General features: G+C 68.0%; 103 protein-coding genes, 1 tRNA gene and 5 pseudogenes (2 of these 109 cut by a window edge). 39 read left to right on the forward strand and 70 right to left on the reverse strand.

Translation table 11 applies throughout. From position 1 onward, the window contains the following. Positions 1–633, forward strand: the 3' end of a protein-coding gene (locus tag CD928_RS09240; RefSeq protein WP_095386802.1) for a M20/M25/M40 family metallo-hydrolase. Its footprint begins 741 nt before the window's first position; only the last 633 of its 1,374 coding nucleotides appear in the window; the start codon falls outside the window, past its left edge; the stop codon is at positions 631–633. A gap of 3 nt (positions 634–636) precedes the next feature. Here the strand turns inward: CD928_RS09240 and CD928_RS09245 are convergent, their stop codons facing one another. Then, a complete protein-coding gene (locus CD928_RS09245) occupies positions 637–1,227 on the reverse strand; it encodes a TetR family transcriptional regulator C-terminal domain-containing protein (RefSeq protein ID WP_255247093.1) in 591 nt (196 codons plus the stop codon). Positions 1,228–1,260: 33 nt separating this feature from the next. Here CD928_RS09245 and CD928_RS09250 point away from each other — a divergent pair, with 33 nt between their 5' ends. From CD928_RS09250 to CD928_RS09260, 3 genes are read left to right on the forward strand one after another with little or no spacing between them, the layout of a single operon-like run. Beyond that, positions 1,261–2,427 (forward strand): aromatic ring-hydroxylating dioxygenase subunit alpha, encoded by a 1,167-nt coding sequence (locus CD928_RS09250; RefSeq protein ID WP_095387354.1) that lies wholly within the window; start codon positions 1,261–1,263, stop codon positions 2,425–2,427. After that, entirely contained in the window at positions 2,424–3,644 is a 1,221-nt protein-coding gene (locus CD928_RS09255) for an FAD-dependent oxidoreductase (protein WP_255247094.1), read from the forward strand. Before CD928_RS09250 ends, CD928_RS09255 begins: the two co-directional genes overlap by 4 nt. Then, a complete protein-coding gene (locus CD928_RS09260; protein ID WP_095386805.1) occupies positions 3,641–5,245 on the forward strand; it encodes an NAD(P)/FAD-dependent oxidoreductase in 1,605 nt (534 codons plus the stop codon). Before CD928_RS09255 ends, CD928_RS09260 begins: the two co-directional genes overlap by 4 nt. Here the strand turns inward: CD928_RS09260 and CD928_RS09265 are convergent. The 7 genes from CD928_RS09265 to CD928_RS09295 all read right to left on the reverse strand — a co-directional run bounded on the left by CD928_RS09265 (position 5,222) and on the right by CD928_RS09295 (position 19,001). Next, on the reverse strand, positions 5,222–7,195 hold the full coding sequence (locus CD928_RS09265; RefSeq protein WP_095386806.1) for an AAA family ATPase: 1,974 nt from the start codon (positions 7,193–7,195) through the stop codon (positions 5,222–5,224). The genes CD928_RS09260 and CD928_RS09265 overlap by 24 nt on opposite strands. 257 nt (positions 7,196–7,452) lie before the next feature. Further along, positions 7,453–8,697 (reverse strand): amino acid permease, encoded by a 1,245-nt coding sequence (locus CD928_RS09270; protein ID WP_095386807.1) that lies wholly within the window; start codon positions 8,695–8,697, stop codon positions 7,453–7,455. Positions 8,698–8,755: 58 nt separating this feature from the next. After that, positions 8,756–11,161, reverse strand: coding sequence for a TonB-dependent receptor (locus CD928_RS09275; protein ID WP_095386808.1), 2,406 nt, complete (start codon positions 11,159–11,161; stop codon positions 8,756–8,758). Positions 11,162–11,306: 145 nt separating this feature from the next. Then, positions 11,307–13,121, reverse strand: a complete 1,815-nt coding sequence (locus CD928_RS09280; protein WP_095386809.1) for a tetratricopeptide repeat-containing sulfotransferase family protein — start codon at positions 13,119–13,121, stop codon at positions 11,307–11,309. A gap of 11 nt (positions 13,122–13,132) precedes the next feature. Then, positions 13,133–14,728 carry a thioredoxin domain-containing protein gene (locus CD928_RS09285; protein WP_095386810.1) on the reverse strand — a complete coding sequence of 532 codons (1,596 nt, stop codon included), beginning with the start codon at positions 14,726–14,728 and terminating at the stop codon, positions 13,133–13,135. A gap of 55 nt (positions 14,729–14,783) precedes the next feature. Continuing rightward, on the reverse strand, positions 14,784–16,187 hold the full coding sequence (locus tag CD928_RS09290; protein WP_095387355.1) for a M48 family metalloprotease: 1,404 nt from the start codon (positions 16,185–16,187) through the stop codon (positions 14,784–14,786). Between the two features lie 183 nt (positions 16,188–16,370). Further along, a complete protein-coding gene (locus CD928_RS09295) occupies positions 16,371–19,001 on the reverse strand; it encodes a ribonuclease E/G (RefSeq protein WP_176473531.1) in 2,631 nt (876 codons plus the stop codon). Between the two features lie 632 nt (positions 19,002–19,633). Between CD928_RS09295 and CD928_RS09300 the strand changes: the two genes are divergently transcribed. The 7 genes from CD928_RS09300 to CD928_RS09330 all read left to right on the forward strand — a co-directional run bounded on the left by CD928_RS09300 (position 19,634) and on the right by CD928_RS09330 (position 28,309). Further along, a complete protein-coding gene (locus CD928_RS09300) occupies positions 19,634–20,545 on the forward strand; it encodes an N-acetylmuramoyl-L-alanine amidase (RefSeq protein WP_095386811.1) in 912 nt (303 codons plus the stop codon). Between the two features lie 271 nt (positions 20,546–20,816). After that, entirely contained in the window at positions 20,817–22,070 is a 1,254-nt protein-coding gene (locus CD928_RS09305; RefSeq protein ID WP_095386812.1) for a D-arabinono-1,4-lactone oxidase, read from the forward strand. Further along, positions 22,067–23,212, forward strand: coding sequence for a DSD1 family PLP-dependent enzyme (locus CD928_RS09310; RefSeq protein ID WP_095386813.1), 1,146 nt, complete (start codon positions 22,067–22,069; stop codon positions 23,210–23,212). The genes CD928_RS09305 and CD928_RS09310 overlap by 4 nt, the downstream gene beginning before the upstream one ends. Continuing rightward, positions 23,209–23,820 (forward strand): TetR/AcrR family transcriptional regulator, encoded by a 612-nt coding sequence (locus CD928_RS09315; protein WP_095386814.1) that lies wholly within the window; start codon positions 23,209–23,211, stop codon positions 23,818–23,820. Before CD928_RS09310 ends, CD928_RS09315 begins: the two co-directional genes overlap by 4 nt. Before the next feature lie 58 nt (positions 23,821–23,878). Next, positions 23,879–26,395, forward strand: a complete 2,517-nt coding sequence (locus tag CD928_RS09320; protein ID WP_095386815.1) for a penicillin-binding protein 1A — start codon at positions 23,879–23,881, stop codon at positions 26,393–26,395. A 61-nt stretch (positions 26,396–26,456) separates the two neighbouring features. Beyond that, positions 26,457–27,584 carry a peptide chain release factor 2 gene (gene prfB / locus CD928_RS09325; protein WP_095386816.1) on the forward strand — a complete coding sequence of 376 codons (1,128 nt, stop codon included), beginning with the start codon at positions 26,457–26,459 and terminating at the stop codon, positions 27,582–27,584. Continuing rightward, entirely contained in the window at positions 27,584–28,309 is a 726-nt protein-coding gene (locus tag CD928_RS09330) for a class I SAM-dependent methyltransferase (RefSeq protein WP_095386817.1), read from the forward strand. Before prfB ends, CD928_RS09330 begins: the two co-directional genes overlap by 1 nt. Here CD928_RS09330 and CD928_RS09335 read toward each other — a convergent pair. The 8 genes and pseudogenes from CD928_RS09335 to CD928_RS09370 all read right to left on the reverse strand — a co-directional run bounded on the left by CD928_RS09335 (position 28,306) and on the right by CD928_RS09370 (position 34,052). Then, on the reverse strand, positions 28,306–28,680 hold the full coding sequence (locus CD928_RS09335) for a DsrE family protein (protein WP_255247095.1): 375 nt from the start codon (positions 28,678–28,680) through the stop codon (positions 28,306–28,308). The two genes, CD928_RS09330 and CD928_RS09335, sit on opposite strands and share 4 nt — an antisense overlap. Next, positions 28,659–29,408 carry a HesA/MoeB/ThiF family protein gene (locus tag CD928_RS09340; RefSeq protein WP_095386819.1) on the reverse strand — a complete coding sequence of 250 codons (750 nt, stop codon included), beginning with the start codon at positions 29,406–29,408 and terminating at the stop codon, positions 28,659–28,661. The genes CD928_RS09335 and CD928_RS09340 overlap by 22 nt, the downstream gene beginning before the upstream one ends. 87 nt (positions 29,409–29,495) lie before the next feature. Continuing rightward, positions 29,496–29,957 (reverse strand): annotated as a pseudogene (dut, locus tag CD928_RS09345) (dUTP diphosphatase); the annotation flags it as partial. Next, the gene (coaBC, locus tag CD928_RS09350) at positions 29,920–31,185 is read right to left on the reverse strand and encodes a bifunctional phosphopantothenoylcysteine decarboxylase/phosphopantothenate--cysteine ligase CoaBC (RefSeq protein WP_095386821.1); all 1,266 of its coding nucleotides are present in this window, start codon (positions 31,183–31,185) and stop codon (positions 29,920–29,922) included. The gene coaBC and the pseudogene dut, both read right to left, overlap by 38 nt. A 2-nt stretch (positions 31,186–31,187) precedes the next feature. After that, positions 31,188–31,484: a CcdB family protein gene (locus tag CD928_RS09355; protein WP_095386822.1), complete on the reverse strand. Its 297-nt coding sequence runs from the start codon at positions 31,482–31,484 to the stop codon at positions 31,188–31,190. After that, positions 31,484–31,729 carry a type II toxin-antitoxin system CcdA family antitoxin gene (locus tag CD928_RS09360; protein ID WP_095387357.1) on the reverse strand — a complete coding sequence of 82 codons (246 nt, stop codon included), beginning with the start codon at positions 31,727–31,729 and terminating at the stop codon, positions 31,484–31,486. The genes CD928_RS09355 and CD928_RS09360 overlap by 1 nt, the downstream gene beginning before the upstream one ends. A gap of 44 nt (positions 31,730–31,773) precedes the next feature. Then, entirely contained in the window at positions 31,774–33,318 is a 1,545-nt protein-coding gene (gene ubiB / locus CD928_RS09365; protein WP_095387358.1) for a 2-polyprenylphenol 6-hydroxylase, read from the reverse strand. Next, a complete protein-coding gene (locus CD928_RS09370; protein WP_095386823.1) occupies positions 33,315–34,052 on the reverse strand; it encodes a class I SAM-dependent methyltransferase in 738 nt (245 codons plus the stop codon). The genes ubiB and CD928_RS09370 overlap by 4 nt, the downstream gene beginning before the upstream one ends. Before the next feature lie 93 nt (positions 34,053–34,145). On the opposite strand from CD928_RS09370, the gene mutM reads away from it, so the two are divergent. The 3 genes from mutM to dnaA all read left to right on the forward strand — a co-directional run bounded on the left by mutM (position 34,146) and on the right by dnaA (position 37,257). Beyond that, entirely contained in the window at positions 34,146–34,958 is an 813-nt protein-coding gene (gene mutM / locus CD928_RS09375) for a bifunctional DNA-formamidopyrimidine glycosylase/DNA-(apurinic or apyrimidinic site) lyase (protein WP_095386824.1), read from the forward strand. 188 nt (positions 34,959–35,146) lie between these two features. Next, positions 35,147–35,410, forward strand: coding sequence for a 30S ribosomal protein S20 (gene rpsT / locus CD928_RS09380; protein WP_053555971.1), 264 nt, complete (start codon positions 35,147–35,149; stop codon positions 35,408–35,410). A 488-nt stretch (positions 35,411–35,898) separates the two neighbouring features. After that, positions 35,899–37,257: a chromosomal replication initiator protein DnaA gene (gene dnaA, locus CD928_RS09385; RefSeq protein ID WP_095386825.1), complete on the forward strand. Its 1,359-nt coding sequence runs from the start codon at positions 35,899–35,901 to the stop codon at positions 37,255–37,257. A gap of 252 nt (positions 37,258–37,509) precedes the next feature. On the opposite strand, the gene CD928_RS09390 is transcribed toward dnaA, so the two are convergent. The 4 genes from CD928_RS09390 to secB form a co-directional block, all read right to left on the reverse strand. Then, entirely contained in the window at positions 37,510–38,205 is a 696-nt protein-coding gene (locus CD928_RS09390) for a DUF4136 domain-containing protein (RefSeq protein WP_176473533.1), read from the reverse strand. Positions 38,206–38,329: 124 nt separating this feature from the next. Further along, positions 38,330–39,346, reverse strand: a complete 1,017-nt coding sequence (trpS, locus tag CD928_RS09395; protein ID WP_095386827.1) for a tryptophan--tRNA ligase — start codon at positions 39,344–39,346, stop codon at positions 38,330–38,332. Positions 39,347–39,349: 3 nt separating this feature from the next. Continuing rightward, complete coding sequence (gene murJ, locus CD928_RS09400) at positions 39,350–40,960, reverse strand: murein biosynthesis integral membrane protein MurJ (protein WP_095386828.1); 1,611 nt, start codon at positions 40,958–40,960, stop codon at positions 39,350–39,352. 143 nt (positions 40,961–41,103) lie between these two features. After that, positions 41,104–41,619 carry a protein-export chaperone SecB gene (gene secB, locus CD928_RS09405; protein ID WP_095386829.1) on the reverse strand — a complete coding sequence of 172 codons (516 nt, stop codon included), beginning with the start codon at positions 41,617–41,619 and terminating at the stop codon, positions 41,104–41,106. A gap of 260 nt (positions 41,620–41,879) precedes the next feature. On the opposite strand from secB, the gene CD928_RS09410 reads away from it, so the two are divergent. Genes CD928_RS09410 through CD928_RS09420 form a run of 3 tightly spaced genes read left to right on the forward strand, consistent with a single transcriptional unit; the run spans position 41,880 to position 44,469 of the window. Next, positions 41,880–42,548 carry a Tim44/TimA family putative adaptor protein gene (locus CD928_RS09410; protein ID WP_095387359.1) on the forward strand — a complete coding sequence of 223 codons (669 nt, stop codon included), beginning with the start codon at positions 41,880–41,882 and terminating at the stop codon, positions 42,546–42,548. A gap of 5 nt (positions 42,549–42,553) precedes the next feature. Next, complete coding sequence (locus CD928_RS09415) at positions 42,554–43,894, forward strand: murein transglycosylase A (RefSeq protein ID WP_255247096.1); 1,341 nt, start codon at positions 42,554–42,556, stop codon at positions 43,892–43,894. Positions 43,895–43,896: 2 nt separating this feature from the next. Continuing rightward, positions 43,897–44,469, forward strand: coding sequence for a Smr/MutS family protein (locus CD928_RS09420; RefSeq protein WP_095386830.1), 573 nt, complete (start codon positions 43,897–43,899; stop codon positions 44,467–44,469). Between the two features lie 4 nt (positions 44,470–44,473). Here the strand turns inward: CD928_RS09420 and dapE are convergent, their stop codons facing one another. Then, entirely contained in the window at positions 44,474–45,607 is a 1,134-nt protein-coding gene (dapE, locus tag CD928_RS09425; protein WP_095386831.1) for a succinyl-diaminopimelate desuccinylase, read from the reverse strand. 94 nt (positions 45,608–45,701) lie between these two features. Between dapE and CD928_RS09430 the strand changes: the two genes are divergently transcribed. After that, entirely contained in the window at positions 45,702–46,169 is a 468-nt protein-coding gene (locus CD928_RS09430) for a cupin domain-containing protein (protein ID WP_095386832.1), read from the forward strand. Between the two features lie 152 nt (positions 46,170–46,321). Here the strand turns inward: CD928_RS09430 and CD928_RS09435 are convergent, their stop codons facing one another. The 21 genes and pseudogenes from CD928_RS09435 to CD928_RS09530 all read right to left on the reverse strand — a co-directional run bounded on the left by CD928_RS09435 (position 46,322) and on the right by CD928_RS09530 (position 60,042). Continuing rightward, complete coding sequence (locus CD928_RS09435; RefSeq protein ID WP_095386833.1) at positions 46,322–46,993, reverse strand: glutathione S-transferase family protein; 672 nt, start codon at positions 46,991–46,993, stop codon at positions 46,322–46,324. Positions 46,994–47,170: 177 nt separating this feature from the next. Continuing rightward, complete coding sequence (gene yihA, locus CD928_RS09440) at positions 47,171–47,818, reverse strand: ribosome biogenesis GTP-binding protein YihA/YsxC (RefSeq protein WP_095386834.1); 648 nt, start codon at positions 47,816–47,818, stop codon at positions 47,171–47,173. Between the two features lie 105 nt (positions 47,819–47,923). Then, the gene (gene yidC / locus CD928_RS09445) at positions 47,924–49,681 is read right to left on the reverse strand and encodes a membrane protein insertase YidC (protein ID WP_095386835.1); all 1,758 of its coding nucleotides are present in this window, start codon (positions 49,679–49,681) and stop codon (positions 47,924–47,926) included. Between the two features lie 46 nt (positions 49,682–49,727). Continuing rightward, positions 49,728–49,940, reverse strand: coding sequence for a membrane protein insertion efficiency factor YidD (gene yidD / locus CD928_RS09450; protein ID WP_095386836.1), 213 nt, complete (start codon positions 49,938–49,940; stop codon positions 49,728–49,730). 82 nt (positions 49,941–50,022) lie between these two features. Continuing rightward, complete coding sequence (gene rnpA / locus CD928_RS09455; protein ID WP_095387361.1) at positions 50,023–50,361, reverse strand: ribonuclease P protein component; 339 nt, start codon at positions 50,359–50,361, stop codon at positions 50,023–50,025. Positions 50,362–50,402: 41 nt separating this feature from the next. Further along, on the reverse strand, positions 50,403–50,537 hold the full coding sequence (gene rpmH, locus CD928_RS09460; protein WP_054586364.1) for a 50S ribosomal protein L34: 135 nt from the start codon (positions 50,535–50,537) through the stop codon (positions 50,403–50,405). A gap of 101 nt (positions 50,538–50,638) precedes the next feature. After that, positions 50,639–50,950: a PGPGW domain-containing protein gene (locus tag CD928_RS09465; protein WP_095386837.1), complete on the reverse strand. Its 312-nt coding sequence runs from the start codon at positions 50,948–50,950 to the stop codon at positions 50,639–50,641. A gap of 215 nt (positions 50,951–51,165) precedes the next feature. Beyond that, positions 51,166–51,957 (reverse strand): alpha/beta hydrolase, encoded by a 792-nt coding sequence (locus CD928_RS09470; protein ID WP_095386838.1) that lies wholly within the window; start codon positions 51,955–51,957, stop codon positions 51,166–51,168. An 86-nt stretch (positions 51,958–52,043) separates the two neighbouring features. Then, positions 52,044–52,700 (reverse strand): glutathione S-transferase family protein, encoded by a 657-nt coding sequence (locus CD928_RS09475; RefSeq protein ID WP_095387362.1) that lies wholly within the window; start codon positions 52,698–52,700, stop codon positions 52,044–52,046. Beyond that, positions 52,697–53,155, reverse strand: coding sequence for a hypothetical protein (locus CD928_RS09480; RefSeq protein ID WP_095386839.1), 459 nt, complete (start codon positions 53,153–53,155; stop codon positions 52,697–52,699). The genes CD928_RS09475 and CD928_RS09480 overlap by 4 nt, the downstream gene beginning before the upstream one ends. After that, a complete protein-coding gene (locus tag CD928_RS09485; protein WP_095386840.1) occupies positions 53,152–53,640 on the reverse strand; it encodes a VOC family protein in 489 nt (162 codons plus the stop codon). The genes CD928_RS09480 and CD928_RS09485 overlap by 4 nt, the downstream gene beginning before the upstream one ends. Continuing rightward, the gene (locus tag CD928_RS09490) at positions 53,637–54,059 is read right to left on the reverse strand and encodes a glyoxalase/bleomycin resistance/extradiol dioxygenase family protein (protein WP_095386841.1); all 423 of its coding nucleotides are present in this window, start codon (positions 54,057–54,059) and stop codon (positions 53,637–53,639) included. Before CD928_RS09490 ends, CD928_RS09485 begins: the two co-directional genes overlap by 4 nt. A gap of 148 nt (positions 54,060–54,207) precedes the next feature. Next, positions 54,208–55,005, reverse strand: coding sequence for a VOC family protein (locus tag CD928_RS09495; protein ID WP_095386842.1), 798 nt, complete (start codon positions 55,003–55,005; stop codon positions 54,208–54,210). Next, positions 55,002–55,733, reverse strand: coding sequence for a DUF899 family protein (locus CD928_RS09500; RefSeq protein ID WP_095386843.1), 732 nt, complete (start codon positions 55,731–55,733; stop codon positions 55,002–55,004). Before CD928_RS09500 ends, CD928_RS09495 begins: the two co-directional genes overlap by 4 nt. 156 nt (positions 55,734–55,889) lie before the next feature. Next, positions 55,890–56,243, reverse strand: a complete 354-nt coding sequence (locus CD928_RS23780; RefSeq protein WP_255247144.1) for a DUF1428 domain-containing protein — start codon at positions 56,241–56,243, stop codon at positions 55,890–55,892. Positions 56,244–56,264: 21 nt separating this feature from the next. After that, positions 56,265–56,609 (reverse strand): annotated as a pseudogene (locus CD928_RS23785) (DUF1428 domain-containing protein); the annotation flags it as partial. A 53-nt stretch (positions 56,610–56,662) separates the two neighbouring features. After that, a complete protein-coding gene (locus CD928_RS09510) occupies positions 56,663–57,337 on the reverse strand; it encodes a glutathione S-transferase family protein (RefSeq protein ID WP_095386845.1) in 675 nt (224 codons plus the stop codon). 39 nt (positions 57,338–57,376) lie between these two features. Then, positions 57,377–58,342, reverse strand: a complete 966-nt coding sequence (locus tag CD928_RS09515) for an alpha/beta fold hydrolase (protein WP_095386846.1) — start codon at positions 58,340–58,342, stop codon at positions 57,377–57,379. A 55-nt stretch (positions 58,343–58,397) separates the two neighbouring features. Further along, positions 58,398–58,829: a DoxX family protein gene (locus CD928_RS09520; RefSeq protein ID WP_217983748.1), complete on the reverse strand. Its 432-nt coding sequence runs from the start codon at positions 58,827–58,829 to the stop codon at positions 58,398–58,400. A gap of 26 nt (positions 58,830–58,855) precedes the next feature. Further along, positions 58,856–59,296: a VOC family protein gene (locus CD928_RS09525; RefSeq protein WP_095386848.1), complete on the reverse strand. Its 441-nt coding sequence runs from the start codon at positions 59,294–59,296 to the stop codon at positions 58,856–58,858. Positions 59,297–59,334: 38 nt separating this feature from the next. Continuing rightward, the gene (locus CD928_RS09530; protein WP_095386849.1) at positions 59,335–60,042 is read right to left on the reverse strand and encodes a TetR/AcrR family transcriptional regulator; all 708 of its coding nucleotides are present in this window, start codon (positions 60,040–60,042) and stop codon (positions 59,335–59,337) included. 184 nt (positions 60,043–60,226) lie between these two features. Here CD928_RS09530 and CD928_RS09535 point away from each other — a divergent pair. Together CD928_RS09535 and CD928_RS09540 are read left to right on the forward strand one after the other, a co-directional pair. Beyond that, positions 60,227–60,868 (forward strand): annotated as a pseudogene (locus CD928_RS09535) (magnesium chelatase domain-containing protein); the annotation flags it as partial. Between the two features lie 81 nt (positions 60,869–60,949). Then, positions 60,950–62,206, forward strand: coding sequence for a hypothetical protein (locus CD928_RS09540; RefSeq protein WP_095386850.1), 1,257 nt, complete (start codon positions 60,950–60,952; stop codon positions 62,204–62,206). Between the two features lie 6 nt (positions 62,207–62,212). On the opposite strand, the gene CD928_RS24020 is transcribed toward CD928_RS09540, so the two are convergent. Continuing rightward, a complete protein-coding gene (locus tag CD928_RS24020; RefSeq protein WP_095387363.1) occupies positions 62,213–62,596 on the reverse strand; it encodes an excalibur calcium-binding domain-containing protein in 384 nt (127 codons plus the stop codon). Between the two features lie 90 nt (positions 62,597–62,686). Beyond that, the gene (locus tag CD928_RS09550) at positions 62,687–63,019 is read right to left on the reverse strand and encodes a GrlR family regulatory protein (RefSeq protein WP_095386851.1); all 333 of its coding nucleotides are present in this window, start codon (positions 63,017–63,019) and stop codon (positions 62,687–62,689) included. 165 nt (positions 63,020–63,184) lie between these two features. Here CD928_RS09550 and CD928_RS09555 point away from each other — a divergent pair, with 165 nt between their 5' ends. From CD928_RS09555 to CD928_RS09575, 5 genes and pseudogenes are all read left to right on the forward strand, one after another. Next, entirely contained in the window at positions 63,185–63,937 is a 753-nt protein-coding gene (locus CD928_RS09555; protein WP_095386852.1) for a hypothetical protein, read from the forward strand. A 593-nt stretch (positions 63,938–64,530) separates the two neighbouring features. Next, positions 64,531–64,860: pseudogene (locus tag CD928_RS09560) on the forward strand (ATP-binding protein); the annotation flags it as partial. A 430-nt stretch (positions 64,861–65,290) separates the two neighbouring features. Beyond that, a pseudogene (locus CD928_RS09565) lies at positions 65,291–66,166 on the forward strand (YifB family Mg chelatase-like AAA ATPase); the annotation flags it as partial. Positions 66,167–66,224: 58 nt separating this feature from the next. Next, positions 66,225–66,656 (forward strand): GFA family protein, encoded by a 432-nt coding sequence (locus CD928_RS09570; RefSeq protein ID WP_176473534.1) that lies wholly within the window; start codon positions 66,225–66,227, stop codon positions 66,654–66,656. 56 nt (positions 66,657–66,712) lie between these two features. Continuing rightward, positions 66,713–67,084 (forward strand): STAS/SEC14 domain-containing protein, encoded by a 372-nt coding sequence (locus tag CD928_RS09575; RefSeq protein ID WP_095386854.1) that lies wholly within the window; start codon positions 66,713–66,715, stop codon positions 67,082–67,084. Between the two features lie 12 nt (positions 67,085–67,096). Here the strand turns inward: CD928_RS09575 and CD928_RS09580 are convergent, their stop codons facing one another. Beyond that, positions 67,097–67,498, reverse strand: a complete 402-nt coding sequence (locus CD928_RS09580) for a polymer-forming cytoskeletal protein (RefSeq protein WP_255247097.1) — start codon at positions 67,496–67,498, stop codon at positions 67,097–67,099. 1 nt (position 67,499) lies between these two features. Further along, a complete protein-coding gene (locus CD928_RS09585) occupies positions 67,500–68,711 on the reverse strand; it encodes a M23 family metallopeptidase (RefSeq protein ID WP_095386856.1) in 1,212 nt (403 codons plus the stop codon). 272 nt (positions 68,712–68,983) lie between these two features. Here CD928_RS09585 and CD928_RS09590 point away from each other — a divergent pair, with 272 nt between their 5' ends. Then, positions 68,984–70,375 (forward strand): isoprenylcysteine carboxylmethyltransferase family protein, encoded by a 1,392-nt coding sequence (locus tag CD928_RS09590; RefSeq protein WP_141237151.1) that lies wholly within the window; start codon positions 68,984–68,986, stop codon positions 70,373–70,375. A 148-nt stretch (positions 70,376–70,523) separates the two neighbouring features. Continuing rightward, positions 70,524–71,006 (forward strand): hypothetical protein, encoded by a 483-nt coding sequence (locus CD928_RS09595; protein WP_095386857.1) that lies wholly within the window; start codon positions 70,524–70,526, stop codon positions 71,004–71,006. A 9-nt stretch (positions 71,007–71,015) separates the two neighbouring features. On the opposite strand, the gene CD928_RS09600 is transcribed toward CD928_RS09595, so the two are convergent. Both CD928_RS09600 and CD928_RS09605 read right to left on the reverse strand, forming a co-directional pair. Further along, positions 71,016–71,474 (reverse strand): MaoC family dehydratase, encoded by a 459-nt coding sequence (locus tag CD928_RS09600; RefSeq protein ID WP_095386858.1) that lies wholly within the window; start codon positions 71,472–71,474, stop codon positions 71,016–71,018. A 41-nt stretch (positions 71,475–71,515) separates the two neighbouring features. After that, entirely contained in the window at positions 71,516–72,721 is a 1,206-nt protein-coding gene (locus CD928_RS09605; RefSeq protein ID WP_095386859.1) for a nucleotide pyrophosphatase/phosphodiesterase family protein, read from the reverse strand. A gap of 141 nt (positions 72,722–72,862) precedes the next feature. Here CD928_RS09605 and CD928_RS09610 point away from each other — a divergent pair, with 141 nt between their 5' ends. After that, entirely contained in the window at positions 72,863–74,470 is a 1,608-nt protein-coding gene (locus CD928_RS09610; RefSeq protein WP_095386860.1) for a M20/M25/M40 family metallo-hydrolase, read from the forward strand. 149 nt (positions 74,471–74,619) lie between these two features. Here CD928_RS09610 and CD928_RS09615 read toward each other — a convergent pair whose 3' ends face one another. Continuing rightward, positions 74,620–76,188 carry an alkaline phosphatase gene (locus tag CD928_RS09615; RefSeq protein WP_095386861.1) on the reverse strand — a complete coding sequence of 523 codons (1,569 nt, stop codon included), beginning with the start codon at positions 76,186–76,188 and terminating at the stop codon, positions 74,620–74,622. A 159-nt stretch (positions 76,189–76,347) separates the two neighbouring features. Between CD928_RS09615 and CD928_RS09620 the strand changes: the two genes are divergently transcribed. Further along, on the forward strand, positions 76,348–77,370 hold the full coding sequence (locus tag CD928_RS09620) for a DUF2167 domain-containing protein (protein ID WP_095386862.1): 1,023 nt from the start codon (positions 76,348–76,350) through the stop codon (positions 77,368–77,370). Positions 77,371–77,453: 83 nt separating this feature from the next. Here CD928_RS09620 and CD928_RS09625 read toward each other — a convergent pair whose 3' ends face one another. Beyond that, positions 77,454–78,191, reverse strand: a complete 738-nt coding sequence (locus CD928_RS09625; RefSeq protein WP_095386863.1) for a glutaredoxin family protein — start codon at positions 78,189–78,191, stop codon at positions 77,454–77,456. 41 nt (positions 78,192–78,232) lie between these two features. Here CD928_RS09625 and CD928_RS09630 point away from each other — a divergent pair, with 41 nt between their 5' ends. Continuing rightward, positions 78,233–78,634 (forward strand): MerR family transcriptional regulator, encoded by a 402-nt coding sequence (locus CD928_RS09630; protein ID WP_095386864.1) that lies wholly within the window; start codon positions 78,233–78,235, stop codon positions 78,632–78,634. Between the two features lie 382 nt (positions 78,635–79,016). Here the strand turns inward: CD928_RS09630 and ychF are convergent, their stop codons facing one another. Both ychF and CD928_RS09640 read right to left on the reverse strand, forming a co-directional pair. Next, positions 79,017–80,114, reverse strand: coding sequence for a redox-regulated ATPase YchF (gene ychF, locus CD928_RS09635; protein ID WP_095386865.1), 1,098 nt, complete (start codon positions 80,112–80,114; stop codon positions 79,017–79,019). A 72-nt stretch (positions 80,115–80,186) separates the two neighbouring features. Beyond that, complete coding sequence (locus CD928_RS09640) at positions 80,187–82,061, reverse strand: PhoX family phosphatase (RefSeq protein WP_095386866.1); 1,875 nt, start codon at positions 82,059–82,061, stop codon at positions 80,187–80,189. A 201-nt stretch (positions 82,062–82,262) separates the two neighbouring features. On the opposite strand from CD928_RS09640, the gene CD928_RS09645 reads away from it, so the two are divergent. Beyond that, positions 82,263–82,925: a CAP domain-containing protein gene (locus tag CD928_RS09645; protein ID WP_095386867.1), complete on the forward strand. Its 663-nt coding sequence runs from the start codon at positions 82,263–82,265 to the stop codon at positions 82,923–82,925. 18 nt (positions 82,926–82,943) lie between these two features. Here the strand turns inward: CD928_RS09645 and CD928_RS09650 are convergent, their stop codons facing one another. The 6 genes from CD928_RS09650 to CD928_RS09675 all read right to left on the reverse strand — a co-directional run bounded on the left by CD928_RS09650 (position 82,944) and on the right by CD928_RS09675 (position 89,153). Then, positions 82,944–83,354 (reverse strand): GNAT family acetyltransferase, encoded by a 411-nt coding sequence (locus CD928_RS09650; RefSeq protein ID WP_095386868.1) that lies wholly within the window; start codon positions 83,352–83,354, stop codon positions 82,944–82,946. After that, positions 83,351–83,920: an aminoacyl-tRNA hydrolase gene (gene pth / locus CD928_RS09655; protein WP_095386869.1), complete on the reverse strand. Its 570-nt coding sequence runs from the start codon at positions 83,918–83,920 to the stop codon at positions 83,351–83,353. Before pth ends, CD928_RS09650 begins: the two co-directional genes overlap by 4 nt. Positions 83,921–84,065: 145 nt before the next feature. Further along, positions 84,066–84,707 carry a 50S ribosomal protein L25/general stress protein Ctc gene (locus CD928_RS09660; RefSeq protein ID WP_095386870.1) on the reverse strand — a complete coding sequence of 214 codons (642 nt, stop codon included), beginning with the start codon at positions 84,705–84,707 and terminating at the stop codon, positions 84,066–84,068. A 255-nt stretch (positions 84,708–84,962) separates the two neighbouring features. Beyond that, positions 84,963–86,336, reverse strand: coding sequence for a glutamate--cysteine ligase (locus CD928_RS09665; protein ID WP_095386871.1), 1,374 nt, complete (start codon positions 86,334–86,336; stop codon positions 84,963–84,965). A gap of 40 nt (positions 86,337–86,376) precedes the next feature. Then, positions 86,377–88,308 (reverse strand): proprotein convertase P-domain-containing protein, encoded by a 1,932-nt coding sequence (locus CD928_RS09670; protein ID WP_095386872.1) that lies wholly within the window; start codon positions 88,306–88,308, stop codon positions 86,377–86,379. Between the two features lie 92 nt (positions 88,309–88,400). Beyond that, positions 88,401–89,153, reverse strand: a complete 753-nt coding sequence (locus tag CD928_RS09675; RefSeq protein WP_095386873.1) for a 16S rRNA (uracil(1498)-N(3))-methyltransferase — start codon at positions 89,151–89,153, stop codon at positions 88,401–88,403. 210 nt (positions 89,154–89,363) lie between these two features. Here CD928_RS09675 and CD928_RS09680 point away from each other — a divergent pair, with 210 nt between their 5' ends. The 4 genes from CD928_RS09680 to ubiA all read left to right on the forward strand — a co-directional run bounded on the left by CD928_RS09680 (position 89,364) and on the right by ubiA (position 93,535). Then, the gene (locus tag CD928_RS09680) at positions 89,364–91,304 is read left to right on the forward strand and encodes a TadE/TadG family type IV pilus assembly protein (RefSeq protein WP_095386874.1); all 1,941 of its coding nucleotides are present in this window, start codon (positions 89,364–89,366) and stop codon (positions 91,302–91,304) included. Further along, complete coding sequence (locus tag CD928_RS09685; RefSeq protein ID WP_095386875.1) at positions 91,301–91,897, forward strand: TadE/TadG family type IV pilus assembly protein; 597 nt, start codon at positions 91,301–91,303, stop codon at positions 91,895–91,897. Before CD928_RS09680 ends, CD928_RS09685 begins: the two co-directional genes overlap by 4 nt. Continuing rightward, positions 91,894–92,562 carry a TadE/TadG family type IV pilus assembly protein gene (locus tag CD928_RS09690; protein ID WP_095386876.1) on the forward strand — a complete coding sequence of 223 codons (669 nt, stop codon included), beginning with the start codon at positions 91,894–91,896 and terminating at the stop codon, positions 92,560–92,562. The genes CD928_RS09685 and CD928_RS09690 overlap by 4 nt, the downstream gene beginning before the upstream one ends. 64 nt (positions 92,563–92,626) lie before the next feature. Beyond that, positions 92,627–93,535: a 4-hydroxybenzoate octaprenyltransferase gene (ubiA, locus tag CD928_RS09695; RefSeq protein ID WP_095386877.1), complete on the forward strand. Its 909-nt coding sequence runs from the start codon at positions 92,627–92,629 to the stop codon at positions 93,533–93,535. Here ubiA and smc read toward each other — a convergent pair whose 3' ends face one another. The 4 genes from smc to CD928_RS09715 form a co-directional block, all read right to left on the reverse strand. Continuing rightward, entirely contained in the window at positions 93,536–96,982 is a 3,447-nt protein-coding gene (smc, locus tag CD928_RS09700; RefSeq protein WP_095386878.1) for a chromosome segregation protein SMC, read from the reverse strand. It abuts the gene before it with no gap. A 151-nt stretch (positions 96,983–97,133) separates the two neighbouring features. Beyond that, positions 97,134–97,886 carry a thioredoxin domain-containing protein gene (locus CD928_RS09705; RefSeq protein ID WP_255247098.1) on the reverse strand — a complete coding sequence of 251 codons (753 nt, stop codon included), beginning with the start codon at positions 97,884–97,886 and terminating at the stop codon, positions 97,134–97,136. A 34-nt stretch (positions 97,887–97,920) separates the two neighbouring features. After that, positions 97,921–98,646: a thioredoxin domain-containing protein gene (locus CD928_RS09710; RefSeq protein WP_095386879.1), complete on the reverse strand. Its 726-nt coding sequence runs from the start codon at positions 98,644–98,646 to the stop codon at positions 97,921–97,923. Between the two features lie 20 nt (positions 98,647–98,666). Further along, positions 98,667–99,245, reverse strand: coding sequence for a DUF721 domain-containing protein (locus CD928_RS09715; protein WP_095386880.1), 579 nt, complete (start codon positions 99,243–99,245; stop codon positions 98,667–98,669). 371 nt (positions 99,246–99,616) lie between these two features. Between CD928_RS09715 and CD928_RS09720 the strand changes: the two genes are divergently transcribed. From CD928_RS09720 to nudC, 3 genes are read left to right on the forward strand one after another with little or no spacing between them, the layout of a single operon-like run. Beyond that, entirely contained in the window at positions 99,617–100,657 is a 1,041-nt protein-coding gene (locus tag CD928_RS09720; RefSeq protein WP_095386881.1) for an A/G-specific adenine glycosylase, read from the forward strand. Continuing rightward, positions 100,654–101,940 (forward strand): serine hydrolase, encoded by a 1,287-nt coding sequence (locus CD928_RS09725; RefSeq protein WP_095386882.1) that lies wholly within the window; start codon positions 100,654–100,656, stop codon positions 101,938–101,940. Before CD928_RS09720 ends, CD928_RS09725 begins: the two co-directional genes overlap by 4 nt. Next, entirely contained in the window at positions 101,940–102,809 is an 870-nt protein-coding gene (gene nudC / locus CD928_RS09730; protein WP_095386883.1) for an NAD(+) diphosphatase, read from the forward strand. Before CD928_RS09725 ends, nudC begins: the two co-directional genes overlap by 1 nt. A gap of 154 nt (positions 102,810–102,963) precedes the next feature. Here nudC and CD928_RS09735 read toward each other — a convergent pair whose 3' ends face one another. The 3 genes from CD928_RS09735 to CD928_RS09745 all read right to left on the reverse strand — a co-directional run bounded on the left by CD928_RS09735 (position 102,964) and on the right by CD928_RS09745 (position 105,670). After that, a complete protein-coding gene (locus CD928_RS09735) occupies positions 102,964–103,383 on the reverse strand; it encodes a DUF2497 domain-containing protein (RefSeq protein WP_095386884.1) in 420 nt (139 codons plus the stop codon). Positions 103,384–103,457: 74 nt separating this feature from the next. Continuing rightward, complete coding sequence (locus CD928_RS09740) at positions 103,458–104,972, reverse strand: TolC family outer membrane protein (RefSeq protein WP_095386885.1); 1,515 nt, start codon at positions 104,970–104,972, stop codon at positions 103,458–103,460. Positions 104,973–105,007: 35 nt separating this feature from the next. Then, positions 105,008–105,670, reverse strand: coding sequence for a protein-L-isoaspartate O-methyltransferase (locus CD928_RS09745; protein WP_095386886.1), 663 nt, complete (start codon positions 105,668–105,670; stop codon positions 105,008–105,010). Between the two features lie 256 nt (positions 105,671–105,926). Here CD928_RS09745 and CD928_RS09750 point away from each other — a divergent pair. After that, positions 105,927–106,000 (forward strand) — tRNA-Cys (locus tag CD928_RS09750). Positions 106,001–106,185: 185 nt separating this feature from the next. On the opposite strand, the gene CD928_RS09755 is transcribed toward CD928_RS09750, so the two are convergent. The 5 genes from CD928_RS09755 to CD928_RS09775 form a co-directional block, all read right to left on the reverse strand. Next, entirely contained in the window at positions 106,186–108,177 is a 1,992-nt protein-coding gene (locus CD928_RS09755; protein WP_095386887.1) for a phytase, read from the reverse strand. A 97-nt stretch (positions 108,178–108,274) separates the two neighbouring features. Then, positions 108,275–109,294: a sugar kinase gene (locus tag CD928_RS09760; RefSeq protein WP_095386888.1), complete on the reverse strand. Its 1,020-nt coding sequence runs from the start codon at positions 109,292–109,294 to the stop codon at positions 108,275–108,277. Then, positions 109,291–110,073 (reverse strand): 2-keto-4-pentenoate hydratase, encoded by a 783-nt coding sequence (locus tag CD928_RS09765; RefSeq protein WP_095386889.1) that lies wholly within the window; start codon positions 110,071–110,073, stop codon positions 109,291–109,293. Before CD928_RS09765 ends, CD928_RS09760 begins: the two co-directional genes overlap by 4 nt. A gap of 19 nt (positions 110,074–110,092) precedes the next feature. After that, positions 110,093–110,839 (reverse strand): FadR/GntR family transcriptional regulator, encoded by a 747-nt coding sequence (locus CD928_RS09770; protein WP_095386890.1) that lies wholly within the window; start codon positions 110,837–110,839, stop codon positions 110,093–110,095. A gap of 102 nt (positions 110,840–110,941) precedes the next feature. After that, positions 110,942–113,430, reverse strand: the 3' portion of a protein-coding gene (locus tag CD928_RS09775) for a TonB-dependent receptor (protein ID WP_255247099.1). It continues 361 nt past the right edge of the window; the window shows 2,489 of its 2,850 coding nt (coding positions 362–2,850); its start codon lies off the right edge, out of view; the stop codon is at positions 110,942–110,944.

The following is a 113,430-nucleotide window of genomic DNA, read 5'->3' on the forward strand; positions in this document are numbered from 1 at the left end:
GCCTATCGCTTCCAGCCGCAGCAGAATGAGCTCACCAAAGTCGGCATGCCGATCGTCGCCGATCAGGTCGGCGGCGAGATCGGCGCCGCGCTCAAGGCTTTCGCGGCCGACCCGGCCGACGCCAAGGCCATCGCGGCGATTCGCGCCGATCCCGAATATGTCGGCCAGATCGGCACCACCTGCGTGCCGACTTTGGTCAAGGGCGGCCACGCCGAAAATGCGCTTCCTCAAAGGGCGACAGCCAACATCAACTGCCGCATCTTCCCGGGCGTCGCGATCGAAGCGGTGCGCGCCGAGCTCGAGAAGGTGATCGCCGACCCCGCGGTTGCGGTGAAGACCGATCCCGACGCGACCGCCAGCGACGCTTCGCCGCTGCGCCCCGACGTGATGGCGGCGGTGACCAAGGCGGTGCATGCGCGCGCGCCGGGGCTGCCGATCATTCCGTCGATGAGCGCCGGGGCGACCGACAGCCTGCATTTCCGTGCGGTGGGCGTGCCGAGTTATGGCGTCGCGGGCCTGTTCAGCAAGGCGAGCGACAGCTTCGCGCACGGCCTCAACGAGCGCGTGCCGGTCGATGCGATCGCCCCGGCGCTCGCGCATTGGGACAGTTTGCTGCGCGATCTGTCCAAATAGGGGTTATAGCAGGGCCGTCACGGCCCGTTCGATCATCGCTACCGCCGCCTCGGCGCCGAAGCTCGCCGGGTCGAGCGACAGCTCGAGCCACAGCCCGTCGACCATCGCGGTCAGCATGATCGCGAGCCGCCCGGCGTCGGGCGCGCCGCACGCCTCCAGCAGCTCGCAAAGCCGTTCGCGGTAGCCCGCGTAACTTTCGGCGTGAATCCGCGCCATCCGCGCATCGCTGCGCGCCAGCGCCCAGAAGGCGGTCCACGCGCCGAGCAGTTCGGGATCGGTCACCGGCGGGCGGAAGCTGGCGGTGAGGTAAGCCGAGAGCCGCGCGCGCGGATCGTTGCCGGCCGCTTCGACCGCTTCGGCGAAAATCGCCTCCATCCGGTCGCTCGTCGCCCGATAGGTCGCGGCGATCAGTTCGTCGATCCCCGCGAAATAATGGCGCAGCAGCCCCGGCGACACCCCCGCTTTGGCGCAGATGGCGCGAACATTCGTCCCCGCGAGGCCCTGTTCGGCAAGGCATGCCGCGGTCGCCTCGATCAGCGCGGCGCGGCGGGCGTCGGCGCTTTCGCGCGTAAAGGCTTGGCGGGCGGCTCGCATATTGTTATACATATGTATAACAAGGATCGATTCATGGCAACGCTGCGCGACACTTTCGACAACATCGACCCTCTCGACGGCTGGTCGCTTCCCGCGTGGACCTACAGCGACCCCGATTTCCACGCGGCCGAGGTCGAACGCATTTTCCGCCCGAGCTGGCAGGTCGTCTGTCACGACAGCGACATCCCGAACCCCGGCGACTGGCACAGCATCGACTATGCCGGCGAAAGCGTGATCCTCGTCCGCGGCACCGACCGCGTCGTGCGCGCCTTCACCAACGTCTGCCGCCACCGCGGCTCGCGCCTCGTCGACGGCGCGGCGGGCTGCGCGAAAAAGCTCGTCTGCCCCTATCACGCCTGGACCTATGAACTCGACGGCCGGCTGACCGGCGTTCCCGATTCGGCGAGCTATCCGACGCTCGACAAGGCGCGCGCGGGGCTGGCGCCCGTCGAGGCCGAGCGGTGGCGCGGCTTCTGGTTCGCCCGGCTCGCCGACGACGGCGGCCCGTCGGTCGCGCGCATGATGGCGCCCTATGAGGCGATGATCGAGCCTTATCGCTTCGAGGAACTCGGCGCGCTCGGCCGCGTCACGCTCCGCCCGCGCGACGTCAACTGGAAGAATGTCGGCGACAATTATTCGGACGGGCTCCACATCCCCGTCGCGCACCCCGGCCTCACCCGGCTGTTCGGCAAAAGCTACGGCGTCGAGGCCGAGGAACGCGTCGACCGCATGTGGGGCGACCTCGCCGACCGGCCGTCGGCGAACTGGTCGGAGCGCTTGTACCAGCGCCTGCTGCCGCCGGTTCCGCATCTCCCCGAGGACAAGCAGCGCCACTGGCTCTATTTCAAGCTCTGGCCCAATGTCGCCTTCGACATCTATCCCGACCAGGTCGATTTCATGCAATGGCTGCCGACCGGCCCGACGAGCTGCCTGATCCGCGAAATTTCCTATGTCCTCCCCGATGCGCGCCGCGAGATGAAGGCCGCGCGCTATTTGAACTGGCGCATCAACCGGCAGGTCAATGCCGAGGACACCGCGCTCATCACCCGCGTCCAGCAGGGCATGCAGTCGCAGAGCTTCAGCATGGGGCCGCTCAGCGACAAGGAGGTGTGTCTCAAGCATTTCTGCTCGCGGATGCGCGAGATCATCCCCGAAGCGCGGCTGGAGCGGGCGCCGGCCGCGGGGTGGAGCCGCCGGTGAGTGCCGCCGCGCCCGTCGTCATCGTCGGCGGCGGTCCCGCCGGCATGGTCGCGGGGCTGCTCCTCGCGCGCGCCGGGGTGCGCGTCACGGTGCTCGAAAAGCACAAGGATTTTCTCCGCGATTTCCGCGGCGACACGGTGCATCCCTCGACGCTCGAGCTGTTCCACGAGATCGGCCTGCTCGGCGAACTGCTCGAGGAACCGCACGCGAAGCTCGATACGATGACGCTCAACCTGCTCGGCGGCCGCTATACGATCGCGACGATGAAGCATCTGCCGGTCGCCGCGCCCTTCGTCGCGATGATGCCGCAATGGGATCTCCTCGATTTCATCGCGGGGCAGGGGCGGCGCTATCCGACCTTCGACCTGCGCATGTCGACCGAGGCGACCGGGCTCACCTATGACGCCGGCGGCCGCGTCAGCGGGGTAACGCTCGCGAGCGGGGAGGCGCTGCCCGCGCGGCTCGTCATCGCCGCCGACGGGCGCCGCTCGGTGCTCCGCGCCGCCGCCGAGCTCCCGCTCGACGACCTCGGCGCCCCGATGGACGTGCTGTGGTTTCGCGTCCCCGTTCCCGCGGGCACGGACATGTCGGAGGTCGCGCTCGGGACGGTCGACCGGAGCGGCATGGTCGTCGCCATCCCGCGCGGCGATTATTGGCAATGCGCGCAAGTGATCGAGAAGGGCGGTTTCCCGGCGATCGAAGCGCGGGGCATCGCGGCCTTCCGCGCCAATGTCGCGGCGCTCGTTCCGGGGCTCGCCGCGGGCATCGACGCCGTCCGGAGCTTCGACGACGTCAAGCTGCTCGCGGTCGCGCTCGACCGGCTGACGCGCTGGTCGCGCCCCGGCCTGCTCGCGATCGGCGACGCCGCGCACGCGATGTCGCCGATCGGCGGGGTCGGCATCAATCTCGCGGTGCAGGACGCGGTGGCGGCCGCGAACATCCTCGCCGCGCCGCTCGCCGCCGGAGCCGATCCCGACCCGCTGCTCGCGCGCGTCCAGGCGCGACGCTGGAAGCCAACGGTGCGGATGCAGGCCCTCCAGCGCTTCGCGCACCAGCGCGTCATCGAACCGATGCTGCGCGGCGAGATCACCCGCGTTCCGCTCGCCGTCCGCCTGCTCGACCGCATTCCCTTGCTGCGCCGCATTCCCGGCCGCGTTCTCGGTCTCGGCTTCGGCCGCCAGCATGTCGAATCCCCGCTTGCGAAAGATTTCTCATGACCAAAGCCTATGACGCCCTCATCATCGGCGCCGGCCATAACGGCCTCGTCTGCGCCTTCTATCTCGCGAAAGCGGGGCTGAAGGTGCGGATCGTCGAGGCGCGCGACGTCGTCGGCGGCGCCGCGGTGACCGAAGAATTCGCGCCGGGCTTCAAAAATTCGGTCGCGAGCTACACGGTCAGCCTGCTCCAGCCGAAGGTGATCGCCGACATGAAGCTCGCCGATCATGGCTATCGCGTGATCGAGCGGCCGATCAGCAATTTCCTGCCGCAGGAGGATGGAAGCTATCTGAAACTCGGCGGCGGGCTCGACCGCACGCAGGCCGAGTTCCGCAAATTCTCGAACCGCGATGCCGAGGTGCTGCCCGCCTATTACGACGCGCTCGAACATGTCGCCGAACTGCTCCGCGATCTCGCGCTGCGCGTGCCGCCGAACGTCGGGGAGGGGCTGCGCACGCTGATCGATGGCGCGCGGCAGGGACGGCGCTTCGCCACCCTCAGCCTCGAACAGCAGCGCGACGTGCTCGACCTGTTCACCAAGTCGGCGCGCACGATGCTCGACAGCTGGTTCGAGAGCGAGGCAGTCAAGGCCGCCTTCGGCTTCGACGCGGTGGTCGGCAATTATGCGAGCCCCGACACGCCCGGCAGCGCCTATGTCCTCCTCCACCATGTCTTCGGCGAGGTGAACGGCAAGAAGGGCGCGTGGGGCCACAGCGTCGGCGGCATGGGCCGGATCACCGAGATCATGGCCAAAGTCTGCCGCGACATGGGCGTCGAGATCAGCCTCGAAAGCCCGGTCGCGAAGGTGCTTGTCGACGGCGGCAAGGCGGTCGGCGTCGAACTCGCGAGCGGCGAGGAAATCGCCGCGGCGCGCGTGATCGCCAATGTCGGGCCGAAGCTGCTCTACGAACGGATGATGGACGCGGCCGACCTGCCGCAGGACTTCCAGCGCCGGATCAAGGGCTTCAAGGCGGGCAGCGGTACCTTCCGCATGAACGTCGCGCTCAGCGAGCTGCCGAAATTCACCTGCCTCCCCGAACCGGGCGAGCATCACCAGTCGGGGATCATCCTCGCGCCGACGCTCGACTATATGGACCGCGCCTTCCTGGACGCGAAGCAGTTCGGCTGGTCGAAGGCGCCGATCGTCGAGATGCTGATCCCCTCGACCGTCGACGACAGCCTCGCGCCTCCGGGGCAGCATGTCGCGAGCCTCTTCTGCCAGCAATTCGCGCCCGAACTGCCGGACGGAAGGGACTGGGATGACGAAGAGGAAGCCGCCGCCGACTGCATCATCGACACCGTCGAAAAGCACGCCCCCGGCTTCCGCGCCAGCATCGTCGGCCAGACGCGGCTCAGCCCCAAGGGCCTCGAACGCAAGTTCGGGCTCGTCGGCGGCGACATCATGCACGGCAATATGAGCCTCGACCAGCTCTGGGCCGCGCGCCCGGTGCTCGGCAACGGCGGCTACCGCGGGCCGGTCAAGGGGCTCTACATGTGCGGGGCGGGGACGCACCCCGGCGGCGGCGTCACCGGCGCGCCGGGGCACAATGCGGCTGAGGTCGTCCTGCGCGACCGCGGCCTATTCGCCCCGCGCTGGCGCTGAGGCGCGGCCGAAGCCGATCGGCTGCGGGGTTGCAGGACGCGCCGCGCGTTCGCACCGCAGCCGTTCGAGCAGCGCCGCGTCGCCGAGCGAACCCGCGAAGCGCGCCTGCCGCGCGACGACCGCGAAGTCGCCGAGCGTCAGATCGCCGACGCGGTCGAGATCGGCCGGCGCTTCGCGCCCGAAAAAATGCGCGAAGGCGCGCCGCGCCCGCGCCGCATCGAGCGGCCGCATCTCGACCTTGAAGACGAAACGGCGCGCCGATGCGGGGTCGAGCTTCGCGGCATGGTTGGTCGCGGCGGCGAAGGGCAGGGGATGCTCCTCCATCCAGATCAGCAGTTCGTTGACCTGACTGACCTCCCAGCTTTGCGCCGCATGCTGCCGGTCGGCGAGCAGCGAATCGACCTCGTCGAAAAAGAGCATCGCGCCTTCGCGCCGCGCGTCGGCAAAGGCCGCCGCGATCAGCCGCTCGGTCTGACCGACCCATTTCGACATCAGGTCCGACGCGCGCTTGACGACGAGCGGCCGCCCGAGCCGGCGCGCCAGCGCCTGCACCGCTTCGGTCTTGCCCGTTCCCGGCGGCCCGGTGAGCAGCAGCGAAAAATCCGCCGGCGCGCCGTCCCGCGCGAGTTGCGCGAACAGCGCGGCAAGGTCGGTGTCGGCGCACAGCAAGGCCTCGTCGAAGGCGCGCGGGGCGCGCGGCTCGACCGTCGGGCCGCGCATCGCGCCGAGCACCGATCCGGCAAACCGTCCCGCGCTTTCGGCATCGCCCGCGAGCGCGGCTGCGCGCGCCGCGACGCGGAACAGCGATGCGGCCTCGGGCGCCCGCGCAGCGAGCGCCGCCAGCGCCGGATCGACCGCGACCTTCTCTTCGGCGCTCACCCGCTCGAGCATCGCCGGGCTGTGCGCCGCGCCGGGGAAATCCATCCGGATCGACAGGCTGAAACGGCGCAGGATCGCGGGGTCGGCGTCGGCGATGCAGTTCGAGGTCCAGATCACCGGCACGACATTGTCCTCGAGCAGCCGGTTGACGAACAGCTTCGATCCCGCTCGGCCGCGCACGCGGCCGCCCTGTTCGATCCGCGTGTCGCCCAGCAGATCCTCCATCTCGTCGAACAGCAACAGCGCGCGGCCGCGCTTTTCGAGCGTGCGCAACGCGAGGCGCAGCGCCGCGACGCGCTCGTGGCGCGCCGGTTCGTCGCCGTCGCGATCGGCCTCGCCCACCGCATGCAGCGGCTCGCCGGCGGCGGCGGCCAGCGTGCGCGCGAGTTCGGTCTTGCCGGTGCCCGGCGGCCCGTGGATCAGGATGTTGATCCCGCGCGCGCCCTGCTCGATCGCCCCGCGCAGCAGCGCGACCGCCAGGTCGGCCTCGCGCTGCTGCGCGGGGAAATCAGCGAGCGTATGGCGCGCCGCCTGCCGTTCGCCGAGTAGCCCGTCGAGCAGGCTCGCATGCCGCCCCGGCGGCGCGTCGAGCAGCCGCTCGAACGACCAGCAGAGGCCAAGCTGAACATGGCCGTCCTTGCCCGACCAGCGTCCGACGAGGTCGAGCCGCACCACTTCGGCGCGGCGGATCGCATGCGGGGCGACCCCGGTCAGCGCACTCGCAAGCGCCTCGATGTCGAGACCTTCGGTCTCGATCAGCTGCACGAGGCTGCGGGTCAGCGGGGCGCGGTCCAACGCCGTCGCGAGCAGCAGCAGCGCGCGTTCGTCGTCGGCGAGTTCGAGCGCGTCGGCCAGCCGGTTCGCCTGCACCAGATTTTCGTCCTCGCGCCCAGCCGCTGCCATGTCTTCAGCGAGCAGCGCGGCGCGGTTCATATCCTTTCCCGCGAGCCCGAGCGCGGCCGCGCGCGGGCGCGCCCAGCCGAGCAGCGCGCGACCGGTCTTGCTTCTGCCCGGATGATCGAGCGCAATCGCCCGCGCGAGACCGCGGGCCCAATGACTGTCGTACAACATGAATCCCTGCTTCTAACCGGCGCGCGCAGACGCGCTGCGGGTCGCCGGACCAGCGTGATGTTCAGAACGATGGGGTCGCGGCGCCGTCCAATGGCGCACCGCGTCAGGAAGAACGCGCTACGACAGCGGGCGGACGCCGCAGGGTTTCGAACCCTGTATGCGATGGCGGTCCAACACGACGCGTCTCCAAAAAGCCCGAATCCGGGCGGGAAGGTCGGCGCCGATAGGCGATTTTGGCCGCTCGCGCAAGGGCGGGGTCAGCGGATCGCGGGCGAAGCCGCCGATCTTTGCGTCCACCAATAGAGGGGCAGGCCCGCCGCCATCAGGATCAGACTCATCGCGCTGACGCCGATCCCGGCGCCCCACAGGGTCCAGACGGCGTAGATGAGCCCGAGCGCGGCGACGGGCATCGCGACGCCAAGGCGCAGCGCCGCGCCCGCGCAGGCGAGATAGAGCCACAGCGTCACCGAGGTCGAGAGCACCGCCATGAAATTGAACATCTCGGCGGTCGACTTGTTGTCGTTGAGGATGACACAGACGGTCGCGATCGCGCTCGACAGGATCAGCGCGTTCGCCGGGGTGCCGTGGCTGTTCGTCCGCGCGAACCAGCCGGGGAGCAGGCCCTGCCGCGCCAGCGTCGCGGGCAGCTCGGCCTGGATCAGCGTCCAGCCGTTGAGCGTCCCGAGCGCGCTCACCGCGGCGAAGGCGGCGATCAGCAACGCGGGTTCGTGCGACCAATAGGTTTCGACGAACAGCGAGAAGGGCGAGCCCGAGGCCGCGACCGCCTTCGCCGGCAGCATCAGGATGATCGCCGAGCAGACGATCAGGTAGAGGAGACCGGTCGCGAGCGTGCCGATCATCGTCGCGCGCGGGATGGTCACCGCAGGCCGGTCGACCTTGTCGGCGGCGACGCTCGCCGATTCGAAGCCGAGCAGCGCCCACAGGGTGAAGATCGCCGAGGCGCTGACCGTGGTCAGCGACAGCCCCTCGGCGGGGAAGGGCGTCAGCGCCACCGGCGCCGCGCCGCCGAAGGCGACCGGGATCAGCACGATCACCACCGCCAGCGGCACCAGCTTGATCAGCAGCGTGACGATCTGGAAGCGTCCCGCCGCGCGCGCGCCGCGCCAGTTGATCGCGGTGACGATCCAGATCAGCGCGATCGTCGCCGCGGCCATATGCTCGGCCAGCGCGGGGACGAAGATGCCGAGGAAGCTGACCGCGGCTACCGCCAGCGTCACATTGGCGGTCCACACCGATATCCAATAGGCCCAGCCGATCATGAAGCTGGGGATGCGGCCGAAGGCGCGTTCGACGAAGCCGGTCGGCCCGCCCGCTTCGGGAAAGGCGACGGTCAGCCGCGCGAGCACCGCCGCGAGCGCGAGCGCGCCGGCGATGGTGAGCGCCCAGCCCGCGACCGCGTTCCAGCCGAAGGGAGCGAGGCTCGCCGGGAGCAGGAATACCCCCGACCCGATCATGTTTCCCATGACCAGCGCGACGCACATCGCGAGGCCGAGCCGCTGGCCCGGCCCGGAGCCCTCTGTCAGCGGAGCATGCGGCCGATCAGAAATCCTTGCTGACCTTCAACCCGATCAAGCGCGGCCGGATGACATTGTCGTAGAAGACCCCGCCGGTCGAACTGATGCCGTCGGGATCGCCGCAGATCGATTCGCCGCACTGGACCGCGCTGTTCACGATGCCGCGGCTGTCGAACAAGTTGGTCGCGAACAGCTCGGCGCTCCAGTCGTCGGCCTTGACGCCGATGCTGACGTCGGCGGTCGTATAGGCCTTGAAATCGCCGACGATCGCATTCTCGAAGGTGCGCAGGTCCGACCGGCGCTTGCCGATATGGTTGACCGCGAACTGGACATGGCCGTCGAGGCCCGCGACCGGGAAGTCGTAGCGCGCCACCGCATTGCCCTTGAACTTGGCGGTGACGGGCAGCCGCGTGCCCGCGGGCGCGAGCAGCGCGTTGGTCTGCCCCGGCGGGTCGATCGTGCAGTCGAACTGGTCGTTGGCGATCGCGCAGAAATCGCGGCGGATCGTCGCGTCGTTGTAGCTGCCGCCGACATTGAGCGACAGTCCGCCCGAGCGATAGCCGAGGTCGAATTCGAAGCCGCGGATGCGCGCGATGCCGGCGCTGCGAATCTCGGTCAGGCCGTTGGCGCCGAGGAAGGAGAGCTGGATGTCGTCCCAATCCTCCTGATAGACGGCGCCGTTGAAGCGAAGCGGGCCGAAGCTCGATTTCCAGCCGAACTCGTAATTGTCGAGCGTGTCGGGGCCATAGGGCGGCAGCGTGCCGCGGCGGTTGATGCCGCCGGGCCGGAAGCCGCGCGACCAGGTGCCATAGACGAGGACGTCGTCGGTGATCTTGTAGGTCAGGTTGAGCTTGTGGATGAAGCCCGTGTCCTTGGTCCGCTTGTCGAGGTTGGTGCACGGCGATCCCGCGACGACCGGCCCGGCGAAGCAGCCCGCGACCCCGGTGCTGCCGCTATAGCCATCCGAATAGCCGAAGAAGCCGACGAGGCTGTTGTCGAACTTGTAGATGCGGCCGCCGCCGGTCAGCGTCAGCTTGTCGGTGATGTCGAAGCTGATCTCGCCGAACGCGGCATAGTCGCGGTCGACGCGAAACTGCTTGGTCAGCCAGATGTCGCTGTCGGTGCCGGGCACGGTGATCGCATCGGCGATATTGTCGACGATGTAATTCTGCTCGATATTGTGCGACTGGCGCTGCCAGAAGACGCCGCCGATGAAGCGGATACGCGCGTCGGCGGGTGAGGCGATGCGCGCCTCGAAGAAGCTCTTCTTATAGCGGTCGATGCCCTGAATATACTGGTTCGGGCTGACGAGATCGCCGTTGTTGTCATAGAAATAGGCGCCATAGCCATAGAGCGCGTCGTAGAAATAGGCATAGTCCGAATAGTCGCTGTCGACCACGGTCTTGCGCCGCAGATGGCCGCCGGTGACGGTGAGATCCCAATTGCCGAGCTTGCCCTCGATCGTCAGCGCGGCCTGCAGCCATCTGTCCTTCGACAGCTCGCGATTATATTGCACCGTCTGCAGGTCGCCGGTCACCGCGCTCGAGCGTTCCTGCGCGAAATTGCCGTTGGCGTTCTGCACCTGGCCCATCACCGTCGGGCGCAGCGTCCAGTCGTCGTCGAGCTCGATGCCGAGCGCGAGGCGCGCGCCATAGGTGTCGACGTCGTTATAGTTCTTCTCGACCAGCGCGGCATTGTCCTGCGTCGCCGCGGCGGTTCCCTGCTCGGCCTCGAGCGAGGGATAGACGCGGCTGCCGTGGATATTGTCGATATAGCCGCCGTCGTGGCGATACCAGCCGACGAGGCGCAGCGCGGCGCGATCGCTCAGCTTCGCGTTGATGAAGCCTTCGGCGACGCCGCCGATGTCGCCGTGCGCGACGCTGTTGAGTTCGAGGCCCACCGAGCCATAGGTGCCGCTGGTGTCGGGCGGATTGGTGACCAGCTTGATCGTGCCGGCCATCGAACTCGCGCCGTAGAGCGTGCCCTGGGGTCCCGCGAGCGCCTCGACGCGCGCGAGGTCATAGGCGTGGATGTCGAGTGCGCCCTGGATCGTCGTGATCGGCATTTCGTCGAGATAGGTGCCGACCGTCGGCAGCGACGCCGAATGGTTGGCATTCTCGCCGCTCGCAACGCCGCGGAAATAGACCTGGCTGAAGCCGGGCCCGAGCGACTGGATCGTCACCGAGGGCAGGAATTTGACGACGTCCTGAAATTCCTTGACCTGCAGCTCGTTCAGTTTCTCGGTGCCGATCGCCGTGATAGCGAGCGGAACGTCCTGCAGATTCTGTTCGCGTTTCGACGCGGTGACTACGATGTCGTCGTCGTTTTTCGTGTTCGATTGCTGCGCGAACGCCGCGCCCGACGTGCAGAGCATCGTGCTGCCCAGCAGAACCGCCCCGCTCTTTGCTACCACCGCCCTCAAATACCGCATGAGAACCCCCCTCGAATGACAGCTATGTGACGCGAGCATGACGCGGCGCGGCGCAAGCGCAAGCATTGTTGTCGGAGCGGCGGGGCGCTTTGTCGAAAATGTCGGACCCTGTTGCCCAAACGCAACGAATTTGCGCGAGCGCGCTTCAGCCGAATGCGGCAGGAATCCGCGGATAAGCGCCCAGAACCGGGCCCAGCGCCTCGCGCAGCGGGTCGAGCCACGCGTCATAGGCCTGCCACTGGCCGACGCCGTCGCGGTTGATCGGGCGGCGCACCTGCTCGCTCGACGCGGTGCGCACGGCGCGGGCGTTGGCGTGAAAGGCCATGCAGTCCGCCTCGAACGGCTGGCCGAGGAAGGCGAGCATCGCGCGCACTTCGGCCTCGGGATCGTCGAGCAGCGCTTCGTGGATCACGCGGTGGACGGCGCCCGGCTGCACCGCATCGACATGCGCCATCAGCCGCACATAGTCACGGTAATAGGCGCCCATCTCGGCAAGGCCATAGCTGAACGCCTGGCCCTTCGCATAATGCTGGCGAAAGTTGGACCAGCAGCAATCGAGCGGATGCCGCCGCGCGTCGACGATCTTCGCGTTGGGCAGGATCAGCCGGATCAGCGGGACATAGAGCCAGTTGTTCGGCAGCTTGTCGATATAGAAGGGCTTGCCGGTCTTGCGCTGGACCCGGGTGCGGCGGAGGAAGGCGGCGCCCATCTCGGCCAGCTTTTCGGGCGATGCGTCCGCGATCGCCTCGACCCAGCGCGACCCCTCGCCCAGCGTCTCGCGTCCGAAGCCGAGCGCGAGCGCGGGAATGTCGGGCAATTCCATCGTCCCCTCGATCGCCGAATGGCTCGCGAGGATCTGCTCGACCAGCGTCGATCCGGCGCGCGGCATGCCGAGGATGAAGATGGGGTCGGGGGCGGGGTCGCCGCTACCCGTACGGTCGGCGAAGAAGTCGGCGGTGAAGGCCCCGATGGCGGCGTCGACGATGGCCGTGGTCTCGGCCGCCGCATAGCCGAGCTGGCCGGCGCGGATCGCATTGCCCGCGGCATAATGGCGGAAGGCGGCCTCGGCCTCGCCGGCGTCGTCATGGGCCTTGCCGAGTGCGAAATGGAGGTGCAGCCGGTCGTCGTCGCGACCCCGATCGGTCGTATCCGCGCCGTCCAGCGCCGCCTCCATCGCCGCGCGGTCGCCGGCGTCGAAGCGGATCGTCTTGAGGTTCGCAAGGCTCCACCACAGTTCGCCGAGCCCGGGATCGGCGGCGAGCGCGTGGCGATAGGCGGCGATGCTCTCCTCCTGCCGCCCCACGGTCTTCAGCATATGGCCATAGCTCATCCACAGCTTGGCGTGGTCGGGGAAGCGGCGGGTCAGTTCCTCGTAGAGCGCGATCGCCTCGTCATAGCCGCCGATGCGGCCGAGCGCCGCCGCCTTGAGGTTCGCGTGCGCCGGATTGTCCGGATCCTCGCCCAGCACCGCGTCGAGCGTCTCGACCGCCTCGGCATAGCGGTTCTGCTTGTAATAGACGGTCGCGAGATTGGCGCGCGCCGCGCCGAACCCCGGCGCCAGTTCGAGTGCGCGGCTCAGCAGCTTTTCGGCGTCGCCATAGCGCCCGATCCGCCCCGCGACCTCGGCGAGCATGCGGATCGCCGCGACGTCGGTCGCGTCCGCCTTCAGCCGCGCGCGCAGCGCGCCCTCGGCGTCGGGCAGGCGGTTCTCGGCGAGCGCCAGCGCCGCCTCGATCATCGCGGGGTCGTGGATCGCGGCGCCGACCGCGGCGAGCGAGGCGTCCTGTGCCTCGCCCTCGCGTCCGAGCGCGCGCAGGGCGTGCGCGGCGATGCGGTGCGCCTCCGCCGCGGTCGGCAGTGCTTCGACGACCGCGCGCGCCTGCGCGAGCGCCGCGCCGGGTTCGCCCCGCAACAGCCGGCGGGCATGGGCGAGCGCTTCGTCGACGGAAACGGTCGCCATGCCCGGGGCCGTCACGCCTTCGACCGCGCCTTGGCGATCGCCTGGCGCAGCGCGTCATAGCCGACCTGCCCCTGGAAGAGCTGATCGCCGACCACCCAGGTCGGGGTCGCGTTGAGCTGGAGCTGGCTCGCGATCGCGAGATTGCTGTCGAGCTCGCGCTGGAACAGCGCTTCGTTGGCGGTCGCGTCGGCGCTGCCGTCGGTGATCACTCCGGCCTTTTGGGCCGCCGCCGCGATCGCCGACCGGTCGAGCGAGCTCGCCGCGAACATCGCGTGGTGGAAGGCGTCATATTTACCCTGCCGCGCCGCGGCGAGCGCCATCAGCGCGGCGTCGCGGCTCTGGGCGGAAATGATCGGCAGCTCGCGGAACACGACCTTCAGCCTTTTGTCCTCGCGGATCAGCCGGTCGACGTCGGGAACGCTCGCGCGGCAGAAGCCACAGGCATAGTCGGTGAAGACGACCAAGGTCACGTCGCCGTCGGCGTTCCCCGCCCAGGCGCCGGCATAGGGCTTTTCGAGCGCGGGGCGGATCGCGCCGATCGCCTTGGCGATCTCGCGCCCGCGCTGCGCCTCGAGCGCTTCGGGGATGATCTGCGGATTCGCGCGGATATAGTCGGCGACGATGGTTTCGACCTCGGCCTTGCTCATCCCGCCGCCGAAGCGGCCGCCGAGCCAGAAAGCGGCGCCGACGAGCAGGATCGCGCCGAGCGCGAGAAGCCAGCCGCGCGCCCTGAAATCATCCATGGAGGTCCCCTGCACGCGCGCCGGCGGCGTCGCGGTCATTGCTTTGGTGCGCTGCGGCGCCTTCGCGGGGCTTGCAGGCGCGATATGCGGCGTCCGGTCGTCGTCCTCGGCCAGGGCAGGCGGTGCCGACGGTGTTCCGGCGGCGGCCGGCGGCGCGTCGGCGAACAGCGGCAGGTCGGCCGCCGCGGGCTTCGCCTTGCGCGCTTCGGCTTCCTCGCGCGCGAGCAATTGCTCGAGCCCCGAGGGCGGCGGCGCGGGTTCCTCGCGCGGCGCGGGGCGCAGCTTGGTCGCCGCCTCGCCGAGGCCGTCCTTGCCCGCCTTCGCGACCTGGCCCAGCCCCGCCTTCGTCTTGTCGGCGACCTCGCCGAGCCCGCGCCCGGCCTCGCTCGATAGCTTTCGGGCCTTGTCGCCGAGCGCCATCTTGTCCCACGCCTTGCCGCTCGTCGCGGCGGCGGCGCGTCCGGCCTTGGCCGAGCCGCGACCGACCGCGCGCGCGCCGCGCGCGACCGCGCTGGCCGTGGCGGCGGCGGCCTCGCGCGAACGGCGCGGAATCTCCATCGCCTCGACGCGCGCGGGAATGTCGGCGCGTTCGCCGGCGCGGATCGTCCAGTCGGCGAAGGCGCCGGCGCCGTTTCGCACCGCGCTCCAGAAGCCCGCGGCGCCCGCGCGAATCCGCTCGGGCTTGATCAGCGGGTCGCGCGGCGTCTCCGCGCGCGCCTCATAGCGCGTCAGATCGATGCCCACCGGCGGGCCGTCCTTCGGCTTGGCCAGGCCTTCTTCGGCCTTGGGCGCGGGCGCGGCCCCTTGCGTCGGCGTCGGGTCGCGCAGCCAAGGCTGGTAATATTCTTCTTTTTTATCTGTCACTTATTGCCCTCGCGCATCGTCGGATTGCGATGCGTTCCGTCTGGTTCGCGCGAATCTAGCGCCGTTTGCGCGTCCGTTCCACCTCGGCGCGCGCGACGAGCGAAATATCCTGTGCGCGAATCCAGTCGGGGGAGCCTTGCGGAAGGCCTTGCATCGCCATCTCGGCATTACGCAGCGCGAGCCCCGGCTGTCCACCCTCGAGGCTGTAGCGCTCCGCCGAGGCGAGCGCCGCCCGCGCCTGATCGCCCCGCGCGGCATAGACGATGCCGAGCTGATACCAGGCGAAAGGGTTTTCATTGTCGAGCGCGACCGCGGTCTTCAGCACCTCCTCGGCCTCGGGATAGTTGGCGGGGTCCTCGGTCGCGATCAGCGCATGTCCCAGCGTCCCGGCGATCAGCGGCGCCGAATGCGAGTTGGCGACCGCCTTGCGCAGCGGCGCGATCGCTTCCTTGGGATGCCCCGATTCGAGCAGCACCTGGCCTTCGAGCTCGAGGAAATAGGGGTCTTCGGGGTCGGTCTTGAGAAGCGCCTCGGTCTCGGCGAGCGCCTTGTCGGGATAGGCGCCCTTGTGCCACGCATAGGCGCGGGCGTAATGCGCGGGGACGCTGTTGTCGCTTTCGGGATAGAGGCGCAGCGTCTTTTCGGGTTCGGCGATATAGCCGACGAGCTTCGCCTTCACGCGCTTGAAGCGCTTTTCAATGCCGGGGTCGCTCGGCTTGTTCCACGACGGGTCGACGACATAGACCTCGCGCAGCGCCTGGATGCGGTCGCCCGACAGCGGGTGGGTGCGGCCATAGGCCTGGTCGTCGTCCTGCTTCACCGCATAGCGGAATTCGATGTTCTGCAGCTTCTTGAAGAAATCGAGGCTGCCCTTGCCGCTGATCCCGGCCTTCGACAGATATTGCGCGCCCGCGGCGTCGGCGGTCGCTTCCTGGACGCGCGTGAAGGCGAGGAATTTGCCGAGCGCGGCCTGCTGGCCCGCCATCATGATGCCCATGCCCGCATCGCCGCCGCCCGCCGCCATCGCCGCGGCGCCGAGCAGCAGGCTGAGGATCGAGATGCCGGTCGCAACCTTGGCGCCTTCGCCGACGCGGATCGCGTGGCCGCCCATGATATGGCCGAGCTCGTGCGCGAGCACGCCCTGCACCTCATTGGCGCTGTCGGCCGCCTCGATCAGCCCGCTGTGGACATAGATGTCCTGGCTGCCCGCGACGAAGGCGTTGATGCTGCGGTCGCTGAGCAGATGGACGCGCACCTGGCCGGGGCGCAGCCCCGCCGCGACGGTGATCGGGTCCATCATGTCCTGCAGCAGCGCCTCGGTCTCGGCGTCGCGCAGGATCGACTGGGCCATCGCCGGCCGCACCGCGACCGCGAGCAGGACCAGAAACGTCAACAGGATACGGAAAAGGGCGCGCGAGTCCCGCCCGCCGAACGCGGCCTGCTGGAGCGAAGCGGTCATCGCCGCCTGTCTTGCGCCGGGCGCCTGAACCTCGAATGAAGCCATGACGGGATTATCGGGGGCGACGCCCGTCAAGGCAAGCCGCGCGATGGTGTTTTTGCGGTCGGCCGCCCGAAAGGAAAAGCCGTGCGTTCCCGTCTTCGCGGGGACACACGGCTTCTCATCGAAATGCGGCGATCGCGCTCAGTTCCCGAACGTGCGCTGCCACCAGCCGCGACGCGGTTCGCCATCGGGCCCTTCTTCGTCCACCGGCGCCTCGTCGGCCGCGACCGCGGCGACGGCTTCGAGCGTGTCGGCCTCGGGCGCCGCTTCGGCGGCCGCGGCCTTCTTGGCACGGCTCGCGCGCTTGCGAACCGGCTTGGCCGCCGGCTCGGCCTCGACGGCCTCGACGGCCTCGGCAGCCGGCGCTTCCGCGGCCGGCGCGTCGGCTTCGGGGGCTGCTGCTGCAGCCTCGACGGCCGGCTCCGCTTCGACCGTCTTGGCCTTGCGCGGCGCGCGCTTGCGCTTCGGCTTCTCTTCAGCGACCGGGGCTTCCTCGGTCGCCGCTTCGACGGCTGCCGTTTCGGCCGGCGCTTCGGCTGCGATCTCGGTCACTGCCTCGGCCTCGGTCTCCTCGGTCTTGCGCCCGCGTCCGCCGCGGCGGCGCTTCGGCTTCGCCTCGGCCTCCTCGGCTTCGGCGACGGCCGGAGCCTCGACCTCGGCGGGAGCCTCCTCGTCGGTGGCGTCGGCTTCGGTCGCTTCGCCATCGCTCTCGACGGTCTCGCCTTCACCGGCTTCGCCGCCCTCCTCGTCGCGGCGGCCGCGGCGGCCCCGGCGGCGGCGGCGGCGGCGCTTGCGGCCTTCGCCGTCCGCTTCGCTCTCATCGCGCTCGTCGCGCTCGCGGCGGGCGGGGCGCTCGTTTTCCTCGGCGTCCTCGTCTTCCTCCTCGTCGACGATCTCCTCGTCTTCGTCATCCTCGATCGGTTCGATCGGGGCGAAGCTGCGGCGCTGGAGCGGCGGCGGGCCGCCGACCTCGATCGCCATGCGCGCACCCTCGGTCTCGCCGTCGGGCAGGATCTCGACGCTGACGCCGTACAGCTCCTCGATCTCGCGCAGCTCGCGGCGCTTTTCGTTGAGCAGGTAGAAGGTCGCTTCCTGGCTCGCGCGCAGGGTGATCTTGCTGCCCTTGCCGCGCGCCGCTTCCTCTTCGATCAGGCGCAGCGCGCTGAGGCCCGCCGACGAGGCGGTGCGGACGAGGCCGGTGCCCTCGCAATGCGGGCAGGGGCGGGTCGAGGCCTCGAGCACGCCGGTGCGCAGCCGCTGGCGGCTCATCTCCATCAGCCCGAAGCCCGAGATGCGGCCGATCTGGATACGCGCACGGTCGTTCTTCAGCGCTTCCTTCATCGCGCGCTCGACCTTGCGGACGTTCGAGCCATGATCCATGTCGATGAAGTCGATCACGATCAGCCCGGCCATGTCGCGGAGACGCAGCTGGCGCGCGATCTCGTGCGCGGCTTCGAGGTTGGTGCTGAGCGCGGTCTGCTCGATGTTGTGCTCGCGCGTCGAGCGGCCCGAGTTGATGTCGATCGACACCAGGGCTTCGGTCGGGTTGATGACCAGATAGCCGCCGGACTTGAGCTGGACGACCGGATTGAGCATGCCCGCGAGCTGGTCCTCGACGCCGTAGCGCTGATAGAGCGAGACCGGGTCGGCATATTGCTTCACGCGCCGCGCGTGGCTCGGCATCAGCAGCTTCATGAACTGCTTCGCGGCCTTGTAGCCCTCGTCGCCCTCGACGAGCACTTCCTCGATGTCTTTATGATAGATGTCGCGGATCGCGCGTTTGACGAGGTCGCTGTCCGAATGGATCAGCGCCGGCGCGCTCGACCCCAGCGTATTCTCGCGGATCTCGTCCCACAGGCGCGCGAGATAGTCGAAGTCGCGCTTGATCTCGACCTTGGTGCGGCTCATCCCCGCGGTGCGGACGATGCAGCCCATCGTCGGCGGCAGCGCGAGCTCGTCGATCATCGCCTTCAATTTGCGGCGGTCGGCGCCGTTCGAAATCTTCCGGCTGATCCCGCCGCCGTGCATCGTGTTCGGCATCAGCACGCAATAGCGGCCGGCGAGCGACAGATAGGTGGTGAGCGCGGCGCCCTTGTTGCCGCGCTCTTCCTTGACGACCTGGACCAGCATCACCTGCCGGCGGCGGATGACGTCCTGGATCTTGTAGCGGCGGCGCAGCGACATGCGGCTTTCGCCGTCCTCGTCGTCGCCCCGGCGGCCACGCCCGCGGCCCCGGCCGCCCTTGCGGCCATCGCGCCCGCGGCGCCGGCGGTCGCCGCGGCCGTCCTTGCCCTCCTCGGCGCCCGGCTCGCCGTCACCGGTCTCGGTTTCGCTACCTTCGTCGTCGCCTTCGCCTTCGGCCTCTTCGCCAATGGTTTCGGGAGCGGGGGCGTCGCCATTCTCGTCGTCATGCTCCTCGACATCGGCGACATCGCCTTCGAGCTCGTCGAGATCCTCCTCGGCGCGCATCGCCGCCTCGGCGGCATGCTCGGCCTCTTCGCGAAGCAGCGCTTCGCGGTCTTCCTTGGGAATCTGGTAATAGTCGGGGTGGATTTCGCTGAAGGCCAGAAAGCCGTGGCGGTTGCCGCCATATTCGACGAACGCCGCCTGCAGCGACGGTTCGACGCGGGTGACCTTGGCCAGATAGATATTGCCCTTGAGCTGCTTGTGCTCGGCGGACTCGAAATCAAACTCCTCGATGCGGTTTCCCTTGGTGACGGCGACCCGGGTTTCTTCCCGGTGCCGCGCGTCGATCAACATGCGCGTGGTCATTATATACACTCCAAGCGCGCCGCGGCGCGCCAACAAAAAATCCCGCAAACCTCCCGGATGGACGGTCGCGGCGGATAAGGGTGAAACGGAAAAAGACGTTATTGCCGCGGGGGGCCTGCGTCCGGTCCTGGACGCGCATGCGGTCTTCGAATCCGGCGACGATCGGGGCGAAAGCGCCCGCGTCGGGATCAGAAGAGGGCATGGCAAGCCTCATGCGGCATCAACCTGTTACGGGATGAGCGGGCAGGGGGGCATCGAAGGATCGCTCCGCTGTCCGGTCAACCGGGTGGACTGACGGCAGGTCGCCATTTCCCGCATGTCCGGCACCAGGGCTGCGGCGGTCCCGCGGATTCGCGGGATCGGCGCCTTTCCCCTCAAAAGGCCGGACGGGCCGGAAAGGGCACCGTCAATGGGGGCGTTGCTAGCATCGGCATGGACCGACGGCAACCTCCGCCTCCGCACAAAGATGGGATCGCGTGCGGAGTGTTGCAAGAATGCCCGCCGGCGCACGCCCGTGCCGCACAGGGCGAATCGGCGGTTAACCGCGCCGATTCACCTTCGAATGCGGCCATGATCCTGCCGTTTTCGAATAAGCACTGGACCATCGCGCCCGCGGCGGCATAGTCGCCTGCATGGGCCTCTTGTTCCTGTTGAGCGCGACGCTGCTGACGCCGCCGGTGCCGGCCGGGGAGATCGCGCGCGCGGCGCATGCGCCGCGGCTCGACCTGCGGCGGGTCGCGGGCTTTCGCGCGAAGCCGCCCGGGAAACGCTATTCGGTCACCGTGCCGATCGGAAAGCCCAGGCCCGCGCTGCCGCTGCCGCGGATCGAGGGGCCGAAGGACGCGCGCCTACCGCTCGTCGTCATCGATCCAGGTCACGGCGGCCACGATCCGGGCGCGATCTCGCCGTATGGCGGCCGCCGCGAAAAGGACGTCACGCTCGCGCTCGCGCGCGCGATCCGCGACCAGCTGGTCGCCACCGGCCGCGTCCGCGTCGCGCTCACCCGCGCCGACGACCGCTATCTGGTGCTCGAGGAGCGCTACGGCATCGCGCGGCGGCTGAAGGCCGATCTCTTCCTCTCGATCCACGCTGATTCGGCCGAGAGCGACGAGGCGCACGGCGCGTCGGTCTTCACCCTTTCCGAAGTCGCGTCCGACCGCGAGGCGGCGAAGCTCGCGGCGCGCGAGAACAAGGCGAACATCATCAATGGCGTCGACCTCGGCGCGCACAGCGGTGCGGTGTCGTCGATCCTGCTCGACCTGACCCAGCGCGAGACGATGAGCGTCGCATCGGATTTCGCGCGCTTGCTCCAGCGCGAGGCGGCCGACGAGGTGCCGTTCCGCAGCGACGCGCACCGCTTCGCCTCTTTCGTGGTGCTGAAGGCCCCCGACACGCCGTCGGTACTCTTCGAAACCGGCTTCCTCTCGAACAAGGAGGACGCCGACTTTCTCACGTCCAAGGCGGGCCAGCAAAAGGTCGCGCGCGGGGTGCGCGAAGCGGTGCAAATCCACTTCGCTCGCCGGATCGCAGCGGAGGGGCGCTGATTTCCGAATTTTGTGGCGGTGTGGATGTCCGCTTTGGGGTGGATTTGAGCCATTCCCCTCCCTTTTAGGGAGGGGTTAGGGGTGGGTGCGCGAGCGGAGCGAGCCCACGAAAGAACGCCGCCTTCGGCGGCTACCCACCCCCAGCCCCTCCCTAGAAGGGAGGGGAGAAGCTATGTCCCCTTCCGGCCGAAAGCGGCTCTCATTAAAATATAGTCTTGACTAACTTTTGTTGACCCCGCAGCATTCGCACCACCGCAGCGGAGGGACGATCATGGGCTGGAGCAACTGGTCGGGAAGCGTGACCGCCGCCGCCAGGGTCGCGCGGCCGCGCGACGAGGGCGAGCTCGCCGCGCTGGTCCGCGGTGCCCGCAAGGTCCGCGCGGTCGGCGCGGGGCACAGTTTCATGCCGCTGTGCGAAACGGACGATCTGATCGTCGCGCTCGACGCGATGGCGGGCGACATGGTGATCGCCGCCGATCGCCGGACGGCGCGCATCCCCGCGGGCTGGAGTATCAAGCGGGTCACTGCCGCGCTATGGGCCGAGGGGCTGGCGCTCGCCAACCAGGGCGATGTCGATCCGCAGTCGCTCGCCGGGGCGATGGCGACGGGCACCCACGGGACCGGCACCGATCTCGGCAGCCTCGCGACCTTCGCGCGCGGCTTCCGGCTGATCGGCGCCGACGGCGAAGCGCGCTGGTGCGACGCCGCGACCAACCTCGACCTGTATCAGGCGCAGCGCCTGTCGCTCGGCCTGTTCGGCATCGCGACCGCGATCGAGACCGCGGTGGTGCCCGCCTTTCACCTCGCCGAACGGATCGAAAAGCGGCGCTGGGCCGAAGTGCGCGAAAGCTATGACGAGCTCGCGGGGCAGCATCGCCACATCGAGTTCTGGTTCTTTCCGCACGCCGACACGGTGATTCTGAAGACGCTGACCCCCTGCGATCCCTGCGATCCCCCCGCCTCGACCACCGACATGGAGGAAACCGCGTTCCGCCGCGTCCTCGATATCGCCGCCAGGCTTCCCTTTCTGACTCCCTTTCTCCAGCGCGCGATGATGCGGACGCGCTTCGACGGCGGGCGCCGCGGCCCCGCGCACGCGATCTTCCCCTCGGATCGCACGATCCGCTTCGAGGAGATGGAATATGAGCTGCCGCGCGCCGCGGGGCTCGCGGCGCTCGACGAGGTGGTCGGCTGGATTCGCAGGAAGCGGCTTCCGGTCACCTTTCCCTTCGAATATCGCACCGTCGCCGCGGACGATATCTGGATGAGCCCGATGAACGCGGGGCCGGTCGCCGCGATCTCGATGCACCAATATGCGAAGATGGCGTGGGCCGGCCATTTCGCCGCCGCCGAGGCGATCTTTCGCGCTCACGGCGGGCGGCCGCACTGGGCGAAGCGCCACAGGCTGACCCGTGCCGACGTCGATACGCTTTATCCGATGGCCGGGCGCTATCGCGCGGTACGCCGCGCCGCCGATCCGGCGGGCAAATTCCTGAACCCCCATCTGGAGGCGCTGTTTTCATGACCGACGACCGGAGCCTGCACGCGCATCTGATCGGCCGCCAGGGCTCGCGCGCCGATCTCAACACCCCGGTGCTCGTCCTCGACCTCGAAGCGCTCGACCGCAATATCGCGGCGATGGCGGCGCTGGTCGCCACGAAGGGCGTTGGCCTCCGCCCCCACGCCAAGACGCACAAGAGCGTCGACATCGCGAAGCGCCAGCTCGCGGGGGGCGCGCTGGGCGTTTGCTGCGCGAAGATCGGCGAGGCCGAGGTGCTCGCGGCGGGCGGGGTATCAGGCATTCTGATCACTTCGCCGGTCGCCGCGCCGCGCGCGATCGAGCGCCTCGCCGCGCTCGCGGCGTGCACCGAAGGATTGATGGCGGTGGTCGATCATCCGGCGGTCGCGGCGCGGCTCGACGCCGCGCTCGCCGCGGCCGGCGCGACGCTCGACGTCGTCATCGACATCGATCCCGGCATCGCGCGCACCGGCGTCGCCTCGGCCGAAAAGGCGGTCGAACTCGCGCGGGCGATCGCCGGGCTGCCGGCGCTCCGCTATCGCGGCGTCCAATATTATTGCGGCTCGCAGCAGCATATCGAGGATTATGCCGAACGCCGCGCCGCGATCGTCGAGCGCACCGGCTATCTGGCATCGGTGATCGCCGCGCTGTCCGATGCGGGCTTCGCGCCCGGCATCGTCACCGGATCGGGCACCGGCACCCACCGCATCGACCTCGATCTCGGCGTGTTCACCGAGCTGCAGGCGGGATCCTATGTCTTCATGGACAAGCAATATGGCGACTGCGACCTGACCGGCGACGGCAGCGCGCCGTTCGAGACCGCGCTCGGCGTCGACGCCCGCGTGGTCAGCGCGAATCATTCGGGGCTCGTCACCATCGACGCGGGTTTCAAGTCGCTGTCGACCGACGGCGGTGTCGCGGTGGTGCGGCGCGGCGCGCCCGAAACCGCCTTCTTCGCCTTCATGGGTGACGAGCATGCGGCGCTTGTTTCGCCCGGCATCGGCGAACAGCTCGCGCCCGGCGATCCGGTGACGCTTACGGTCCCGCACTGCGACCCGACGGTGAACCTCTACGACCATTATCATATCGTCGCGGGCGACACGTTGGTCGACATCTGGCCGGTGAGCGCGCGCGGCCGCGCGCGATGAAGCCGGCGCCGAAGCAGGCACGCGCCGCGGCGACGCGCGAGCGGCTGCTCGATGTCGCGGGCGAATTGCTCGCCGAGGTCGGGATCGAGCGCATTTCGACGAACCTCATCGCGGCGCGCGCCGGGCTCAGCCCGCCCGCGCTCTATCGCTATTTCGCCGACAAATATGCGGTGCTCGAAGCGCTCGGGCGGCGGTTGATGGCGCGTCAGAACGCGGTGCTCGACGCCTGGGTGCTGCGCCATGCCGGGGGCGGGATCGCGGCGATGGCGGATCATATCGGCGACCTGCTCGCCGAAACCGCCGCCGTCACCCGTGCCGAGCCGGGCGCGGTATGGATATTGCGCGCGCTTCACGCGACCCCGGCGCTCGCGCATGTCCGCCTCGAATCGCACCGCGGTGTCACCGATCGCCTCGTCGACGCCTGCGCACCCTTTCTGCCCGGCGTCGCCCCCGAGTCCCTGTGGCGCCGGCTGCGGCTCGCGGTGGAAATCGGCTTCGCCGCCGACGAGATGCTCTATGAGGAAAGGCGTATCGCCCCCGACGCCGCGCTTGCCGACGTCGCGGCGATGCTGCGCGCCGCGCTCATTGATCTCGCCGCGCCGCGCTGAGCCGCCCACCGCAACCATGCTTCCCTTTCGGCCATGCAGGCTTTAGAGGCGGAACTCTATGGTCGCCGACACCTCTTCCCATTTCCGCTACCGTCTGCGCCGCGACAGCAATGCCGCGATGGCCTGGCTGCGCGACATGTGGACGCGCCGCTGGTTCCGCTGGCTTGGCTGGCTGGCGCTCGCGGGGCTGCTCGCGATCATCCTGATCTGGGTCATTTTCGCGCGCAACCTACCCTCGGTCGACCAGCTTCGCGACTATGAACCGCCGCTGCCGACGATGGTCCGCGACGGCGAGGGCAAACCGGTGCACAGCTATGCGCGCGAGCGCCGCGTCCAGCTGGACTATAGCGAATATCCCCAGTTGCTCGTCCGCGCCTTCCTTGCCGCCGAGGATCGCACCTTCTTCGAGCATGGCGGGATCGATTATCCGGGCATCGCGACCGCGATCCTGACCAATCTCAAGAACGACGGCCGTCCGGTCGGCGCTTCGACGATCACCCAGCAGGTGGCGAAGAATCTGCTGCTGACGGGCGAGGTCAGCTACACCCGCAAGATCCGCGAGGCGATCCTCGCCAAGCGCATCGAGGCGGCGCTGACCAAGGAACAGATTCTCGAACTCTATCTCAACGAGATTCCGCTCGGGCGACGCAGCTTCGGCGTCCAGGCGGCGAGCCGCGCCTATTTCGACAAGGACGTCGACCAGCTCGCGCTGCACGAAATGGCTTTCCTGGCCATCCTGCCCAAGGCGCCCGAAACCTATGGCCGCGCGCGCAACGCCGAAAAGGCGCTGGCGCGGCGCAACTTCGTGCTCGGTGAAATGGCGCGCAACGGCTGGATCACCACCGCGCAGCGCGACGCCGCGCAGGCGATGCCGCTCGGCCTGACCGAGACCGGTAACCGCGCGGTCGCGCAGGTCGGCGGCTATTATATGGAAGAGGTGCGGCGCCAGTTGATCGACCAGTTCGGCGAAACCGCCGAGGATGGGCCGCACAGCGTCTATGCCGGCGGCCTGTGGGTGCGCACCGCCTATGACGACAAGATGCAGCAGGCGACGGCGAAGGCGCTGCGCGCCGGGCTGATCCGCTACGACGCGGGGAAGGGCTGGTCGGGGCCGATCGCGACGATCGAGGCCGACGACCAATGGCAGAGCCGTCTCGCCTCGAGCTTCATCGGGATCAGCTACGACAATTGGCGCGTCGGCGCGGTGCTCTCGAAGACGGGCAGCGAGGCGCGCATCGGCTTTTCGGACGGAACGACCGGGCGGCTGCCCGCGAGCGCCGCCCAGATGGGCTATCGCAAGCGCGGGACGAGCGCCTTCGTCGCGATGAAGCCCGGCGACCTGATCGCGGTCAAGGCGACATCGCCCGGCGTCTACGCGCTGCGCAACATTCCCGAAGTATCGGGCGGCATGGTCGTCGAAAGCCCGCATTCGGGGCGCGTCTATGCGATGCAGGGCGGCTTCGACGTCCGCCTCTCGTCGTTCAACCGCGCGACCCAGGCCGAACGCCAGCCGGGGTCGACGATCAAGCCCTTCGTCTATGCGACCGCGCTCGACAACGGCATGACCCCCGCGACGATGATCGTCGACGGGCCTTTCTGCGTCTACCAGGGCGCGAACCTCGGCAACAAATGCTTCCGCAACTATGGCGGCGCGGGCGGGTCGGGCCAGCACACGATGCGCTGGGGCCTCGAACAGTCGCGCAACCTGATGACCGTCCGCACCGCGAGCCAGGTCGGGATGGAACCGATCGTCGAGACGATCAAGACGATGGGGATCGGCACCCACGAACCCTATCTGTCGACCGCGCTCGGCGCCGGCACGACGACGGTCGAAAAGCTGGTCAACGCCTATGCGATGCTCGCCAATCACGGCCGCGCGCTGAAGCCGCGGCTGATCGACTATGTCCAGGACCGCCGCGGCAAGGTGATCTTCCCGCGGAACTGGCGCCCGTGCGAGGGCTGCAACCAGAAGGATTGGGACGGCCGGCCGATGCCGCGCTTCGCGCCGTCGGGCAAACAGCTCATGGACCCGATGACCGCCTATCAGGTCGTCCACATGCTCGAAGGCGTCGTCCAGCGCGGCACCGCGCAGCGGCTGCGCGATCTCGGCGTGCCGCTGTTCGGCAAGACGGGGACGACGACGGGGCCGAAGGACGTCTGGTTCATGGGCGGCACCCCCGACGTCGTCGCGGGCCTCTATCTCGGCTTCGACCAGCCGCGCAACATGGGCGGCTATGCGCAGGGCGGCAGCCTCGCGGCGCCGGTGTTCAAGCAATTCTTCCTCGACGCGCTCGCCGATCGCCAGCCGGTGCCCTTTGTCGCGCCGAAGGGCATCCGCATGGTCCGCATCGACCGCCAGTCGGGCCGCCGCGTCTATGGCAGCTGGCCGGGCAGCGACCCCAAGGCGGCGATCATCTGGGAAGCGTTCAAGCCCGAAAGCGAACCCCGGCGGACGATCCGCGAGGAGGAGATCAAGCCGTCGAAACCCGCCCAGCGGCAGGACGCGCCGGTCGAACAGAGCGGCGGGCGGCGCAGCGACAGCGACTTCCTCGACGATCGCGGCGGCATCATCTGACGGCTTGTCACGGGCGCCCGAGCCTCTATGGCCGGTGCCCACCGAATTCAGGAGCAAGGACATGCGCGCCGAAGCGCAGGATCATATCGACACGATCAACGCCGCGCTGGCGCTGCTGCGCCGTTTCCTCGACTGGGACCGCGCGGTGCGCCGGCTCGACGAGCTCAATGCGAAGGTCGAGGACCCGACGCTGTGGGACAGCCCCAAGGCGGCGCAGGAGGTCATGCGCGAACGCCGCCGCCTCGACGAGGCGATCACCGCGACGCGCGCGATCGAGACGGAACGCGACGATACGGTCGAGCTGATCGAGCTCGCCGAGATGGAAGGCGACGAGGCGCTGGTCGACGATGCCGTCGCCAGCCTCGCGGCGCTCGCGCAGCGCGCCGAGCAGGACAAGGTCAAGGCGTTGCTCGCGGGTGAGGCCGACGGCAACGACGCCTATATCGAAATCCACGCCGGTGCGGGCGGCACCGAAAGCCAGGACTGGGCCGAGATGCTCCAGCGCATGTACATGCGCTGGGCCGAAAAGCGCGGGATGAAGGTCGAGCTCGTCGAATATCAGGCGGGCGAGCAGGCGGGCATCAAGTCGGCGACGATGCTGGTGAAGGGCGAAAGCGCCTATGGCTATGCCAAGACCGAGAGCGGCGTGCATCGCCTCGTCCGCATCTCGCCCTACGACAGCTCGGCGCGGCGCCACACCAGCTTCTCGTCGGTCTGGGTCTATCCGGTGATCGATGACGATATCCAGATCGACATCAACGAGGGCGACCTCAAGATCGACACCTATCGCGCGTCGGGTGCCGGCGGCCAGCACGTCAACACGACCGATTCGGCGGTGCGCATCACGCATATCCCGACCGGCATCGTCGTCGCGAGCCAGAACGACCGTTCGCAGCACAAGAACCGCGCGACCGCGATGGGGATGCTGAAGGCGCGGATGTACGAGGCCGAGCTCCAGAAGCGCGAGGCCGAGGCGAGCGGCGAATATCAGGCGAAGACCGAGATCGGCTGGGGCCACCAGATCCGTTCCTATGTCCTCCAGCCCTATCAGCTCGTCAAGGACCTGCGCACCGGCGTCACCTCGACCGCGCCCGGCGACGTTCTCGACGGTGCGCTCGATCCGTTCATGGCGGCCGCGTTGTCGCAGAAGGTGACCGGCGAAAAGGTCGAGGTGGAGGACATCGACTGATGAGGTGCCGCGCGGCCCTGCTCGCCGCACTGGCGCTGCTGCCGCTGCTCGGCGGTTGCGATGCCCCGTGGAAGGATAATGACGACCGCGTCGAGACCGCGCGCGACTTCCCGCCCGCCGACCGTCCCGTCGCGCCGATCACCTCGACGAGATGGTCGTCCGAGGAAGCGCGCGACCGCGTCAACGAGGCCGACGACGTCATGGACTCGGCCGACGTCCGCCCCGGCATGACCGTCGCCGACATCGGTGCGGGCGACGGCTATTATACCGTGCGCCTCGCGGGCCGGGTCGGTGCCGGCGGCCGCGTGCTCGCGCAGGACATCCAGCCCGAGGTGATCGAGCGGCTCGCCGACCGCGTCGCGCGCGAACGGCTCGACAATGTCTCGCTGAAGCTCGGCGCGGTCGACGATCCGCGGCTTCCCGCGAACAGCTTCGACCGCGTCTTCATGGTCCATATGTATCACGAGATCGGCGAGCCCTACGCCTTCCTCTGGCGGCTGCGCCCCGCGCTGCGCCCGGGTGGGCAGGTGATCGTGGTCGATGGAGATCGTCCGATCGCGCAGCACGGCACGCCCTTCCGCCTGCTCGTCTGCGAATTCCAGGCGGTGGGCTACAAATTGCTGTCCTACGACGACAAACAGACCGCGGGCGGCTATCTCGCGCGCTTCGTGCCGATCGGCAAGCGCCCCGATCCTTCGGCAATCAGCGTCTGCAAGAATCCCTAATAGACGATCAGCCGGTCGTCCGCCCCGACTCCTGCCAGAAAGCCGACGAGCCCGCCGGCGCGCACCTGCGGTCCCGTCTCTTCGGCCGTCATCCCAGCGAGCGCCATGCCCGACTGGCAGGCGATGATCGTGACGTCCATCGCTGCCGCTTCGGCGATCATCTGCGCGAGGTCGGGCTGCCCCGCCGCGACGCGCGCAGCGTCGCCGGCGAAGCCGACCGGCGCGCGCAGCAAGGCGACCGCCTCGCCCTGCAGGAAGAGCCGCGCCGGCTGCCCGAGCGCCGCCGCCGCCATCGCGGTTTCGAGTGCCGCGTAAAGTCGCGATCCGTCCGCGCCCGCGACGATCAGGTTCAGCCCCGGCATATCGGACATTCCGGGTCCGCGGGCACGCCCACTTCACGCCAGCGCCGCTCGAGCATGTCGATGATCGCGAGCCGACCGGCCAGCGACCGTCCCCAGCCGCTGAGCGCGCGCACCGCTTCCAGCGCGGCCGTGGTGCCGATCATCCCCGGGAGCGCCCCCATCACACCGGTCTCGGCGCAGTTGATCCCTTCGCGGTTCGGGTCGTCGCCGACCAGGCAGGCGTAGCAGGGGCTGCCCGCGCGCCATCCCTCGTAAAGCGCGACCTGCCCCTCGAACGCCCCGATCGCGGCCGAGAGCAGCGGGATCTCGAGCGCGACCGCGGCGCGATTCACGGCCAGCCGGGTCGCGAAATTGTCGCAGCCGTCGAGGATCAGGTCCGCGCCCGCCAACAGGGCTTCGGCATTGGCTTCGTCGAGCCGCTCCACCCGCGCCTCCGCCTCGACATGGGGGTTGATCCGCCGCGCCACCTTCGCCGCGACCTCGGCCTTCGACGCGCCGATATCGTCGTCGGCGAACAGCGGCTGGCGGTGGAGGTTCGACAGCTCGACGACGTCATCGTCGATGATCGTCAGCCGGCCCACCCCCGCTGCCGCCAGATAGGCGATGGCCGGACAGCCGATTCCGCCCGCGCCGATCAGCGCGACATGCGCGGCCTTCAGCTTCGCCTGCCCGGCGCCGCCGAACTGCGGCAGGATGATCTGGCGCGCATAGCGGTCGAGCTCGGCGTCCGACAGCAAGGCTCAGGGCCGCCGCATCTTCATCGCCGCCAGCGATCCGACGCCCTCGTGGGCGGCGTCCTCGGCCTCCGCCGCCTCGCTCGCGACCCCGGTCGATCCGAAGCCGCCCGCGCCGCGCGCGGTGTCGTCGAGTGCCGCTACCTCGGTGAAGGCGGCGCGCTGCACCGGTGCGGGGACGAGCTGCGCGATGCGGTCGCCGCGTTTGATCTCGAAATTATCGTCCGACAGATTGGCGAGGATCACCTTCACCTCGCCGCGATAGTCGCTGTCGATCGTTCCCGGCGTGTTGAGGCAGGTGATGCCATGTTTGAGCGCCAAGCCCGAACGCGGGCGCACCTGCACCTCATACCCCGGCGGGATCGCCATCGCGAAACCGGTCGCGACCGCGTGGCGCGTGCCGGGGCGCAGCGTCAGCGTCTCGGCCGCGACGACGTCCATCCCCGCCGCGCCATCCGACGCATAGGCGGGCAGCGGCAGGCCGCCGCCGTTGGGCAGGCGCTGGATCCGGATCTCAATCGGAATCAGGGGGTGAACGGAGGTCGAGCTCATCGGCGATCTTTTCCATCAGTTTGCGGGCGACCGCCTGTTTGGGCAGCCGGTCCCAACTGTCCACCCCGTCCTGGCTGACGATGTGAACGCGGTTGGTTTCGCCGCCCATCGGGTCGGCGGAGACATCGTTGGCGACGATCCAGTCGCAGCCCTTCCGCGCGAGCTTCGCGCGCGCATGGTCGATCACGTCGTTGGTCTCGGCGGCGAAACCGATCAGCAGCGGCGGGCGCTCGGCGCTTTTCGCGAGCCCCGCGAGGATATCGGGATTTTCGGCGAGCGCGAGCGGCGGAACCGCGCCGCTGCCGTCCTTCTTGATCTTCTGCCTATGGGTGTCGGCGGCGCGCCAGTCGGCGACCGCGGCGACCATGATCGCGGCATCGACGGGAAGCCCCGCCTGCACCTCCGCCGCCATCTCGAGCGCGGTCTCGACGTCGACGCGGACCACGCCGGGCGGCGTGGGCAGCGGCACCGGTCCCGCGACCAGCAGCACCTCGGCGCCGGCGGCGGCGGCGGCGGCGGCGATGGCAAAGCCCTGCTTTCCGCTCGACCGGTTGGCGATGTAGCGCACCGGGTCGATCGGCTCGTGCGTCGGGCCCGCGGTGACGAGAATGCGGCGGCCGTAAAGCGGGCGATGGTTCGCGGGCGCGAAATCGGGCTGGCCGCTAAAGTCCCCCTCCTGCGGGAGGGGAGAAGAGAGCGCTTCGTCGATCGCCCGCTTGATCGCCTCGGGCTCGGGAAGGCGGCCCGGGCCATATTCGCCGCACGCCATCTCGCCCTCGTCGGGCTCCATCACCGTCACCCCGTCGCCGCGCAGCGCCCTGACATTGCGCCGCGTCGCGGCATGCAGCCACATCCGCACGTTCATCGCGGGCGCCGCGAGCACCGGCTTGTCGGTCGCGAGCAGCAGCGTCGTCGCGAGATCGTCGGCGATACCCCCCGCCATCTTCGCGAGCAGGTCGGCGGTCGCGGGCGCGACGACGACCAGGTCGGCCTCGCGGGAGAGCTGGATATGCCCCATCTCGACCTCGTCCTTGAGGTCGAAGAGGCTGGTGTAGACCCTGTTCTCGCTCAAGGCCGCGAGGGTCAGCGGGGTCACGAACTGCTCGCCCGCGCGCGTCAGCACGCAGCGCACCGTCATGCCCGCCTTGCGGAGCAGCCGGACGAGCTCGATCGCCTTATAGGCGGCGATGCCGCCGCCGATGATGAGCAGGATGCGTTTCGCCGCCATCGTCAAACCCCCGTCAGTAGCATGTCGACTGCGTTCAATATGTCATAGCGCCGCTCGGCCAGCGACGCGACGCGGGTGCCCAATTCCCGCATGTCGACCGCCGACGCCAATTGCGTCGCCATGATGCGGTGCTCGCCTTCGATCTCGAAAAGCGGATGCAGGCGCGACAATTTCTGTGCGGTTTGCGCCGGGACCAACGGCACGACGAGACGTGTATCGAAATGGCCGAGCAGGTCGCTCTGGCAATCGAGCAACAATTCGTTCCCGTCGCGACTTTTGTAAACGTCGAACTGCGGCATCAAAACAGCCGATATTTGGCGAGTGGCAGTCCATGCTCGCGCGTGTAGTCGTTCCAGCTTTCGATCGCGGCGCGATTCTCTTCCTTCCATGCCGTCTCGCGCGCCTTCTTCACCTCGGCGGCAAGCCCGGTCTGGCACGCTTCGCTGACGTTGATGCCGAGCTTCCTGGCTTCTTCGACCAGTTCGGCGCTCAACGACACATTGGTCGCCTTCTTGGGTCCTTCGAATCGCGCCGGACGGTTCATCGCCATTCTCCTTGCGCATAAGATATGCGCATTTCAGCCGCGCTTCAACCCAGCCAGTGCAGCAGCCCCGCGCCTGCCGCGGCGCCCACCAGCACGGTCAGCGCATAGCGCCACCAGACGCGCTTCTCGCCCGGCTCCCACATCAGCGGAATGTCGGGCAGCGGCGGGGCGGGGGGCGCGGCGCCTTTCCTGGGCAATTGCGCGTCGAGGCGGCGGATGATGTCGGGGATCAGCGCCAGCGTCTTGCCCTGCTCGCGGATGCCGTCGGCGAGCGCGGCCTCGGGGCCGAGTTCGTCTCGGATCCATGCGCTGACGAAGGGGCCGGAGACGTCCCACATGTTGATCTTCGGGTCGAGCATCGTCGCGACGCCCTCGACCATCACCATCGTCTTCTGGAGCAGCAGCAGGTGCGGCTGGGTCTGCATGTCGAAATCGCGCGTGATCGCGAACAGCCCGTCGAGCATCTGCCCGACACTGAGCTCGCTCACCGGCTTGCCGCGCATCGGCTCGCCGACCGCGCGCAGCGCCGTCGCGAACTCCTCGACGCTGTGATAGTCGGGGACATATTGCGCCTCGAAATGAATCTCGGCGACGCGGCGGTAATTGCCCGTGGTCAGCCCATAGAGAATCTCGGCGAGCCAGTAGCGCGCCTGCCGGTTGATCCGCCCCATGATCCCGAAATCGACCGCGGCGATCGTCCCGTCGGCCTTCACGAACAAATTGCCCTGGTGCATGTCGGCGTGGAAGAACCCTTCCGCTATCGCCTGGCGCAGGAAGGCGTGGACGAGGTTCGCCGCGAGCGTCTTCATGTCGTGCCCGGCGGCAATCAGCTGGTCGCGGTGCGAGATCTTGATGCCGTCGATCCAACCCAGCGTCATCACGCGGCTTGCGGTGCGATCCCAGTCGATGGCGGGCACTTCATAGGTCGGCACGCCGGTCATCGCGTCGGCAAGCTCGGACGCCGACGCGGCTTCGCGCCGAAGGTCGAGTTCGCGCAAGGTCCAGCGGCGGAAGTTGGCGATCACCTGGCGCGGGCGGAGGCGCGAGGCTTCGCCCCCCAGCGCCTCGAGATGCGCCGCGGCCCATTCATAGGTGTCGATGTCGCGCGCGAACTGCTTGTCGATGCCGGGACGGCGCACCTTCACCGCGACCTTGCGGCCTTCGGTCGTAACCGCGCGATGGACCTGCGCGATCGACGCCGACCCCACCGGTTCGGGGTCGAATTCGGCGTAGAGGCTTTCGAGCGGCGCCTCGAAGGTCGCCTCGATCTCTTGCCGGATGCGATCGAAGGCGACGGGGGGCAGTGCGTCCTGCAAGGTCAGGAGGTTGCGCGCGGCTTCCTCGCCGACAAGGTCGGGGCGCGTCGCGAGCGTCTGCCCCAGCTTGACCGCGGCGGGGCCGATCGCCTGGAAGGCGGCGGCATAGTCGGGCACCTTCGGCTGGATCGTCCCCAGCCGCGCGATCCGGCACAGTCGCTTGACCCCCGGCGGAGTCTGGGGAGCCGTCTCGATCCCGCGCAACGCGCCGTGGCGTGCGAGAATGCGGCCCCAGCGCAGCAGGCGGACAATATGGGTGACGGGACGGGTCAAGCCTTCCACCCGCTGTGAATCGCCACCAGCCCGCCCAGGATCGGCTCGACCTTCACCGCGCTGAATCCCGCATCGCGGATCATCTGCGCGAATTGGGGCATCGGCGGGAAGCGGCGGATCGATTCGATCAGATAGCGATAGCTGTCCTCGTCCTGCGCGATCAGCTTGCCGAGCTTGGGCACCAGATGATGCGAATAGGCGTCATAGGCCTGGCTGAAGCCCGGCCATTCGTTGGTCGAGAATTCGAGGCAGAAGAAGCGCCCGCCGTAGCGGAGCACGTGATGCGCTTCGGCGAGCGCCGCCGGGATGTCGGTGACGTTGCGGATGCCGAAGGCGATCGTATAGGCGTCGAAGAACTGGTCCGGAAAGCCGAGCTTCTCGGCATTCTGCTCGGACCAGACGAGGCTGGCGATGCCGCGCTCGGCCGCGCGCTCCATGCCGACGCCGAGCATGTCGGGGTTGATGTCGGCGACGGTGATGCTCGCGCCCGACGGCTCCATGCGAAAGGCGATGTCGCCGGTGCCCCCCGCCATGTCGAGGATCGCCTCGCCAGCGCGCGGCTTCACGCGCCGCACGAAGCGGTCCTTCCACAGCCGGTGCATCCCGCCCGACATCGCGTCGTTCATGATGTCATATTTGCGCGCGACGCGGCTGAACACCTCGCCGACCATCGCGGTCTTCTCGGTCGTCGGAACTTGCTCGTAACCGAAGCTGACGGTGTCGGGGGTAGCCATTTATGCGCGCCTTTGCGGGGAGTGCGGAAGTGCGTTCAGGCCTTTAGCCGGGCCTTGCCGCCCGCGCAAATGGCGCGTAGCGCCACAGACCTGATGCCCGAACTCCCCGAAGTCGAAACCACCGTCCGCGGCCTCGCGCCCTTCCTCGAAGGGCAGCGGCTCGTCGCCGTCACCACCTTCCGTCCCGACCTGCGCCGGCCCTTTCCCGCCGATCTCGCACAGCGGTTGACCGGCGCGACGGTGACGACGCTGTCGCGCCGCGCCAAATATGGCATCGTTTCGACCGACCGCGACGACCATATGATCTTTCACCTCGGCATGTCGGGGCGCTGGCGCACCGAAGGGGGCGAAGCCGGAAAGCACGACCATCTGCTCCTCGAAACCGCGGGCGGCCGTCGGCTCTTCCTCCACGACCCGCGCCGCTTCGGCTCGGTCGATCTTGTCGCGGGCGACCCGCTGGCGCGCTTCCCCGCCTTCGTGACGCTCGGCCCCGAACCGCTCGCGGACGATTTCGGCGCCGCTTATCTGGCGCGCGCGCTCGGCGGGCGCCGCGCGCCGATCAAGGCGATGCTGCTCGACCAGACGATCGTCGCGGGGCTTGGCAACATCTATGTCTGCGAGGCGCTCAACATGGCGCGAATCTCGCCGCTCAAACCCGCGACCGACGTTCCCCGGGCCAGGCTCGCCGCGCTCGTCCCCGCGATCAAGGATGTGCTGACGGCCGCGATCGCCGCGGGCGGTTCGACCCTGCGCGATTTCCTCAGCCCCGAAGGCGACCTCGGCTATTTCGCGAAGGACTGGCGCGTCTACGGCCGCGAGGGCGAGCGCTGCCAATGCGGCGGCACGATCGCGCGCGTCGTGCAGAGCGGGCGCTCGACCTTCTATTGCCCCAAATGCCAGCGCTGATGTGGGCCATTGCCCGCAATAGGCATTGACCCAATCGCCCTTCACCGCTATGCGCGCACCCTTCGAGCAGGGTCCGGTCATCCGGAACCGGCCGCATCCGGACATTGATTCGCCGCCCGCGCGCGATTCGGCTGCTCCGCTTTCGGCTGTGCTCCGACCGTTGAACCGATTGGATTTTTGAGGAACTTATGGCCAATACGCCGCAGGCAAAGAAGCGCATCCGCCGCAACACGGCGCGCACGATCGTCAACAAGAACCGCGTGTCGCGCATCCGCACGCTGGTGAAGAAGGTCGAAGCCGCCGTCGCCGCCGGCGACAAGGACGCCGCCGCTGCGGCGCTGAAGGCGGCTCAGCCCGAAATGGCGCGCGGCGTCGCCAAGGGCGTGCTCCACAAGAACACTGTTGCGCGCAAATATTCGCGCCTGACCAAGAGCGTCAACGCGATCGCCTGATTCGGCTTTCGCCGCGTACCGATTTCAAAGACCCGCCGGTTCGCCCGGCGGGTCTTTTTTATGACTGCCAAAAGTCATTGCTGTTGCAGCGCGGTAAGTGGCGGATTCATCGCGATTCGTTCGGGCGTGGGAATGGGGTCAGCTATAAATAGCTGAAAAATATGGAATAATTGCCCCATAGTCGCATTTCCGAGGGGTGGGGCGAGTCAAGAATTTTATTTCAGATTTTTTACGCGCCCCGGCCTTGATCCCATCTCTCTCTCCTGCCTAGACAGGGGGGTCGTTGGCCTTCGCCGACGGCCGTTACATGGACATGATTCGCACTCCTTCGGGCTGGTCCCGGGTGGGACGCTTGCGCTTGCCGCGGGCGGAGGATCGGCGCGTGGAGCGGCCGCAGGCGCGTTTCGGCGGTGACAGGGGGACCGGAGGGGCGACGCAAGGTGATGGAGAGCGGGAGCAGTCATGGCAGCGATGCGGGAGAGAGGGCGATGAGCGGCGACGCCGCGACGCTCTGGCCGCGCGTCGCCGAAGGGCTGCGCCGCGACCTCGGCGTCCGCACCTTCGACCATTGGCTGAAGCCCGTGCGCTTTGCCGACTATTGCTCGCTGTCGGGGGTGGTGACCCTCGAAACCGCGAGCCGCTTTTCGGCCAACTGGATCAACGAGCGATTCGGCGACCGGCTCGAGCTCGCATGGCGGCATCATCTGCCCGCGGTGCGCACGGTGCTCGTCCGTGCGGGCGTCGCGGCCGCCGAGCGCGGCGCTGCGACCCTGGCTGCGCCGCTGCCGAGTTTCGACCCGCCCGCCGCGCTCGCGCCGGCAACTCCATCGCCTTTCGACGCCCGCCTCAGCTTCGACCGCTTCGTCGTCGCGCGCTCGAACATTCTCGCCGCCAACGCCGCGCGCCGCATGGCGATGGCGGAAGTGCCGCAGTTCAATCCCCTCTATCTCTGCTCGGGCACCGGGCAGGGCAAGACGCACCTGCTCCATGCGATCGCGCAAAGCTATGCCGCGATCGAGCCGACCGCGACCATCATCCTGATGTCGGCCGAGAAGTTCATGCTCGAATTCGTCGGCGCGATGCGCGGCGGCGACATGATGGCGTTCAAGGCGCGGCTGCGCGCCGCCGACCTGCTGTTGCTCGACGATCTGCAATTCGTGATCGGCAAGAATTCGACGCAGGAGGAATTGCTCCACACGATCGACGATCTGATGACCGCGGGGAAGCGTCTCGTCGTCACCGCCGACCGGCCGCCGGCGATGCTCGACGGGGTCGAGGCGCGGCTGCTGTCGCGGCTGTCGGGCGGGCTCGTCGCCGATATCGAGGCGCCCGAGGACGATCTGCGCGAACGCATCATCCGCCAGCGGCTCGCCGCGATGCCGATGGTCGAGGTTCCGGACGACGTCGTCGCCTATCTGGTCAAGCATTTCACCCGCAACATCCGCGAGCTCGAGGGCGCGCTCAACAAGCTGCTCGCCTATGCCGCGCTCACCGGTGCGCGCATCGACCTGACGCTTGCCGAGGACCGGCTCGCCGATAATGTGCGCAGCGCCCGCCCGCGGATCACGATCGACGAGATCCAGCGCGCCGTCTGCGCCCACTACCGGCTCGACAAGTCCGAAATGGCGTCGAAGCGCCGCGTCCGCGCGGTCGCCCGCCCGCGCCAGGTCGCCATGTATCTGGCGAAGGAACTGACCCCGCGCTCCTATCCCGAGATCGGCCGCCGCTTCGGCGGGCGCGATCATTCGACGGTGATCCACGCGGTGCGCACGGTCGAGGCGCTGCGCGTCAACGACAGCGAACTCGACGCCGAAATTGCCGCGATCCGCCGGAGCTTGAATAGCTGATTGGGGTGGTGAGCGGGCGTTGAACCTGACGATCCTCCCTGTCGCGCAGCGATGGGGAGGTGGCAGCGGCGTAGCCGCTGACGGAGGGGCCGAGCGCGAAGCGCTCGCTGGCGCTCGCGGCCCCTCCACCATCCTTCGGATGGTCCCCCTCCCCACGGCTCCGCCGCAGGGAGGATCCACGCGCATATCCACCCATAAAAAAAGCCCGCCTTCCGTATGGAGGGCGGGCTTTTTCAATTCGATATGCGGCGATCAGCCCTTTTCGGGCGGCGCCACCGTGATGCGGACCTTTTCGCCCGAATTGCCGGGGAAGCCGGTGAACATCGCCTGGATCAGGTTGGGGACGATGTCGACGAGGTCGTTGTCGCGCGACTGCGCCTCGGCGCGGCCCTCGAACAGGCGGTATCCGTCGGCGGCGCGGTCGATGCGCAGGCTGAGGTCGCTCGTGTAGACGGTATAGCTCGACACGTCGCTGCCGCCCCAGCCGGGCCCGAAGCCGCCCCACATGAAGGGATCGTAATAGCCGGCGACATAGCGGCGCCCGTGGCGCCCGCGCACGATGACGGGGCGATAGAAGCCGCGGCCGTACCAGCCGCCGTACCAGGGGTCGCCGAAACTCGGCGTGCTCACCACGCGCTCGCGGCCCTTGTCGATGCCATAGTCCATATGGACGACGAGGTCGGCCTTCTCGCCCGGCGCGGCGGGGCGATAGCCGTAGCGGGTCAGCTCGCCCGCGACGAGATTGGCGTACTGGCCGAACTCGATCCCGCCTTCGAGCGCGGGATTGCCCGCCTCGACCGCGAAGCTCTGGCCCTGCGGCGCCGGAAGCTGCGTCTGGAAGCGCGCAACGTCGGCCTTGAACGGGGTTGCGCAGCCCGCGAGCGCCAATGCGGCGCCGGTCATCGCGGCGAGGCCGAGGCGCCTGAAGTTGATCTTGCTCATTGTCATGCTCCGTGATTCGGTGCGCAGTATGACCCGCGCTTTATACCATGACTACGCCAAAGCGACTTAACCTTGGTTGAACCCGGTTCGTCGCGGCTTTGTTCCCCGCCGGTTCCGGTTCCGCGCCGCGTCAGCGGCACAGGCCCAACACATCATAAGTGGCATCGAGTGTCGGTTTTGCAAGGGCTCTTGCCTTCGCCGCGCCCTTGTCGAGGATCGCGTCGAGCGCTGCATGATCGTCCTTGAGCGCCACGAAGCGCGCATTGATCGGCGCGAGCCTCTCGACCAGCAGCTCGCCGAGCGCCGGCTTGAACGCGCCGAAGCCCTGGCCTGCATAGTCGGCGAGCACCGCGTCGACGCTGATGTCGGCGAGCGTCGCATAGATGCCGACGAGGTTGCGCGCCTCGGCCCGCCCCTCGAGCCCTGCCGCCTCCGACGGCAGCACCTCGGGGTCGGTTCGCGCCTTCTTCACCTTCTGCATCATCGTGTCGGCATCGTCGGTCAGGTTGATCCGGCTCATGTCGGAGGGGTCGGACTTCGACATCTTCGCCGACCCGTCGCGCAGGCTCATGATCCGCGCCGCGCCCGCCGGGATGATCGGCTCGGGCAGGGTGAAGACCGGCGCTTCGGGGGTCGCATAGTCGTTGTTGAACTTCTGCGCGATGTCGCGCGCGAGTTCCAGATGCTGCTTCTGGTCCTCGCCCACCGGCACGTGCGTCGCCTGATACAGCAGCACGTCGGCGGCCTGGAGCACCGGATAGGTATAGAGCGCCGCCGACGCGCTTTCGCGGTTCTTGCCCGACTTGTCCTTGAACTGCGTCATCCGGTTGAGCCAGCCGAGCCGCGCGGTGCCGTTCAGGAGCCATTGCATCTCGGCATGCGCGGGGACGCGCGCCTGGTTGAACAGGGTCGATCGGTCGGGATCGATGCCGCAGGCGACGAGCGCCGCGGTCATCGCGCGCGTATTGGCGGTCAGGTCGGCCGGCACATGCGGCATCGAGATGGCGTGAAGGTCGGCGAGGAAGAAGAGGCAGTCGCCGCCCTGGGCCGCCGCATCGTCCTGCATCCGCACCCAGTTGCGGATCGCGCCCAGATAATTGCCGAGGTGCAAATTTCCGGTGGGCTGGATGCCCGATACGATCCGCATGGTCTACTCCTGTGAAGGCGCCGCTCCGTTGCGCGCGCGCCGCCGCGTCAGCATGGCGAGCAGATCCTTGTCAAGCGCGCCGACGAGGAAAGCGGCTGCAAAGAAGGCCGTGCCGCCCGCCGCGACCAGCGCGGCGAGCGACCAAGCGCGCTCGAACGCCGAGCCGGCATAATGGTCCGCGAGCAGCGGCATCATCCACCACAGCAGCGCCGCCATCGCCGCCACCGCGACCAGCTGGCGCGCGATGCGGCCCGCGAGCCGCGCGGTGAAGTGGAACCAGCCGCGGCGGTGGAGGATGGCATAGAGCAGGAGGCAGTTGATGCTCGCCGACGCCGCGGTCGCCCCGGCGAGCCCGACGATGCCATAATGTTCGACGACATAGAGGTTGATCGCGATGTTGATGATCAGCGACGCGAGCGCGGTCCACACCGGCGTCCGCGTATCCTCACGCGCGAAGAAGCCGGGATTCAATATCTTGACGATCACATAAGCGGGCAGCCCCGCGACGAGCGCGACGACGATCTGCGCCATGATCGCGCCGTCGGCGGCGGTGAACTTGCCACCGACGAAGAAGGCGGCGGTGAAGGCGGGGGCGCAGATCGCGAGCGCGGCGGCGGCGGGCAGCGTCAGCAGCGTCGCCATCTCGAAGGCATTGCCCTGCAATCGCTGCGCCTCGGCGGCGTCGCCCGAATGAATGTGGCGCGACAGCATCGGCAGGATCGCGGTGCCGAGCGCGATGCCGACGATGCCGAGCGGCATCTGGTTGAGCCGGTCGGCGAGCTTGAGCAGGGTCAGCGACCCCTGCGGCAGCGAGGTCGCGAAGAAGGTGTCGACGAACTGGCTGACCTGATAGATGCCGGCGCCGAAGGTCGCGGGCAGGATCAGCATCCCCAGCTTGCGCACCTCGGGGGTGAAGCGCGGCAGCCGCCAGTGGAGCCGGAGCCCGGCGCGGCGCACCGCCCAGAGCAGATAGGCGAGCTGCGCGACCCCCGCGAGGCTGACCGATACCGCGAGCGCGATCGCGACGATGCGGTCGTCATGGCTGTCGCCGCGCAGCCACCAGCCGGCGATGATCCCCGAAATCAGCAGGATGTTGAGCAGCACCGGGGCGAAGGCGCCGGGTGCGAAGCGCGAGCGCGCGTTGAGCAGTCCCGACAGCATCGCGACGAGGCTGATCAGCCCCAGATAGGGAAAGGTCACCCGGCTCAGGAAGACCGCGAGGTCGAATTTGCCCGGCACGTCCTGGAAATCGCGCGCGAGCAGCCAGACGATCCCCGGCATGACGATCATCATCACCGCCGAAAAGCCCAGCAGCACCCACAGGAAGACCGCGAGCACGTCGTCGGCGAAGCGCGCCGCCGCGTCCTCGCCGCGCTTCTCGTCTTCCGCACCATGCAGCGCGCGGCTGTACATCGGCACGAAGGCGACCGAGAAGGCGCCCTCGGCGAACAGCCGGCGAAAGGTGTTGGGCAGGGTGAAGGCGAGCTGGAAGGCGTCGGCCGCGAGCCCCGCGCCGAGCACGCGCGCGAGCAGCATGTCGCGCACGAAGCCGAAGATGCGGCTGACCAGCGTCAGCCCGCCGATCGTCCCGACGCTTTTGACCAGGCTGGTCACGACGCAACGCGTCCGAAGCGTGGGGGGAAGGGTTCAGAGAAATTCGTCATTGCGAGCGAAGCGAAGCAATCCAGGGCGGCCTTGAACTGCTCTGGATTGCCGCGGGCCTTCGGCCCTCGCAATGACGATGTGGGCAAAAAGCCTCAGGCCTCGCCGACCGGCGCGGGGATCTCGCCCTGGCCTTCGCCCTGCGCCTGCAGCTGCTGCATGAACAGGCCGTGGAAATCGATCGGTTCGAGCAGCAGCGGCGGGAAACCGCCGTCGCGCACGGCGTCGGCGACGACGCGGCGCGCGAAGGGAAAGAGGATGCGCGGCGCTTCGGCGAGGAAGAAAGGCTGGAGCTGGTCGTCGGGCACGTTGCGGACCCCGAACAGGCCGGCATATTTGAGATCGATGACGAAGAGGGTGCCCTCGTCGGCCTTCGAGGTCACGTCGATCTTCAGCGCGACCTCATAAAGATTCTCGCCGACGCCTTCGGCGCTGATGTTGAACTGGACGTCCATCTGCGGCGCCGACTGCCACTGATAGGCGGCGGGCGCGTTCGGATTCTCGAACGACAGATCCTTCACATATTGCGAGATCAGGCCGATCGCCGGGCTGTTGTCCTCACCGTTGGTCAGGGTTTCGGGCGTGAATTCGGGGGTGGTTTCGTCGGCCATGATTGCACTTTCGCTGGAAACTCGAAGGACGGGAACCCGCACCGACCGGGCGGCGCGCGTCGCTCGCGGGCGCGCTTAGCAGCGGTGCGCGGCCAGCACAATGGGGCTGCCCGTCGCGGCCGTGGCACGGATCGCCGCAACCGCCGGGGGTGCCAGGCGTTGACCTGTCGCGGAGCCGGGGCCAAGGGAGATTTGAAACATGGCGGTGCATCGCCTATGTTGACGCAGAAACCTATCCTCGCCGCATTGGACGTTTGCCCGTGACCGCTTTTTCGATTGTCCTGCTCGCCATGATCGCCGCCTTTCTCGGCATGCGACTCTATTCGGTGCTCGGCAAGCGCACCGGGCACGAGCAGGAGCCCGTGCTGCCGCGCCGCGACGAGCGCGGTGCGCCCGCGCCGGTGCGCCTCGACGACGCCGATGCGCTGCCCGCGCCGCAGGGATCGGCGGTCGATCCGTCGAAGCTCGTCTACGAACCCGCCGCCGAAGCCGGGCTGCGCACCTTGCTCGCGAGCGACCGCCATTTCGACGCCGGCCGCTTCATGGAAGGCGCCGAGGCGGCCTACCGCATGATCCTCGAAGCCTATTGGTCGGGCGACCGCGACACGCTGCGCGACCTGTGCGACGACGACAGCTATCAGGCCTTCGCCGATGCGATCGACGCGCGCGAGGCGCGCGGCGAGCGGCTCGACAACCGCCTCGTCGGCATCGATTCGGCGAAGATCACCGCGGTCGCGGTCCATCGCGGCGAGGCGCGCATCACCGTCCGCTATCTGGCCGACATCAGCGCGGTAACGCGCGATGCCGAAGGCCGGATGATCGCGGGATCGATGAGCGACGCGACGCAGACCGACGATCTGTGGACCTTCCGCCGTGCGATCGGCAGCAACGACCCCAATTGGGTGCTCGACGAAGCCGAATCGGCCTGACGTCCGTGCCGGCCACCGCGAGGGGCGCGGCACGGCGCACGCCCGCTTTCCGTTTCGCCCTTTTCGCCGCGCTGCCTTTGCTCTCGGCCTGCGCATCGGTGATTCCCGATGCCGCCGCCCCCGCGTCGCCATCGACCAGCGCGCCCGGCCCCGCGCCGACACCCGCCGGGACGCCGCGACCCTATACGCCGCGTCCCTCGACCGCGTCGGATGCTGCGGCGCCGCCGATCCCGGCGACACCCAACCCGCCGGTCGCCGCGCCTCCGCCACCTGCCGACGCGACCACCGCCGCCGAGGCTGGGGTCGTCCTCGGCCCCGAATATAATGAACTCGGCATCAAGCCCGAGCAGGCGACCGCCGCGCTCAAGGCCTTCCGCCTCAGTTGCCCGTCGGTCCAGCGCCGTGCCGACGCGAGCGGCCTCACCCAGCCCGCCGAATGGGCCGAAAGCTGCGCTGCGGCGGGTGCCTGGCCCGATCGCGACGCGGGCAATTTCTTCAGCCGCTATTTCGGCACGGTGCAGGTCGGCGCCGGCGCCGCCTTCGTCACCGGCTATTTCGAACCCGAGATCGCGGCCTCGCGGACGAAGCGGCCCGGCTATGACGTCCCCATCTATCGCCGTCCCGCCGACCTCGTCGACGTCGACCTCGGTCTGTTTTCGGACGCGCTTCAGGGCAAGAAGATCCGCGGCCGCGTCGAGGGCACCAATTTCGTCCCCTATTACGATCGCATGGCGATCGAGCGCGGCGCGCTCGAAGGGCGCGGACTCGAAATCGCGTGGGCGGCCGACGCCGCCGAATTCTTCTTCCTCCAGGTGCAGGGTTCGGGGCGGCTCCGCCTCCCCGACGGCAGCATCCTGCGCATCGGCTACGACAGCCAGAACGGCCGCGACTATGTCGGCATCGGCAAGCTGCTGCGCGATCGCGGCGAGCTCCAGCCGGGGCAGGCGTCGATGCAGGGCATCCTCGATTATCTGCGCGCCGACCCGGTGCGCGGCGCCGCGGTGATGAACGAGAATCCGAGCTGGGTCTTCTTCCGCGAGCTCACCGGCCCCGGGCCGCTCGGCGCGCTGGGCGTGCCGGTGACCGGGCATGTCAGCCTCGCCGCCGATCCCAGATATGTGCCGCTCGGCGCCCCCGTCTTCCTCTCGCTCGACCGCGCCGAACCGGGCGGTTTGTGGATCGCGCAGGACACCGGCGGCGCGATCAAGGGCGCGAACCGTTTCGACAGCTTCTGGGGCGCGGGCGACCGCGCGCGCGCACTCGCCGGCGGCATGTCGGCGCGCGGTTCGGCGCTTCTCCTGCTGCCGCGCGCCAGCGTTGCGCGGCTGGCGCCGCAAGGCGTCTGACGATGCCGCGGCGGCTCGACCCCGACGAAGCGGCGCTCTGGAAGAAGGTCGCGGCGACGGTGCGCCCCCTCCCCAAAGGGCCGGCCACGATCCCACCGGTGTCGCCGCCGACCGTGCGCCCACCCAAGCCCGCACCGCGCGGCATCGCCGCACCCGCCACCCCGGTGCGCGCATCTCCGCTGCCGCCGCCGCGCCGGACGCACAGCCATGCGACTCTCGATAGTCATTGGGACCGGCGGCTCCGCAAGGGTCATGTCCGCCCCGACATGAGCATCGACCTCCACGGCCACACGCTCGCCTCGGCGCAGGCGCTGCTCGACGAGGCGATCTCCCGCGCGCTGGTCCGCGGCGCGCGCGTGCTGCTCGTCGTCGCGGGGCGGTTGCGCCCGGGCGCCGACCGCTTGCCGCAGATGCACGGGGAGCCGCGCCCGCGCGGCGCGATCCGTGCCTCGCTCGCCGACTGGCTCGCCGCTTCGTCCCACGCCGACCGGATCGTCGCGCTGCGTCCCGCGCACATCAGCCATGGCGGCGCCGGCGCGGTCTATGTGATCCTGCGGCGCGGGCGCGAGGATTAGGGGTTTAGAGGAAGGCCCGCATCAGCACACCGCGATAGATGGCGGCCAGCGTGCGCAAATCCTCGACCGCCACCGCCTCGTCGAGCTTGTGCATCGTCGCGTTGGTCAGCCCGAACTCGACCACCGGGCACAGCGCGTGGAGGAAGCGCGCATCCGATGTGCCACCCGTCGTCGACATCTCGGGCATCACATCGGTCTCGGCGTGGATTGCCTCGGCGACCAGCGCCGACAGCTCGCCCGGCGGGGTCAGGAAGGCTTCGCCCGAAATCTTGCCCACGACCTTCGCGGCCGGCTCGACGTCGCGCGCGATGCGCTCGATCATCTGGACGAGCTCGGCGCCCTTCTGCTGGTCGTTGAAGCGGATCGACAGCCGCGCCCGCGCCGAGGCGGGGATGACGTTGGTCGCGCCGTTGCCGACCTCGATATCGGTGAATTCGATGTTCGACGGCTGGAACCACTCGGTCCCCTCATCGAGCGTCACCGTGTCGATCGCGGCGAGGATTCGAACCAGCTTGGGGATCGGATTGTCGGCAAGGTGGGGGTAGGCGACATGGCCCTGCGTGCCGGGCACGTCGATCCAGATATTGACCGAACCGCGCCGCCCGATCTTCACCATGTCGCCGAGCCGCTGCACCGAGGTCGGCTCGCCGACGAGGATCATGTCGGGGCGGATGCCGCGCGCGTCCATATGTTCCATCAGCGCGCGGGTGCCGAACACCGCAGGGCCTTCCTCGTCGCCGGTGACGATCAGGCTGATCGTTCCCGCCTCGGCCGGAGTCGCGGCCGCCGCGGCGACGAAAGCGGCGATCGCGCCCTTCATGTCGACCGCGCCCCGCCCGTAGAGCAACTCGCCGCGCACTTGCGGATCGAAGGCGTCGCCCGTCCAGCCGACGCCCGGCGGCACGACGTCGAGATGCCCGGCAAAGCCGAAATGCACCGGCCCCTTACCCGTCCGAACCGCGAGCAGATTCTCGACCGGCCCATCGGGTTCGATCCCGTCGATGAAGCGCTCGACGGTGAAGCCGAGCGGCGCCAGCGCCGCCTCGAGCACATCGAACACCGCGCCGGTCGCGGGGGTGACGCTGGGCGCGGCGATCAGCGCCTTTGCAAGGTCGAGCGGGTCGATGCCATGGGTCATGCCGCTCCCTTACCCCTTTGCGCCGCGTCAAGTCGAGGCTTTGCATCGCGCCGCTTTTGTGCGAAACAAAGGAGGAACAAAGAAAGCGACTGCCATGCCCAAACTCGACCTCGACGCCATCCCGCAGACCAACGCGACCGGCTATCCCGAGCCCTTCGACCAGGCCGTCGCGGGCCGCTGGTACCGCCGCCTCGCGCCCCCCACCGGCCTTTCGGATTTCGCCGCGAGCCATGTCGTGCTCAAACCCGGCGCCTGGTCGTCGCAGCGCCATTGGCACGACGGCGAGGACGAGATGCTGGTGATGATCGCGGGCGAGGCGGTGCTGATCGAGGACGACGGCCGAACACCGATGCGCCCCGGTGACATCGCGGTCTGGCCCAAGGGCAGCACCAACGGCCATCATCTGGTCAACGAATCGGCGGCCGACTGCGTGTTCGTCGCGCTCGGCGGCGGCAAGAAATACGACACCGGCGGCGGCTACTCGGACATCGACATGCTGTTCACGCCCGATCATTATACGCACAAGGACGGCACGCCCTATCCGGTGAAGCGGGTACCTTAAGGAAATCCTCCCTGCCGCGAAGCGGTGGGGAGGGGGACCGCCGAAGGCGGTGGAGGGGCCGCGAGCGCCAGCGAGCGCTTCGCGCGCGGCCCTCCGTCAGCGGCTACGCCGCTGCCACCTCCCCATCGCTGCGTGACAGGGAGGATCCTGGATTACCCCTCCACCGGGCCCTCGAACGCCTCGATCACCCAATCCTCGGCCTGCGCGCCGCCGATCCATTCCTGCATGTGCGGGTGGCTGATCACCGCCTGGCAATAGGGCAGGGCGAAGCGTGCCAGGGGGATCGAGTAGGTGATGAAGCGGGTGACGACGGGCGCGAACATCATGTCGGCCGCCGACCAGTCGCCGAACAGATAGTCGCCCTCGCCGCCGAAGCGCGCCCGCGCCTCGGCCCAGATCTGCATGATGCGCACGACGTCGGCCTGCACGTCGGGCGCGAGCTCGGCGGCGGGATAGATGCGGCGGATGTTCATGCTGTGGCTGCGGCGCAGCGCCGCGAAGCTCGAATGCATCTCGGCCGCCATCGACCGCGCCATCGCGCGCGCCGCCATGTCTTCGGGCCAATATCCGCGCGTGCCGCCGGTCTTTTCGTTGAGATAGTCGATGATCGCCAGGCTGTCCCAGACGACGATGTCGTCGCCGTCCCACAGGATCGGCACCTTGCCGCCCGACGGCGCGAACTCGTCGCCCTCGCGGCGGTTCGACCAGTCCTCGTCATAGAGCGGGACGGTGACCTCCTCGAACGGCAGTCCGCTGTGCCGGGCGGCGAGCCAGCCACGCAGGCTCCAGCTCGAATAAGCCTTGTTGCCGAGGAAGAGTTTCATGGGGTCTCCTTAACCCCTCTCCCCTTGGGGGAGAGGGTTGTGCAGGCTTGGCAGCTTGCTGCCTAGCCGAAGCTGGGTGAGGGGTGTCAACCTTCGCTCCCATACCCTCACCAAGTTCCGGTAGCGAACACGTTCGCAACCTTCACTATCCTCTCCCCCAAGGGGAGAGGATTTTGCTCAACTCTCCACCGCCTCCAGCACCGCGGTCCGGAGCTCGGCGATCCCCAGGCCCTTTTCGCTGCTGGTTGCGATGACCTCGGGATGCGCGGCGGGATGTTTGCGTGCCTCGGCCTCGGTCGCGGCGTGCACCGCGGCGAGGTCGCTCGCCTTGATCTTGTCGGCCTTGGTCAGGACGAGGCGATAGCTGACCGCCGCGACGTCGAGCATCTCGAGCACCTCGCGGTCGACATCCTTGATCCCGTGGCGGCTGTCGATCAGCACTAAAGTGCGTTTCAGCACCTGCCGCCCGCGCAGATAGTCGTTGACCAGGAAGCGCCATTTCCTGACGACATCCTTCGGCGCCTTGGCGAAGCCGTAGCCGGGCATATCGACCAGCCGGAACACCAGCGGCGATCCGACGTCGAAATAGTTGAGCTCCTGCGTCCGCCCCGGGGTCACCGAGGTGCGCGCGAGCCCGTTGCGGTTCGTCAGCGCATTGAGCAGCGACGATTTGCCGACGTTCGAGCGCCCGGCAAAGGCGATCTCGGGCACCGAAGGCGCGGGCAGATGCTGGAGCGCGGGCGCCGATTTCAGGAAGGCGATCGGCCCCGAAAACAGCTTGCGCGCGCGCTCGGGACGGTCGGCGGCCGCACTGTCATCCATCATTGTCATCCCCGCGGACGCGGGGATCCAGCGCGCTGCCGCCGAAGCCCGCGCTTTCGCGCCCTGGGTTCCCGCTTGCGCGGGAATGACAAGGGAGGGAAGAGGTCGTCACTTCACCGGCGCCGCTTTGAGCTGCGGGAACTTCCTGTACATCCACTGCTGCTGTGCGATCGACAGGCAGTTGTTGGTGATCCAGTAGAGCAGCAGTCCCGCCGCGAACGGCGCCATGATGAACATGAACAGCCACGGCATGATCTTGAACACCTGCTGCTGCACCGGGTCGGTGGCCTGCGGGTTCAGGCGGAACTGCAGGAACATGGTGATGCCCAGGATCAGCGCCAGCACCCCGATGCCGAGGAAGGAGGGCGGCGTGAAGGGCAGCGTCCCGAACAGGTTCAGGATATGCGCGGGGTCGGGCGCCGAGAGGTCCTTGATCCACAGGATGAACGGCTGGTGCCGCATCTCGATCGTCAACATCAGCACCTTGTAGAGCGCATAGAAGATCGGAATCTGAAGAACGATCGGCAGGCAGCCCGCGAGCGGATTGATCTTCTCGTCCTTATAGAGCTTCATCAACTCCTGCTGCTGCTTGGGCTTGTCGTCCTTGTAGCGTTCCTGCAGCGCCTTCATCTTCGGCTGGACGAGGCGCATCTGCGCCATCGAGTGGAACTGCCGCTGCGCGATCGGGAACATCGCCGCGCGGATGATCACCGTCAGCAGCATGATCGCGACCCCGAAATTGCCGACCTGCTTGAACAGCCAGTCGAGCAGCTTGAAGATCGGGATTTCGAAGAAATCGAACCAGCCCCAGTCGATCGCGTGCGACAGGCGAGTGATGCCCTGATCGTTGGTATAGGTTTCGAGGACGCTGACTTCCTTCGCGCCCGCGAAGATGCGGCTCGTCGTCGTCAGCTGGCGACCCGGCGCGACCGCCGCATATTTGCGCGCGAAGAGCGCCTGGTAATTGTCGGCGCTCGGCGCGCTCAGCGAGGCGTCGACGCGCTCGCCACGGGCGGGAACGATCGCGGCGAGCCAATATTTGTCGGTGAAGCCGAGCCAGGCCGCACTGTCATATTTGACCGCGCCGCTCTCATCGAGGTCCTTGTAGTTGACGTCGAGGATCGACTTGCCGCCGAGAAAGCCGGTCGGGCCGATATGGATCGTCCAGCTGCTCTGCTCGTGCGGGTCGGTCGGTTTGCCGTGGCGGTCGATCAGCGCATAGCTGCTCGCGGTCACCGGCGCGGTGCCGGTGTTGGCGATCGTCTGCTTCGCGGTGATCATATAATGGTCGTCGATGCTATATTCGATGCGGAAGGTCTGGCCGGTGCCGTTCGCCCAGCTCAAGGTCACCGGCGTCGCCGGGGTCAGCTTCGCGCCGGTCGCGGTCCACACCGTGGTCGCGCCCGGCACCCCGATACCCTGCGCCGACCAGCCGAGGCTCGCGAAATAGGCGGCCTTGGTCCCGCCCGGCGCGAACAGCCGCACCGGCGGGGCGTTCTTCTCGATCGTCTGGCGATATTTGGTCAGCGTGATGTCGTCGATGCGCGCGCCGACGAGGTTGATCGAGCCCGACAGGGCGGGCGTCTCGATCGGGATGCGCTGGCCTTCGGCGAGCACCGCTTCGACCGTCCGGATCGCCTGCGGCGCCGGGGCGGCGGGCGCCGCGGCGCCGGGTGCCGGCAGGCCGCTCGGCTGTCCCTGCGTCGGCGGGGTCGCCGCGGGCGCCGTGCCGTCGGTCCCCGCGACCGTCGTGGTCACGTCGGGCTTGGCGGGCGTCGGAAAGAAGCGGTCGGCGACGAAATTCCAACCCAGCAGGATGGCCACCGACAACAGGATTGCCGCGATCAGGTTACGCTTGTCGTCCACGCTTTTCGGTCTCTCTTCGTCTCAAAAATGTCGGGATTGCCGGCCGTCACGGAACCGGGTCATAGCCATGCCCGCCCCAGGGATGGCAGCGCAATAGCCGCTTTGTCGCCAGCCAGCCACCCTTGATCGCACCATGGCGCTGCAAGGCGGTGATCGCATATTCGCTGCACGACGGCGCATAGCGGCATGTCGGCGGCAATATCCGCGACGGGCCGAGCTGCCAGCCGCGCGCGATCAGGATGAGAAGGCGGGCGATCATCGGGAAAGCCCTGAAAACTGCCGAACTTCACACGCGATTCGGGTTTTCGCGCAGTGACGACAACTGGAAACGCTCACGCCACTCATTTCGCCAGCTTCTTCGCCGCGCGTTTCAGCGCCGAATCGAGTTGTTCGCCGAGCTCGGCGAAGACGATGTCGTTGCCGCCGGGCCGGCCGATCAGCACATGGTCGGCGCCCGCGATCCCCGATTCGGGCAGCGCCGCGCGCGCGAGTTCGCGCAGCCGGCGCTTCATCCGGTTGCGGGTGACGGCGTTGCCGACCTTCTTGCTGACGGTATAGCCGATGCCGACGCCCTCATCCGCGTCGCCGCGCGGGCGGACGAGCAGGACGAAGCCGGGCATGGGAAAGCGAAGGCCGCGATTCGCGGCCAGAAATTCGCTGCGTTTGGATAGCGTTCGCATCAGCCCCAACTCTGTCTGAGCTGGCGGCGAAGCGTCGGCGATCAGGCCGACAGCTTCTTGCGGCCCTGCGCGCGGCGGTTGGCGAGGACCTTGCGGCCGCCGACGGTGGCCTTGCGGGCGCGGAAGCCGTGACGGCGCTTGCGCACGAGGCGGCTCGGTTGATAGGTGCGCTTCATCGCGGTATCCCCAAAATCTCTTCAATCGATCGAACGAAAAAGGGCCGCCAAACGAAGGCGGCCACCGATGGGGGCGCGGATAAGCGAGAGTCGGCGCAAAGTCAATCGCCATCGGACGGCTTTTCCAGCGCTTCGCGCGCGCGCCGCCGCGCCGCGCTCGCGCGCCGCATGATGCGGTCGGTCCATCCGGCATAGCGCGGGTGGCGCCGCTTGAACCGCACATAGACGCGCTTCGCCCAGGGGCTGTTCTGCAGGCTGAGCATCAATCCGGCGGGAAACAGGATGATGAAGCCGGGCCCCGGCAGCGGGCCGAGGATCGGCGCCGCGATCATCAGCAGCACGCCGAGCACGAACAGCGCGAGGCGCACCTGCGCGTTCGACCGCAATCGCTGATAGAGGCTGCGCTTCGCCATGCGGAGCGATGTGGGAAGGCGAGGGGCGTGTTACAAGGCTAAGGCAGCGCGCTCGGCCGATCCTCCCTGCCGCGAAGCGGTGGGGAGGGGGACCATCCGAAGGATGGTGGAGGGGCCGCGAGCGCAAGCGAGCGCTTCGCGCTCGGCCCCTCCGTCAGCGGCTGCGCCGCTGCCACCTCCCCATCGCTGCGCGACAGGGAGGATCGAAGATCGAATCAATCCAGCGCTACGAACCGCGCCATATCGCCGCGCGTCAGATAGCGCACGTCGTCGAAGGGCGTGCTGTTGGTCAGCGCGTAGAAGGCGCGCGCCTTCGCGTCGTCCATTCCCATCTCGCGGTAATAGGACAGATATTCGGCATGGACCGGATCGTTCGCGGGATAGTCGTTCGCTTGCCGTCCGTCCTCGTCCATCCAGCTATGCACCCCGAATTCGGCATCGGGCGCGGCGCGGCGCCGGACGCCCGCGAGCCACAGTTCGACCGCGCCCGATCGCACCGACCCGCCGGCGGGCACCATCGTCTCCAGCCCCGCGCGGCGGATCGCGCGGGCGAGGATCAGGTTCGCCTCCTCGTCGAGGCTGCCGGGGCAATCGACCATCTCGATCCGCTTGAGCCCCGGAAAGGCGGCGAGCATCGCGGCAAACTGGCGCGGCGTCGCCGCAGTGACGTCGCCCGCCATTCGCACCGTCTGCGCGTCGATCACCGCGAAGGGGCCGAAGCGGGCCTTCGCATGGCCGATCGTCGCAAGGCTTGCCGAGGGCGCATAGCGCCGCGTCGCACCGAGATCGGCCTCAGCCGCGAGCGCCTCGTCGCCCGGCAGCGCGGCCGCTTCGTCGAGGGCGGCCGCGTCGTCGCCGGCCTCCTCATAGGCCTCGTCCTCATAGGTCCAGGTCACCGTCGTCGTGGTGATCGTTACGACCCGCTGCGCCTGCGCCGGCGCGAAGGCGAGCAGCGCCGCGAGCGCGGCGACGATCAGCGTGCGAAGGATGGCGGCCGGCGAAACCATGCAGCCGCCTTCGCGCGCGCGCGGCTATCAAAGGGAAAACAGGCGCGGTCAGCGCCGCGTTAACCGCGTTGCGGGACGCTCCGCGATCAATCGCGGTCGGGCGCTCCCAGCGGGAAATAGCCGCGATAGGGCCGCGCGTCGTCGACGCAGCGCTTCACCGACGGCCGCGCGAGCAGGCGGCTGCGATAGGCGCGCAGATTGGCGTAGCGCGGCGCGATCTCGTGCACCCAGTCGGCGTAGAAGAGCGACGGCGCAGCGGCGCAGTCGGCGAGGGTGAAGCCGTGCGGGGTCGCCCAGCCCTCGCCCGCCAGTTGCTCGTCGAGCCAGCCGTAGACGGTCTCCAGCGCCGCCTTCGCCTTGTCGACGATCATCGGCATATGGTTTTCGGGTCCGCGTATCGCGTCGAACACCACCTCCTGCGCCGGGCCCATCACATGATTGTCGAAGACGCGGTCGAACTGCCGCACCGTCAGCGCCGCGTCGGGATCGGCGGGAATCAGCGGCGGTTCGGGCGCGAGCCGATCGAGATATTCGATGATGATCGTCGCCTCGAACAGCGCCCGCCCCTCATCGACGAGCAGCGGGAACTTGCCGATCGGCCAGTGCGCGCGCAGCTCCGCCATATGCTGCGGCCGGTCGGGCTCGATGACGCGATAGTCGAACGCGAGATCCTTCTCGTAGAGCGCGATCAGCGCCTTCCAGGTGTAGGAAGAGAAGGGATGGCCATAGAAGGTCAGCATCAGCGGGTTTCCTTGTTGCGGGCGAACCAGGCGATCGGCCAGCCGACGAAAATGATATGGGGAACGAGCAGCGCCGCCGCCTTGGCGAGATCGTCGGGCGGGAAGGGCGACCCGAAGCGCAGCGGCAGGACGATCGCGTTCATCACCAGATAGAGGAACAGGCCATAGAGCGTGCCCGTGATCCACCACGGCCACGCGCCGAGCGGGGGCCAGCGGCGCACCGCGGCGAACCACGCCGCGACCATCGCGGCCATGATCGCATAATGGACGCCGAGGCCGGCGATCGCGCCGCCCGCGCCCCAACCGCTCGCGCCGGGAAACGGCCCGCTGGCGACGCCGCGCAGCATGCCGCCGATACTGCCGCCGGTGGCGACGCTCAGCACCGCCGCATAGGCGATGTCGAGCGTCCCAGCGATCAGCCAGGCGCGGAGCGCCGCGCTCCGCCGCGCCGTCGTCATGCGGCCTTCACCGCGGCTTCGATCGCCGCGATGTCGATCTTCTTCATCGTCATCATCGCCTCGAAGGCGCGTTTCGCCGCGGCCTTGTCGGGCCCGGTCGTCGCGTCGAGCAGCGCGCGCGGGGTGATCTGCCAGTTCACCCCCCATTTGTCCTTGCACCAGCCGCACATGCTTTCCTGCCCGCCGTTCCCGACGATGGCGTTCCAGTAGCGGTCGGTTTCCCCCTGGCTGTCGGTATGGACCTGGAAGGAAAAGGCCTCGCTATGCTGGAAGGCGGGGCCGCCGTTGAGCCCGACGCACGGCACGCCGAGCACGGTGAACTCGACCGTCAGCACCGCGCCTTCCTTGCTGCTCGGATTGTCGAGCGGCGCGCGGTGGACCGCGCCGACGGCGCTGTCCGGAAAGGTCGCGGCATAGAAGGCGGCGGCTTCCTCGGCCTCCTTGTCGTACCAGAGGCACAGGGTCACGGGGTTCCGGCTCATCATCCTTCTCCCTTCAAAGGCGTGCCGATCGACCAGAGGTGACCGAACGGATCCTTGACCTGCGCGTAGCGGTCGCCCCAGAACATGTCCTCGGGCGCCATCACCGATGTCGCGCCGGCCTCGATCGCGCGGCCGTACCAGCGGTCGGTGTCGTCGACCTGCAAATGGAGCACCGCGCCCGCGGGTTCGGGCGCCGGACCGCCCGAATATTCGGGGAAATCGTCGTGCATCATCAGCGACGCGCCGTTGATGTGGACATGCGCGTGCATCAGCCGCTCGCCGTCGTCGGCGGGCATACGGGCGATCTCGGTCGCGCCGAACGCCTTGCCATAGAAGTCGATCGCATCCTTGGCGCGCTTGTCGCGAATCGTGAGATGCGGGGTCAGGCCGCCGGTCGGCGCCTGGTTCGCGGGGTTCGTCATCGTTTCTCTCCTCTTCCAATTCCCCTCCTCTTCGCAAGGAGGGGCAGCGAGACTTGCGAGCTTGCTCGCTAGTCGCAGCGGGGTGGTGTGTCCGCACTGGTGTCCACCACCCCAACCCCTCCTCTGAAGAGGAGGGGCTTTACATGCCTCAACGCCGCGGCCCGACGAGGCCGAACGCCGCGCCCTGCGGGTCGACCCCGTTCATCGCGAACTCGCCGCCGGGGATTTCCATCGGTTCGTTGGTGATCGTGCCGCCGTTCGCGGTGATCGCCGCCGCGGCGCGGTCGATGTCGTCGACCCCGATATAATAGGACCACATCGCCGCCGGCACGCCGGGCATCAGCCCCATGACGGCGCCGATCCCGACCTCGCCCAGTTGCAGGAAGCGATAGGCGCCCATGTCGCCCATGTCGAACGCGCCCTCCTGCCCCCAGCCGAAGTGCTTGCGGTAAAAGGCGATCGCGGCGTCGGGGTCGCTGGTCATCAGCTCGTTCCAGCGCACATGCTGCGCTTCGGTCACCGAAAAGACGTCGCTGTCCATATCCTCCATCCCGGCGGGCGGGATCGGGTTCATGACATAGAAGACCGCGCCTTGCGGGTCCGACAGCATCGCGATGCGCCCGACCGGCAGGTCGGTCGCGGGCATGTGCACCGCGCCGCCGTCGGCCGTGATCGCCGCGATCGTGCCGTCGACGTCGGGGGTGTAGAGATAGCCCATCCACGCCGGCCGCGCGCCGCCCGCCAGCATGTCGGCACCCAAGGCGAGCACGCCGCCGGCATTGCCGCCGTCCGCGCGGGCGATCATGCGATAGTCGACGCCGCTCGCCGCGGGGTCCGAATGCGCCGCGATCGTCCAGCCGACGACCGCGCCGTAAAAGCGCGCCGCCCCGTCGGGGTCGCTCGTCATCAGCTCGTACCAGATGAAACTGCCCTTGGGATTGGTCATCGTCTTTCTCCTTCATAGCTCAGGCTCGGGAAGAAATTGCCCCGCCCCTCGGGCGTCATGTCGAGCAGCCCCCACAGCGGATCGACGAGATCGCCGGAGCGATGGTGCTGGCCGGGATCCTCGGGCGCATAGGCCATTTCGCTCGCCCAATGATGGCGGATGGCATCGCCGTCCTTGCAGAAGACGTTGAAGATCGTCTCGTCCCAATCCTCGCCTTCGCCCATGCCGCGCTCGGCGCGCTTCGCCGCGCCCAGCCGCCGCGTGTCGCCGAAATAATCGGCCGAATAGCGACCCTCGACGTCGGACAGGAAATGAAGGTGCGGCCAGCGCCGTTCCTTCGCCCAGGCTTCGAGCCGGGCGATCGGCGACTTGGCGACGATATAGAGCGGCGCGCGCTGTCCGATATGGCGGGCGCTGCCGTCGATCGCGTCGAGCATGTGCGTGCAGCCGGGGCAGGGCGTGTCGCGCTCGGCCCCGAACATGAAGCTTTGCAGAATGACGCTCGGGTGATCGCCGAACAGTTCGGACAGCTTCACCGTTTCGGGGCGCTGATACGCGCCGATGCGCTCGAAGGCATAATCCTCGGGCACCGCGCCGCCGGGCGGCAGCGCGCGCCGCTGCGCCGCGACCGCCTCGATCTGCCGCCTCAGCGCGATCTCGGCATCGAGGAGCGCGATGCGCGCCTCGCGATAGTCGGGGCTTTCATTGGGGAAGGCCAGATGTTGCATCGTCTCTGCCTTTCTAAAGCCCCTCCCCTTCAGGGGAGGGGTTGGGGTGGGGTCCATCGGCCTTGCGCAAGGTCGATGGACCCCACCCCGCTGCGACTAGCGGGCAAGCCCGCAAGTCTCGCTGCCCCTCCCCTGAAGGGGAGGGGTGAAAAGGCGTCACGCATCCAGTATCGGCGTGAAACCGCCGTAGATCATCCGCTTGCCGTCGAAGGTCTGGTCGTTCGGATCATGCTTCATCCGTTCGTCGGTCATGACCTTCTCCCAGCCCGCGACGCGCGCTTCCTTGCTCGGCCATTCGATCCAGCTGAACACCGGGGTCTCGCCCGCCTCGGTATGGACCGCGCGCTTGTAATCGGTGACCTTGCCGTCATAGACGTCGTCGCCCCAGCATTCGAGCACGCGCGTCGCGCCATGATCGAGGAAGACGACCGCCGCCTTGTCGGCCATCGCGCGATAGGCGTCCTTGTTGGCGTCGGGCACCGCGAGCAGGAAGCCGTCGGTATAGCCCATCGCTCCGCCGAGCCCTTCCTCGACGAGCGAGTCGAAACCGGACACGATCATCCGCTGTCCGTCGAAGGGCATCGATTCGCCCATTTTCTCCATCCGGGGATCGCTCATCATCTTCTCGTTCGCGGCGTCGCGGGCCGTGCGGTCGGGATATTCGAACCAGCTGAAGACGATCTCCTCGCCTTCCTTCGCCTGCACCGCGGTGCGGAAATCGTTGAGCTTGCCCGCGGGGACGTCGTCGCCCCACGTCTCGACGTGGCGGCGCACGCCGAATTCCTTGAACAACGCCACCGCCTCGGCGGCATGCTTGCGATATTCCTCTTTCCGGGCGCTCGGCACCGCGAGGACAAATCCTTCCACATAGGTCATCGTCTCTCTCCTTTGTTCTTCTTCTCCCCTCCTCTGGAGAGGAGGGGCTATTCTCATTGCCCCACCGGCCCCGCTTCCTCGCGGAACGCCGCGAGCTGCGCCTTCAGCGCGCGGTCGAAGGCCGGGCGGTCGAGGCAGCGCGCCAGATAGGCCTCGAGCTTCGGATGCTCGGCGACCGCGCCGCTTTCGATGCCTTCGCGCAGCACCGTCGCCATCGCGATGTCGGCGACGCTGAAGTCGCCGGCCAGCCAGGGTCGGTCGCCCAGCGCCTCGGCGAGCTTGCCGAAGCGCTGATGGATGAACTCCATCAGCCCCGGGCGGCGCAGCTTCGCCCATTCCTCGCCGGCGGCGAACAGGTCGACGTTCGACAGCTCGAACATCAAGGGCTCGACGCTGTTATAGGCGGCGAACAGCCAGCTGGTGACGGTCGCGCGGCCCTGCGGATCGCGCGGCAGCAACGCCGCGTCCCGTTCGGCGAGGTGGAGCAGGATCGCGCCGCTTTCGAACAGGCGGACCTCGCCGTCGCGCAGCACGGGCACCTGGCCCCATGGCTGGTCGCGATAATGCTCGGCCGGGCGGTTGACCGCGCTGATCAGATGTTCGGCATAGTCGATCCCCATTTCCTCGCACGCCCAGCGCGGACGCAGGTCGCGGACGAAGCCGCGCGCGAAGTCGGGAACCCAGTCGAAGGCGGTGATTTCGATGGTGGCATTCGGATTGACGGGCATGGATCCTCTCCTTGGATCATGGGGTTTGCCGCTGGGTTTTCAGAAGAACTCCGCAGGCAGCGGCGGCGTTGCGTCGTCGAGAAAGGGGGTGACCATCGCGGCGATCGTCGCCGCCTCGGCCATCACGCCGATGTGCGAGGTGGCGGGCAGGATCGCGAGCCGCGCCCGGGGCGCCTCGGTCATGAAACCCTGGGTGACGGGTTTCATGCCGCCGCCGCCGCGCAGTTTGAACAGCTTGATCGCATGATCGAAGGTCACGCCGTCGGCATCGCCGAGGATGATCATAGTCTTGCCCGGAATCGCGCGGAGCTGCTCGTCGCTGAAGGCGAAGGGCGTCGAATCGAGATGCTTGATCGCCGCGACGAGCTTCGGAAAGGCGTCGGGGGTCGGCGACATGTCGCGATAGGCCTTTTCCATCGGCGATCCGGCCAGCGCCTCGGGGGTCATTTCGGCGATGCCCGAGAGCACTTCGGGATACCAGCCGTCGAGGCTCGCGGTGCCCGACAATATGACCTGCTTGCCGATGCGATCCGGATGGCGAACCGCGAGCGCGACCGCGGTGCTGCCGCCCATCGAATAGCCGAGCACGTCGGCGCGCGCGACGCCCAGGTCGGCGAGCAGCGCCGCGGCATCGTCGGCCATCGCCTCATAGCTCGTCGTGCCGCCGACCTCGCCGGTGCGACCGTGACCGCGCGCGTCGACCGTGATGACGGGGCGCGCCGCGGCGAAGCGATCGACCAGCGGCTTCATCGCCTCGCCCGACATGAAGGCGCCGTGAAGCACCAGCAGCGGCGTCTTCCCCGAGGCGAGGTCGCCGTGAACCGCATAGTGAAGCTTGATGCCGTTGACCTCGGCGGTGCCGGGCTTCGCCGCGACGGCGGTCGCCGTGGGTGCGCTGGCCGGGGCGGGCTGGGCGTGGGCGGGCGCGGCGGCCGCCAGCAGGAGCGCCGGGATCAGCGCCGTGGCAAGGCGCGGCATCGAAAGCTGGGGAGGATGAAAGGACATGGGAATTTCCTTCTCGGGAGGTGACGGAGCCGCGGGCGGCTTTCCTTGGCCGGGATCAGCCCTGCGGAGCCTGCAGCGGGACGAGCCGGCGCAGCGCCGGGCTGCGCAGCCACAGCCCGCCCCACAGCATCAGGCCCAGATAGACGCCGAACAGGGTGTGGCTCAGCAGCGGGCTGTCGATGCGCAGGTGGGTGGCGATCGCGCCGCCGAGATAGCCGGTGATCAGGATCGCCCCGAGCACGGCGGTGCGCGGCCAGATATACAGCAGCGTCGGGATCAGCAGCAGCACGCCCAGCGTCCGCATCGTCGCGACGTCGAGCCGCCAGCCAAGGCCGGGCGGGCTGTACTGGATGGCGAATTGCGGCGCGATCAGCTTGGTTCCGCAGTCGAGCAGCAGAAAGACGATGACGAGACCGCTCAGGATGCGGCCGGCGATCAGCGCCGTGCGATTCGATGGGGCCGCCGTCATGGTGGTTGTCGCAGTCATCGTCTCTCTCCTCCCTGGGTCGATGTTCAGCCCGCGACTTCGGGCAGTTCGGCCTCGCCGCTCGCCACCGCGGGATCCATCCAGAAGGGGCCCCAGACATGGCCGTCGGGGTCCAGAAGGTCGCGGCCGTACATGAAGCCGTGATCCTGCACCGGATTGACGTCGGCGGTGCCGCCATTCTGGGCCGCGGCCGCGATCATCGCGTCGACCGCCTCGCGGCTGCCGAGCGCGAGCGCCAGCGACACCTCGCTCGACGTCGCGGGCGGGATCGGCCGGTCGGTGAAGCTCTTCCACTTGTCGTGGGTGAGGATCATCACGAAGATGCTGTCCGACCAGACCATCGCGGCGGCGGTGTCGTCGGTGAAGCGCGGCTCGTTGGTGAAGCCGAGCGCGGTATAGAAGGCCTTCGACTTTTCGAGGTCGGCGACCGGCAGGTTCACGAAAATCATTTTGGGGGTATCGGACATGGGGAATTCCTCTCTTCGCTTCGCTTTTGGGGGATGGATCAGCCTCTGCCGAACAGCATGAGGATGTAACGCTTCAGGTGGGTGACGCTGTCGCGGGCGATCGCAGGGTCGTCCGTGGTCTTCGCCATGATGAAGGCGCCCTGCAGCACCGCCTGGATATGCCGCGCGAGGCTCATCGCGCCGACGCCGTGCGAAATGCCGTGGCGCGCGATCGCGGCCTCGATGTCGGGGGCCAGCGCCTCGCAATAGGCGGTGATGCTCGCCTCGCATGCAGTGCGGATCGCCGGGCTCGTCGCATAGGCTTCCTGCACCATCGTGCCGACGAAGCAGGTGAAATCCTCGACCGGGCCTTCGAGCATCGCGAGGCGGAAATCGATATGGCCGAGCAGGCGGTCCAGCGGATCTTCCAGCTTCGTGTGCGGCGGCAGCTCGAACATCGGCCGCGCGCGCTCGGTCCAGCCTTCGGCGGCAGCGACCGCCAGCGCGTCCTTCGACGCGAAATGGTGGAAGAAGGCACCTTTGGTGACTCCCGCCACCGTGCAAATCTCGTCGACCGTCGTCGCGGCATAGCCTTTGCGCCGCACCGTCTGATGCGCCGCGGCGATCAGCTTGTCGCGCGCGCTCCCCCGCGCCGCCCGCCCGCCTGCGGGGGCGCCGCCGCCCGCCGAGGGGACAGTGCGGGCGGCGGCAGCGGAACCGCGCGGGGCGCGGCGGGAGGGGGTCGAGGGGCGGTGATTCGTCGTCATGCGAATCTACATACCGACTGGTTGGTATGTTGTCAACTCGTGGACCTCGCGCTCCGCGGCCCCTTCGCCAACTTCGGGAAACAACTTCGGGAAACTGGGGGAAAAAGACTCGACCCTCCCGCCGCTTGCCCTATGAAGGGTTTGGGGAACAAAGCGGGCACAAGGCCCGCGAGGGGGAATGTCCATGGTCGCGATCGTCGCCACCACCGCCTATCTCGGGCTCGAAGCGCGCGGGGTCGAGGTGCAGTGCCAGATCACCCCCGGCGTCCCGCGCTTCATCGTCGTCGGGCTTCCCGACAAGGCGGTCGGCGAAAGCCGCGAGCGCGTTCGCGCCGCGATCGCCGCGATCGGCCTGTCGCTCCCGCCCAAGGTCATCACGGTCAACCTGTCGCCCGCCGACCTGCCCAAGGAGGGCTCGCACTACGACCTGCCGATCGCGCTCGCGCTGCTCGGCGCGATGGGGGTGGTCGATCCCGAAACGCTGGCGAGCTACGTCGTCGTCGGCGAGCTCGGGCTCGACGGGCGGGTCGCGGCGTCGCCCGGCGTGCTGCTCGCGGCACTCCACGCGGGCAGCGTCGAACGCGGACTCGTCTGCCCGGCCGCGCAGGGCCCCGAGGCGGCCTGGGCCGGCAATGTCGAGGTGCTCGCGGCGCCCGACCTTCTGTCGCTGCTCAATCATTTCAAGGGCAGCGCGCCGCTCGCCGCGCCGCGGCCGGGGGAGGTCGAGCCGCCCGTCCGCACCGCCGATCTCGCGCAGGTCAAGGGACAGGAGACCGCGAAGCGCGCGCTCGAGATCGCCGCGGCGGGCGGCCATAATCTGCTAATATACAGGTCGTCAAGACCCGCTTGGCTATATTAGCCGAAGACCATATATTGTTAGCAATAGCGCTGGGGAGAGGGGAATATCATGCAAGATGCGGGGGCTATTCTAGATCAAATTTCCGGCGCGTTGGATGCTGCTGCGACGTTCCTAATCAATAACATCGGAGATGAGCGGCCCTTAAATGAGATTTGGGGTTGGAACCTGCCCGCGATTAACCGGACAGAATTTGCGGAAATCATAAGAAGCCCGATACAGCTTATCCAAAGCTTCGATGGCCGAAACGTTTCGGATACGGATTTCGAGACCCTTTCGCAGTTTCCTGGCCGCATATCCTTCCTTCAACAAAGCGTGCTCCCGAACGTGAGCGGGGGCAACGCTTGGCAAGTGTATCTGACAACCCTTTCGCTGATTGACCGCATTAATGGTCTGTTGGAGCCCTACGTGCCCAACGAAAATGATTGGGAGAAGATTGAGGATGCAAAGCTGATCCCTGCAAGTCAGTTGCGCCGACTTCGAACCCTTCGAGGCACCGTGGAAAAGATCGCGGGCGACAGCGAGGGGCTCGCTCAGAAGATCAGCGAGATAAATGAGGCGCGCGCGACAGCGGAGGCTTTGCCGGCTGATCTTCAGAGCTTGGCCGAAGCGCGCGAGGCATATGCTGCGGCGATGAAGGTCATTGATGATAATAAGGGAGCGATGGCAGGCGCGCTAAAAGCCGCCGCATCCGACCAAGCTGCAATCGCCAGTATGAAAGACCAAGCGCAGCAGTTGGTTGCTAGCACTGAGGCAGCCCAAGCAGCGGCTACTACGCAGGGGTTGGGGGCTGCTTTCGATCAGAAGGCGAGAGCGTTGGGCACGTCCACTGGTATTTTAGGGTTGGTGCTTGTGGGGACTCTCGCGACAGCCGCGGTAGTCTCCGCATTACGCATAAGGGCTATTCATGACTTGATAGAAAAGCCCGACGTTTCGCTTCAACTTCTTTGGGTTCATGTGATGCTCACCGCGATTAGCGTGGCTGGGCCAGTGTGGTTGGCGTGGATTCTCACCAAGCAGATTGGGCAGCGGTTTCGGCTGGCGGAGGATTACGCCTTCAAAGCCTCAGTGGCGAAGGCATATGAGGGCTATAGACGCGAGGCGGTAAGAATTGACCCTCAATTTGAAAAACGCCTCTTCGGCTCTGTTCTTGATCGCCTAGATGAGGCGCCGTTACGTCATGTCGAAACTGAAAACCACGGCAGCCCTTGGGCGGAGTTGATCGTTGGAAAGATTACAAAGAGCAGGGAGCCGGCGCCCATTGAAAACTCGTCTAAACTGAAACAGACCAACAGGCCTGAGCCTTGAGTTTTGCTATTCGCACCCAACCCCATCTCCGTCTCGATCTAGTCGAGGCGCATATCCGGGATCGCTTGCATAGACCGGCGCCGCCCCCGCCGCTCGCGCTTCGGAGCAATTAGCGAAAGCTCTGCCTCCATGTGCGCGACTTGGTTCGTGGGAAACGAGGGGCACAGGTGCGACCTTCGGCTCCGGCACGGCTTCCGCCGAGGGCGGGACGAGTTCGAAGCCTTCGGGGATCGCCGCGCCGGGAGTTTCCATCGGTGCCTCAAAGAGTGTCTGCGGTTCTTCGTTGGCGCGCGGCGGGGCTTCCGTGTCTCCTGCGGTGCATCTGCCCAGGACGAACGCGGCAATCGCGACGCCCACTAGCAGTCCTTGGCTATTCTCCCCCTTCGCCATGTCGGGACGCTGCCACGAAATGGTAAACAAGTCGATCCACACGAAGTAGGCGATGTTCCCGAGCGGCGGCGGCGGGGGCGGCGGGTGTGCTCACGCCTGCAAGGGGTAGAGTTTCAAAGTAAGTTGCACATGGGGAGCTTGCGGTGCGCTCCCTACAAGTGAGGCGCCATTGCCGTCAGCCTGTCCAGAGAGCTGGAGGGTAGCGGAGTTCACGCCCAAGGTGCTCTCCATTCCCGGCTGGTTAGTGTGAGTAAAGACGTTAACCTCTGTCGTGAGCTGATCCCCATTCACGGCATAGGTTCCGGCGTAGGCCATCATGCTATCGCCCCCATAAATCTTTCCGTCGGTCAGATAGGCTACGCCCGAACCTTCGCCGAGGGGCGTGCCAAACTGCACCTTATAAAAGCCATCCTTAAACGCCATTTTGGTATCCTCTTGTTATGTGGGCGCTCGGATTGGCGCCGCCGAACACATGGGGAACGCCCTGGGGCATTCAAGGGGTAGGGTTCGGCGCCAAGTCCCAAAGAGGGACGCATCGCTTCCTGGGTGAAAATGCTCTAGCAGCGAAGAGCACGACGGATAGGGGAAGTGTTTTTGTCTCACGATTTATTCAACGATTTGGCGCGACTGGACCCTTATCAGCGTGCCATTGAGTTACAGAATGTTCTCGTCGCGGCTTGTGAAGGAAAACGGGATGGCGCGTCTGACGCCAAGTATAAGCAGTTGCGCGCTTGGGCGCGAGACCATCCTGCATTAGCGCATACGGTGCCTAACATCGTTCAGACCAACCACGACCTTGGGGCCTTCTGGTCCTACATAAAGTCATACAGCGATCAATGGGAGCCTCGCCGGCAGCACGTTCGCGAGTTGCTGCGCGACTTCATCGCCTTGGCGGAGAAAGTCCCCGGCGAATGGGAGCCGATAAGCGCCAGCGCTTGGACAGGCAAACGGAGCGCGCGGGAAGAGGCTGCGGCGGCAAAGGCCCTTCTGCCTGTCGCCCAAGCATCAATCGAAGCATTGATTGACCACTTGGAGCGCGGGAGGGGAAACGGTGGTCCGCCGCTGGACGAACATCAGGAAGCCATTGCCGCCCTTAAGGGTCTGCACGACGCGCTTGGAAGCCTGATTGCCGCATACGATAAGGAGGCGGCGCCTTCTCTGGCAGTTAAAAAGGAAGCAGTCGAATATCTCGGTCGAGCCGCCAAGGCTTTGAAAGATGATCCTATGCCCTTTGCAGTATCGGCACTTTGCATGGCCGTCTGTGCTGGTGCGGGCCTGCCGAACGTGGCGGCGTGGCTAGGTGCGGCGACAATGGTTATTCGGAAACAGGATCGAACCTAAATTTCTGCCGCCATCATCTGGTGGGCGGGCAATGGGAATATGGCGCCATCCTAAAAAAGACCGATGACGAAAAGGGCCCAACCGGCAACGACAGTTATCAGCACTAAGGCAAACTCGATCTGAATTGCCGTAGGGCGCCGCATAGGGTCCTTATACTGGCCAACCGCCGCGCGGCATAGGAATAACTGGCGCCACATATGCCCTTAAATTGCCCTCTCGTGCCCATGCAGCGGCATTCGGGAGCCGACCGGTATCTCGACATAGGGCACCCGAATTTGTTACAGATAATTCTACCTACAGCCCGCTTTGTTTGCGGCGCCATTTAACGAGAACCGCGAGGGGACTTATTCCGCGCAATGTGGCACCCTGTAGGTTGCTCGGAGAGGGGGATATGCGGCGCATTATTAGTCAGTGGTGGCGTGGTAGGTTAGCGTTGTTCCTTATGCCGATACCTGCCGCATTCATTGCGATTATCTAGGCGCCGCCTAATTTTGCTCGGGAGGATTACGCATGACGCCCAAGCTAAGCGGACGTTCTGAAGCGATCCGAAGCGGTGCGACGCCTTTTGAACAAGGCGCTTCAAGCCTAATCGGATCATTAGGGTGGTGACACGCCTCGAAGAGGAGACCCGGATCGGCAAGGGCGGGACCCTGGCGGCGCAGCTGTCGCGGCTCGACCTGATCGTGCTCGACGAGCTCGGTTATCTGCCGTTCGCCCGCTCCGGAGGGCAGTTGCTGTTCCACCTCATCAGCAAGCTTTATGAGCGCACCAGCGTCATCATCACCACCAACCTCGCCTTCGGCGAGTGGCCTACCGTCTTCGGTGATCCCAAGATGACTACGGCGCTGCTCGACCGCGTCACCCACCACTGCGATATCATCGAGACCGGCAACGATAGCTGGCGCTTCAAAAACCGCAGCTGACCGCCACCTTCGGCCCCTTCAAAAATCTATCTTGCGCTGCGCGCGCCTCCGGTCGGGCTACGCCCGCCCTCCGCCGCACGCAGCGCAAGGCGACCCTCAACTAACCGGCATCATATCCGAAAAGGGGGTCCCTCTTCGACGCCGATAGGGGGTCCCTTTTGAACGCCGTTTGACANTATCTTGCGCTGCGCGCGCCTCCGGTCGGGCTACGCCCGCCCTCCGCCGCACGCAGCGCAAGGCGACCCTCAACTAACCGGCATCATATCCGAAAAGGGGGTCCCTCTTCGACGCCGATAGGGGGTCCCTTTTGAACGCCGTTTGACACTCTGCTTGTTCCGGCGTGCTAAACCGCGTGTAGGAATAGAGCTTGGGCATGGGGTAAAGGTGGCGCATCGTTGAAGCTCCTTCAAGGGGTCTCCAAGTGCGATACATGCTGATGGCGGGGCCGCCGGGGGCGGGCAAGTCGCTGATGGCGGCCTGCCTGCCCGGCATCCTGCCCGATCTGACGCCCGCCGAGGCGCTCGAAGTGTCGATGATCGCCTCGGTCGCGGGGACGCTCGAAGGCGGGCGGCTCGTTCGCGCGCGGCCGTTCCGCAGCCCCCACCATTCGGCCTCGATGCCCGCGCTCGTCGGCGGAGGGCTGCGGGTGCGGCCGGGCGAGGTCAGCCTCGCGCATCTCGGCGTGCTGTTCCTCGACGAGCTCCCGGAGTTTCAGCGCGGGGTGCTCGACAGCCTGCGCCAGCCGCTCGAGACCGGCGAGGTCAGCGTCGCGCGCGCCAATGCCCACGTCACCTTTCCGGCGCGGGTGCAACTCGTCGCGGCGATGAATCCGTGCCGCTGCGGGCATCTGGGCGATCCGGCGCTCGCGTGCAGCCGCGCGCCGCGCTGCGCCGCCGATTATCAGGCCAAGCTGTCGGGGCCGCTGCTCGACCGCATCGACCTGCATGTCGAGGTGCAGGCGGTGAGCGCCGCCGACCTCGTCCTGCCGCCGCCCGCCGAGGGCAGCGCCGAGGTCGCGGCGCGCGTCGCAGCGGCGCGCGGCGTTCAGACCCGGCGCTACGCCGGGCACAAGGCGCGGACCAACGCCGAGATCGACGGCGAATTGCTCGCAGCGGTCGCGACCCCTGACGAGGCGGGGCGCGCCTTATTGGCGCAAGCGGCCGAGGCGATGCGGCTCTCAGCGCGCGGCTATACGCGGATGCTGCGCGTCGCGCGGACGATCGCCGACCTCGCGGGGGTCGACACCATCGGCCGCATCCATATCGCCGAAGCGCTCAGCTACCGGCGGCAGGCGCCGCGCAATTGAGGATGAAGCATTGCGGCCCATCCGCGACTCTTTATCCTGGCCCGCAGAGGAGCGTACATTGTCAGAACCAATCAGGGGATCGTGCCTTTGCGGGGCGGTGTCGTTCGCGATCGACGGGAAGATCGGCCCGGCCGGCCAGTGCCATTGCTCGAAATGCCGGAAGGTTTCGGGGACCGACGGCAATGCCGTCTTCTACACATCGGTCCGCAGCTTTCGCTGGCTGGGCGGCGAGGCGAATATCGCGAGCTTCGCGGTCCCCGGCGGCGCGGGCTGGACATCCACCTTCTGCCGGACGTGCGGAAGCCCGACGCCGCATCCCGATGCCGAGGGGAAGATCTATTTCGTGCCGGCGGGGCTGCTCGACGACGACCCGGGGTTTCGGGGCTATGCGGCGCATATCTTCGTAGGGTCGAAGGCGCCGTGGGTGTGCATCACCGACGGCGCCCCGCAATATGCCGAGGGCTTCGGGTCGCCCGTCATGCAGGGCTGACGGCCTGGCGGGGAACGGCCAGGCGTCCGCCGCGTTTCGGCGGGGAGGAGAAAGCCATGCTCGAGATGATCGACAGCGCGGATGACGTGATCGCGCTCATCGTTTCGGACCGGATCGGCGGCGATGAACTCGATGCGGTCATGGACCGGCTCGACGGCGCGATGGCGCGGCACGACAAGGTGCATGTCTTCGTCGAGACGCGCTCGATCGACGGGGTCGAGATCGCGGGGCTCGGTGCCTATATGAAGCGCGCTCTGCCGCTACTCGGCAAGCTCGATCGTTTCGGCCGCGTCGCCGTGGTTGCCGACCAGGCCTGGATACGCGCCCTGACCAAGATCGAAAGCGCGGTCCTGCCGCATATCGGCTATCGCGTCTTCGAACCCGACGCGCGCAAAGAGGCCTTGGACTGGGTTACCGGCGCCGCGTGACGCGCCGCCGGGTCAGAGACCGACCGACTTGTTCTCGACGACTTCGAGCGGCGGCGGGGCCTTGACCGCGGCCGGCGCGGCGCCGTGGCGGCGGTGCGACAGCTTGCCGTCGACCTTGCCGCCATTCTCGATCGTGATCGTTTCGTAGACGACGTCGCCGGTGATCCGCGCGCTCGCGTGGATGATCAGCGTCTTGGCCTCGATCGACCCGTCGACCAGCCCCGCGATCTTCGCGGTCTCGGCGACGATCGCGCCCTTGACCTCGCTCGCCTCGCCCTGGACGAGGTTCGCGCATTTGAGGTCGCCCTCGATCTTGCCGTCGACGTGGAGGTCGACGCTCGCGGCGACGTTGCCGGTGATGACGACGTCCGACCCGATGATCGAGAAGGTCGTATGGCGGGCGCCGGTCGCCATCTTAGCGGGCTGCGACTGCGCTGCCGGCATGGGCGCGGGCGAGGGCACCGACTCGCTGTCGGGCATCGGCTTTGACTTCGAGAACATCGGCTTTGGCCTCCAGGAAGCGGCGCGGATTGACCGCGACGCCGTTCAAACGGACTTCGAAATGCAGGTGGCTGCCGGTCGAGCGGCCGGTCGAGCCCATCTTGGCGATCTGCTGCCCCGCGGCGACGCGCGCGCCGACCGAGGTGTTGAAGCCGGACAGGTGGGCGTAGCGGGTCATGATGCCCTGACCATGATCGACCTCGACGACATTGCCATAGCCCGAACGGCGACCGACGAAGGCGACCTTGCCCGGGGCGGCGGCGAGGATCGGGGTGCCGAGCGGGCCGGGGAAATCGAGCCCCGCGTGCATCGCGCTCGCGCCGGTGAAGGGGTCGTGGCGATAGCCGTAGCTCGACGAGAGCATCAGCACATGCGCGGGCTGCCCCGAGGGGATGGCGACGAGAGTGCGTTCGAGCACCTCCATGCGGAACAGCGCGCCTTCGAGCGCGGCGAAGCTCTTGCCCAGCGCGCCCGCGCGGCCGATGCGGCCGCGCCAGGGGATGAAGGGACCGCCCTGTCCGGTGCTCGCCTTGCGGACCAGCGATTTGGGGTCGAGCCCGAGCTTGGCGACCGCGCCTTCGGCCTTGCCCGCGCGCGCGTTGACCGCCGCGAGCAGGCGCGCCGAAAAGGCCTCCTGCCGCGCTTCGAGCCGCGCGAGCACCTGCGCCTCGGGGGGCAGGCGCGGATCGGCCGCGCTGGTTTCGAGCGGCTTGGCCGCCGCGTCCGCCGCACCGGCCTTGGCGTCGGCGGGGAGCGGCTCGGCGCCGAAATAGGTTTTCTGCCAATCCTCGAGCTGCGCCTGGCGTTCGTCGAGGTCGGCGGCGATCTCGCCGATGCGGTCGCGATATTTGGCGATGCGCGCTTCGGCGGCGGCCGCGGCGGCTTCCTTCTGCGCGACCTCGGCGCGTTCGCCGGCGGTCAGGAGCTGATTGACGAAGATCGTGAGCGTGGCGCCGGCCCAGACGAGCAGCACCGCGCCTGCGATCAGCGCGACGCGCTTTTGCCAGACGGCGCTCACGCGCAGGAAGCGGACGTGTCCGTGCGTGCGTACGAAGATTTCATGGTCCTGAAACAGCGCGTTGAAGCGCTGGCGCCAACGGCGCAGACCGGTCGATTGCGAAGACAAGTAACGACCCCGTCTTTTGTTCTGATGGAGCCCTCCGCCCCGACGTGAAGCGCGCTTTACCAGCGGTGTCAGCCCAGCGCGAATCTTTGCGCCCCGACTCGGGCTGAATCGAAAGGGGGATGCGATGAGTCGTGAAAAACTGCCAAAATGGTGACTTTTCCGCCGAAAATCGCAGCGCGAATCGCGAACGTACAGGCGTCGAGTAGAGGGTGTCCGCCGCCATCGTTGACGGCTTGCTTACCATTTCGGGCTAGGCGGAGCGGGTGACGCACATGCCCAACCTTTCCGCAGCGATCGACGCGGCGGACGCCGGCCCCGCCGCCCGCGAGACGCGGCCGCGTTCGGCGGTCAGCGCAGGCGTCGGCATCGTCGGGCTGATCGGCCTCTTCTCCTATCTGCTGATCGCGCGTTATGCGCCCGAGATCGCGGCGTTTCTGGGCATCGACTGGGGCGGCCGGGGGCGGATGGACGGCCCCGTATCGGCGATCGCGAGCGTGCTCGCCTGCGGCGTTCCGATGGTGCTCTGGTCGCTGTTCGTCGACAAGGTGCACCGCAATCCGTCGACCGGGATCGACTGGTCGCTGCGCCGGCCTTGGCGCGAGACGCTCGACATCAGCCTGACCAAGCTCGCGGGCCTCTGGGCGACCTGGGGGCTGATCGCGCTCGGTTATGCGACGATGCGCTATTACTGGTCGGGGCAATATGAATTTTCGATGGAGCTGCTCGCGCGCGTCGCGCCGTGGCTGCTGCTCGTCTCGGTCCCCTATATGCTGTGGCTCGACCGCCGCCTGGTCGATCCGCGCGACGGCTGCTACGCCTTCGGCCGCTGGCTCATTGCGCCCGGTGCGCCGGTCGATGGCCGCGCGATCGGCCATCATTTCCGCGCCTGGGCGGTGAAGGGTTTCTTCACCGCTTTCATGCTGTCGATCGTGCCGGGCAATTTCTCGTCGCTGGTCAGCGTGTCGATGAGCGAGGTGCTGGCGAACCCCTATATGACCGGGCTGTGGACGATCAATCTTCTCTATCTGGTCGACGTCCATATCGCGACCGTCGGCTATATTTTGACGTTGAAGCCGCTCGACGCGCACATCCGCACCGCCAATCCCTACGGCATGGCATGGGTCGCGGCGCTGATCTGCTATCCGCCCTTCATCCTGATGAACGGCGGCCCGCTCGACTATCAGGTCGGCGGGGCGGACTGGGGCTATTGGCTCGCGGGTCACGACACGCTGATGGCGGTCTGGGGCGCGCTGCTCGTCGGCCTGATCGCCGTCTACGCCTGGGCGACGATGGCGTTCGGCATCCGCTTTTCGAACCTGACGCACCGCGGCGTGATCACCCACGGCCCTTATGCCTTGACGCGTCACCCCGCCTATATCTCGAAGAATCTGAGCTGGTGGGTCGGCTCGCTGCCCTTCCTCGTCACCAGCGGCGGCTGGGTCGAGGGCGCGCGCAACACGGCGCTCCTCGCATTGGTCAGCAGCGTCTATTACTGGCGCGCGAAGACCGAGGAAAAGCATCTGCTCGCCGATCCCGCCTATCAGGCCTATTGGAGCTGGGCGCAGAAAAACGCGCTGGTGCCGCGGCTTTTCGCAAAGCTGACGGGACGGAGCGCGCCGCTGATCCGGCTCGAACCCGATTCGCGCGTGGGGCCGGTCGCCTAGCCGCACGGCCGCCGAACGGACGGCACACTCCGGAAATTGCGGGAATGGCGGTCTTGCGCGGTCGGATTTGCGCCGTTACGGGACTCCTCGTCTTCGAAACTAGCGGGCTGTTGCCCGCCAAGTCGAAGGCCAAAGGAGAGAAAAGTCGATGAAATCCCCTCTTGCGGCGTCGTTCGGCGCCCTGTTGCTGCTCGCCGGCTGTTCGGGCCAACCCCAGTCCGAAGCCAAAACCCCCGAAACCAAGACCGCGGTCGACGAAAAGAAGCTGCCCGACACCGGCGGCGGCGAACCGATCGAATTGAGCGCGATCGAAAAGGGCGAACTGCTGCGCCTCGACGGCGACCATGAATGCAGCTTCACCATCAAGGGCCAGTCGGGTCCGGCGCTCGTCGCCAAGGCCAGCATCGGCGACGACGAGCTCGCCTCGGGCGCCTACAAGATCGGCGGCAAGGTGCTGCGCGTCGCGGGCTCGGGCGGCTTCAAGGCGCTCGAAAAGGGCATGGAGCTCTCGGGTCCCGGCATGAAGCTGGCGGTCAAGCCGGCCGAAGGGTCCGAGGTCGCGACGCTCACCGCGCAGCGCACCTATGGCGGCGAACGCAGCTATGAGGGCGCGTGGGCCTGCAAGGCCTGAGCCTGAACCCTATCGATCGACGCCGGGCTCGCGGACGCGGATGAGGCCGGTCGAGCGCATCGTCATCACCGGCTCGTCATGCTGGTTGAAGACGGTGAGCTTCGACTGGAACAATCCCATCTCGGGCCGGCTTTTCGATCGCCTCTTGTCGAGCACTTCGGTCTCGCAGCGCAGCGTGTCGCCGGGATAGACGGGCTTCAGCCAACGAAGTTCGTCGATCCCCGGCGAGCCGAGGCTCGCCTGCTCGCGCGCTTTCATATTGTCGGCGAGCATCCGCATCGTCATCGACCCGGTGTGCCAGCCGCTCGCCGACAGCCGCCCGAAATGCGTCGCGGCCGCTGCCGCATCGTCGAGGTGGAAAGGCTGCGGGTCGAACTGGCTCGCGAAGTCGATCACCTCCTCGCGCGTGACGCGCTTGCTTCCGAAGCGCTCGGTCGCGCCGACCTCGATATCTTCATAATAGAGCATGGCGATCCTATGGCGCGCCGGGGCCGGCGAAGGCAAGCGGCCTAATGCGCGATCCGCTTCGCGAGGGCGCCCGTCGCGTCGCTCGGCAGCGGCGCGACGCCGATCAGCGTCATCAGCAGCGGATAGACCTCGATATTGTCGACGATGCCGATATCGCCCTTGAGGCCGGTGTTGGCGGCGACGAACAGCGCCAGCATGTCGGGGTCCTGATTGTCATAGCCGTGCGCGCCGCCCGCGATCGGCCATTCGGGCTCGCCCGCGATGATCGACCAGCCGGGCTCGGCGATGCAGATGATCGCGGCGACGCGCGGGTTGCGGCCGTAGTGGAGGCGCGCGGGCAGATCCTCGCGGCGGCGGCAATCCATATGGTCGTGCGGCTTCAGCAGCGCCGCGAACACGCGGTCGTCGGTCGCCGCCGCGGGCTCGATCGCGGCATAGGGGCCGGTCTCGACCGCGATGATGCTGGGAAGGTCGATCAGGTCGGCGAGCTGGATCACGCGCGCCGCGTCGACCGCGCGCATTCCATGGTCGGCGACGACCAGCAGGCGCACGGGCTGGCCCAGCGCGTCGAGCCCCGCGACAAGCTCGCCGAGGCGGCTGTCGACCTCGGCGATCGCGGCGTTCACCTCGGCGCTGTCGGGGCCGAAGCGATGGCCGGCGGTATCGACGATGTCGAAATAGAGGGTGACGAAGGCGGGGCGGATCGCCGCCGGCCGGCGCATCCAGTCGAGCACGGTGTTGACGCGCTGGGCGCCCGAGACATGCTGGTCGAAACGCAGCCAGTCGGGCGGCCGGGCGCCGTGGATGTCGACCTCGCTGCCCGGCCAGAACATCGTCGCGCTGCGCACCCCGGCCTTTTCGGCGGTGACCCAAGCCGGCTCGGCTTCGTCCCACCAGAAGCGGTCGAGCGACTGCTTCGCATCGCCGAGGCTGAAGATCTGGTCGGGGCGGCGCGGGTCGATCATCCGGTTGCCGACGATGCCGTTGGTGTCGGGCCGCTTGCCGGTGACGATCGCGTAATGATTGGGGAAGGTCTTGGTCGGAAAGGAGGGGCGCAGCTTGCCGTGCGCGCCCTCGGCGGCGAGCCGCGACAGGTTCGGCGTGAGGCCGCGGTCCAGATAATCGGCGCGGAACCCGTCGATCGAGATGAGGATGGTGACGGGCTGGCGGTCACCGTCTTCCCCGGCCCGCAGCGGCGCGGCGGCGAGGAAGACAAGGGTGAGGATCAGCGAGACGATTCGGGTCATGGTCATGCCGCTAGGATGGGCGGATGACAGCGCGGCGACAAGTCGTGCGTCGCCGCGCGCGCGCCGTCGGTCGGAAATTTCCTTGCATTTCTTGGGGCTGGATGGTGCACCGGTTCCCATCGCAAAAAGGGGAAGCCAGAAATGAAAAAGACTTTGGTCGCCATGATGATGGCGGGGGCGGCGCTCGTCGCAGCGCCGGCGGGGGCGCAGAAGGCCGACGACGCCAACGGCATCATCGATCAGGGGATGAACCACAGCCAGGTGATGGTGATCGCGCAGGAAATGACCGACGGGCTCGGTCCGCGCCTCACCAACTCGCCGGGGATGCGCCGCGCCGAGCAATGGGCGCTCGACAAGTTCAACGGCTGGGGTCTCTCCAACGTCCGCCGCGACGGCTTCGAATTCGGCCGCGGGTGGGAAATCGTCTCGGTCAGCGCGCGCATGACGAGCCCGCGCCCGCTTGCGCTCACCGCGATTCCCGTCGCCTGGACGCCGCCGACGAACGGCGCGATCTCGGCGCCGATCATCGTCGCGCCGATGTCGAAGGAAGAGAATTTCGCCGAATGGCGCGGCAAGCTGGCGGGCAAGATCGTGCTCGTCTCGCTTCCCGCCGACGGCAGCGAACCCGACAAGCCCGCGTTCCGGCGCCTCGATGGCGACGATTTCGAGAAGCTCGAGGCGTTCCGCCAGCCCAAATACGACCCCGAGGCGCTCAACCGCCGCCTCGATCGCGTCACCTTTCCCGAAAAGCTCGACGCCTTTCTGAAGGCCGAGGGCGCGGTCGCCTGGGTGCGCCAATCGTATCGCGACGGCAAGCTGGTGCATGGCGAGGGTTATAATTACCGCGCCGGGCACACGCTCACCCTGCCGGGGATCGAGCTGGCGGCCGAGGATTATCGCCGCCTGGCGCGCCTCGCCAAGTCGGGTTCGGCGCCCCAGCTCGAGATCGACAGCAACGTCCGCTTCGACGACAGCGACACCAGGGCGTACAACATCATCGCCGAAATCCCCGGCACCGACCCCAAGGCGGGCTATGTGATGGCGGGCGCGCATTTCGACAGCTGGGTCGCCGCCGACGGCGCGACCGACAATGCCGCGGGCAGCGCGGTGGTGATGGAGGCGGCGCGGATCATCAAGGCGCTCGGCGTCCGGCCGAAGCGCACGATCCGCTTCGTGCTGTGGAGCGGCGAGGAGCAGGGGCTGCTCGGCAGCCTCGCCTATGTCGACAAATATCTCGCCTCGCGCCCCGGCCCGGCGGAGGGCGAGGACGGCAACCTCCTCTATTACGGCTGGCCGAACCGCTATCCGATCACGCCCAAGCCCGGCTATTACGACCTCAAGGCCTATTTCAACATGGACAATGGCTCGGGCAAGCTGCGCGGCATCTATGCCGAGGGCAATGTCGCCGCGGTGCCGCTGCTCAAGGAATGGCTCGCGCCTTACGCCAGCCTCGGCGCGGGCCGCGTCGTCGCCGCGACCACGGGCGGCACCGACCATGTCTTCATGCAGTCGGTCGGGGTTCCCGGCTATCAGTTCATCCAGGACCCGCTCGATTACGGATCGCGCACCCACCACAGCAGCGCCGACACCTACGACCATCTGAAGGCCGAGGATTTGCGCCAGGCGTCGGTGGTGATGGCGGGCATGCTGCTCGCCTCGGCGAACAGCGACAAGACGCTGCCGCGCTTCCCGGTGCCGAGCCAGCCCTCGGCCTATGATCCGTTCAAATACAAGGATCCTAATGAGTGAGACCTGATAAGCCCCTCCCCTTCAGGGGAGGGGTTGGGGTGGGGTCTCGAACCCTTGCGCAAAGGCCGATGGACCCCACCCGCTGCGACTAAGCCAGCAAGCTGGCAAGTCTCGCTGCCCTCCCCTGAAGGGGAGGGGCTTAATTCTTGCTACGACATCTTGATCCCCGCGACGCCATTTTCGACCACCCCCGTCGCGCGCTTCGACAGATTGTTCACCGGCGTCGTCACCTTGTCGACGACCATGAAATGCGTCTGCCACGCCTCGCGCCCCACGTCGCAGACGAGATAGCCGCGCTGGTCGTTGGCGAATTTGAGTTCGGGGTTGAGCGCCAGCCACTCGTCGGTGCCCTTGCGCTTGTCGCTGCCGTCGCCGCCGCTCGAAATCGAGGTGCCGACGAATTCGCCGGCGACGACCTTGTCCTTTAGAACCAGATCGCCGCAGAAATTCTGATGCTCGTCGCCGGTCAGCACGACCGCGTTCTTCACCCCGCCGAGGCGCGCGAGCATTCGCTCGCGCGGCGCCTCGTAACCCGCCCAGCTGTCGAGGTTGAGGATCTTCTTGGGCTCGTCGGGAAAGCGCCGCCGGTCGAGCGACATCATCGTCACCTGCTGCGCGATCGCGTTCCACGTCGCGCCGCCTTCGCCCAGATTGTGCGCGAGCCAATCCTCCTGCGCCTTGCCGAGCACCTGCGCCTGCTTGTCGAAGACTTGCGCGCAGGCGGGCTTGAAGCCGTCGCCGCACGGCTGGTCGCTGCGGTACTGCCGCGTGTCGAGCAATTGCATCGACATCAGATCGCCAAAGCGCAGTTCGCGGTTGAGCGCGACCATGCCGCCGCGCGGCAGCAGCGCGCGGCGCACCGGCATATGCTCGTACCACGCCTGCATCGCCGCCTGCTTCTTGAGCATGAACACCTCGGGCGGCGGCGCGTCGGGGTCTTCGGCATCGAGACCGAGTTTCCAGTTGTCGCGGTCCGACACCCAGTCGTTGCGGATCTCGTGATCGTCGAAGCTCGACAGAAAGGCGTGGCTGCAGCGCGCCGCCTGCAGGTCGATGTCGCCGAGCTGCTGGCTGTAGGCGGTGCGGAAGTCGGAAAGGTCGATCAGGTTGCGGAACGCGTTCTGGCGCACCGGCCGGCTCGGCAGCCCGTCGGTGAACAGATAGTCCTGGCTATATTCATAGATGAAGTCGCCATAATGATAGACGAAGGCAAGGTCTTCGCGCGCCAGATGGCGGTAGGCGCCGAAGAAGCCCGATTCGAAATGCTGGCAGCCGCAGACCCCGAATTTCAGCGCATCGACGCGCGCGCCGACGGCCGGAAGCGTCCGCGCGCGGCCGCGCAGGCTGCGCTCGCCGGCGGCGGTGAAGCGATAATAATAGGGCCGGTCGGGCTGCAGTCCCGCGACCTCGACATGGACGCTGTGCGCCAGTTCGGGATGCGCGAGTTCGGTGCCCTTGGCCACGATGTCACGAAAGCCCCCATCGCTCGCGACCTCCCAGTCGACGGGCACTGGCGCGAGCGGCATGCCGCCGTGCGGCGCCATCGGTTCGGGGGCGAGGCGGGTCCAGATGACGAAGCCGTCGCTCGACGGGTCCCCCGCCGCGACGCCGAGGCTGAACGGGAAGTCGCGGAACAGCCCGCCCTCGGCGCGCAGGATCGCGGGCGCCGACAGGCCGGCGAGAGTGGCGGTGGCGAGAAACAAGCGGCGGCTGACCATGGCGGCTCCTGCGGGCTGGCACCGAGACTTCGACTCGGCGCGGAGCGGCATAGCCCAGCGTGGCGGTGATGCCCATTGCCCGCGGCGCCCGCCTGATTTTGCGGCTTGCCATCGCGACGTGCGTCTGGAAGACTTTCGCGATCAACCGGGGGGAAATCGATGAAAAGACCGTTCGATAGGACCAGTGCGCTCGCCTTGGCCGCGGCGCTTGCGATCACCGCCCTGCCCGCGACCATGCTTCACGCGGCCGCGCCCGCCGCGAGCGCCGGCGCGGCGGAGCAGGCTGCCCTCGCGCAGCAGCAGGCCACCGCCGAAAAGCTGCTCGCCTCGCTGAAGCGCCAGACGGGGACGATCCCGATCGACGAGGCGAAGGCCGACCTCGTCCTCGGCGACCAATATTATTTCGTCGGCCCCGACCAGTCGCGCTCGATCCTCGTCGATATCTGGCGCAATCCGCCCGACGCCGCCGACAATGTGCTCGGCATGGTCTTTCCGAAGGGCAAGAGCTTCGTCGACGACACCTGGTCGGCGGTGATCACCTTCGAACAATCGGGCTATGTCTCGGACGACGATGCGAAGACGATCGACTATGACGCGCTGCTCGCCGACATGAAGAAGAGCGACGAGGAACAGGCCGACGACGTTCGCGCGCAGGGCTATCCCGCCGGCATCGTCCAGAGCTGGGCGCAGGCGCCGACCTATGACGCCGCGAAACATTCGCTCGTCTGGGCGCGCGATATCAAGTTCGACGGGACGTCGCAGGATACGCTCAACTACGACATCCGGCTGCTCGGCCGCTCGGGGGTGCTCAGCATGAACATCATCGCGGGGATGGGTCAGCTCGGCGAGGTGCACGAGGCCGCGAAGACCTTCGCGCAGGTCGGCAGCTTCCGCTCGGGCGCGCGCTACGCCGACTTCGACCCTTCGATGGACAAGAAGGCCGAATATGGCCTCGCCGGGCTGGTCGCCGCGGGCGCGGGCGCGGTGGCGCTGAAAAAGGTCGGCCTGCTCGCGATCTTCGCCAAATTCGGCAAGATCATCATCATCGCGATCATCGCCGCCTTCGCCGCGCTGCGCAACCGCATCGGCCGCCTGTTCGGGCGCAAGCCGGCGCTCGAGGTGTCGGAATGGGAAGCGCCCGAGGCGCGGGCCGACGAGCCGGACGACGAAACCAAGGGCTGATGGCTTTCGCCCCGTCCCTCGCGAACGGCGAGGGACGGGGCGGGGGGTTGCGAGGCCAGGGGGGCTGGCGAACGCCCGCACCGTCACACCAGCGTCGGCAGCATCCAGAGCGCCATCGCGATCATCATCAGATTCTCGGTCAGCGAGACGAAGCCCAGCGGCACCTTGCTGCTGCCGCCGACGCAGGCGCATTTGATGTCGCGCCTGTCGACATAGACCGCCTTGAACACCGACACCGCGCCGATCCCGCCGATGAAGAGGGCGACCGGAATCGACAGCCAGGGCAGGGCGTGCGCGGTCATCAGCACGCCCGCAAGGCCCTCGGCAAAGGGATAGATGCTCGCATAGGGCACCCAGCGGCGCGCGAGCAGGTCGTAGTTCAGGAACATCGTCGCGAACTTGTCGACGTCCTGCAGCTTCAGCAGCGCGAGCACGATCATGCTGAACGAGATGAACCATTCGGCGGCCCGGATGGTGAAGGCATCGCCTTCGACCGCGAAGCTGGCGGCGAGCGCCATCAGCGCGGTCATGGCGAACAGCGCGATGACGGGCGTGTAGCTCGTCGCGTCGGGATCGGCGACCTTCAGCCCGAAATGGCGGCGCAGATCGTCGTAGCCGCCGATGCGCACCCCGTCGATGAAGGTCTGCGGCGTCGTCTTGACGCCATGCTCGGCCTTGAAGGCGTCGGTTTCGGCGCGCGTCGTCAGCCATCGGTCGTCGACCGCGAAGCCGCGGCTTGTCAGCAGATGCTTGGCCTTCAGGCCATAGGGACAGATATGGTCGGGCATGACCATGCGATGGAGGATTGCCTGTTTCGTCATGCTTTCCCTATAGCATCCGTACCATGGTACGGAGTCAAGCGATGCAGTTCACCATCGGCAAACTGGCGGCCGCGGGCGGGGTCGGGGTCGAAACGATCCGCTATTACCAGCGCCGCGGCTTGCTCGGCACGCCGGTGCGAAGCGGCGGCGACGGCTGGCGCGGCGGCATCCGCCGCTATGACGACAACGACCTCAGGCGTCTGAAGTTCATTCGCGCCGCCCAGGCGGCAGGCTTCACGCTCGACGAGATTTCGGAACTGCTCGCGCTCGAGGAAAGCGACGACCGCGTTCGCGTACGGTTCCTCGCGCGGCAGCGTATCGCGGCGCTCGATGAAAAGATCGCGCAGATGGCAGAAGCCCGCGCCGCGCTCGCGCGCCTGGCTGATCAATGCGCGGCAAGCGACAAGGGACCGTGCCCGATTCTGGCGGCGTTTGAGCCGTAGGCTTTCGAGGCGTTCCGAGGGGCGGCTTTCGGCCGCGTTGCGGCCATAAGATCCTCCCTGCGGCGAAGCCGTGGGGAGGGGGACCATCTGAAGGATGGTGGAGGGGCCGCGAGCGCAGCGAGCGCTGCGCGCTCGGCCCCTCCGTCAGCGGCTACGCCGCTGCCACCTCCCCATCGCTGCGCGACAGGGAGGATCGTCAGCTTCCGGCCGGTTTCGGCCATAGCTTCTCCCCTCCCTTTTAGGGAGGGGCTGGGGGTGGGTAGCCGCCGAAGGCGGCGTTCTTTTGCGGGCTCGCTCCGCTCGCGCACCCACCCCTAACCCCTCCCTAAAAGGGAATGGCTCAAATCCACCCCAAAGCCGCCACCGGCCTCAAAAAGCCCGATCAGCTGTGCAGGAAGTGCATCACATCCCCGTCCTGCACCACATAGCCCTTGCCCTCGGCGCGCAGCTTGCCCGCCTCGCGCGCCTTGGCTTCGCCGCCCAGTCCGACATAATCGTCGAAGGCGATCGTTTCGGCGCGGATGAAGCCCTTCTGAAAATCGCTGTGGATCTCGCCCGCCGCTTCGGGCGCGCTCGCGCCCTTGTGGACGGTCCAGGCGCGCGCCTCCTTCGGGCCGACGGTGAAGAAGGTCAAAAGGTGGAGCAACTCGTACCCCGCGCGGATCACGCGCGCGAGCCCGGTTTCATGCAGCCCCATTTCCTCGAGGAACAGCATCCGCTCGTCGGCCTCCATGCCGACCAGCTCGCTCTCGATCGCCGCCGAGACGATCACCGCCTGCGCGCCCTCGGCCCTGGCGCGCGCGAAGACGGCTTCGCTGTGCGCGTTGCCGGTCGCGGCCTTGGCTTCCTCGACGTTGCAGACATAGAGGACGGGCTTGGTGGTGAGGAGCTGCGCCTGTTTCAGGATGCGCTCTTCCTCGATATCCTTGGGCTCGGTCAGCCGCGCGGGCTTGCCGGCGCGCAAGAGGTCGAGCGCCTGGCCGAGCACCGAGGCCGCGGCCTTGGCTTCCTTGTCGCCGCCGGTCGCCTTCTTCGCGAAGGCCGGAACGCGCTTCTCGAGGCTTTCGAGGTCGGACAGCAGCAATTCGGTCTCGACCGTCTCGGCGTCGGCGACGGGATCGACCTTATTCTCGACATGCTGGATATCGTCGTCCTCGAAACAGCGCAGGACGTGGACGATCGCGTCGACCTCGCGGATGTTGCCGAGGAACTGGTTGCCGAGCCCCTCGCCCTTCGACGCGCCGCGCACCAGCCCGGCGATATCGACGAAGGCGAGCTGGGTCGGGATGATCTTCTGGCTGCCCGCGATCGCGGCGAGCTTGTCGAGCCGGTCGTCGGGGACCGCGACATTGCCGATATTCGGCTCGATCGTGCAGAAGGGATAGTTGGCCGCCTGCGCCGCCTGCGTCTCGGTCAGCGCGTTGAACAGGGTGGACTTGCCCACGTTGGGCAGCCCGACGATCCCGCATTTGAAACCCATGAAATCATCCGATCGAACTGGAAACAGGCCCGCCCCTTAGCGACAGGGACGGGCCTTTTCCAGTGCGTCGGATCACTTGCCGACGGGCGCGCTGTCCGTTCGCCGGACCACGATGGTCGAGGACCGCGGCGCCTCGCCCGCCACCGGCCAGTCGCCGGTCGGATGCTGGATGTTCACGAAGAAGGTCGTGAGGTCGGGCGTGTAGGCGAGCCCGGTGATCTCGCACCCCTTGGGCCCGACCAGGAAGCGCTTCGATTCCTTGGTCGCCTGGTCGAGATAGAACATCGCATTATGGCCGAAGGCCGCGTCGATCGAGGTGCCGGCGACGCCCGAATTGCCGGGGACGCTATGGTCGGTCTGGACCCAGAGGCGCCCCTGCGGGTCGATCCGCAGGCCATCGGGGCTCGAGAAAGTGTCGCCGTTGATGTTGCCGACCAGGTTGCTGCCGCCGGCCGCCAGCGAGGGATCGCCGCCGAGCAGGAAGATTTCCCAGCTGAACTTGGTCGCCAGCGGCGAATCGCTGTCCTCGCGGAACTTGATGATATGGCCGTGCAGGTTGGCGACGCGCGGGTTCATCGCGTCGGTGACCTTGCGGCCGCTGTTGTTGGTCAGCGTGACGAACACCGCCTTGTTGTCGGGCGCGACCGTGATCCATTCCGGGCGGTCCATCACGGTGCCGCCCGCGACCCGCGCGGCCGACTGGCACTCGATCAGCACGTCGGCCTGGGTGTTGAAATCGACGCTGGCCGGCGTCGGCGGGGTCGTGCTCTGGCTGACGTTGCCGGGGTCGGACGCGCCCGCGACAAGGCCGTTCTGCCCGACCGTCAGCGCCCGCCATTCGCCCGTGCCGTCGCCGTTGAAGCGCGCGACATAGAGCGTGCCATAATCGAGCAATTCGGTGTTGGCCGCGCGGTTCGAAGGGCTGAACGCCCGGTCGGGGACGAATTTATAGATGCACCCCGGCGTCGAATCGTCGCCCATGTAAAAGGCGACGCGATTGTCGCCGCTGGCCATGAAGGCGACATTCTCATGGTTGAAGCGGCCCATCGCGGTGCGCTTGGTGGGTGCCGCGAGTTCGCGCAGCGGGTCGATCTCGACCACCCAGCCATAATCGCGTTCGGGCCGGGTCGGATCGAGATAATTGTCGGTCGTTTCCTCGCAGGTCAGATAGGTGCCCCACGGAGTTCGGCCGCTCGAGCAATTGTTGAGCATGCCCTTGATCGTCCCCGACAGCAGCCCGGCGGCGGGACCGCCCGCGCGATAGCTGCTGTTGCCGGTGTAGCGCTTGTTATAGGTCGACCCCTGGCGGACGCCCCATATGCCGTCGCCGCCCTTGACGACCTCGACGACCCCGACCCCGACCGCGGACAGCGCGATCGCCTTCTGCTCGGCCGACGCGCTCGCCGCGTCATAGGATCCCGCCATCAGGATGTTGAAGTCGGGAAGTTCGAAATTCATCGCGAGCAGGCCGTTGGTGTTCGCATCGATGCCCGGCAGCGCGAAATATTCCATGCCGTCGTGGTTGCCCCCGGCCCATTTCTCGGCGACCGCGGCGCTCGGATAGTTGCCCGAATAGGGCGCGCCGGCCTCGATCGAATCGCCGGCCTTCAGCAGCACCTCGACCGAATAGCCCGCGGGAACGGTGACCTTGTCGTCCTGGTTCGCCGCCACCGAGGCGAAGGTGACCGCATAGCTGGCGGGCGTCGGAGTCGGGGTCGGCGTCGGCGAGGGCGTGGGGGTCGGCGGAACGGTGACCGTGGGGCCGCTCTCGTCTCCGCACGCCGCGAGCGCCGCCGCGGGCAGCACCGACAGGCCGAACAGGCCGTTTCGCAGGATCGAGCGGCGCGAGGGATTTTCCCCGACGATGGCTTCCAGGCTGTCCGGCCCGTTCAAATCGTCGGTCGCGCGGCGGTACGGCGCGCGCGCCTCGTCGGTCAGATATGACATGCAGTCCCCTTTTCTGGTTGCGCTGGACAGGGCGAAGGAAGGACTCCCTTCGCGTCCACCCGACGCGCCTTGCCGGGCGCGCATTGCAGGGGCGTTGCCCGACCGCGTCAGTTGGGCGGATCATCGATGACGAAATTGTTGCGCCGGCCATGGAAACCGGGCGTTGCGGTGGGTTCATCCTCGGCGGCATAGGGCGGACAAATGCGCCCGCTCATCAACAAGGCCCTATCGCGGCCGCTTGCTGCACTGCTCATCCTGCTCGTCGCGACCGGCGGCGCGTCGTCGTTCGAGGCGGCGGTGCTCGACGAGCTCAACGCGATGCACGCCGATCCGGGGGATTATAGCGAATCGCTCCTCGACTATCGCGACCGGTTCGACGGGCTGATCGTCTATGGCGAGGACGGCGAGTCCGATTTCCAGACCCGCGAAGGCGTGCGCCCCGTCGATGAGGCGGTCGCGGCCCTGCGCCGTGCCGATCCGCTGCCGCGCCTCCGCGAGGGGCGGCTGCTCGCGCTGGCGGCGGCTGACCATGTCGCGGCACAGTCGCGCTCGGGAGAGGTGGGGCATTATTCGCGGGGCCGCGATCCCGCCGCGCGGCTCGTCGCGCGGGGTGGCGGCCGCTATGTCAGCGAGGTCATCACCTATGGCCATAGCGACCCCGAATCGGTGATCCGCCAATTGCTCGTCGACGACGGCGTTCCCGGGCGCGGTCATCGCTTCGAGCTGCTTTCGGCGCGCTATCGCTATGCGGGGGTCGCCTGCGGCCCGCATCCGAGATGGCGGAGCATGTGCGTCATCGAGCTGTCCGAAACCCCCGACGGCAGCGCGCCGCCGCCACCCAGGCGCGACCGCGCGGCGCCCTAGCGGCGGGGCGGTGCCCCGCTAAGCCAGCCACCGCGCGAAGACCTTCACCGGCTGCAATTCCCAATCGAGGTGCGCGTAGAATCCCGCCGCGGGATTGCCGTCGCGCAGCATCAGCTCGACCTTGGGACAGCCGCGTTCGCGCAGCCAGTCGCACGCCGCGTCGAGCAGGCGCCGCGCGATCCCGGAGCCCTGATGATCGGGCAGCACGCCCAGATAATAGATCCAGCCGCGATGGCCGTCGAAGCCCGCCATGACCGTGCCGATAATCTTCGCCTCGCGTTCGGCGACCAGGATCGTCGCGGCGTCATGGTCCAGCGCGCGCGCGAAATCGGCGCGCGGCTCGTTCCACGGGCGCGTCAGCCCGCACGCCTGCCAGACCCCGATCGCCGCTTCGGCGTCGCCCGCCGTGGCGGGGCGCACCCCGGTCACGGCTGGAGCCTCAGCGCCAGATCGTTCTGGAACCGCACATCGTCGCCCTCGGCGAGCCACGGCGCCTCGGCGGCGATCGCGCCCAGGAGGTCGGTCAGCGGCTCGACCTCGCTCTTGTGGTAATTGCCGAGCACGTGGCCGGTCACCCGGTCCTTGTGCCCCGGATGGCCGATGCCGATCCGCACGCGGCGGAAATCGTCGCCGATATGCGCGATCATGCTGCGGATGCCATTGTGCCCCGCCGCGCCGCCGCCGCGCTTCACCTTCACCTTCATCGGGGTGAGGTCGAGCTCGTCGTAAAAGGCGGTGACGTCCCGCGGCGTCAGCTTGTAGAAATCCATCGCCGCGCGCACGCTGCGGCCGCTTTCGTTCATGAAGGTCGCGGGTTTGAGGATCAGCACGCGCTCGCGGCCGATGCGGCCGTCCTGCAGCCAGCCCTGGAACTTCTTCGCAGGGGCGCCGAAGCCGTGCATGTCGGCGATGACGTCGACCGCCATGAAGCCGACATTGTGGCGGTGCATCGCATATTGAGGCCCGGGATTGCCGAGGCCGACCCAGAGCTGCATATGAAAAACCCCTCCGCTTCAGGGGAGGGGCGGCGAGCCCCGGATCAAGTCCGGGGTGCAGCGGGGTGGGTATTCGACCCCTGCGCGGCCCCGCGAAACCCCACCCCAACCCCTCCCCTGAAGGGGAGGGGCTAGAGCTTGGTGATCAGGCTTCTTCGCCGCCTTCGGCAGCTTCGCCTTCACCCTCGTCCTTCGTCGTGTCGCCGTCGCTCGACTTGAGCGCCGACGGGGCGACGATGGTGGCGATGGTGAAATCGCGATCGGTGATCGCGCTTTCGGCACCCTTGGGCAGCGTGACATTGCTGATGTGGATCGAATCGCCGACATCGAAGCCGGTGACGTCGATCGCGATCTCGTCGGGGATCTTGTCCGCTTCGCAGACGAGTTCCAGCTCGTGACGGACGATGTTCAGCACGCCGCCGCGCTTCAGGCCCGGCGAGGCTTCCTCATTCTGGAAGATCACCGGAACCGCGACCTGGACCTTGGCATCCTTGGCGATGCGCAGGAAGTCGGCGTGGATCGGGCGGTCCTTCACCGGGTGGAAGGCGACGTCCTTGGGCAGCGTGCGGATCTGCTTGCCGCCGACGTCGATCATCACGACCGAGTTCATGAAGTGACCCGTCATCAGCTGCTTCATCAGCAGCTTTTCCTCGACGTGGATCATCAGGGGTTCTTCTTTGCCGCCATAGACAACGGCGGGGACGCGGCCCTCACGACGCAGTTCACGCGAGGCTCCCTTGCCTCCGCGTTCGCGCGTCTCGGCCGACAGCACCAGCTGGTCGCTCATCATTTTTCTCCGAAACAGATTACACGGTCCGCCACGCCTCCAGGGATGACCATGGCGGAAGCGCGGGCGCATAGCGGGCGCCGCGCGAAAATGCAAGGGCATGGGCGGAATGGGGCCGGCGGCTCTCCCCTCCCGCAGGCGGGAGGGGCCGGGGGTGGGCCCGCGGCGTTGCGATCGCCCACCCCGCTGCGACTAGCGAGCAAGCTCGCAAGTCTCGCTGCCCCTCCCGCTTGCGGGAGGGGCCGGGGAAAGCCTTCAGAAGCTGAGCTCGTCGTAGAGGTGCGACAGGTCGTGCGCCCAGGGTCCCTCGTAGCGGTCGAGGAGGTCGTGCGCGGGGGACTTGCCGCTCTTGGCGATGCGGCGCAGCGGCTCGAGGAAGCCGACCTCGTTGTCGCCCATCGAATTGACCTCGCCGCGCGCCGCGAGGCCCGCCGCGGCGATGTCGAGCACCTTGTGCGCGAGGTCGCCGACGGTGCCGCCGCCGGGCGCGGGGGCGCAGAGGCCGTCCCGCGGCACCGCGTCGCGCAGCGCCTGCTGTTCCTCGATGCTCCAGCCCTTGACCAGATCCCAGGCGGCGTCGAGCGCACCCTGGTCGTAGAGCAGGCCGACCCACAAGGCCGGGAGCGCGCAGATGCGGTTCCACGGGCCGCCGTCGGCGCCGCGCATTTCGAGGAAGCTCTTGAGCCGCACCTCGGGAAAGGCGGTCGAGAGATGGTCGGTCCAGTCGGAGAGGCGCGGCAACTCGCCGGGGAGCGCGGGAAGCTCGCCCTTCAGGAAGGAGCGGAAGCTTTGCCCCGCGGCGTCGATATATTTCCCGTCGCGAAAGACGAAATACATCGGCACGTCGAGCATATAGTCGACATAGCGATCATAGCCGAACCCGTCCTCGAACACGAAGGGGAGCATGCCGGTGCGCGCTGGGTCGGTGTCGGTCCAGATATGGCTGCGGTACGACATATAGCCGTTGGGCTTGCCGTCGGTGAAGGGCGAGGCGGCGAACAGCGCGGTCGCGAGCGGCTGGAGCGCCAGGGAAACGCGGAATTTCTGCACCATGTCAGCCTCACTCGCATAGTCGAGGTTGGTCTGGATCGTGCAGGTGCGCAGCATCATGTCGAGCCCCATCGTGCCGACGCGCGGCATATGCTCGAGCATGATCTTGTAGCGCCCCTTGGGCATGCGCGGCAGGTCGTCGCGGCTCTTGTCGGGCCACATGCCGAGGCCGAGGAAGCCGAGCCCGAGCTCGGCGCCGATTTCCTTCACCTGCTTCAGATGGCGGCCGGTCTCGGCGCAGGTCTGGTGGAGATTTTCGAGCGGGGCGCCCGACAGTTCGAGCTGCCCCGCGGGTTCGAGGCTGATCGCGCCGTCGCTGCCCGAAAGCGCGATGACGTTCCCGCCTTCATAAACCGGTTCCCAGCCATAGCGGGTGAGCGCCATCAGGAGGTCGCGAATGCCGCCGGGCTCGTCGTAGGAGGGGGCGCGGTGGTCGCCGGTGCGATAGACGAATTTCTCGTGCTCGGTGCCGATCCGCCACGCTTCGCGCGGCTTTTCGCCCTTGGCCATGGGGGCCGCGAGCTGGTCGCGGCTTTCGATGATGGGATCGTTTTGATCTGAAACCGTCCGCGTGCTCATGCGCGAGCATTTAGGGTGCGGCGAGGCGTCTGACCAGTGGTCAGTTGACGAGGACGTCGAAGATAATCGCCATGCTCGCCGACGGGGCGAGCGTCGCGGTGGAGGCGGCGATGTTCGCGCCGCTGCGCGAGGCGCCGAAGGGGTCGCTCTCGTCGCCGCCGCTGGCGTTGTCGTCCTCGACCGTCGTCGCGCCCGCGCAGCTCGTTCCGCTGCGCAGCGAGCCGGGGACGAAAGCGAGCGTCGCGGGAAGCGCGTCGGCGACGCTGACCGCGCTCGCGCTCGCGCCGCCGCTATTGGTGACGAGCAGGCAATAGCGCATCGTCGCGCCGGGAATCGCCTTGGGGTTCGCGGTGCCGTTGACCGGATCGCTGACGACGCTGCTCGTCTTGGCGATCGTCAGGGTCGTCGTCGGGCGGCAGAAGCTGATGTCGTGGATCGCCATGCCCTGCTGGCCCGGGTTCGCGGGGGCGAGACCGTGGCTGCCGTAATCGATGGTGATCGTGTCGACCGGGGAGGCGAAGGTGACGACGACATTGCCCGCCGCCTCGTTGTCGGCCGACAGGGTGTCGCCATAGGCGCTGTTGCCGATGACGTAATTGGCGGCGCCGTTGGTGAGTATGGGATAGACGGTGACGCCGCCGTAGCTGCCGGTGACGGTGACGCGGTCGGCGAACTGGCCGGCGGCATAATCGATGTCGAACAGCCGGAACTGCGCGCCGGGGACCGCGACGGGAAGGGTGATCGTCGAGGTGACGCTGCCCGTCTGGCTGGTGAAATCGACGATCTCGAACAGCGAATATTGCGCGGGGGCCAGCCCGCCGGTCACGACATTCTGGCGCGTTGGGGACTGGCCGCCATAGGTGGCGTTGCTCAGGAAGCTGCCCCCGCTGATGCCGATCGACAGGCTCGCGGTGCCGATGCCGGCGAGCGCGGTGCTGCCGCTCGTCGTGCCCGCGCTCCAGGCGATGCCGTCCCAGTCGAAAATCGTGCTGCCCGCGGGGCAGGTGAGCGCGGGCGGCGTACCGGCCGTGCGGCTGCCCGAGACGGTGAAGCTCGCGCTTGCCTGGTCGTCCTCGCCCGCGCCGCCGTTGCCCGGTGTCGAATCGCTGTCGGGAGCGGAGGAGGCCGATATTTCGGCGCTGTTGACGACCGTCGCGCCCGCGCTCGCATTGACGCTGCCGCTGATCGTCAGCGTGCGGGTAGCGCCCGGCGGAACGCTGCCGACGCTCCACACGCCGGTCGCGGCGTCATAGCTGCCGAAGCCCGATGCGCCCATGAAGGTGAAGCCCGCGGGAAGCGGGTCGAGCACCGAAACCCCGGTCGCGGTGGCCGGCGAGGCGGCGGCGTTGGTGACGCTCAGGACATAGCTGATGCTCGCGCCCGCGGTCGGCGAGGCGGTGCTGACGCTCTTGGCGAGCGACAGGTCGGCATTGTTGGCGGGCAGGCTGGTCAGCGTGAGGTCGGCGCGCACGAAATTGCCGTTGTCGGCCGAGGGGAACTGGTCGCAGATCTCGAGCCGCCACGTCCCCGCGCCATTCTCGCCGTTGAACGCCGACAGCGGCGCGTTGGGGCGGAAGACATTCTGATAGGGCGGCGCCGAGGTCGAATGATTGGCGTTGTTGCCGTCGGTGTTGACCGTCTGCGCCGCGTCATCGTCGAGCCGGACGTTGAAATTATTGCCCTGGAGATTTCCGGTGTCGCCGTCGACGAGCTGGACGCGCGTGCCCGCAGGCGACTGCAGGGTGATCCGGATATCGCCGCGCCAGCTGTGCGTCGCGAGCACGCCGAGATCGACGTCGGCGACCGTCACGCCGCCGCCGACGCTGAAATTGCGGATGAGCGGCGACGAGCAGGGGGTCGAGGCGTTGATCGCGCCGCCCGTGCTGTTGCTGTAGGTCGAAATGGTCTGCGCGGCCGCGGGCGCGGGGACGAGCATCATCGCCAGCCAGGCGAGCGCCGTCGCGGCCCGCATGATCTGTCCCCGCCAGCCCCCACGCCGGCGATATCGGCTCTGGTCCCGCCGCATCATTACGCCGCCATAGCCGCGGCATGGCTAACGGCGGGTTAAGGACGATCGTCCCGCCAGTCGCCGTGCGCCGCCATCCAGATGCCGACTGCGGCGATCGCGGCGGTTTCGGCGCGAAGGATGCGCGGGCCGAGCGCGATGCGGCGCACCGCGGGCGCGGCGAGCAGCGCCTCGCGCTCACGCATCGTGAAGCCGCCTTCGGGCCCGGTCAGGATCGCGGCGGGGGCGGGCGCGTCGGCCGCGGCGAGCGGCGCGCCGCCGGCCTCGTCGGCGAAGAGCAGCGCGCGATCCCGCGGCCAGCTCGTCAGGAGCTGCGGCAGCTTCACCGGTTCGGCAAGCTCGGGGAGCGCGGTGCGGCCGCATTGCTCGCACGCCTCGACGATCTGCGCCTCGAGCCGCTCGCGCTTGACCCGCTCGACGATGGTGCGTTCGGTGATCACCGGCTGAAGGCGGGCGATGCCGAGCTCGGTCGCCTTTTCGATGATCCAGTCGAGCCGCGCCTTCTTGACCGGCGCGAAGCAGAGCCAGAGGTCGGGCACGCGTTCGAGCGGGCGCGTCTGCCGCTCGATACGGACGGTCAGCGACCGCTTGCCCGCCTCGGCGACGCTGGCGAGCCATTCGCCGCTGCGATTGTCGAAGAGGAGCAGCGGGTCGCCGATCTTCGCGCGCATGACGTTGAGCAGATAATGCGCCGCAGGCCCGTCGATCACGGGCGTGCTTTCGGAGCCGAGCGGCCGATCGATGAACAGGCGGGGCGTGCTGGCGGGCGGCCAGGCGGGTGTCGCGGGCATGGCGAGCGGGATAGCCGACGCGCGGCGCTTTGCCCAGCGGGGCGGGGCGCATCGCGCTTCTGTCCCGATTCGGGTCGGATTTGCCCGCCGACACCCCCTCGGCGCTCCCCTGCGATTAGCGTTTTGGTAAGCAGTTCGGGCTTAGGTGCAGGGTGCCAGCCACGCATCTGAGTGGGCCGCGTGCCTGGCCCCAGGGGGGTGTGAGAGACCATGCGAGGGACCATCATCCGTCGTTTCCGGCAGGGCGCGAGGAAGCTGCTTCGCGATCAGCGCGGCAACGCCATGTTCCTGACCGCCGCGGCGGTCGTGCCGCTGATCGGCTTCGTCGGTTCGGCGGTCGATATCGGCCGCGCCTATATGGCCGAGCTGCGCCTGCAGCAGGCGTGCGACGCCGGCGTGCTCGCCGGGCGCCGCGCGATGGCGGGCGGCACCTATGATTCGGTCGCCCAGGCCGAAGCCGACAAGATGTTCAATTTCAACTATCCGACCGACAGCTACGGCAGCCACGACGTCGGCTTCACCTCGGAAGCGTCGGGCGCGTCGGACGTCACCGGCACCGCCAGCGCGATCCTGCCGACGGCCTTGATGTACATATTCGGCAAGAGCGAGTTCGACCTTTCGGTGAACTGCACCGCCAAGCTGGAGATTTCCAACGTCGACGTGATGCTGGTGCTCGACGTGACCGGGTCGATGTCGCGCGCCAACGGCGACGATACGGTGACCAAGATCGAGGGGCTGCGCACCGCGGCGATCGACTTTTTCGGAACGCTGACCGATGCCGACATCGGCGACGGCCGCCTGCGGTTCGGGGTCGTTCCCTACAGCTCGTCGGTCAATGTCGGCGGTATCCTGATGGCGAAGAATCCCGACTGGTTGTCGGACAAGGACAAGCTGCCGTCGCGCAAGGCGGTGTTCCGCAAGGAATATGCCGATCCGACGACCGATGTCTCCGACGAATATACGGACGGGCCCATCACCACCGATCGCGACTGGACGACCGAAAAGGGCAGCGTGTCGGGCATCCGGAACTCGTCGGAGTGCGAAGCCCTGGTTCCCGATGCGGACAGCCCGCGCCCGAGCGGATCGCCCGACTATAACCGCACCGGCGTCTATGAAAGCGGCGACACGCGCGTCACGACCTATCGCACCGAACAGGATTATATCTACCGGGGCCAGCAGGAATATATCTGGTCGAACAAGAAGTGCAGGCTGCGGTACAAGAACTCCTATTTCACGCGGACCTATACCACCACGGTGACCGAAACGAAGAAGGACGTCTTCGACAATAAATATCAATATATCGATTTCACGTTTGACGTCAGCCGGGCGAAACTCGGCGAGGCCCTGAAGTCGGACACCGGCGATGGCGGCACCGACATTTCGACCTATTGGCAAGGCTGTATCATCGAGCGCTATACCACGCCGTTCGGCCCCACCGAAACCGCGCCCGCCGAAGCCTATGACATGGACATCGACATGGAGCCGACCAATGTCGGCGACGACTCCGATGACACCAAATGGAAATTGTTCCTGCCCGCCGTCACCTTCGATCGCGGTCAGAAGGGCGAGTTCACCTCGTCGAGCGATTACAAGAATTTCGTCGAAAAGGGCGGGGATTATGCCGCGTGCCCGGTGCCGGCGATGAACCTGACCGTGATGACCAAAGCCGATGCGGGCACCTTCGCGAACTATATCAACTCGCTGCAGCCCAAGGGCTATACCTATCACGACGCCGGCATGGCGTGGGGCGCGCGGCTGATGTCGCCGACCGGTCTGTTCAAGAGCGAGAATGCGACCGCCGACAACGGCCGACCGATCAGCCGTCACATCATCTTCATGACCGACGGCGACATGATGACGCCGCGATCCAACCTGTCGCATCAAGGCAATGAATCGACGATGCAGCGCATCGGGGCGACCAGCGACGACAATGCCATCGCGCGCCACAACAATCGCTTCGTGCAGCTGTGCAAGGCCGCGCGCGACCGCGGCATCACCATCTGGGTCGTCTCCTTCGGCGTCGGCAGCAACAGCAACCTCAACAAATGCGCTTCCTCGGGGCAGGCCTATGAAGCCGACGACTCGGAGGAACTGAACGAGAATTTCCAGGCGATCGCGCGCCAGATCTCGAAGCTGAGGCTGTCGCAGTGACGCGCCTGGCTGCTCTCCTGCGGCGCCTTCGCTGCGATGAGCGCGCCATCGCGATGGTCGAGTTCGCGCTGACGGCGCCGATCTTCCTGCTCGTCCTGATGGGCATATTCGACTATTCGTGGCAGATGTACGCGCAGCAGGTGCTGCAGGGCGCGGTCAGCGAGGCCGCGCGCGATTCGACGCTCGAAACCTATGCGGACAGTCAAACCGCCCTCGATACGCGCGTCAGCGACCAGGTGCGCCGCGTGTTCCGGAACGCCGACGTCCGCTTCAGCCGCAAATCATACGACCGGTTCGAGCAGGTCGGCATCGAAGAACGCTATACCGACGCCAACGGCAACGGCAGCTATGACGCCGGCGAATGCTATGACGACAGCAACGGCAACGGCCGATGGGACCCCGACCGCGGCCGCGACGGCAACGGCGGCGCCGACGACGTCACCCTCTACACCGTCTCGATGAGCTTCGACCGCGTCCTGCCGGTGTGGCGGATGCTCGGCCAGCCGCAATCGACGACGCTGTCCTATTCGACGGTGCTGCGCAACCAGCCGTTCGCCACCGGATCCGACGCCAATCCGGACAGCTGCCCATGACCGCGCACGCGCTCCTCGGGCGGCGGGTCCGCGCCGTGATCGTGCGTTTCGCGCGGAACATCCGCGCCGCCGTGATCATCGAAATGGCGTTCGTCATCCCCTTTCTGGTGTTGGTCGGGTTCGGCGGCCTCGAAATCGCCAACCTGACGCTCACCACCACGCGCATCAGCCAGCTTGGCCTCAACACCGCCGACAATGCCTCGCGCATCGCCACGGGCAGCAATCTCGCCCAGCCGCAGGTACGCGAAGCCGACATCAATGACGTCTTCGCGGGGGTCGAGAAGCAGGCCGGCAATCTCGATTTCCAGCAGCACGGCCGGATCATCCTGTCGAGCCTCGAGCGCAACAGCGACGGCGGGCAGTGGATTCACTGGCAGCGTTGCTTCGGCGAGCTGAACGCCGATTCGAGCTATGGCGAAGAGGGCGACGGCCAGGATGGGACGGACTTCCCCGGCATGGGCGCCCGCGGCCGCGAAGTCACCGCGGCGGCGGGTACGGCGGTGATGTTCGTCGAAATCGTCTATGAATATCAGCCGCTTCTCTACGGCAAGTGGCTGGGCGCCAAGACGATCCGGTCGACCGCCGCGTTCAACATCCGCGAAGCGCGCGATTTGGCGCAGGTCTATAACCCCTCGCCCGCGGCGACCGCGGCCACCTGTTCCTGAGGCCGGTCGTCCGGCCTCAATCAGGCATTTATCGCGAGCGCCGCGGCTGCTATCGCCCGGATCGATGACCGCGGCGCATCCTCCCGACAGCCAGCACCAGGGCTTCCTGGCCCTGCTTCCCGCCGCGATGCGGCCCTATGCGCTGCTCGCGCGCTTCGACCGGCCGATCGGCTGGTGGCTGCTCTATTGGCCCTGCGCGTGGGGGCTCGCGCTCGGCGGCGGCGCGCGCAGTCACTGGACGCTCTTCTTCTGGATGCTGCTCGGCGCGATCGTCATGCGCGGCGCGGGCTGCGTCTATAACGACATCGTCGATCGCGATCTCGACGCAAAGGTCGCGCGCACCGCCTCACGCCCCGTCGCGAGCGGGGCGGTGTCGGTGCGGGGTGCGCTTTTATGGGTGCTGCTGCTGTCGCTCGTCGGGCTGGTCGTGTTGCTCCAACTGCCGCTGCCCGCGCAGGTCGTCGCGCTCGCGAGCCTCGCGCTCGTCGCCGCCTATCCCTTCATGAAACGGATCACCTGGTGGCCGCAGGCATGGCTCGGCCTCGTGTTCAGCTGGGGTGCGCTCGTCGGCTGGATCGCGGTCGGCGGCGGAGACGGGCTGGCGCTGCCATTGCTTTACGCGGGCTCGATCGCCTGGGTGATCGGATATGACACCATCTATGCGCTGCAGGATATCGAGGACGACGCGCTCGTCGGGGTGAAATCGAGCGCGCGCGCGATGGGGACGCAGGTGCGCGCCGGGGTGGCGCTCTGTTACGCAACCGCGCTGCTGCTGTGGGCGGGGGCGCTGTGGACCGTGCGGCCCGATCCGCTGGTGTTCGTCGCGCTGCTGCCCGCGGCGCTGCACCTGACCGGACAGGTGGCGACGCTCGAGCCGGCGAACGGTAGCGACGCGCTGGCGAAATTCCGCAGCAACCGCTTCGCGGGGCTGCTGGTGTTCGCGGCGATGCTGGTGGTGGGAAGCGCGGGGTAGCTATTCCGCCGCAAGCAGTTCCTCGGCGCCGCCGAGGTCGACCGAGACGAGGCGACTGACGCCCCTTTCGATCATCGTCACCCCGAACAGCCGGTGCATGCGCGCCATCGTCACCGCATTGTGGGTGACGATGAGGTAGCGGGTGTTGGTCTCGCGCGTCATGCGGTCGAGGAGGTCGCAGAAGCGCTCGATATTGGCGTCGTCGAGCGGCGCGTCGACCTCGTCGAGGACGCAGATCGGCGCGGGATTGGTGAGGAAGAGGCCGAAGATCAGCGCCACGGCGGTCAGCGCCTGCTCGCCGCCCGAAAGCAGGGTCAGCGTGCCGAGGCGCTTGCCCGGCGGCTGCGCCATGATCTCGAGTCCGGCCTCCAAGGGATCGTCCGAATCGACGAGTTCGAGATGCGCCTGGCCGCCGTTGAACAGCGTGGTGAAGAGGCGCTGGAAATGGGTGTTCACTGCCTCGAAGGCCGCGAGGAGTCGGACGCGGCCCTCGCGGTTCAGATTGCCGATCGAGCCGCGCAGACGGTTCACCGCCTGCTGCAGCTCCTCGATTTCGGCGGCGTTCCTCTCGCGCTCGGTATCGAGCTCGGCGAGTTCGTCGGCGGCGACGAGATTGACCGGGCCCAGCCGCTCGCGGTCGGCGATCAGCCGGTCGTGCTGCGCCGATTCGGCGCCCGCGTCGCCGACGCCATCGCTTTCGAAGCCCGCCTTCTGCGGCAGGAGCGGCGGCGGGCATTCGAAGCGCTCGCCCGACAGGCGGCCCATTTCGATGCGGCGCAGCTCGGCATTTTCGGAGCGTGCGACCGCGCCGGCGCGGGTTTCGCGCGCCGCGGCGACGCGCTCGCGCACCGTGGTGAGCGCCGCCTCGGCTTCGCGCAGCGCCGCCTCAGCCTCGCGTTCGCGCGTCTCGGCCTCGGCGACCTGCTCGCGCAAGGCCGCCTGCCGCGTCTCGGCGGCGGCGCGGTCGGCGGCGAGCCTGTCGGGCAGATCGGCGAGCTTCGCGGCCTCGGCGGCGAGCGCGTCGGCGCGCTTGTCCATGTCGGCGACGCGGCGCGCCGCCTCGCCGGCGCGCGCCTTCCAGCTCTTGATCTCGGCGCTGACGACCGCCTGGCGTTCGCTGAGCGCCGCAAGCGCGCGGTCGTGGTCGGCGAGCGCGCCCTGCGCGGCGCCGGCATCGGTGCGCGCGCGGTCGGTGTCGGCCTCGGCGCCATCGAGCGCGACGCGGGCGATCGCCTCGTCGGGAAGCGCGGCGAGCGCCGCCTCGTGCGCCGCGAGTTGTTCGCCCGCTTCCTTGGCCGCGGCGGCGATTTCGGCGAGGCGGCCCGCGAACAGCGCGGCGGCGCTCTGATGACGATCGAGCGCGGCCTGCGCCTGATCGGCGGCGCGCAGCGCGCCGCGCCGAGTCTCATCGGCGTCGGCGAGCGCCTTGCGCGCGGCGGCGGCGGCCTCGGTGCGCGCGGTGAGGGCGAGGGCAGCCTTTTCGCGCCGGTCGCGCAGTTCCTGGACCCCCAGTTCGACCCCGGGGCGCTGCGCCGCGAGCGCGTCGAGGCGGTTCTGGCGCTGCAATCTCTCGCTCGCCGTCGCGCCGTCGCCGCGGGTCACGAAGCCGTCCCAGCGGCGCATCACCCCGTCGAGCGTCACGAGGCGCTGGCCGACAGCGAGCGGCTGGCCGGCGTCGTTTTCGGCGATTGCGACCTGCGCCAGACGGCGCGTGAGCGCGCGCGGCGCCTCGGCGACCTCGGTGAGCGCGCGCGTGCCGGCGGGCAGTGCGGGGTCGTTCCTGGGCGTTTCGGCGCCGCGCCAGCTTCGCGCCGCGTCGGCACCGGTGCCCGCGTCGAGATCGTCGCCGAGCGCCGCGGCGAGCGCGGCCTCATAGCCCGGCTTCACCTTGATCCGGTCGAGGACCCGGTCGGCGTCGCTGCGCGCGGCGGCGAGCGCGCGTTCGAGCGTCGTCGCCTCGCCTTCGAGCGCGGCGAGCGCGGCGCGCGCTTCGGCGAGCGCGGCATCGAGCGCGGCGAGGTCGGCGGTGGCGGCCCCGCGGTCGGCGTCGGCGGCGGTGAGCGCGGCCTCGGCGTCGGCGATCGCGGCTTCGGCGCGCTCGGCGTCGCGCGCGCTTTCCTGGACGGTCGCAGCGAGCGCGTCGCTGTCGCCGAGTGCGGCGACCTCGGCCTCGACCCGCGCGCCTTCGCTCGCGATCCGCCGCACCGCCGCCTCGGCGCCGTCGCGGGCGCCGAGCGCGACGCGCCGGTCCGCCGCTTCGCTCGCGGCCTTCGCGCGCGCCTGCGCCAGCGCGACCTCGGCATCGCGCAGCCGCGCCTGCGCCGCCTGATGCGCCTCGACCAGCGCGGCCTTGCCGGCGTCGTGCGCGGCGATGCTCTGCGCAAGGGCTTTGCCCTCGCTATCGAGCGCGGTCAGCGCGCCATGCGCGTCGCGCGCGAGTTCGCCCTCGCGCTCCCGGTCGTCGGCGAGCCGCGCCTGTTGCGCCATAAGGTCGTCGATCCGCTGGCGCGCCGCGCGTTCCTCGCCGGTCAGGCGGACCTGCGTCGCGGTCGCCTCGGCGAGCGCATCGCGCTGCGCCTGCGCGTCGGCGCGCGCCGAGGCGACGCGGGTCGCGACCTCGGTCTGCGCGCGCGACAGGAGTTCCAGCTCGTCCTGCGCCGCCTTGACTGCCGCCTCGGCGGCATCGGCGTCGCGGCGCGCCTGGTCGGCGGCCGCGGCCGCGTCGCGCCAGCGCGCGTAGATCAGCCGCGCCTCGGCGACGCGGATCTCGTCGCTGAGCTTCTTATAGCGCTCGGCGGCGCGCGCCTGGCGACGGAGCGCGTTCGCGCGCACCTCCATGTCGGCGACGATTTCCGACAGGCGCGCGAGGTTGGTCTCGGTCGCGCGCAGCTTCTGCTCGGCGTCCTTGCGGCGGACGTGGAGGCCCGCGATGCCCGCCGCCTCTTCCAGCATCGCGCGCCGGTCGGTCGGCTTCGCGGCGATGACGTTGGCGATCTTGCCCTGGCTGACGAGCGCGGGGCTGTGCGCGCCGGTCGCGGCGTCGGCAAAGATCAGCGCGACGTCCTTCGCACGCACGTCGCGCCCGTTGGCGCGATAGGCGCTGCCCGCGCCGCGCTCGATACGGCGGATGATCTCGAGCTCGCGGGAACCCTCGTTGGCGTCGGAAAGGCCCGCGACGAGCGCCCCCTCGGTGTCGCAGTGGATCGCGACCTCGGCGAAATCGCGCGCCGGGCGCGACGAGGTGCCGGCGAAGATCACATCCTCCATCCCGCCGCCGCGCATCGACTTGGGGCTGGATTCGCCCATGACCCAGCGGATCGCTTCCAGAAGGTTCGACTTGCCGCAGCCGTTGGGGCCGACGACGCCCGTCAGCCCGGGCTCGATGCGCAGCTCGGTGGGTTCGACGAAGCTCTTGAAACCGGTCAGGCGCAGCCGCTTTATCTGCACGAGGCCACCTCGCGCAGATCGTCGAATCGCAGGCGTTGCAACCGTTCCGTCACATATCCCCCTAAAGCGCCGTCATGCCGCGCGGGGGAGGGAGTCGCAAGGGGGTTGAGACGGAAAGCCCCTCCCCTTCCGGGGAGGGGTGAGCATAGGATCAGCGCGCGCCCATCGTGCGCAGGCGGTCGCGCATCAGGGGCCAGGTGGCGATGCCCTCGGCGACCTGGCCGTTGATGACGAAGGTCGGCGTGCCCTGGACATTATATTGCTGCTGGGCGTTGTTCGTGCCGTCCTCGAGCTTCTTGATGCCGTCGAGGTTGGCGAGGCAGGCGTTGACCTGTTCGCCGGTCATGCCGCGCGATTGGAAGAACTGGTCGAGCTTCATCGCCTTGGCGAGCTGCTGGAAGCGGACGCCGGGGGCCGACTTCATCGCCGCTTCATAGCCTTGCGGATTGGCCTGCGCCGCCGCGAAGATCTCGGCCTGCGACGCGAAGGTGCTCTGCGTCAGCGGGAAATAGCGCTCGGGCGGGGCGCAATGGGTGATCGCGGCGGCGGTGAGGTCGATGCCGTCGCGGATGAAGTTCCGAAGTTCGAGGCTGACGCGGCCGGTGTCGATGAAGTCGCGTTTCAGTTCGTCATGGCTCTCGGTCGCGAAATCGGCGCAGTGCGGACAAGTCAGCGACGCGAATTCGATGATCTTGACCGGTGCGTCGGGGTTGCCCATCACATGGCCGCCTTCGGGCGTCACGGCGACGACGTCGGACCAGCTCTTGCCGGCGGGGGCGGCGACCTTCGCGATCACCTCCTGCTGCTTGGCGGGGTCGGTCTTGCTGTCGCCGCAGGCGGCTAGGGCGAAAGCGCCGAGCGAGGCGAGGAGCGCGATGCGCAGCGTGGGCAAGGTCTTGGACACGGTCTTCTCCGTCTGGTCGTGATGGGGAGCGTCTTTACTTCTGCTTGAGCGCCGCGTCGAGAACCGGTTTGAGGTCGGCCCAATGGCCGACTTCGGTCTTGCGGCCGTTGACGAAGAAGGTCGGGGTGCCCGCGACCTTGTCGGCGTTCATGCCGATGCTGGTCATCCCCATCAGCTCGGCCTCGGCGACGCCGCTGGAAAGGCAGGCGTCGAGCTGCGCCGCCGTATAGCCGCGCGCGCGCATCAGCGCGTCGAGCCCGGTGTCGGCGGCCATCCGCCGCGTCCGGTCGCCGAGCGAGCCCTGATACCAGGGCGCCTGCTGCGCCTGCGTCATCTTCGCGGCCTTGCCGAGCCAGGCCGGCTGCGCGGCGAAGATCGCCTGGTGATTGGCGAGGAAGGCCTTGGGGCCGCCGCAGCGCGCAAGCATCGCCGCGGCCATGTCGAGCGGGTCGCGGATCAGGTTGCGATATTCGAACAGGACGAGGCCGCGGTCGACATATTGGGTCTTGAGCGCGGTGCCCGATTCCTTCGCGAACTCGGCGCAATGCGAGCAGGTGTAGCTGAAATATTCGACCAGCTTCACTTTCGCCTGCGGGTTGCCGACGCTGTAGGCGCCGATCGCGCTTTCGGCGACGGTCGCCGACCAGCGCGGGCCGGCGGGCTTGGCGGGCGCTGCGGCGACGAGCAATGCGAGCGCGGCGGCGGACAGCGCCGCGACGGCCGAGCGGCGCGGCAGCGATGCGATGGCGATAGGGAACATGGTCGGGCCGGGTCTTTCCATCAACTGATCCGGGGGAGCTTCGGCGGCGCGGCGAGCCCGGCCGCCATGCGTTCGAGCACGGTCCTGAGTTCGGGATCGCCGATATCGCGGAGACTGTCCCCCAGCTCGGCGGGTACGGGTTTCAGCATTGCCGGCGGCTGAACGGGTTCGCGCGGCGCGATCTGGCCGTGGGTCATGCGGACGGTGGCGATCGCGGCATAGCCGAAGAAGCGGTTGACCGCGGCGATGATGTCGGGCGCGACATGCTGGAGCATCGGGGCATGCGCGCCGCTGATCGTCAGGTGGAGCGTGCCCCCCGCCTTTTGTCCGGCGGGAAAGCGGATCATCGCGGGCTGGGTGACGTCGGCCAGTTTCGCGCCGACGATCTCGCGCCAGCGGCTGACCACCGACGACTGGATGAAGCCGAACTTGCGAAAGGCGGTGCGGCCGATCTCGGGAACGAGATCGGAGATCGCGCGCGCCTCGCCGCCGCGCGGGCGCTCATAGGCGCGGGGGGCGGCCTTTTTCGCCGCGCCTTTCGCCTTCGCCTTTTTGGCGGGCGGCCCGTCTCCCGTGTCTTTCGTCATAGGGAGCGCCATGCCACAGCCGGGGGGTGAGCGTCCAGATGGAGGGCAGAGATGGAAGGCAAGGCGAATGCGCCCTGCATCGGGCAAGGCCCCGACACCGGCGAGGGGGCCGCCGCGCCGCGCCCGAGAAATCTCTTTCCTACATGATCGCGGCGTGCCAGCCTTCGTGTCATGGGTCCGTCGCTTCCCCCGGTTTCGCCTTCGCCTTCCCTGCCGCCACAGCCCCCAAAATTCGCAACGGGTATCATTATACCGGAGGGGAGTGACAAGTTTGACAACTTAGGACGGAAATCACGCAACCGGGATGGCGTTCGTCCCGGCCGGACCGATTCGCACGCCCTCTCGATCGACGCGCCCTTCGGGGCACGCGGGAACCACCGGCCATGACCGCCCGATCCGGGACAGCGGCGGACGATTTCGCGCCGCGCCTGCTCGGCTGGTACGACCGGGCGGCGCGGGTGCTGCCGTGGCGGGTGCCCCCCGGCAGCGCCGCGACGCCCGACCCCTATCGCGTCTGGATGGCGGAGGTCATGCTCCAGCAGACGACGGTCGCGGCGGTGGCGGGCTATTTCGAGCGCTTCACCGCGCGCTGGCCGACCGTCGCCGACCTCGCGGCGGCGGCGGATGCCGACGTCATGGCGGCGTGGGCGGGGCTCGGCTATTATGCCCGTGCGCGCAATCTGCTCGCCTGCGCGCGCGCGATCGTCGCGGAGCATGGCGGTCATTTTCCCGATAGCGAGACCGGCCTTCGCGCGCTGCCGGGGGTGGGCGACTATACCGCGGCGGCGGTCGCGGCGATCGCCTTCGGTCGGCCGGCGGTGGTCGTCGACGCCAATATCGAGCGGGTGATCGCGCGCCACCGGCTGATCGAAACCCCGCTCCCCGCGGCGAAGCGCGAGATCAAGGCGGCGCTGGCGCCGCTCGTCCCCACGGATCGCCCTGGCGACTTCGCGCAGGCGCTGATGGACCTCGGCGCGACAATCTGCACCCCGCGATCGCCCGCCTGCGCGATCTGCCCGCTGATGGCCGACTGCCGCGCGCGCGGGCGCGCCGACATCGAGCGGCTGCCGGTGAAGCCGCCGAAGAAGGCCAAGCCGCAGCGTTACGGCATCGCGCACTGGATCGAGCGCGAGGGGCGGGTGTGGCTCGTGCGGCGTCCCGGCAAGGGGATGCTCGGCGGGATGCGCGCGCTGCCCGGCGGCGAGTGGACGGGCGCGCCACCTGTCGAGTCGGGGGTCGCGCGGGTCGACCATGGCTTCACCCATTTCGACCTCCGGCTGACGCTGGTGCGCGGCGAAATGCCCGTCCAAGGCCCCGATGCCGCAGCGGAAGGCGAATGGTGGCCGCTGTCGGCGCTTGACGCGGCGGGGCTGCCGACGCTCTATCGCAAGCTGATCGACAGGCTGCGGGAGACGGATGGATGAACATGATGGTGACGCGCCGGGCGCTGCTCGGCGGGATGGCGCTGGGCGGCGCCGCGGCCTTCCTGCCGGGGAGGGCGCTGGCTTTCCGCGCCGATGGGGCGACGCTCTATCCCGCGACCAACGCGTTCATCAAAGGCTTCGTCGACCGCCGCGAACTCGCGAGCACGCTCGTTTGCATCGGCAAGGGGCAGGAGGACGCGCTGAGCTTCGGCTATGGGACGCAGGCGATGGATTCGCGCGTGCCCGTCGGTCCCGACACGCTGTGGCGGCTCTATTCGATGACCAAGCCGATCACCGCGATGGCGGCGATGCTGCTGATCGAGGACGGCAAGATGGGGCTCGACCAGCCGATCGCCGACTTCCTGCCCGCCTTCAAGGCAATGAAGGTGCAGAATGTTCCCGACGGATCGATCACCGAGGTGCATCCGGCGAAGACGCAGATCACCGTGCGCCACCTGCTCACCCACACCGCGGGGCTTGGCTACAACATCATCCAGAAGGGGCCGATCAAGGCGGCCTATGACGCCGCGGGCATCGTCGGCGGGCAGGTGAGCCGCCTGCCGATCCCCGGCCTGGCGCCGGTCACCGCGGCGCCGAGCCTCGCCGCCTTCGCCGACCGGCTCGCCGAGCTGCCGCTCGTCTACGAGCCCGGCACGCGGTGGAGCTATTCGGTCAGCCTCGACCTTACCGGCCGACTGATCGAGGTCGTGTCGGGCCAGCCGTTCGACGCGTTTCTGAAAGCGCGCATCTTCGATCCGCTCGGCATGAAAAGCACATGGTTCCAAGTGCCCGCGAGCGAGGCGCACCGGCTGACGACCAACTATGCGCCCATGGGCGGCGTGCTGATCCCGATCGACCCCGCGACCAGCTCGATCTACCTCGACAAGCCGCCCTATCCGTTCGGCGGCGGCGGGCTCGTGTCGAGCGCGCGCGATTACGACCGCTTCCTCGCGATGCTGCTCGGCGAAGGCGAGACGGGCGGGGTGCGGATCATGAAGGCCGAGACCGCGCGGCTCGCGATGTCGAACCTGATCGACGATGCCGTCGACCGCAAGGGGACTTTCATCGACGGCGAGGGCTTCGGCGCCGGCGGGCGCGTGTCGCTGCCGACCTCGCCGACCGGCGAGGGGCTCTACGGCTGGGCGGGGGCGGCGGGCACCGTCGGCTTCGTCGACCGCGCGCGCGGCTATCGCGTCGGCGGCTATACCCAATATATGCCGTCCGACGCCGTTCCCTTCCAGGCCGATTTCGGCAAGGCTTTCTATAAGGATGTGATGCGCTGATGGCCTTGCCGCTTGGGTTTACGGGCGCGCGGCTCGACCGCGCCGATCAACTGCGCACCGACGAGGGCCGGCTCGCGGAGGCGGTCGCCGATCCGCGCGCCCGTTGCCTCGCGATCGACGGGATCGACTTCGTGCCGGGCGAGGGCGGCGGGCTCTGCTGGGAGCCGCTCGACCCCACCGACGATCGGGCATTGCTGCTGCTCGGGCTCGATGCGGCGGGAGTTCCGCATTTCGTGCGCGAGGCGGCGGCAGGGGCGCGCGTCGATGCGCGGTCGCGCACCGTCATGCGGCTGCTGCCGCTCCTCGCGCCCGAGGAGGCGGCGCTCTACGGCGGCGCGCGCAGCCTGGTCGACTGGCACGCGCGGCATCGTTTCTGCGCGGTGTGCGGCGCACCGACGGCGCTGTTCCGCGCCGGCTGGGGGCGCCGCTGCGGGGCGTGCAATGCCGAGCATTTCCCGCGCGTCGACCCCGTGGTGATCATGCTCGCCGAATATGAGGGCCGCGTGCTCGTGGGGCGCCAGGGGGGCTTTCCGCCCGGCTTCTTCTCGGCGCTCGCGGGCTTTGTCGAGCCCGGGGAATCGCTCGAGGAAGCGGTCGCGCGCGAATTGTTCGAGGAGGCGGGGATTCGCGTCGCCGACGTCGCCTATGTGGCGAGCCAGCCCTGGCCCTTCCCCTCGTCGCTGATGATCGGATGCCGCGCGCGGGCGCTCGATCCCGCGCTGACGCTCGATACGACCGAGATCGAGGCGGCGATCTGGGTCGACCGCGCCGAAGTCCGCGCGGCGCTCGCGGGCGACATGGGCGCGCCCTTCATGGCGCCGCCCTCGCTGGCGATCGCGCGGCATCTGCTGGAGGATTGGGCGGGGTAGGATCGACCGCCGGAAATCCGCTTTCCCGAGCGAAGACGAGGGACGCGGCCGAGCGAAGTCGAGGCCAGCAGCGCCGGAGGTTCTCGCTCCGCTCGAACGGGCCCCTCGTCTTCGCTCGGGGATGCGGATTCAGGAGGCGCGGCTTAATGCCGCTCTAAAGCCGCCGCCCGGTGATCCTGCTGATCTCCTTGGCGACCATCGCCTCGACCATGCCCGGCAGATTGGTGTTGAGCCATTGCTTGAGCATCGGGCGGAGCGTCTCCATCACCACCTCTTCCATCGTGCGGCCGCCCGCGGCGATCGCGGCCGGCGGGGTGGCGGGCGCCGGAGAGGTGACCGCGGCGCTCAGCGCGTCGAGCGACTGGCGCGCGGCATCGGCGCTTTCGGAAGAGACGAGCTCGTCGGCAGTGGAGGTCCCGGCGTCGTCCTCATCGGCCTCTTCCTCGGCGAGGTCGAGAACATCGTCGGCGGCGTTCGGCGCGCGGGCGGTGCCGGGCGCTTCGTCGCGCGCGATCACGCGCCGGATCGACGACAAAATATCCTCCATCGACGGTTCTCGCGACAGGTCGCCCATATATGCCCCTTCCGGCGCGCCCGTGGCGGGCGGTTAACCATCTCTTACCGGGCGGGGGCGAGCCTTGCCAAGCCCTATTGTTCGCGCGCGGGATCAACCGGGCCGATCAAGGGATTGGCGCCCGCGGGGACGCTGGCGTCGGCGGCGGCGACGCCGCGCGTGTCGGTCGCCTGCTGCTGCGGCGCCGGATCGTCGGCCCAGTCCCAGATCTGGCCCTTCACCCGCTCGTAATTGGCGGCGGGGTCATAGAGCGGGCCGCCCTCGATGCCGAGGTCGCGCGCTTCGGCCTTGCCCATCGCGGCGAGGACCGAGAAGGCGGCGACATAGCTGTTGCGCTTGGCCGAGACGAGCTGGACCTGGGTGTTCAGATATTCCTGCTCGGCGTTCAATATGTCGAGGATCGAACGGGTGCCGACGCTGTTTTCGGCGCGCACGCCCTCGAGCGACAGCGCGTTGGCGCTGACCGCCTGCTGGGTCGCCGAGATGATCCGCTCGTTCGCCTGCCACGCGGCATAGGCGCCGCGCGTCTGGGCGATGACGTCGCGTTCGGTCGCGACATAGGTTTCGATCGCCTGGCTCGACCGCGACTGCGCCTGGCGTACCTGCGCCGAGGGACGCCCGCCCTGGAAGACGGGGATGGTCAGCGACACGCCCGCGGCGGCGCTCGATGTTTCCTGCGACACGCCGAGGCCGGGAACCCCGCTCGACAGCGAGCCGAGGAAATTATTGTAGCCGCCGCCGAGCGTCGCCGACAATTTGGGCGCGCGGCCCGCCTTCGCGGTGCCGATGTCGGCGCGCGACGCGCTGACGAGCTGGTTCGCCGCCTCGATGTCGGGGTTGCTGGTCAGCGCCACCGACACCGCATCCTCCGCGGTCGCCGGCAGATTGGGCAGCGGCGGCGGGGGCTGGAGGTCGACCGGCGCTTCGCCGACCAGCCGGATATAGGCCTCGCGGCTGGCGATCAGGCTCGCTTCGGCGGTGCGCAAATCGCCTTCGGCGAGCGCGAGCCGCGCCTCCGACTGCGCGACGTCGGTGCGCGTCAGGTCGCCGATCTCGAACCGGTCGCTCGTCGCCTGGAGGTTGGTCTTCAGCACCGAGACATTGTTCTGGTTGAGCTGGACGATCGCCATGTCGCGCAACACGTCCATATAGGCGCCGACGACCTGCGCGAAGACGCTCGCCTCGGTCGCGCGGAGGTCGGCCTGGCCGGCCTCGACGCGATATTTGGCCGCGCGCACCGCGTTGCGCACCGCGCCGCCCTGATAGATGGGGACCGAGAGCTGCGCCCCGGCGCTGATCGAACGCGCGGGCGAGGAGAAGCTGTTGCCGGGGATGATGATATTCTCGGTATAATCGGTCGTGGTGCCGACGCTCGGCAGGCCGAAGCTCTTCTCGATCGGGACGTTTTCGTCGTTCGCACGCTGCCCTGCGCGCGCCGCGGTCAACGTCGGGTTGTTCTCATAGGCCTTGGCGAGCGCGCCCTGCAGCGTCTCGGCTTGGGCCTGCGATGCGATCATCAGCGCGCCGACCGCCAGGCCCGCGAGCCAGGGGCTGCGGCGGCGGGGCGATTTGGGGTCGGGATCGTGCATGATCGGTTCAGCCTGAAGCGAGAGAGAGGAGGGCTTTAGAAGCGGAAACCCGTCGGGACGGCAAAGCCGGGCAGGGGCGCGACGTCCATGTCCGCAAAGGGGCGAAGCGCGACGATCCCGCCGGCCTTGACGCCCTGAACGAGGCGGGTGACCGCACCCTCCCGGCGTGCCGCGACCAGCCGACCGCCCTCGGCAAGCTGATCGGCGATCGCGTCGGGCAGAACCTCGATCGCGCCCTCGATGATGATGCGGTCGAACGGTGCGCCGCCGGGCGCTCCGGCGGAGAGTGGGCCTTCGATCCAGTGGATGGTGCTGGCGGCGGCCGCCTGGCGTCCGGCGGCGATCAGCGCGGGATCCTCCTCGATCGCATGAACCTCGGCACCGAGCCGGGCGAGCAGCGCCGCGCCATAGCCCGTCGCGGCGCCGATGAGCAGGACGCGGGCGCCGGGACGGATCGCCGCTTCGACGAGCATCCGTCCGGTGACGAGCGGCGCGTTGAGCCAGCGTCCGCCGCCAAGATCGATCGCGCGGTCCATATAGGCGACGCTCGCCAGCGCCGCGGGCACATGCGCCTCGCGCGGCACCGCCGCCATCGCGGCGATCACCGCGGGATCGATGACGTCGTTGGTCCGAAGCTGGCTGTCGATCATCGCCGACCGCATATCGGCAGCGCTGATATCGCTCAATTTGGTTGCCATGGGTGCAATCCGATTCCTGGAGTTTCAACCTTGCGGCGCAGCTCTAGCCGAAGCGATGCTGTATTGCAACAATAATACAGCCCCGCTGCCGCACTGCCGCCGCGCATAGCGGGGCGAAAGAACGCCGCCAACCCCGCATCGCACGATAATCGCGGCGGGTCAGGCGAATCCTTGACAAGGCGGCGAAAGCCCCTCACTAGCGCAACCCGTCCAACACCCGGCCGTCCGCTCCTGTGGCAACGGCAGTTCGGCGCGAGGCCCGATGGCGGAGTGGTGACGCAGCGGACTGCAAATCCGTATACGCCGGTTCGATTCCGGCTCGGGCCTCCAATCATATTCATCGAACCCGAGAATAGTTTCGTTAGTGAGCCCCGATTGAAGGCGTAGCGCATCGCGCCGAGCGGCATCGGCGCGCACTTGAAAGACAGTCCCGCGTCCCATCGTGACGAACGCGCGAAGCCGGGGTTAATGCGCCAGCATGGGGCCGCGATCGAGGCCGCGTGCGTGATCGAACGCTACCGCTTTTCCAGCCCCAGCGCGTCGGCGATGCGGTCCCATGGCACGAATTTGAAATTCTGATGCTCGGGCGGCGAGACGTTGCGGCCGTCCTGCGCGACCATCAGCCCGTGCGCGAAGCCGGGTCCGGCGGAGAGGCTGGCGACGTCGAGGCCGTCGGTTTCGGAGATGCCGTCGATCCCCGCCGCGGCATCGGCGCCGACGCGGAACGAGCCGACATAGGCGTTGCCGCCCTCGCGGCGGAACACCGCATAGCTGTCGTTGCCCTGGCTCGACACGATCAGATAGCCGCGCGCCGCGTCGAGCTTGTAGAGGCTCATTCCCTCCATATCGTCCTTGAGCGCGGCATTATCGGTGATCTTCGCCAGCATCGCGCGCGCGGGGCCGCCGCGCGGCTCGGCGCCCTCGCGCCAGATGCCGACATCCTCCTCGCCGGTATAGAGCATCCCGGTTTCATCGTCGGCGACGCAGCCTTCGACCTGGCTGGCGAAGGGCAGGTCGCGCACCAGCTTCGCGCGCACCTTGCCCGCGGGGGTCGCGGCGAGCTCCCACTGGCGCATCTTGCCGTCGGTCTGGTTGACCAAGACATAGGTCTTTTTCGTCTTCGCGCTCTGGTACATGCACAGGCCATAGGGATCGTCGAAGCCCGTATCCTGAAGCCCGTCGGCGACGTCGGTCAGCTGGCGCGTCGCGGGATCGAGGGCGTAGATCGAAATGCCCTTGGTCGTGCGGTTGCTCGCGGTGACGAGCGTGACGTCGCGCCCGCCGAGCCGGAATCCATTGCGCAGATCGACATTGTTCATGCGTCCGTCGGGCAGGAACTGCAGCACCTTGCCGTCCATGCCATAGACATAGAGGCCTGACTGTTTCTGCGTCCCGATCACCACGCTTTGCGCGGGGTCGGCGGGGTTGATCCAGATCGCCGGATCGTCGGCGGCGTCGCCCCCCGTTTCGACGGGCACGGTCTCGACGCTCGCGCGGGCGAGCGGCATCGTCTTCGGCGGCGGCGGCGGCACGATTTCGGGCAGCTTCGCCGCAGCGAGCAGCGCGGCCCAGCTCGCGATCTTGAAATTGGGAAGCTCGGGCGCATTATCGTCGTCGGCGACGACGATCGCCCCGCCGGCGACGGTCACGCTGCCGCCATCCTCGACGACGTCGGCGCCCGCCGCGAGCGCGACCGAACCGAGATAGGCATAATCGTTCGCGGGATCGTAGAGGTTGAGCCGGTTCGCCTTCGCGTCGGACACGACGAGCCGGCCGTCGGGCGCGACCGCGACCCCCTTCGCCTCGTCGGTGATATGGCCGAGGCGGACGATGTCGACGATCTCGGGCTTGATCTCGGCCTCGGGCTCGGCGGCGAAGCGCCACACCCCGACCGCTTCCTGCGAGATATAGACCGATCCGCGATCGTCGGCGGCGCAATAGCCGACCTCCGACCCCAACGACCAGCGCCGCGCGATGCGCCCCGCCATGCCGCCCGACGCGTCGGCGAACAGCGACCATTGTTCGACCCCGCCTTCATCGCCGAGCAGGAAGAGATAGAGGGTGCCGTCGCGGTGGCTGCGCGCGAAGCAGAGGCCGGCGACGGTCATCGCGGGCTCGATTCCCGCGAGCGCGACCGGCGCGGGAACGCCGCCCGCGCCGACGCGGAACAGCTTGGGCGCATTCGCCGGGCCGTCGAGCGCGGCGAGCAGCGCGCCGCCGCCGGGCGCCGCGCCCTCGCGCAGGTCGAGCGCGCGGATATTGCCGGCCTTATGGGCGGCGATGCGCTGGCCTGCGGCGTCGAACACGTCGATCCCAGCCGATTCGGCGCCAGCGAGGATCAGCGTCCTGGCGGGGTCGGCCGGGTCGGCAACGACCACGGCGCCGTCGGCGCCCGATCCCAGCGTCGCCTGCGTTTCCGCCGAAGCCGCGACCGTCGGCTCCTCTGCCATGCCGGAGGCGGGGGCGAGCATCGCGGCCGCCGCCATCGTTATCCAACCCGTTTTCATCGTCACTCCCCTCGATTCAGTCCGGAAAGGTCGAAGCGGTGGTCCGTGACAAGTTTATGACTGGCTGCGCGATTTCGGGTTCTGTCGTCGACCGAAATCAGCGCGCGACATCGCTCGCCGCTGCGGTGGCGCCAGCGAGCGCGGTGGGAGAAAAGGGCGCGAAATCGCCGTGCAGGCCGTGCTTGAGCGTTGCGAGGGCGAGGCCCTTTTGCGCCGCACCCTCGATATCCGTGTCCGTGAACAGGCCATGCAACACACCCGCTGCAAAAGCGTCGCCGGTGCCGATGCGGTCAACGATCGGCGCGATCACGCGCGCTTCGGTCTGGCAGCTCGCGTCGCGCCGGTCGATGCGCGCGGCGATCTCATGCCGGTCGGGGGCCACGATGTGGCGCGCGGTCGAGGCGACGAGGTCGAGGGCCGGGAAGGCGCCCAGCAGCGCGAGCGCGGCCTCGCGCCGTCGCTCGCCGCCGTCGCCCGAAAAATCGCGGCCGAGGAGCAGCGCGGCGTCGCGGTGGTTGCCGAACAGCAGGCTCGCCTCGCCGATGATCGCGCGCAGGATCGTGGCCGGATCGGCGTCCCAGCGCTCCCAAAGACGCCCTCGCCAATTGCCGTCGAAGGAGAGGCCGACGCCGGCGGCGCGCGCCGTCCGCGCGGCGTCGAGCGCGGCGTCGGCGCTCCGCTGGCCGAGCGCGGGGGTCACCCCCGACAGATGCAGCCAGCCCGCATCGGCGAGCAGCGCGTCCCAGTCCCACTCGCCGGGCTCGGCGGCCGCGAAGGCGGAGTCGGCGCGGTCGTAGACCACCTCGCTGGCGCGCGCCGGGCCGCCGGGCAGGTGATAATAAAGGCCGACGCGCCCCGGGCGGCGAAGGATGGAGCGCGTGTCGACGCCGTAACGCGCGAGCTCGCCGATTGCGGCGTCGCCGATCGGGCCCTCGGGGACCGCGCTGATCATCCGCACCGGGTGGCCGAGCGCAGCGAGCGCGACCGCGACATTGGCCTCGGCGCCGCCGACATGGACGGCGAAGCGCGGCGATTGCAGCGGCAGCTCGCCCGCCGGGATGGCGAGGCGCAGGACGATTTCGCCGAAGCAGGCGATGATCTTGTTCGAGTCGATCATCGGGCAAATCCGGGATCGGGGATGGCGGTGCAGGCGATGTGAACCGCACTGCCGAAGCGCGCGGTCGCGGTCTGGCCGGCGGCGATCGGATGGACGCCGGTGATCGCGCCCGCCGAAATCCATTGCCCCGCCTCGAGCCTGATCACGCCGTCCAGGTGGAGGCCGACGAGGAAGCGGAGCGAGCCGAGCGGGCCGTCGAGGACGTCGCAAGGACGGCCGGCGCCGACCGTGACGCCGTCGATTTCGGTGACGACCTCGATCCCGGCGAAGCCGCCCGCGTTGAGGTGCGGGCCGAGCAGCACGCCGTTGTTGATCCCGATGTCGGCGATGATGCCATAGGGGGCGTGGTCGTGGACGTCGGGCGCGGGCGAACTGGCGACCTCGAAGCCCGCGCGGATGGCGTCGACGAAGGCCATCGCCTCGGCATCGGTCGCGAGGCGGTGGCCGGGGACGGCGGATAGGCGGAGCATCACCTCGGCCTCGATCGCGCCCGCGCCGCCCGCGAAGACCCGCGCGTCGCCGGGGGCTTCGCCATCGAGCTCCGTGACGCCAAGGATCGGCCCGGCGAGGCGTTCGGCGCCGAGCGTATCGACGAGCGCCGGCGGGATACGCCCGACCTTCCATCCGAGCACGGGCGCGCCGAGCGCGGCGCAGAGCTCGCGCTGGACGGCATAGGCGTCGGCGAGGGTCGCGGGAACCGGCGCGGGAAAGGCCGCGAGCGGCTGGCCCGAGCGGCGGGCGTCAAGCAGCGCGGCGACCGCGCCCGATGCGGCGCTCATGCGAGGCGTCCGCTGGGCATCAGGCGAGCTTGGCGCTCAACAGATAGCGTTCGCGGCTCTCGGCGGCGCGCTGGCGCAGCTCGACCATCGCGCGTTCCTCGGTCTCGTCGAGCATCGATTCGAGCAGGCGGTTGAAATGGCGCCGCATCGCGAGCCGCGCGCCGCCGGCGTCCCGGTTGCGCAGCGCCTCGACGACGCCGGCATGCTCGGCCTGGCGCGCGGTGCCGTCCTTGCGGCAGATCATCGAGTGGCTGTGCTTCACCTCGGGTAGTTCGAGGCGCATCCGCCACAGGCTTTCGATGACATGGATGATCGCCTTGTTGTTCGACGCGGCGGCGATCGTCATGTGGAATTCGCGGTCGACCGCGCTGATCTCGTCCTCGCTGGCGTTTTCGTTCGCCATCGCGTCGAGCAGGCCTTCGAGCTTTTCGAGCGTTTCGGCCGAGATGGTCGGCGCGGCGAGCGCCGCTGCCTCGGCCTCGAACAGCGAGCGCGCCTCGGTCAGCTCGAAGGCGCTGACCTGCGGCAATATGCCGCCGTCGCCGGGGAGTTTCGCCTGGACATAGGCGCCGGCGCCGGTGCGGATGTGAATCCACCCCGTCGCCTGCAGCGCGATTTCGGCCTCGCGGATCGTGACGCGGCTGACCTCGAAGCGTTCGGACAGCTCGCGCTCGCCCGGCAGGCGCGTTCCCGGCGGATAGGTTCCGTCGAGGATCAGCCGGCGAAGCGCGTCGGCGATATCTTCGAAAAGGCGGCGTTCGGCCATGTCTCAATCGTCTCCCCACACAGGCGTCAGCCCCTGCATACAATCAGGTATGACAATTTTGAAGCCATGACCGAACGGCGATCCGCTTTTCCTGTCGCGTCCCTAGATCCGCGCCCGGATGCCGATGAAATATTTCGAGCCGTAATAATGATATTGGCGGCTGCTGCCATAGACTGGCATATAGGTCGACTTGGGCTCGTTGAAGATGTTGAGCGCCTCGAAGCGCAGCGACACGCCCTTCATCAAGGCCAGTGAGGCGCGGAAATCAACGGTTTCGCTGGGGCCGACGAAGCGGAGCTGACTGTTGCCGCCGACGAAATCCTGATAATATTTCGACCGGTAGTTGTAGATCGCCTGCAGCGACACTGGGCCGATCTCGTAATAGGCCTGCGCCGACAGCACATGCTTCGAATAGCCCGACAGGCCGGCGGCGGGGATCAGGCCCGGCGAGATGGTGTCGGTTTCGGGATCGTAGATATCGCCCAACCGGACGTCCTGGTTGGTGAAGTTCGAATCGGCGTAATTGTAGCTGACCTTCGCCCCCAGTCCGTCGAGCGGTTTCGGCAGGAAGCTGAAGCGTGTCGCCGCGGTCAGTTCGAGACCGTAGATGCGCGACTTGTCGGGGCTGTTGCGCGTCTGGGTGACGGGAACGGTGACTTGCTGCCCGTCGATCGTGAAGGTCTCGTCATAGACGACCGGCTGGAAGCCGCCGGTGAACTGCTTGTAATAGAGGGTCGCGGCGAGAAGGGTGTCCTTGTTCGGATACCATTCGAGCGCGGCGTCGGCGTTCCACGACATCAGCGGTTTCAGGCGCGGGCTGCCGTTGGCGCGGACATTGTCGATCGCATCCTCGATCGAGGTGAAGCTGCCGCCGTCCTCGAGCGTGATCGTGCGCCCGGCGCCCAGCGCGCTGGGATTCGGCCGTGACATGGCGCGATAGCCCGCGACGCGCAGCAGCGTGTTCGGCGCGACCTCGAAGATCGCGTTGATGCTCGGCAGGATGCGGGTGTTGCTGCTCTTGATGGTCTCGGTCTCGAAATCGCCGGTCTCGTCGAGATCGAAGGTGCCGTCGCCATTGTCGACGAGAACGAGGTCGCTGCGCAGCCCCTTCGAGGTGACCTCGGTCTTGACGACGCGGACGCCGAAATTGCCGCGCACCGGCATCGACCCGATCTCGCTGTCGTAATCGGCCATCAGATAGCCGGCGTAGGTGCGCTCGGTGACGTCGCGGTTGGCGACCGACCGGATGTCGTCGGGCAGGCCCGGATCCTCGGTGCCCAGATATTCACGGAACAGGCAGTCGACGTCGAAGGTCGCCCAGCTGTGAATGCTGTTGCCCGGCGCGTCGCTCAGATAGTCGGTCTGCGGAAAGGCCTGGCGGCAGATATTGTTGATCCGCCGGTCTTCCTCGATCGCGGGGTTCTCGTTGAAGTCGCCGTTGCGCACGTCATAGTCGCTGAACTTGAGCTGCGAAACACGGACGCCCGCCGACAGCGCGCTCAGGAAGCCGTCGAGTTCATATTTGGCGTCGAAACGCCCGGCTACGATCTTGTTGTAGCGGCGGCTCTCGTCGCGGCGGAAGCGCGCGTCGTCCCAGAAGAGGTCGTGATTGTTGAGGTCGAAGCGCGGGTCGATCGTGATCGTCGGGATGAAGCTGCCCGGTGCGATGTCGTAGATATAGGGAATGCGCTGGTTATCGATGTCGGTCCGAACGCCGTTGACGTCCATCCGGTCGGTGCGGAGGCGGAAATTGCGCTCGGTCTCGGTGCGAATTGTGCGCGAATAGGAGGCGTCGGCGGTCAGCGTCAGCCGATCCGAGGGCGTCCATTCGACCGACAGGCCGCCGCCCAGATATTCCTCCGACCGCGTCAGCGTCGAGCCGTTCGATTCGAGCGAACTCGCGCCTTCGAGATGGCGGATGATGCCGTTCTCGTCATATTCGACGTTGGTCAGGCTGCGCCGCGCTTCCGAAATCGTCAGGTCGCGGCGGTTCTCGACGAAGGTGCGATCCGAATATTGGACGTCGAGGTTGATGTTGAACTGGTCCGACGGGCGCCACTGGATCGCGCCGAACACCGCGTCGCGCTGGTCGGTCTCGCTGATCTGGCGGAAGATATAGCTGTTCGGCACCAGATAATAGGGCGTGCCGTCGCCATAATCGTCGCGGTCGAGTTCGGTGCAATTATTGTTGATGACCGTGACGTCGGCGCGGCACGCGGTCCAGGTCGTGCTCGCGGCGTAGGTTTCCTCAGGGTTGTTGGTGTCGTTGCGCTGGAAGCCGATCGAGATGCCGATCGTGTCGTTCGCGAACTGGTCGACATAGCTGACCGTCCCGCGCCAGCCGACCCCGCCCGCGCTGCCGGTGATGCGGTCGCCATAGGGGTTGTACTGCGCCTTGAGCTCGCCCTGAAGACGGGTCTTGCCATAGTCGAGCGGGCGCAGCGTCCCGATCTCGATCGTGCCGGCGACGCCGCCTTCGACGAGGTTCGCCTGCTGCGTCTTGTAGATCTTGATCTCGTTGACCAGCTCGGACGGGAACTGGTTGAAGTTGACCGAGCGATCGCCGCTGCCGTTGGTCGCGTCGCGGCCGT

The sequence above is a fragment of the Sphingopyxis sp. GW247-27LB genome (assembly GCF_002277025.1).
In the GTDB taxonomy this organism is placed as follows: Bacteria; Pseudomonadota; Alphaproteobacteria; order Sphingomonadales; family Sphingomonadaceae; genus Sphingopyxis.

Coding starts and splice junctions, on each gene's coding strand:
- CD928_RS09615 (WP_095386861.1), bottom strand. CDS start 76,188: ATGGTCAGCCGCCGCTTGTTTCTCGCCACCGCCACTCTCGCCGGCCTG.
- ubiA (WP_095386877.1), top strand. CDS start 92,627: ATGACCGCGGCGCATCCTCCCGACAGCCAGCACCAGGGCTTCCTGGCC.
- CD928_RS09770 (WP_095386890.1), bottom strand. CDS start 110,839: ATGGCCGAACGCCGCCTTTTCGAAGATATCGCCGACGCGCTTCGCCGG.
- CD928_RS09600 (WP_095386858.1), bottom strand. CDS start 71,474: ATGCTCTATTATGAAGATATCGAGGTCGGCGCGACCGAGCGCTTCGGA.
- CD928_RS09320 (WP_095386815.1), top strand. CDS start 23,879: ATGGTCGCCGACACCTCTTCCCATTTCCGCTACCGTCTGCGCCGCGAC.
- rpsT (WP_053555971.1), top strand. CDS start 35,147: ATGGCCAATACGCCGCAGGCAAAGAAGCGCATCCGCCGCAACACGGCG.
- CD928_RS09580 (WP_255247097.1), bottom strand. CDS start 67,498: ATGGCGACCGGCGCCCGCCATACGACCTTCTCGATCATCGGGTCGGAC.
- CD928_RS09720 (WP_095386881.1), top strand. CDS start 99,617: ATGACCGCCCGATCCGGGACAGCGGCGGACGATTTCGCGCCGCGCCTG.
- ychF (WP_095386865.1), bottom strand. CDS start 80,114: ATGGGTTTCAAATGCGGGATCGTCGGGCTGCCCAACGTGGGCAAGTCC.
- dnaA (WP_095386825.1), top strand. CDS start 35,899: ATGAGCGGCGACGCCGCGACGCTCTGGCCGCGCGTCGCCGAAGGGCTG.
- CD928_RS09355 (WP_095386822.1), bottom strand. CDS start 31,484: ATGCCGCAGTTCGACGTTTACAAAAGTCGCGACGGGAACGAATTGTTG.
- CD928_RS09295 (WP_176473531.1), bottom strand. CDS start 19,001: ATGACCACGCGCATGTTGATCGACGCGCGGCACCGGGAAGAAACCCGG.
- CD928_RS09610 (WP_095386860.1), top strand. CDS start 72,863: ATGAAAAAGACTTTGGTCGCCATGATGATGGCGGGGGCGGCGCTCGTC.
- CD928_RS09640 (WP_095386866.1), bottom strand. CDS start 82,061: ATGTCATATCTGACCGACGAGGCGCGCGCGCCGTACCGCCGCGCGACC.
- CD928_RS09430 (WP_095386832.1), top strand. CDS start 45,702: ATGCCCAAACTCGACCTCGACGCCATCCCGCAGACCAACGCGACCGGC.
- CD928_RS09670 (WP_095386872.1), bottom strand. CDS start 88,308: ATGCGGGCCGCGACGGCGCTCGCCTGGCTGGCGATGATGCTCGTCCCC.
- CD928_RS09485 (WP_095386840.1), bottom strand. CDS start 53,640: ATGATGAGCCGGAACCCCGTGACCCTGTGCCTCTGGTACGACAAGGAG.
- CD928_RS09335 (WP_255247095.1), bottom strand. CDS start 28,680: ATGTCCGATATGCCGGGGCTGAACCTGATCGTCGCGGGCGCGGACGGA.
- CD928_RS09265 (WP_095386806.1), bottom strand. CDS start 7,195: ATGTTGTACGACAGTCATTGGGCCCGCGGTCTCGCGCGGGCGATTGCG.
- CD928_RS09575 (WP_095386854.1), top strand. CDS start 66,713: ATGCTCGAGATGATCGACAGCGCGGATGACGTGATCGCGCTCATCGTT.
- CD928_RS09290 (WP_095387355.1), bottom strand. CDS start 16,187: ATGACCGCTTCGCTCCAGCAGGCCGCGTTCGGCGGGCGGGACTCGCGC.
- CD928_RS09330 (WP_095386817.1), top strand. CDS start 27,584: ATGAGGTGCCGCGCGGCCCTGCTCGCCGCACTGGCGCTGCTGCCGCTG.
- CD928_RS09245 (WP_255247093.1), bottom strand. CDS start 1,227: ATGCGAGCCGCCCGCCAAGCCTTTACGCGCGAAAGCGCCGACGCCCGC.
- secB (WP_095386829.1), bottom strand. CDS start 41,619: ATGGCCGACGAAACCACCCCCGAATTCACGCCCGAAACCCTGACCAAC.
- CD928_RS09270 (WP_095386807.1), bottom strand. CDS start 8,697: ATGTGCGTCGCGCTGGTCATGGGAAACATGATCGGGTCGGGGGTATTC.
- CD928_RS09310 (WP_095386813.1), top strand. CDS start 22,067: ATGACCGACGACCGGAGCCTGCACGCGCATCTGATCGGCCGCCAGGGC.
- CD928_RS09740 (WP_095386885.1), bottom strand. CDS start 104,972: ATGCACGATCCCGACCCCAAATCGCCCCGCCGCCGCAGCCCCTGGCTC.
- CD928_RS09595 (WP_095386857.1), top strand. CDS start 70,524: ATGAAATCCCCTCTTGCGGCGTCGTTCGGCGCCCTGTTGCTGCTCGCC.
- CD928_RS09495 (WP_095386842.1), bottom strand. CDS start 55,005: ATGACCAATCCCAAGGGCAGTTTCATCTGGTACGAGCTGATGACGAGC.
- CD928_RS09420 (WP_095386830.1), top strand. CDS start 43,897: ATGCCGCGGCGGCTCGACCCCGACGAAGCGGCGCTCTGGAAGAAGGTC.
- CD928_RS09760 (WP_095386888.1), bottom strand. CDS start 109,294: ATGATCGACTCGAACAAGATCATCGCCTGCTTCGGCGAAATCGTCCTG.
- CD928_RS09250 (WP_095387354.1), top strand. CDS start 1,261: ATGGCAACGCTGCGCGACACTTTCGACAACATCGACCCTCTCGACGGC.
- CD928_RS09470 (WP_095386838.1), bottom strand. CDS start 51,957: ATGGTTTCGCCGGCCGCCATCCTTCGCACGCTGATCGTCGCCGCGCTC.
- CD928_RS09525 (WP_095386848.1), bottom strand. CDS start 59,296: ATGTCCGATACCCCCAAAATGATTTTCGTGAACCTGCCGGTCGCCGAC.
- CD928_RS09520 (WP_217983748.1), bottom strand. CDS start 58,829: ATGACTGCGACAACCACCATGACGGCGGCCCCATCGAATCGCACGGCG.
- CD928_RS09530 (WP_095386849.1), bottom strand. CDS start 60,042: ATGACGACGAATCACCGCCCCTCGACCCCCTCCCGCCGCGCCCCGCGC.
- yihA (WP_095386834.1), bottom strand. CDS start 47,818: ATGATGGATGACAGTGCGGCCGCCGACCGTCCCGAGCGCGCGCGCAAG.
- CD928_RS09315 (WP_095386814.1), top strand. CDS start 23,209: ATGAAGCCGGCGCCGAAGCAGGCACGCGCCGCGGCGACGCGCGAGCGG.
- CD928_RS09715 (WP_095386880.1), bottom strand. CDS start 99,245: ATGGCGCTCCCTATGACGAAAGACACGGGAGACGGGCCGCCCGCCAAA.
- CD928_RS24020 (WP_095387363.1), bottom strand. CDS start 62,596: ATGGCGAAGGGGGAGAATAGCCAAGGACTGCTAGTGGGCGTCGCGATT.
- CD928_RS09725 (WP_095386882.1), top strand. CDS start 100,654: ATGAACATGATGGTGACGCGCCGGGCGCTGCTCGGCGGGATGGCGCTG.
- rpmH (WP_054586364.1), bottom strand. CDS start 50,537: ATGAAGCGCACCTATCAACCGAGCCGCCTCGTGCGCAAGCGCCGTCAC.
- CD928_RS09625 (WP_095386863.1), bottom strand. CDS start 78,191: ATGACGAAACAGGCAATCCTCCATCGCATGGTCATGCCCGACCATATC.
- CD928_RS09620 (WP_095386862.1), top strand. CDS start 76,348: ATGAAAAGACCGTTCGATAGGACCAGTGCGCTCGCCTTGGCCGCGGCG.
- CD928_RS09515 (WP_095386846.1), bottom strand. CDS start 58,342: ATGTCCTTTCATCCTCCCCAGCTTTCGATGCCGCGCCTTGCCACGGCG.
- CD928_RS09550 (WP_095386851.1), bottom strand. CDS start 63,019: ATGGCGTTTAAGGATGGCTTTTATAAGGTGCAGTTTGGCACGCCCCTC.
- CD928_RS09390 (WP_176473533.1), bottom strand. CDS start 38,205: ATGACAATGAGCAAGATCAACTTCAGGCGCCTCGGCCTCGCCGCGATG.
- CD928_RS09765 (WP_095386889.1), bottom strand. CDS start 110,073: ATGAGCGCCGCATCGGGCGCGGTCGCCGCGCTGCTTGACGCCCGCCGC.
- CD928_RS09690 (WP_095386876.1), top strand. CDS start 91,894: ATGACCGCGCACGCGCTCCTCGGGCGGCGGGTCCGCGCCGTGATCGTG.
- coaBC (WP_095386821.1), bottom strand. CDS start 31,185: ATGGCGGCGAAACGCATCCTGCTCATCATCGGCGGCGGCATCGCCGCC.
- CD928_RS09435 (WP_095386833.1), bottom strand. CDS start 46,993: ATGAAACTCTTCCTCGGCAACAAGGCTTATTCGAGCTGGAGCCTGCGT.
- CD928_RS23780 (WP_255247144.1), bottom strand. CDS start 56,243: ATGGGCTATACCGACGGCTTCCTGCTCGCGGTGCCCGACGCCAACAAG.
- trpS (WP_095386827.1), bottom strand. CDS start 39,346: ATGCGGATCGTATCGGGCATCCAGCCCACCGGAAATTTGCACCTCGGC.
- CD928_RS09360 (WP_095387357.1), bottom strand. CDS start 31,729: ATGAACCGTCCGGCGCGATTCGAAGGACCCAAGAAGGCGACCAATGTG.
- CD928_RS09630 (WP_095386864.1), top strand. CDS start 78,233: ATGCAGTTCACCATCGGCAAACTGGCGGCCGCGGGCGGGGTCGGGGTC.
- CD928_RS09735 (WP_095386884.1), bottom strand. CDS start 103,383: ATGGGCGACCTGTCGCGAGAACCGTCGATGGAGGATATTTTGTCGTCG.
- CD928_RS09305 (WP_095386812.1), top strand. CDS start 20,817: ATGGGCTGGAGCAACTGGTCGGGAAGCGTGACCGCCGCCGCCAGGGTC.
- CD928_RS09370 (WP_095386823.1), bottom strand. CDS start 34,052: ATGGCTACCCCCGACACCGTCAGCTTCGGTTACGAGCAAGTTCCGACG.
- CD928_RS09500 (WP_095386843.1), bottom strand. CDS start 55,733: ATGCAACATCTGGCCTTCCCCAATGAAAGCCCCGACTATCGCGAGGCG.
- prfB (WP_095386816.1), top strand. CDS start 26,457: ATGCGCGCCGAAGCGCAGGATCATATCGACACGATCAACGCCGCGCTG.
- CD928_RS09755 (WP_095386887.1), bottom strand. CDS start 108,177: ATGAAAACGGGTTGGATAACGATGGCGGCGGCCGCGATGCTCGCCCCC.
- rnpA (WP_095387361.1), bottom strand. CDS start 50,361: ATGCGAACGCTATCCAAACGCAGCGAATTTCTGGCCGCGAATCGCGGC.
- CD928_RS09590 (WP_141237151.1), top strand. CDS start 68,984: ATGCCCAACCTTTCCGCAGCGATCGACGCGGCGGACGCCGGCCCCGCC.
- CD928_RS09540 (WP_095386850.1), top strand. CDS start 60,950: ATGCAAGATGCGGGGGCTATTCTAGATCAAATTTCCGGCGCGTTGGAT.
- CD928_RS09660 (WP_095386870.1), bottom strand. CDS start 84,707: ATGAGCGACCAGCTGGTGCTGTCGGCCGAGACGCGCGAACGCGGAGGC.
- CD928_RS09665 (WP_095386871.1), bottom strand. CDS start 86,336: ATGAGCACGCGGACGGTTTCAGATCAAAACGATCCCATCATCGAAAGC.
- yidD (WP_095386836.1), bottom strand. CDS start 49,940: ATGATCGCCCGCCTTCTCATCCTGATCGCGCGCGGCTGGCAGCTCGGC.
- CD928_RS09710 (WP_095386879.1), bottom strand. CDS start 98,646: ATGTTCCCTATCGCCATCGCATCGCTGCCGCGCCGCTCGGCCGTCGCG.
- CD928_RS09300 (WP_095386811.1), top strand. CDS start 19,634: ATGGGCCTCTTGTTCCTGTTGAGCGCGACGCTGCTGACGCCGCCGGTG.
- CD928_RS09645 (WP_095386867.1), top strand. CDS start 82,263: ATGCGCCCGCTCATCAACAAGGCCCTATCGCGGCCGCTTGCTGCACTG.
- mutM (WP_095386824.1), top strand. CDS start 34,146: ATGCCCGAACTCCCCGAAGTCGAAACCACCGTCCGCGGCCTCGCGCCC.
- CD928_RS09510 (WP_095386845.1), bottom strand. CDS start 57,337: ATGCCCGTCAATCCGAATGCCACCATCGAAATCACCGCCTTCGACTGG.
- CD928_RS09675 (WP_095386873.1), bottom strand. CDS start 89,153: ATGCCCGCGACACCCGCCTGGCCGCCCGCCAGCACGCCCCGCCTGTTC.
- CD928_RS09490 (WP_095386841.1), bottom strand. CDS start 54,059: ATGACGAACCCCGCGAACCAGGCGCCGACCGGCGGCCTGACCCCGCAT.
- CD928_RS09275 (WP_095386808.1), bottom strand. CDS start 11,161: ATGCGGTATTTGAGGGCGGTGGTAGCAAAGAGCGGGGCGGTTCTGCTG.
- CD928_RS09465 (WP_095386837.1), bottom strand. CDS start 50,950: ATGGCGAAGCGCAGCCTCTATCAGCGATTGCGGTCGAACGCGCAGGTG.
- pth (WP_095386869.1), bottom strand. CDS start 83,920: ATGCAGCTCTGGGTCGGCCTCGGCAATCCCGGGCCTCAATATGCGATG.
- dapE (WP_095386831.1), bottom strand. CDS start 45,607: ATGACCCATGGCATCGACCCGCTCGACCTTGCAAAGGCGCTGATCGCC.
- CD928_RS09280 (WP_095386809.1), bottom strand. CDS start 13,121: ATGGCGACCGTTTCCGTCGACGAAGCGCTCGCCCATGCCCGCCGGCTG.
- nudC (WP_095386883.1), top strand. CDS start 101,940: ATGGCCTTGCCGCTTGGGTTTACGGGCGCGCGGCTCGACCGCGCCGAT.
- CD928_RS09480 (WP_095386839.1), bottom strand. CDS start 53,155: ATGACGACGGCGCGGCGGAGCGCGGCGCTCCGCGCCTGGCTGATCGCT.
- CD928_RS09745 (WP_095386886.1), bottom strand. CDS start 105,670: ATGGCAACCAAATTGAGCGATATCAGCGCTGCCGATATGCGGTCGGCG.
- CD928_RS09605 (WP_095386859.1), bottom strand. CDS start 72,721: ATGACCCGAATCGTCTCGCTGATCCTCACCCTTGTCTTCCTCGCCGCC.
- CD928_RS09260 (WP_095386805.1), top strand. CDS start 3,641: ATGACCAAAGCCTATGACGCCCTCATCATCGGCGCCGGCCATAACGGC.
- CD928_RS09680 (WP_095386874.1), top strand. CDS start 89,364: ATGCGAGGGACCATCATCCGTCGTTTCCGGCAGGGCGCGAGGAAGCTG.